Source organism: Caulobacter sp. Root1472 (assembly GCF_001426985.1).
Taxonomy (GTDB): domain Bacteria; phylum Pseudomonadota; class Alphaproteobacteria; order Caulobacterales; family Caulobacteraceae; genus Caulobacter; species Caulobacter rhizosphaerae.
This window is the reverse complement of the sequence record NZ_LMFX01000050.1, coordinates 1-115,343: the sequence shown is the minus strand read 5'-3', so window position 1 is coordinate 115,343 and position 115,343 is coordinate 1. Positions and strand designations below refer to the sequence as shown.

The window sequence follows — 115,343 nt, the reverse complement described above, 5'->3', positions numbered from 1 at the left end:
GCCGGTTGCGACCCGTTGTCGCTGGAGCGCGCGCTGGGACGTCCGCCCGTCCCCCTAATTTCGACATAGCAAAGCAAGATTTGATTGAAAATCCCAGCTTGACCGCACGTCGCGCGTCGGAAATGCCGCCGTGAGGAGAATGGGGAGAGATTTCGTCCCCTTCCGGCCGGAAAAGACGTGAACGAACCGGGGTTTTTCATCCCCTTTTAGCGACGATGTTTCATGCTATGGGCTCTAGGCGCGTGGCGGGGGCCGCGCGCGACGGGGGGCTGAGTGGGCGACGAACGGCATCGGTCGGGGGAGATGAGGGCGGCGCTCGCGCGGCGCGGCAACCTCTATCTGCGTGTCGCCGCCACGGTGATGATCGCCCTGATCCTGCACGTCTTCATGAACGCCCGCTGGACCTGGCTGTGGGTCGGGACCTATGCGGCGGCCCAGCTGGTCGAGCTGGTGCTGATCCGCCAGATGCTGCGCCAGCCTCGCCCCGGCCGGGCGCTGCGACTGGCCGTGGCGGCCATGCCGGCGATCACCTCGACCATATTCGGCTTCCTGTCGATTCCGCTGTTCGCCTCGAGCATCCGCTTCGCCCCGACCCTGGGCGGCCTGCTGCTGGCCGGAGCCTTGCTGAACGTCATCGTGGTCAATTCCAGCCTGAGGTCGGCGACGATCTCGGCGGCCGCCCCGCACGTGGCCTACCTGCTGATCGCGCCGTTCGTGGCCCGATGGGCCAATCCGGCCTCGGCCCTGGCCAGCGCCTTGTGGTTCGGGGTGTTGCTGCTGATCCTGTCGGTGTTCGTCGCGGCCCGCACCCTGGAACGGGCCCTGAATGCCGAAGCCGCCGCCAAGGAGGAGGCCGAGCGGCGGCGCCACGAGGCCGAGGAGGCCGTCGCCGCCAAGTCGGCCTTCGTGGCCATGATCAGTCACGAGCTGCGCACGCCGATCAGCGCCATCCTGGCCGGAGCGGCCCGCCTGCACAGCGACCTGCCCGACGCCGCCTCCAAGACCCACGCCCAGCTGATCGGCGACGCCGGCGCGATGATGCGCACCCTGCTCAACGACCTGCTGGACCTGTCGCGCCTGGACGCCGGGCGGATGGCGGTCGAGCAGGCGCCGTTCGACCTGCGCCAGGCCATGGCCGACACCCTGCGCCTGTGGCGTCCCGACGCCCAGAAGAAGGGCCTGCGCCTGCGGGTCGAGGGCGCGGCCAACCTGCCACGCTGGGTGGCCGGCGATTCCCTGCGGCTGCGCCAGGTCCTCAACAACCTGCTGTCCAACGCCATCAAGTTCACCGGACAGGGCGCGGTCACCGTGCGGCTGGCGGCGCGCGAGGCGGGCGACGGCCTGATGTTCGAGGCCGTGGTCGCCGACACGGGCCAGGGCCTGACCGAGGAGCAGATGGCGCGGCTGTTCACGCCCTTCGATCAGTTGGCCGCCAATGTGGCGCGCGAACACGGCGGCTCGGGCCTGGGCCTGGTGATCAGCCGGGAACTGGCCCGATTGATGGGCGGCGACCTGACCGTGACCAGCAAACCCGGCAAGGGCTCGCGCTTCCGGCTTGAGGTCCGGCTTGAGGCCGCTCAAGCCCCGGACACCCGGACCGGCGGCGCCGTCATCGATGGCGCCCGAGTGCTGGTGGTCGACGACCACGTGGTCAACCGCCGGGCCTTGGAGCTGGTGCTGCAGTCGTTCGGCATCCAGCCCACCCTGGCCGAGTCCGGCGAGCGGGCCCTGGAGCTGCTGCATTCGGAGGTGTTCGACGTCATGCTGATGGACGTCTACATGCCGGGCATGGACGGCCGCGACGCCACCCGCGAGCTGCGCGCGGCCGAGGGGCCCAATCGCCACATTCCGGTGATCGCCGTCACCGCCTCGGCCACCGCCAAGGACCGGGAGGCCTGTCACGCGGCCGGCATGAACGCCCACGTCGCCAAGCCGATCGATCCCAGCCAGCTGCACGCGGCCCTGAGCGAGCTGCTGCCGGTCAGCGCGTCTAGGGCGGCGGCTTAGGCGGGGAGACTTGCCCTCTACGGACCGCTTCGCGGCCGTCTTCCCCCGGAAGGGGAAGAGCCTCGCGCATCCGGCTCCGCCCCCTATGGGGGCGGACAGACCGCGCAGCGGTCAGGTGGGGGCAAGGAGGACGTTTCGTTGAGCAATCCGGCCAACCGCTCCTTCAACGCCGCCTGGTCCTTCATCTCGCACTCCCAAACCGTTTCCACCCGCCAGCCGGCGGCGGCGAGGTCGGCGCGGTTGCGGGCGTCGCGCGCCCTGTTCCGCGCCACCTTCGCCAGCCAGTAGTCGCGGTTGGCCTTGGGCGCGCGCGACCCGCGGGCGCAGTCGTGGCCGTGCCAGAAGCAGCCGTGGACGAAGATCGCCAGCCGCCGGCCCGGCATGGCCACGTCGGGCGAGCCGGGCAGGTCCTTGCGGTGCAGGCGGTAGCGCGCGCCCAAGCCGGTCAGCAGCCGGCGCAGCAGCAGCTCGGGCTTGGTGTCCTTGCTTCTGACCCGCGCCATCACGGCCGAGCGCTTGGCGGGGGAGAAGACGTCGGTCGCGTTCGAGGCGGGTCCTGGCGGGGTCATGGTTTCGTAACGCCTGGGAACCGTCCCAGGCGCAGGGTTCCGGTCAGCAGCCGCGCCGCCACGTGCCGAACGCCCGGCAAACCCGACATCGGCGTGAACAGCCGGTCGCGCACCGCCGGCCAGAATCCGCCATGCGACTGAAACAGCGGCGTCAGGGCCTTGGACGCCACCTGGTAGAGGCCGGTGTGGCGGCGGCGGTCGGCCTGCCAGGCCCGGATCGACACGGCGACCGGCCGGCGGTCGCGCCCCAGCCGTTCGGCCAGCTCAACGGCGTCCATCAGGGCTAGGTTCGCGCCCTGCCCCAGCTGCGGGCTGGTGCCGTGGGCCGCGTCGCCCAGCAGGGTGCACGCGCCCTGGTTCCAGCGGCCGACCGAGACGTCGCGATAGAGCGCCTGGGAGAAGCCCGCCCAGTCCCGACGTTCGTCGAGCAGGGCGGCCAGGTCCGGCCAGAGCGGCTTCAGCCGCTGCTCGCGCCAGGCGGCGAAATCGCCGGCCAGGAAGTCGTCCAGCCCCGCGACCGGCACGGACCAGAACATGGCCAGGCCGGTGGGTGACAGGCCGTCCGGGTCGTGGCCGACCGGCAGGGCGCCGACCATCACCTCGGCCCGGTGATAGACCTGGCGCAGGGCCCCGCCGAACCGGTCGCCAGGGTCGGGCAGATGGGTCCAGACCGCGCCCCAGGGATAGACCGGCGCGCGGGCCCGGGGGCGAAGGCTCGCGCGCAGCGGCGAGGCCGAGCCGTCGGCGATCACCGCCAGGTCGAACGGGCCGAACATCCGGCCCTGGTCGTCGTGGAGGATCGGACGGGCGGGGGTCTCGACCCGGGTGATCCGGGCCCCAGTGATCACCTCGACGCCGGCCTCGGGCAGGGCGCCGTGCAGGGTCTGGAACAGCACGCCGCGATGAATGCCGACGCCGTGGGCGCCGGGCCTCCAGTCGTTGTAGTCAAGGTCCATGACCTTGCGGCCGCGGCTGTCCTTGCCCTCCAGCCGGTCCACCTGGGCGCCCAGGGCGCGAACCTGCTCGTCGAGCCGCAGCGCGCGCAGCGCGGCCAGGCCGGTCGGCTGAAGCAGCAGGCCCGAGCCCAGCGGTCGCGGGGCCTCGAAGGCCTCCAGCAGGGTGACGGCGTGACCGGCTCGCGCCAGGGCCAGGGCGGCGGCCATGCCGCCGACCCCGCAGCCGACTATGCCGACTCGCACGCCCCCGCTGTCCTTGTCGACCGGTCTGGGATCAGAGCCCCTCGAACAGGGCGGTCGACAGGTAGCGCTCGGCGAAGCTGGGGATGATCGCCACCACCAGCTTGCCGGCATAGTCGTCGCGCATGGCCAGGTCGAAGGCGGCGGTCAGGGCCGCGCCCGAGCTGATGCCCACAGGCAGGCCCTCGGTCGAGGCCGCCTTGCGGGCCATGGCGAAGCTGTCGTCGTTCGACACCTGGATGATCTCGTCGATCACCCCGCGATCGAGGATGCCCGGCACGAAGCCGGCGCCGATGCCCTGGATCTTGTGCGGGCCGGGCGCGCCGCCCGACAGCACGGCCGAAGCCTCCGGCTCGACGGCGACCATCTTCACCGACGGCTTACGGGCCTTCAGCACCTGGCCGACGCCCGAGATGGTGCCGCCGGTGCCGACGCCCGAGACCACGGCGTCCACGGCGCCGGCCGTGTCGTTCCAGATCTCCTCGGCCGTCGAGACGCGGTGGATCAGCGGGTTGGCGGTGTTCTCGAACTGCTGGGGCATCACCGCGCCGGGCGTGGCCTCGATGATCTCCTGGGCCCGGGCGACGGCGCCGCGCATGCCCTTCTCGGCCGGGGTCAGCTCCAGCTTGGCGCCCAGGAGCAGCAGCATCTTGCGACGCTCGATCGACATGCTCTCGGGCATGACCAGGGTCAGCTTGTAGCCCTTGGCGGCGGCCACGAAGGCCAGGGCGATGCCGGTATTGCCGCTGGTCGGCTCGACGATGGTGCCGCCCGGCTTCAGCAGGCCCTTGGCCTCCAGATATTCGACCATGGCCACGCCGATGCGGTCCTTGACCGAGGCCAGCGGGTTGAAGAACTCCAGCTTGGCCACGACCGTGCCCTTGGGCTTCAGCTCGGCGGTCAGGTTGGGCAGGCGGACCAGCGGGGTGTCGCCGACCGTGTCGAGGATCGAGTCGAAGATCTTGCCGCGTCCGGCGCGCTTGAACCGCGCGGCGTCGTAGATCGAGGAGGCGTCGTCCATGGAAAGTCTCGCTTGGTGTGGCGTTGGCGGCCTGGGTTCGATTCACCTTAGGCCGGGGGTTCTGGCGTGTCAGCGGCTCATTCGGCGGCCAGCGGCGCAGTTTTCCTGAAGGCCAGCGGAGTCAGCAAGCCGTCGGCCAGCCAACGCACCACCGGGGCGGCCACGCCGTCGCCGATCACGTGCAGGCCAGCCGTGGCGCTGCGGGGCAGGCGGTAGGCGTCAGCCAGGCCCATCAACCGCCCCCCCTCGCGCGCGCTAACCAGGCGCGAGCGCACCTGCCCCCTGTCGATCACCAGCAGGGTCTGGCGGGACGAGCCGCCGCGCGGGGTGCGCAGACAGCCGGCCAGGCCGTCGAACCGCACCTCGGCCCGCTGCTCGCCGCCGCGCATCCGACGGAACACCGCGCCGACCGCGCGCTCGCCGCTCTGGACCCGAACCTCGACGGCGGCGCGGTGGGCGGGGGCCATCAGGTCGAGCAGCGCGGCGGTCGCGGCGTCCGGCCGCCAGGCGACCTGGTCATCGGGCTCGAGCAGGGCCGAAAGATCGGCGTTGCGGGCTGGCGGCGCGGCAAGACTCCACCAGATCCAGGCGGCCGTCAGGTCGGCCGGCAGACGGGCGTGGGCGTCGCGCACGGCGCGGGTCTGGAAGGGGCTGGGCCCGGCCAGGTCCTCGACCGGCAGACGCGTGGCGATCACGAACACCCGCGGCCGCGATTGCGGGACAAAGCGGGCGGCGTCGATCTCCAGGGCGCCGAAGCGGTAGCCCTGCTCGGCCAGGGCCCGGCACAGGGCGGTGAAGTCGGCGCCGCCGTGCGAGGTCAGCAGGCCCACCACGTTCTCGACCACCACCGTGTCGGGGCCGCGCCCTTCGGCGGAGAGCGCCTCCATCAGCTTCCAGAACCCGAAGAAGGCCGAGGAGCGTCCGCCCTGCAGGCCGGCCCGGGCGCCGGCCAGGCTGAAGTCCTGGCAGGGGCTGGAGGCCCAGGCCAGGTTAGCCTGTCCCGGCAGATCGGCCGGCGCGATCTTCCAGACGTCGCCCTGGTGGAAATGGCCCTCGCCGTTGGCCGCGCCCGCGTCGGCGAAGTTGGCGCGGTAGGTCGCGGCCTTGACCGGGTCGAAGTCGTTGGCGAACGCGCAGGTCCAGGCCTCGCCCAGGCCCAGACGCGCCATCCCGCCGCCGGCGAAGAATTCGTAGAAGACAGGACCAGGCGCGGCGTTCCGATTCATCGCCTATGAGTCTAGCGTGAGCCGCCCCTGCGAGGATAGCGCCGCCATGCTCTGTTTCACGTTCCCCGGGCGCGTGGCCCTTCCGCCGGTCCTGGGCCTCGCCGCCACGCTCGCGGCCTGCCTCACGGCCTGTGGGGAGGCGCCGATGGGCGCGTCGGAGGGCGCCTCGACCGCGCCGGCCGACGCCCCGGCCGCGACGACCCCGGGACCGGACTTTTCCGGCGACTTCGAGCTGGTCGGGACCGAGCCGTTCTGGGGCGGCAGGATCCGCCCGGACGGACTGAGCCTGACGCGCGCGGGCGAGGCCGAGGTCCGCGCCGACAATCCAGGCGTCAAGGTCGAGGAGGGGGCCGGCGTGTGGCGCGCCGGCCCCCTGGTGCTCAAGCTGCGCGCCGAGCCGTGTTCGGACGGGATGTCGGATCGTCGATACGGCTATCGCGCCGAGGTCACGCTCGACGGTCAGGCGTTAAGGGGATGCGCCGCCAGGCCGGAAGAACCGCCGCCCCAGCCTGGGCCTCAGTAGGCCGTGCGCTGCAGCGGCACCACGACGGCGGTCGAGACCAGGATCCAGATGTCCTGCAGGATCGACCAGCTCTCAATGTAGTGGTTGTCGAACCGGATGCGTTGCTCCATGTCGGCGACCGTCTCGGTCTCGCCGCGGAAGCCCTTGACCTGCGACAGGCCGGTGATGCCCGGGCGGGTGCGGAAGCGCTTGTGATAGTCGGCGATGTGGGCGCCGTAATATTCGTCGTGAGCCAGGGCGTGGGGGCGCGGGCCGACCAGCGACATGTCCCCTTTCAGCACATTGAGGAGCTGCGGCAGTTCGTCGAGGCTGGACCGGCGCAGGAAACGTCCCACCCGGGTGACCCGGCTGTCGTTGCGGGTGGCCTGCTTGACGACATCGCCGTCGTCGGCGACCGTCATCGAGCGGAACTTGTAGACGCGGAACGGCACGCCGTTCAGCCCGGTCCGCCTTTGCACGAACAGGACCGGCCCGCGGCTGTCGAGCTTGACGGCCAGCGCGATCAGCAGAAGCGTCGGGGCCAGGAAGATCAGCAGCCCCAGAGAACCGGCGAGGTCGAGGAAACGCTTCTGAAGGCTGTAGGCGGGGCCCGTGCGAGACGCGCGCGGCTGCTCCAGACCCGTAATGGCGTACCCCTGTTCCATATCAGACCTCATCCGTCCTTCGTGCCGGGCCGATGGAATAACGCCCTCGGAATCGTCCCTAGCAAGGGTCACGCCACTCAACTTTCCAAGCTCAGCCGTTGCGAACGGTGGCTTGTTCGAGAGCTTTGCTGAGATTGTTTCTTGGTCCACACTGAGATCCCCATTAACAATCCAGAAGCCATAAGGGAACACGCGAAAGCTCTTTTTTGCGATCTGGTTGTTCAAACGACAGGGACGGCATATTTTTTCGCCACAACGTCAGATCGTTTTGACACTCTTTCGTCGCTTCCCCACATGGACCAGATTCTTGAGACACCAAACTAGTGTCTCGAATTGGGCCATGCAGCCCCGTATTGAAAATTTCACGCCGCTCGCTGTGGACGGGAACTGTGATGCTTAGCGCCACCATGAGATCCGGGGAGTGGGGGGCCAGGGTGGCCGACGCGTCGAAGGTCTTCAGGCCTGAAGGGCCGGGCCCTTTCCCGGTGGCGCTGATCCTGCACGGCTGCGGCGGCAAGACGCCGTTCCTGGAGGCCTACGCCAGGGTCGCGGTCGAGGCCGGCTGGGCGGCGGTGGTGGTCGACAGCTTCGCCCCGCGCGGGATCTCGCCCCTGCGCGCCAAGCTGACGGTCTGCACGGGAACCGCGCTTCGAGGCCTCGAGCGATCGGGCGACATCTTCGCCATGCTGGCTTGGCTGGAGGACCAGCCCTGGGCCGACGCCGAACGCGTCTTCCTGGCCGGCTGGAGTCATGGCGGCTGGGCGATCATGGACGGCTATGCGATCGGCCCTAACGCCGCCCGGGCCACCGGCCTCGTCGACGCCGATCCGCTGAAGCTGCGCGCCCGCGTCAAGGGCGCCTTGCTGGTCTATCCGTACGCGGCCTATCCGTCCCTGACGTCCAATCAGGGATGGGGCGACCTTCAGGGGACCGCGAACCTCAAGGTGTTCTCCGTGGTGGGGGGCAAGGATCAGGTGGTCGGCTGGAAATATCCGCAGAAGGCGCTCGAACGCCTCAGGCGCGACGGCCTGACGGTCGATACCGCCTTCTATCCGGACGCCACCCACGCCTTCGACGACGATCGCGCCAACGATCCGCGCGCCCGGTACCGACCTGACCTCTTCACCCGAACGCAGGACTATTTCGCCCAGGCCCTGGCGGTGGCGGCCGCCGGCTGAACTCGCCCTTCACGCGCATCGCACCCGCCAAGATTGTGCTTCGCGGATTTGTATGCCAGGGTCGCGTCACCTAGCGGGAGGCCTTCCATGAAGCTGGCGCCGTTCGCGCGAGCCGCGCTCGCCCTGACCCTCGTCCTGGCGCCGGTCGCCTGCGCCCCGGTGGCGCCGCCGCCCAACCCCGCCGCCCAGGTCACCGCCGCCAGCCTGAAGACCCAGACCCTGTCGCTGCTGGACGTGGCCGCAGACCCCTACGCCAACCACGCCGCCGAGGTGGACGCCCTGACCGCCCGGATCGACGCGGCGGCCAGCGCCGCGGCGGCCGATCCGCTGAACACCTTCTCGGCGCGGCAGTGGGCGGTGCTGCGCGACCCCAGCCGGGCGCTTTATGGCGGCGCGATCACCCTGTGGCGCAGCCAGGGCGCGCTGAGCCCGGCCTTCCGCGACCAGAAGAAGATCCAGATCGGCCGGGCGTTCGACTACATCCTCTGCCTGGAGGCCAACAAGCGGCAGGCCACGGCCTGCGGCCAGATCGAGGAAGGCGGCGCGTCATGAGCCAGTTCGACGACTTCCTGGCCGCCGCCAAGGCCAACCTCTCGGTGCTGGGCAAGGACAGCTTCGAGGGCTATTCCGACCAGGTGAAGGCCCTGGCCCAGGACGCCCTCGACAAGGCCAAGGCCAACCTGGCGCTCTGGACCGGGCAGTTGGCGGCCGGCCAGCTGAGCCAGGCCGAGTTCAGGAACCTGGTGCAGGGCGAGACCGACCTGACCGAGATCGCCGGCTACACCGCCGCCGGGGTGAGCCAGGCCGAGGCCCAGCGGCTGCGCGACGCGGTGACCCTGACCGTAATCAATACGGCGCTCGACACCTTCCTCAACGCCAAGCCGGCGCACTGATCGGCCCGGTTCACGCCGCGACCGGCGCCGTGCGGTGCTCGCGGCGCAGCGGCATGGGGCCGCGATAGGCCAGCCGCCACAGCCACTCCAGCGGCCCCATGGTGAAGCGGGCCATCCACCAGCGCGACCACAGGACCTGCAGCAGCCAGATCACGGCCACGGCGCCGGCCAGGAACGGCCGGTCGACCTTGCCGTACAGCGCCGGACCACGACCACCGTACAGCAGCGCCGTCATCAGGATCGACTGGGTCAGGTAGTTGGTGAAGGCCATCTGGCCCACCGGCGCCAGCACCGCCGGGATCGCCTTCCAGAGTCGGGCGCGCGCGGCCATCACCATCAGGCCCACATAGCTCAGGCTGACCACGGGGGCCGTGGCGCTCTGCAGCCAGCGGGCCAGGGCGCGAGCCGGCCAGGGATGGCTGGGCAGCAGCATGTAGGTCGTCTCGGCCATGGCGACGATGGCCAGGGCCCCCAGGCCGGCGGCGATCAGCCCTTGATACACCCCCGTCGAGGCCTTGCCGCTCAGGACGCCCAGCTTGTAGAGGCCCATGCCGATCAGCATCAGCGACAGCACCAGCAGCGGCCAGGCCGGAGGCCACTGGGTGAAGGAGCCGAACACATAGTCCCAATAGTCCTTGGCGTTCTGGACGAAAGACTGGGCGAAGCTTCCGGCGTACTGGGCGCTGTCGGCATGGACCTGGGCTAGGAACTTGGCCATGGCGGCCGGCGGCGGGTCGCCGCCGCCCTCGGCCGCATGCTTGAACAGGTTCCAGGCGCCCCAGGCCGAGAGCGCCAGGTGCAGGCCGATCCCCGCCCGCAGCAGGCGCTTGGCCGACCACGAGCGGGCCCACAACGCCAGAAGTCCGACGATCGCATAGGTGTTGAGCACGTCGCCCTGCCAGATCACCAGCCCGTGGAAGAGGCCGATAGCCAACAAGCTGACCAGGCGCAGGATCAGGATCCTCCGGCGCTCACCGGCGTCCGACCCCGCCCCGCCCTCGCCGCCCACCAGCAGGATCGAGGCGCCGAACAGCATGGCGAACATCGAATAGAACTTCTGCTGGAAGAAGACCTGGGTGACCCACCAGACGGCCACCGAGGCCGGGGCCATGCCGAGCGGCCACAGGGTCAGGCTGGTGGCCACCGCGTGGGGCTCGGCCGAGATCGGGATGTTGCACAGGAGGATGCCCAGCACCGCCAGGCCCCGCAGGGAGTCCAGCAGAACGATACGATCCTTGACCATCCATGCCCCCGAAAACGCCAAATCTACGCCGCCGGGACGATCCTGGACCGTCCCCGCGCGAACGACAACCCTGGGTTAGGCAGGCCGGATCGGGAACAGGCCACGCGCCTGCCCCCGCCGCCTGACGTCAGCTCGCCGTCGCCAGGCCTCTCAGAGCCGCATTGGCGATCGTCAGCTTGGCGAAGGTCCAGCCGCCGCCGGCCTGCTCGATGTCCTCGACCGTCCGCTTGGCGGCCCGGACGGTTTCGGCGCGCAGGGCGCCCCACGAGCTGACCGCCGCCTTGGCCGAGGCCTCGTCGTCGCCGGCCTGGGCGTTGGCGGCGAACTTCAGCACCGCCTGGGTGATCGCCGTCTGCTCGGCGAGCATGTCCTCGATCAGCCGGCGCACGGCCAGGCGCTCGAAGGCGTCGCCGCCGACGAACGAACCGGCCGCCGAGCGGAGGCGGTCAAAGCCGAAGGCCGCGCCGACCTGGTGGTAGAGGCGGGCCACGTTCTGCACCGGCCAGCTGGAGGCGTTGCCCAGGTCGACCAGGTCGGCCGCCGTGGTCATGGGCTGCAGCGCGGCGACCGCCTGGGCCAAGGCCTCAGGCGCGCCGTCGGCCACATAAGCCTTGGCCCGCTTGGCGGCCGCCTTCTGCTCGAACGGCGAGAGGATCGTGGTCCCCAGGGCCGACAGCGCCTTGACCGACGGGCCATAGGCCTCGACCAGCGCCTTGACCGTCGACTTGTCCTTGAACGCCCGCCGCGCCAGCCAGAAGGTCAGGCTGCGCAGGGCGTAGGCCAGGGCCTTGTACAGGGCCAGCTGACCGCCGGCCGAGGCCTTGCCGTCCAGGGCCGAGACCTGGTCCCACAGGGCGTCGACGCCGAGGATCTCCCGGGCCGCAGCGAAGGCGATGACCAGGGCCGTGGTGTCGCAGGCTGCGGCGGCGCGCAGGCGGCTCGGGAACGTCGGGCCGCACATGTTGATCATCTGGTTGTCGAGCACCGTGGCGATGATCTCGCGCCTCAGACGATGCTGCTGCATGGCGTCGCCGTATTGGCTAAGGGCCGGCGGGAAGTAGCCCTTCAGCGTCGCCTCGAACCAGGGGTCGTCCGGCGCCTGGGAGGCGACGATGTCGTCGAAGAGGTCAATCTTGCCATAGGCCAGCAGCACGGCCATTTCCGGCCGGGTCAGGCCCTTGCCGGCCTGGGCGCGGTCGGTCAGCGCCGCCGCCTCCGGCAGGCCCTCGACCTTGCGGTCCAACCGCCCCTTGGCCTCCAGCTCGGCCATGAACCGGGCATGGGACTCGACCTCCGAGACCCCGTCGCTCTCCATCAGCGACAGGGCCAGGGTCTGGTCGTAGTTGTCGGCCAGCACGTGGCCGGCCACGTCGTCGGTCATGGTCGGCAGCAGCCGGTTGCGGGCGTTGCGGTCCAACTTGCCGCCGCGCTCCAGGATCCCGGTCAGGATCTTGATATTGACCTCGTGGTCGGAGCTGTCGACGCCGGCCGAGTTGTCGATGGCGTCGGTGTTCAGGCGGCCGCCCAGTTGCGCGAACTCGATGCGCCCCGCCTGGGTCAGGCCCAGGTTGGCGCCCTCGCCCACGACCTTGACCCGCAGGTCGGCGCCGTTGACGCGGATGGCGTCGTTGGCCTTGTCGCCGGCCTCGGCCTGGCTTTCGCTCCTGGCCTTCACATAGGTGCCGATGCCGCCGAGATAGAGCAGCTCGGCCTTCGACTTGAGGATCGCGGTCAGCAGCTCGGCCGGGGTGACCGTCTCGGTCTTGATCTCGAACAGGGCCCGCGCCTCCGGCGACAGCGCGATGGTTTTCAGCGACCGGGCGAAGACCCCGCCGCCCTTGGAGATCAGGCTCTTGTCGTAGTCGTCCCAGGACGAGCGCGGCAGCTTGAACATCCGGTCGCGCTCGGCCCACGACTTGGCCGGATCCGGATCGGGATCCAGGAAGATGTGGCGATGGTCGAAGGCGGCCAGCAGGCGGGTCTGCTTGGACAGCAGCATGCCGTTGCCGAACACGTCGCCGCTCATGTCGCCGACCCCGACGGCGGTGAACGGCTCGGTCTGGATGTCCTTGCCCAGCTCGCGGAAGTGACGCTTGACCGCTTCCCAGGCGCCGCGGGCGGTGATGCCCATCACCTTGTGGTCGTAGCCGACCGAGCCGCCCGAGGCGAAGGCGTCGCCCAGCCAGAAGCCGTAGTCCTCCGCCACGCCATTGGCGATGTCGGAGAAGGTGGCCGTGCCCTTGTCGGCCGCGACGACCAGGTAGGGATCCTCGCCGTCGTGGACGACCACCCCGGCCGGCGGCACGATCCGGTTGTCGGCGTCGATGTTGTCGGTGATGTCCAGCAGGCCCGACAGGAAGGTCTTGTAGGCGCGGATCGCCTCGGCCTGGATGGCGTCGCGGTCGCCGCCGCGCGGCAGGTTCTTCGGATAGAAACCGCCCTTGGAGCCGACCGGCACGATGACCGCGTTCTTGACCTGCTGGGCCTTGACCAGGCCCAGGACCTCGGTGCGGAAGTCGTCGCGGCGATCAGACCAGCGCAGCCCGCCCCGGGCGACGGGCCCGAAGCGCAGGTGCACGCCCTCGACATGCGGGGCCGAGACGTAGATCTCGCGATAGGGCTTGGGGGCCGGCAGGTCCTCCAGCTCGCGCGAGGCGATCTTGTAGCTGATGTAGGGCTTGGGCTCGCCGTCGGGGCCGAGCTGGAAGAAGTTGGTCCGCTGGATGGCGCCGATCAGGGCGGCGATGCGGCGCAGGACCCGGTCGGCGTCCAGGCTCTCGACCGCCTGCAGGGCCTCGTTGATGCTGGCCTCCACCGCCTTGGCCTGCTCGCGGCGGGCGGCGAGGTCGGCGTGCACGGCCGGGTCGAACTTGATGCGAAACAGGTCGAGGATCAGGCGAGTGACGCCCGGGTTGTCCGAGAGGGCCTGCTCCTGCACGCCCTGGCTGGGATCCAGGCCCGTCTGCTGGCGATAGCGGGCCAGGGCGCGGACCAGGGCGGCCTCGCGCCAGCCGACGCCCAGTTCCAGCACCAGCCGATTGAAGCCGTCGCTCTCGGCGCGGCCCGTCCAGATGGCGACGAAGGCGGCCTCGAAGGCGGTCTTGACGTCGTCGAACGACAGGTGCTCGCCGCGCTCGTCGCGCAAGGTGAACTCGTGGACCCAGACCTTGGCGTGGGTGTCGCCGGCCGGCGTCAGCTTGAACCCGTCCTCGATCAGCGCCTTCAGGCCCATGTGCTCGAGGATCGGCAACACGTCGGCGAGGGGCGCGGCGGCGCCGGGGCGATAGAGCTTGAAGCGGAAGGTCAGCTTGTCGTCGTCGGCCAGGCGGAAGGCCCGGACCCGCACCGCCTCGTCGGCGTCCAGGTCGTCGACCACGGCCAGGTCGGCCAGGGCCTCGGCCGCGTCGTACTGGTCGCGATAGCCGGGCGGAAAGGCGTTCTGCCAGCGGGCCAGGGTCTCCACGACCCGCCCGGGCGCGCCGCCGTCGCGCACGGCGGCCTCGAAGCGGTCGTCCCAGGTGCGGGCGGTCTCGGCCACGGCGGCTTCCAGCGTCGCCAGGTCCGGATCGCCGTGCTTGCCCGGCGTCACGCCCAGGACGTAGTGCACGCGGGCCAGGGGCGCGTCTGAAAAGCTGGGATAATAGGCGCTGACCCGGCCGTCGAAGGCCGCGGCCAGGATCTTGCCGGCCCGCTCGCGCACGCCGCTGTCGTAGCGCTCACGCGGCACGAACATCAACACCGAGACGAAGCGGTCGAACGGGTCCTTGCGGGCGAACAGCCGCACCCGAGGGCGGTCGTAGAGGTGCAGCACCCCCATGGCCATCGACAGCAGCTCGTCCTCGGAAATCTGGAACAGCTCGTCGCGCGGCCAGGTCTCCAGGATGTTGCGCAGGCGCTTGCCGCTGTGGCCCTCGGGATCCTTGCCGGCCTCCTTGAGCACGTGCTCGACCTTGCGGCGGATCACCGGCACCTCGTGGGCGGGCGTCTCATAGGCCTCGGCGGTGAACAGGCCCACGAACCGGACCTCGCCCGACGGCTTGCCGTCGGCGCCGTACCGGCGCACCCCCACATAGTCCATGTAGCCGCGGCGATGGACCTTGGAGCGCAGGTTGGACTTGGCCACCACCAGGGGGGCGCCCAGCAGCAGGTGGTCGCGGACCTGGGGCGACAGGATCGCCGGCTCGCTGCCCCGCCGCAGCACCGTCAGGGTCTGGTCGCGCAGCACGCCCAGGCTGCCCTCGGGCTGGTACAGCGGCTCCTCGGCCGCGTAGCCGCCCTCGGCCGTGCGGGGATAGTCGTAGACCCGCGCCCCCAGGAACACGAAGCGATCGCCCTCCAGCCAGTCGAGGAAGGCTAGGCCCTCGTCGCGCTCGCCTTCGGGGATCGGGGCCGTCGAAGCGCGCAGCTCTTCGATCGAGCGGCGGATCAGGGCCTTCATGGCGTCGAAGTCGTCGACCGCCAGCTGGACGTCGGCCAGGGCCTCGCGAACGGCCTCGACCAGGGCGGCCTCGCGGTCCTCGCCCACCGGGGCCAGATAGACCTGGATCATCGACCGCCGGCCGGCGGGCGTGTCGATCACCGGGTGGAACATGGCTCGAACCGAAAAGCCGTGCTCGGCGACGGCGCCCATGATGCTGTCGACCAGGAACGGGCGGTCGGGCTGGACGATTTCCAGCAGGTCGCTCTTCAGGTCGGTCCCGTCGGCCCGCCGCGCGGGGCGCACGCGGATGGACAGCGGATCCGTCGCCGTCTCGCCGAAGGTCCAGAACTCCGTCAGGGCGTGGGCGACGTCGGCCGGATCGAAGCCCGGCAGCTCCTCGGCCGACCAGTCCTCCTGGACCTGAGCGGCGAACCGGGTCTGCGCCTCGGTCAGCGCCTCCTGCCCCAGCGCCGCGCCGAAGACCCGGATCAAGCCTTCCGGCTGAGCGGCGGTCGCCTTGGGGTCAAGTTTTTCACCGACCATGGGATTTCCTCGCGAATTTTTGGCGACAACCTAGCCCTTTCGGGCCCGGTTTCAACCGTAGCTCGGGAAAAGCACAGAATATCTTACCGAAGGATCTCCCACCGGCCGCGGACGCGGAAGCGCCGCCGGTTGGGGGGAACCGGCGGCGCGGGCCCGCCGGGGGGGAGGCGGGCGAGTCCGCATTGGACGCTCCAGAAAATCGGTCTGCGTCGCGCGGGGTCGGCATGGGGGGCTGCCGACAGGACCTAGATAGGAAGGTCATTCGGGATGTTAAGCCCCCTTGGTCGACTTCTGTCGCGAAGTCGGCGCCGCGCCGATTTTTTTCTCCGGCGGGGCCTTGGCCGGCCCGCCCGGCGGTTTGCGGTCCAGGCCCGAGCCGCTGGGATCGCCGTCCTCCGACAGCAGGATGGCGATCCAGCGCGTCCCGTCGAACTGGGCCATGATCAGCATCAGGGCCACGGTCAGCGGGGTGGACAGGAACATGCCGGTCACGCCCCACAGCGCGCCCCACACCGCCAGCGACAGCAGCACGACCGTCGGGTCGATGTTCAGGCTTTCGCCCTGCATGCGCGGATAGATGACGTTGCCGACCACGAAGAAGATCCCCTGCAGCGCCAGGAACAGGATCGCGGCCGGCACGAAGCTGTCGGGGAACTGCACCAGGGCGAACAGCGGCGGCAGGATGCAGCCCACGGCCCCGCCGATGATCGGGATGTAGGCGGCCACGAAGATCAGGAAGGCCCAGAACAGGGCGTTGTCCAGGCGCAGCAGCATCATCACCACCCAGGCGGCCGCGGCGATCATCAGGCCGGTGACCGTCTGGATCCATAGGTACTGCTCGACCCCGTTGCGGATGCGCTGGAACAGCTGGACCGCCCCGTCGCGCTCGGCATGATGCGGGTAGAGCGCGACGATCTTGCGACTGAACCCCCGCCGCGAGGCGATGATGAAGCCCAGATAGATCAGCACCAGGATGGCGTTGGAAGCGAAGTTCTGCAGGCTCTGCGCGGCCGCCCCGGCGTATTTGCTGGGATTGAGCTGGTTGATCAGGTCGCCGATCGTCGGCGCGACCTTGATCCCGACCAGCGAGGCGACCTTGGCGATCACCTCGTTCAGGCGGGGCGCGTAGTCGCGGATCTGGCCGACGAAGCTGGCGCCGTTGGCGGTGACCACCCAGACCGCGGCCGCGAACATGGCGATCGACAGGAAGATGGCGGCCGGCAGGGCCAGGTTCCTGGGGAACCTTGGGAGGCGCTCGACCAGCACGCGCGCGAAACTGTCGATCATCACCGCCAGGAACACCGCCATGGCCAGGGGCGTGAGGATGCCGCGCATCCAGTACAGCGTCGCGCCGCCCGCGATGACCGCCAGGAACACCAGGGCGTTGCGGCCGGTGATCGACGCAGGAATGGACATCGGCGGGATCTCTTTCTCGAACGGCCTGTAAAAGACTGGCGCCACATTGCGCGAGGCGATTGGCGCGACGCAAGGCCGGGTCTAGGCTTAAGCTCTCAAGGCAAAAGGACGTTGCGTATGACCCTGACGATCGGCGACGGCGAAATCCTTATCGGACTGGCCCAAGAAGGCGCGGCGGCCGGACCGGTGACCCAGCGTCTCGATCGATCCAACCGTCACGGCGTGGTGGCGGGCGCGACGGGAACGGGCAAGACGGTCACCCTGCAGGTCATGGCCCAGGCCTTCTCCGACGCCGGCGTGCCGGTGTTCGCCGCCGACGTGAAGGGCGACCTCTCGGGCGTCGGCGCGATCGGGGTCCCCAACGACAAGATGCTGGCTCGCGCCGCGTCCATGGGGCTGACCCTGACGCCGTCCGCCCCGCCTGTGGTGTTCTGGGACCTGTTCGGCCAGAAGGGCCACCCGATTCGCACCACCATCTCCGAGATGGGCCCGCTGCTGCTGTCGCGACTGCTCGAACTGAATGACGTGCAGGAAGGCGTGCTGACCGTGGTCTTCCACGTCGCCGACCAGGACGGCCTGCTGCTGCTGGATCTGAAGGACCTGCAGGCGGCGCTGAAATATGTCGCCGACCACGCCGCCGAGATCGGCACCCAGTACGGCAACGTCTCGCCGGCCACGGTGGGCGCGATCCAGCGCAAGCTGCTGACCCTGCAGAGCCAGGGGGCCGAGAACTTCTTCGGCGAGCCGGCCCTGAAGCTGGCCGACCTGATGCGCACCGACGTGGCCGGCCGCGGCTATGTCAACCTGCTGGCGGCCGACAAGCTGATCCAGTCGCCCAAGCTCTATTCGACCTTCCTGCTCTGGCTGCTGTCGGAGCTGTTCGAGGAACTGCCCGAGGTCGGCGATCCCGAAAAGCCCAAGCTGGTGTTCTTCTTCGACGAGGCGCATCTGCTGTTCAACGATGCGGAAAAGCCGCTGCTGGAAAAGATCGAGCAGGTCGTCCGGCTGATCCGCTCCAAGGGCGTGGGCATCTATTTCGTCACCCAGAATCCGGCCGACATTCCCGACGCGGTGCTGGGCCAGTTGGGCGCGCGGGTGCAGCACGCCCTGCGGGCTTACACCCCGGCCGATCAGAAGGGGCTGAAGGCCGCCGCCCAGTCGTTCCGGGTCAATCCGGCCTTCGACACCGCCGAGACGATTCAGGCCCTGGGGGTCGGCGAGGCGCTGATCTCGACCTTGGACGCCAAGGGCGCGCCCTGCGTCGTGCAGAAGACGCTGATCCGGCCGCCAGCCTCGCGCCTGGGGCCCCTGACACCCGAGGAGCGCGCGGCGCTGATCGCCAAGAGCCCGGTCGCCGGCCTCTACGACACTACGCTGGACCGCGCCTCGGCTTACGAGACCCTGCAAGGACGCGCCGCCCAGGCCCAGCAGCAGGCGGACACCGCCGCCGCCCAGGCCGAAGCCGAGCGCCAGCGGGCCGCCGCCGAGAAAGTGCGGGAACGCGAGGAGGCGCGCGAGTCTCGCACCGCGCCGCGTCCGCGCGCCTCCAGCCGCCAATCGATGGGCGAGGCCTTCGCCACCTCGTTACTGCGCACGATCGCCAATCAGGCCGGACGCGAGATCATGCGCGGCCTGATGGGGGGGATGAGTCGGAGACGCTAGATCAAAGGTCAAGCTTGAAGCGGGTCGGTCGCCGCTCGGGCGGCGCCTGGCAAATCAGGACCCACTTGGCCAGCGCCAGACCCGCTTTCAGCGAAAATTGCGCGATTTGACACATTTTTCCGCTGCCTATGCGTGTGTATGCCTTGCACCGGAGCTATTCTGGGACTCTTATCCGTAGGCGTACACGGCTCGGCGAGGCGGAGACCCTCGATCAAGGCCGGGCGCGGGAGGAAACGCATGAAGTTCGGCCCCTCGAACGTTCAAACGCACGCCGCTCCGTTTCTGGCGGCGGCTCGGCGGCCTCAGCCTCGGTACAAGATCCGATGGCCCCTGATCGTCTGCGCCGCCTTCAGCTTGGCGGTGTGGGCCGCACTGATCTTCGGCGTCATTGTCCTGATCCGCTGATTGAACCGACGTCGAGCGTCTTAGGTCTTCCCCACGCGGAGCGGCTTGAGACCCAATTCCAGGATCAGGCGCGTTTCCGCCTGCGCGCCTTCTCGTCCGCCACCACGGAAGGCGGACTTGCCGCGGCATTGCTCGCCAGGGTCCAGGCGGACAGGGTGTCGACCGCAGCCGGCCGGCCGATGGCGTAGCCCTGCAGTTCGGCGCAGTCCTCCCCCCGCAGGAAGTCGATCTGTTCCTGGGTTTCCACCCCCTCGGCCACGCACGGGATGTCCAGGCTGCGGCCCAGGCCCAGCACGGCGCGAACGATCACCGTCGCGCGGTCGTGACGATGGATGTTCTCCACGAAGCTCTTGTCGATCTTGATCTTGTCGAACGGGAACGACTGCAGGGTCGACAGCGACGAGAACCCAGTGCCGAAGTCGTCCATGGCGATGCGCACGCCCAGGGCCTTGAGCCGGCGCAGATTGTCGAGCGCCCGCTGATAGTCCTTGAACAGGGCGCTCTCGGTGACCTCGAGCTCCAATCGCTTGGGGGACAAGCCGGTCTGAACCAGGACTTCATGCACGAGGATGGGCAGGTTCGGCTGGTTCAGCTGCAGCGGCGACAGGTTCACCGCGATGCGCAGCGGGCGCTCCCAACTGGCCGCGTCCGCGCAAGCCCGGCGCAGGACCCATTCGCCCAATTGAGCGATCAGGCCGTTCTCCTCGGCGACGGGGATGAACTCCAGCGGCGGGACCATGCCCCGGGTCGGATGGTTCCAGCGCACCAGGGCTTCGAAACCGCAGACTTCGCCGTCGGCGGCCCTGGCCAACGGCTGGTAATGGACCACCAGCGCCTCATCGAGGATCGCCTGGCGCAGCTCGCGGGCCAAGGTTCGGCGTTCGCGGATCGTCTCGTCCATTTCCCGCTTGAAGAAACGATAGGCGCCGCGGCCGCCTTCCTTGGCGCGATACAGCGCCATGTCGGCGTTGGCCAGCAGCGCCTCGGCCGTGCGGCCGTCGTGCGGGAACAGCGAGACGCCCAGGCTAGCGCCCATGGCCAGCTCCCGGCCTTCATGGACGGCCGGCGCCGACAGGGCCTCCAGCAGCCTGCCGGCCAGTTCGGCGGCCGCCGCGGGCTGGTCGCCAGCGGCCACCTGGACGACGATGAACTCGTCGCCGCCGAGGCGAGCGGCGAAGGATGGGGCCGTCAGGCTGTCCTGCAGCCGGCGCGCGGCCTCGACCAGCAGGGCGTCGCCGGCCAAGTGGCCGTGCAGGTCGTTGGCTTCCTTGAAATGGTCCAGGTCGATGCAGATCAGCGACAGGCTCTCGCCCGACGCCTCGACGCGGTCCAGGGCCGCGGCCAGGCGGGTCTGCAGCGAATTGCGGTTGGGCAGGCCGGTCAGGCCGTCGTGCTCGGCCAGGTAGCGGATCTTTTCCTCGGCCGAGCGACGCTCGCGCAGGTCTCGCACCGCCAGCACGGTCAGGCCCGAGGTTTCGCGTCGGGCGCCGTCGTCCATCAGGCGCGAGAACACTTCGACCGGAATGGCGCGACCGCCGTCGGCGGGTTGCAGCAAGCCCTCGCGCCGCTCGCCCTCGCGGATCGATGCGGTGCTGTCCAGGGTCAGCAGATCCGACAGCGGCGCGCGCAGCAGGGCGTCCAGCTCCAGGCCGACCAGTTGGCAGAACGCCGCGTTGGCGTCGTTGATGCGGCCGTCCTGGACGACGACGATGCCCTCATAGGCGGCGTTGGCCAGGCGGCGGATACGGTCCAGGGCCGAGCGGCTGGTGGAGGATTCGATGGCCACCGCGCCCAGGCCGCCCAGGATGATCATGCCGGTGATCGAGCTTACGGCCAGGGTCAGCACGCCGCCCGACAGCATCTGGTCGGGCACGTCGATCGACGGGTCGGGCACGATGGTGATCGCGCCCATGCCGATGAAGTGCAGGGCGCAGATCCCCAGCGTGAGGAGCAGTCCGCCGCCTAGCTGCCTGAGCAAGCTGCGCGCACGTCCCGCCAACTGCAGGGCGCCCGCCGCCCCGACGACGCCGGCCAGCACCGAGGCGGCGATCGTCGCCTGCTCCCACTGCACGAAGCCCTGGGTCACGAAGGCGGACATGCCGGTATAATGCATGGCGGCCACGCCCACGCCCAGGATCAGGCCGCCAGCAAGGTCATTGGTGCGCGAGCGCTGGGCCGAAGCCACCGCGAAACCGCCGGCCATGAACAGCACCGCGATCATCAGCGACAGCAAGGTGCCCGCGGGGCTGTAGCCGGTTTTCAGGCCGGGGCTGTAGGCGACCATGGCGATAAAGTGGGTGGCCCACACGCCCGACCCCGACACCAATCCGGTCAGCAGCAACCAGGCGGCCCGCACCACGCCCCTGGCCCCGCGCATCCGGGAATAGAGGCGAAAGGCCGTGAAGCACGCGGCAAAGCAGATCACGCCGGCGACCACCACCAGGCGCAGATCATGCTCCGTCGTCAGGCAGGTCAAAACCTTGAGCAAGCGCAGGTCCCCCGGGGCGTTACCGGCAACCTGTAGCGGACAAGATGCAAAAAAAGGGTTTCGGCTTGCGCTACGGGCCGCCGGCCTTGTCTGTCGTTATCGCGCCGAGCGTTTGGCGCCCTTGGTCGTCTCGATCTCGCTGCGCCAGAGCTCCACCCCCGAACCGGTCATGGCGGTCTGCAGCGCCGCGCGCTCCTCGCCTTCGAGACGCACGGCGGTCAGCACGCCCGTGGCGTAGGCCCCGGTGTCCAGGCCAATGCGACGGTGGTCGGACTGGATGTCGTCGGTCGGGGTGTGGCCGTGCACGATGATCTTCTCGAAGGCGCGGCTGTCGTCCAGGAAGGACTGCCGGATCCACATCATGTCGTGGCTGGACTGCTGGCCCAGCGGCACGCCAGGCCGCGCGCCGGCGTGCACGAAGAAATAATCGCCAACGCTGGCGCTGAGCTTCAGGTCACGCAGAAAGGCTCGGTGACGATCGCTGACGGCGGCGTTGAAGTCGGCCGAGGCGGCGGCCCAGGCGTCCTTGTCGGCGCGATCGGCCGGCGCCGTCACGCCGTACGACCGAAGCGCCTCGCGCCCGCCATAGTCGCACCAGGTCGGGCCGATGCCGGGATCCTCAAGAAAGGCCGCCATCCGGTCTTCGTGGTTGCCGCGCAGGAAGATGGTTTCCACAGGGCCGCCGTCAGCCAGACGGCACAGCAGCTCGATCACCCCCTGGGAGTCGGGGCCGCGGTCCACATAGTCGCCAAGGAAGATCAGCACCTTGCGCGTCTGGGCGCTGCGGGCGAAATCTTCGAGGACAGCGCTGAGCAGGGGGCGCAGAAGATCGAGCCGTCCGTGGACGTCGCCGACCGTCCACACCAGCGTGTCCGGCGGCACGCTGGCGATCGGGCCGGCGTTCGACGATTTGCGACGCGCTAACCAGTTACCGATCATCCCCTATCCAATTCGTCATGACCCCATCGAGACGCGCTCGCCCCGACAGCGACCAGGCGCATGACGGGGCGGGACGTTGGTGCGGAGCAAGGGTAACGATCCAAAATTAAAATGTTGAAAACTCAGAAATAACGCTCGCCGATCCGAATGGTGTCGCCGGGCGCGACCTTGGTCAGGGGCGTCAGAGGATAGGACTGCTCGGCCGGATCCTCGGCGCGCTTGATGAAGACCGAGCGCTTGTTGGCGCGGTAGGTGAAGCCCTCGGCCGTGGCCACCGCGTTCAGGACGGTCAGATTGTTAGTGTAGGGATATTCGCCAGGCTTGTTCACCTCGCCCAGGATGTAGAAGGGGCGATAGTTCAGGACCTCGGCGCTGACGCGCGGCTCCTTGATATAGCCTTTGCGAAGCTCGTTGCTGATCTCTTGCTGGAATTGCGAGATCGTCAGACCGGCCGCCTGCACCTCGCCGATCAAGGGCAGCGAGACCTTGCCGCCGCCGCCGACCAGAAACTCACCGGTGAGCGCTTCCTCGCCGAAAACATTGACCCGCACCTTGTCGGCCACGCCCAGCCGATATTCCGGCACCGTCCGGACGGTGGCGTCCGGGCTGGCGGCGGCCGAAACCGTCGCCGCTGGGGCCGCGGGTGTCTGGGCGCAAGCGACGCCTCCGAAGGCCACAACAAGGCTCATGGCGCAGAGACGCAAGAAGTGCCGCATTATCGAAATCCTTTTTCCGACCGTCGAAACCATAGCGGTGTGGCGATAGCTTGTTCAAAAGCAGACAGGCCCGACTTTAGCAAGGGGCTGGGCTGCACGGCCGCGTCCGCAATATGAATTGCTCGCCGTCGCCAGCCCGCGATCATAATAGAGTAGCAATATTGCGCGACGCAGATGCCGACGCAACGACCGACGAAGAGGCCCGGGATGGCGTGGATGACGCGCAGGACATTGAAAACGGCCGCCATCGCCGGTCTGGCGATTGCGGCTGCGGGCGGCGCGGCGGTCACCACCGCAGGGTTGATGTGGCCCAACACGATCAGCCCCGACCTCGCCCCCGTCCACGAGATGCGCGCGGACCAGGCGCTCCTGGCGCAATACCCGCAGACCATCAAGGCCGACTGGGAAAGTCAGGCGGCGCTGGCGCAGGCGCCGGCCGCGGCGAACGCCTGGTTGCGGCGCGCCTATGTGCGGCAGCTTGGAACCCGGACGCTGGACGCCCAGGCCCTCGACTATATCGACAAATCCTACCGGGCCGCGCCGTTCGGTCCGGACGTCACGCGCTGGCGCCTGCGTTTCATTTTCGAACACTGGTCCGAAATGACGCCGGCCTTGAGAACGCGGGCGGTGGATGAAATGAGGAATTTCGCCCGTTATCACAGTGGCGGCCCCGATATTGTCCGCGCCATCCACAATCCAGCCGGGCGATGGGCGGCTGCTTTGGTCGAGCGCTCAGGTCACAACGAGGCGCTGAGAGATCATGGCATGCTCGCAAAAGCGGCAGAATAGTCGATTGTTCTTCATATTCTCTACTTGCGCATGGATGTTGCGCTCGTTTTGAAGTTATAGTAAACGCCCAGGTCGTGATTTTACACGTTTTGCGGCAGTCGGGCTTACAACTATCGAGAGGGGATTGGCGCCACCTTTGCTGGTGGGCCGACGAGCCGCGAACTGAGCTTCGCGGCTAGGGGGACTTTGGAATGAACAGAAACACATTCGTGGCCATCGCGATGCGTGCGATGGCGGCCACCGCGGCGATGGGCTTCGCAGTCTCGCCGCTTATTGCTGTCGCCCAAGCGCCGACGCCGGATCCCGGCCCGCTGGCGTCGGCCCTGGCGATCGCGGCGCTGGCCGCCGAAGCCAGTGCTCAGTCGAAGTCGCTACCGGCCGATGCGACCCAGGCCGTCATCGTGACCGCCCTGGAGCAGACCATCGCCACCAGCGGCGTCGAGCCGCTCACGGCGGTGAGCGCGTTGCAGCTTACCTTGACCAACATGCAGGCCGCGGGAACCCTGACCCCCGCGATCGCCGCCGCCATCGCCGAGGTGCTGGCCAAGGTTCAGGCGGCCATCAAGGTGCAGGAAGGCCCCGGCGCGATCGGCCCTACCGGCGGTCCGCCGATCTCGGCTCCGGGCGGCACGGGCGGCGGCGGCGGTTCGGACTACCGCGCGGCCTAACGGCCGACAAAAAACTGATCGAGGGTGCAATAGTGACTGACCGGAACGAGGGACTTGGCCGCATGCGGGCGACTGACATCAAGATGAACGCCGCCAAGGCCTGTTTCATTCTCGCCGTCGCGGCGAGCGCCTGTCCGACGACCTCGTTCGGCCAGGCGCTCGATTCGGCCCAGGCTCGCACCCCTGATCTGTTCGCGCGGGACCGCAGCGTCGCGGTCCTGGAACGGCCGCACCCTGAGTATGAAGCGCTTGGCACCTCGATTGGCGCATTCGCGGTGTTTCCACGCCTTCAGCTCGACAACGAAAACAGCGACAACGTCTTCGCCGTCGAGAACGGGCCGGTCAGCGACTGGGCGTTCCACGCCCGGCCGTCGGCGACCCTCAATTCCAACTGGTCGCGGCATCAGTTGACCGCTTACGTCCGCGGCGACTTCATTCGCAACGAGAAGTACCACACCGAAAACGCCAACAACTGGAGCATCGGCGGCACCGGCCGCATTGATGTGCTGCGCGAGTTCAACATCGCAGCGGGCGCGGACTACATCAAGGCGATCGAGCCGCGCACCTCGTCGAACACGGCGGTTTCGGCTCGCGAGCCCATTAGGTATGATCAGGCTCAGGCGTATGCGTCGGCCACCCGGATCGTGGGGCGCACCAAGCTGATGACCCGCGCCGACATCCAGTCCTACGACTACAAGGACGGTTTCGACCTGAACGGCGTCGTCATCGATCAGGACGCGCGCGACCGCGTCAACACCAGCCTGCAGGGCCGCGTGGACTACGCCGTCAGCCCGGCCACCGCGCTCTTCGTCGCGGCCACGGGCAACAAGCGCAACTACGATACCAGCACCGTCGCCACGCCATCGCGGGACTCCAAGGGCTATGAGCTGCTCACCGGCGTCAACTTCGAGCTGGGCGCGGTCGTCCGCGGCGAAGTGGCGGTCGGCTACATCAGCCAATCGTTCGACAACGCCGTGTACGGCGACATTCACGGCTTTGGCTCGCGCACCCAGGTCGAGTGGTTCCCGACCGAACTCACCACCGTAACGGCCACCGCGTCGCGCGGCATCGAAGACGCCGGCGTCGCCGGCGCGGGCGGTTTTCTGTCCACCGACTTTGGCCTGAGCGTCGATCATGAACTGCTGCGCAATGTTATCCTGAGCGCCAGCGTCAAGCACGCGAACGACGAGTACAACGGCATTGACCGCGAAGATAACCGCACCCAATTCGGGCTCGGCGGAAACTATCTGGTCAATCGCAATATCGGCCTTGCCGTGCGCTACTACCGCACCAAGCAATCCTCCGATGGAGCCGCCAGCGGTCCCAGCTACACGGTCAACCGGGTTGTCCTTTCGCTGACGACTCAGCTCTAACGAACTGGCCATGCCCCCCCGGCAAGCGCGGCGTCGCCACCGGCGCCTTGTGATTCCGCGCGCGCCCGCCTCGGCGGAGACACGGTGGCGGCGGCTGACCCTGGCCGTGACGCCTGGCGCGCTCTACCTGACCCATCTTGGGGCGGGCGCGAACCAGACGGCGATGGCCCAGGGCTTCTCCTTGGCGTTGGCGTTGGCGCTGTGCGTCGTGCTGACGCGGCCACGCGTCCGGGATGAACTGGCCGAACTCGGATTCGTCTGGCCTGTGCTGGGGCTGTTCGCGACCGTTTTGGCCGTCGCCTTGTTGACGCTCTACCTGCCGGCCTCGCCGGCTTCCGCGCCTGTTTGGCGGTTGGCGGACCTGCCGGGGGTCCTGTCGATCAATCGGTCGGCGACCTGGCTTGAGATCGTCAAGCTCTGCGGCCTGGCCTGCATCTTCGGCGTGGGCTGTGTTCATGGAGCGCGCGGTGAGCGGGCCCGCACGACCATCGAATGGATCACGCTACTAGGCGGAGTCTACGCCGCATTGTCGATCGCCTTCTTCCTGGCGGGCCTTCAGGTCCGCGGGCGCCTGTCGGGGGGCTTTCTGAGCGCCAACAGCGGCGCCACGGTCTTTGGCGTGCTGGCGGTCATCTCCACCGCGTTTCTCGTTCGGCAGTTGCGAAGGACAGCCCGGCTGGATCAAGGCGACCGGCTGCGCAAGCTCGCCACGCCGGCCGGAAGCCTCCTCTTCATCGCCATCTGCCTGGTCCTGACCGCCTCTCGCATGGGCATGGCCGCCACTGGCGCGTCGATTCTGATCTTCTTGGCCTGGGACCTCGCCTCCCAGCGCAAGGTCCGCATAACCGTTCGTCCACGCGACATCCTTCTGGCCGCGGCGGCGCTGGCGATCGTCGCTGGCGCGTCGATCCCCATGTGGACGCGGGTGGACGAGCTGAATTCCGACGCCACGATCCGCGGCCTGATCTTCTCGACCCACTGGCGCGCGTTCCTGGTCTCGCCAATCTTCGGACACGGGCTTGGATCGTTCAACGACGTCAACGGCCAGGCTCTGACGACGGAGAACTATTCGGTTCTGTGGTCGATCCGGGCCGCTCACAACGTCTACATTCAATGGCTGGAGGAAGCCGGTGTCGCCGGGTCCTTGCCCATGTTCGCCCTAGTGGCCGCGATCACGCTGATCTCCGCCCTGCACGTTCCGAAGATGCGCTCCGGTAAGACGCTGGCCCGGGGCCTGGTGGCCTCCAGCGCGGTGATCCTGCTTCACGGAATTACCGACTACGCACTGGAAGTCCCGTCCATCGCGGCGTCCTGGGCCTTTCTGCTGGGCCTGCAGTTCGCCTTCACCCAATGGCGAAGCTAGTTCCGCAGCTAAGGCTTAACCATTTGCTGGCAGGGTTGATTTCGGAATCTAGCACCTGATGGACGCTGCTTGGCGGACCTTGACGCGAATAACGTCCAGCCCCTGCAAAGCTTGGCCAAAGTCTTGAGCTTGAAAATTCAACCAAGGTCCGCCCAGCGCGCCGCAAGCGCGCCGGGTGTCTTGAGGCGCCAAAAAATGATCGAGACCAAAAGGACGCTCAAAAAACCACACGATACGCTTGTGCATGGGGCGAGGTTTCGGACATGTAGATCCGGGATCGCCGTCTAGGGCGTGCTGGTCTCACGAGGCTTTTAATTTCACCCGCTCTGTCTTGGCGATGTCGCGTCAGAGCCGTATCCGAACAGAAAAATGCGGCCTTCGAGCGGACGCAAAGGATATCGACCAAGGTCATGGCGTTGAGTCTGTTCAGGATTGGCGAACTGCATGCCAGATAGGTCGGGGACGTTGCGCACGCTCCTGGTGGGCGGAGTTCCCACCACGCGCCTAACTCGCGCGGAACTCGCGGCCGTGATGCTCGAAGACATCCGCGCGGCGCGGGCGGGGAAGAAGGGCTATCCACGCATCGTCGTGTCTTCGAACGGCGCGGTCATCGCCGATTTCCACCGCAACGCCGAGTTTCGCGACCTGATCCTGGCGGCCGACATCGTCGACGCCGACGGCATGCCGCTGGTGATGGCCACCCAGCTGCTCTGCGCCGAACCCCTGCGCGAACGGGTGGCCACGACCGACTTCATCAACGACGCCGCGCAAGTCGCCGCCCGCGAGGGTTTGAAATTCTATTTTCTCGGCGCCAAGCCCGGCGTCGCCGAAAAGGCCGCCCAACATTTCCGCGACCTCTATCCAGACCTTGAGATCGTCGGCGTCCGTAACGGCTACTTCACCCAGGCAGACGAGCCGGAGATCTGCGCGGAGGTCGTGGCCCTGAAGACAGACGTGATGTGGGTCGGGCTTGGCAGTCCGTTGCAGGAAGCCTTCGCCCATCGGAATCGCGAGCGCCTTTTGGGCATCGGCTGGATTCGGACCTGCGGCGGAATGTTCGACCACTATTCGGGCAAGTTCAAACGTGCGCCCCAGTGGATGCAAGTCATCGGCTTGGAGTGGCTGCACCGGACGATCAACGAACCCCTACGGCTGGGCGGACGGTATTTCAGGACCAATCTTCCGGCGCTGTTCTATCTGGCGACCCAGACGTCCGATCGCGCGCCAGTCCTGGAGAACGCCAAGACGCCGTGAACGTCACAGCGCGAAACCTCCCCTTGGCAACCCTTTCGAGAGAACCACGCTGGTGACGATCGACTCCGCTACGAGAACGGAAGGCGCTGGAGGGTCGGCGACCTCATCGGTTCGCGCGGCCAATCCGACACCTCACCGGGCCATCTTCCTAGTGTCGCACTCTACGCCCGGCGGCGCCCAAGAGATTTGGGCCAACCTCGCCGAGGGCCTAAGGCTGCGAGGCCACGCTGTCATGCTGGCGGCGCTCTATCCTGGCGATACGGCTCAGAACACCGCCCCCAACACGCCGTGGACCTACGCCCTGGAGCGCAAGCCCTCATCGTTCGGCGCGAAACTGGCGATGGCGCATCGTCTGGCCCGCCTGTTCGACGCTTTTGAGGCCGACGTGGTGTTCACCGCCTTGCCGGCCGCCAATGTCTTAGCGCCGATCGCCGCCCTGCTCGCCAGACGGCCGGTGCACGTCGTCACCTCGCACCACACCCCCTCGAACACCTACAATCCGGCCCTCAACCTGCTCGACGGCCTGACCGGATCGCTGGGCGCGGTGGTGCGCATCGTGGGCGTTTCCGAAACAGTACAGCGCAGCCACGCCGGCAAGCTGGCGGCCTATCGCGCCAAGCTTCTGACGATCAAGAACGCCCTGCCGCTTGAGGTCGAGGCCCAGATCGCTGGGCTGGCCGGCCAACGGTTCCGGGATCGGGCGGCGGGGCGGCAAGTGGTCGCGATCGGCCGCCTGGCTTACCAAAAGAATTATCCGGTGTTGATCCGCGCTGCGGTGCATATGCCCGACGTCACGATCCGGATCGTCGGCGAAGGGCCCGATGAGGCGGCCCTGAAGGCGCTGGCCCGCGAGCTCGGCGTCGCCGAACGGGTTGAATTCCTGGGTTTCCACCCTCGAAAGGAAGCGCTGAACATCTTGGCCGGCGGCGATGTCTTCGTTCAACCGAGCCTGTTCGAGGGCCATAGCCTGGCCTTGATCGAAGCCGCCAAGCTTGGCTTGCCGCTGGTCGTGTCCGACGCCCAGGTGCAGATCGAGGGCATTTCCGCGCCCGACGGCGCGCTCTGCGGGGCGGTGGCGGGCGTGCACGACGACCGGGCGCTGGCGCGGGAGATCCTTCACCTGCTGGACGACCCAGATCATTACGCCGCCGCCGCATCGCGCGCCGCGGCCCTGGGAGCCGCCGCCGCCTACGACACCATGATCACAGCCTATGAAGGCCTTCTGGATCGGGCATGAACTCTGGACGCTGCGATTTGGAGCGTCGCGCCGCCGCTGCAGGGGGCGAACGCGCCTTCGTATTGCCTCTTGGCGCGGCCTCTGTTCTAGAGGGGCCCGCGCCAGTCGGCTCGCGTCAAGACGGCGCAAAGGCGAGCGGGACCTTGAATACAACAAAGGAACGAGGGCGTGACCATGGCCGAAACCGGTGAGCGGCGCCGCAGCGCGGGACCACGGCCTTTCCTGATCCCGTCGGTCTATATTCTGTTCGTACTCCTGACCCTGATGGTGGTCGCGCCGATCATCACCAGCGGCGGGCAGATGACCGGCGACGGCAACCTCTTCCGCCAATCCAGCTACATCGTTCTGTTCGGGCTTACCATTTGGGCGGTCGGAGCCTTAAAGCAGCGCGCCAAGCTGACGACCGTTCCAATCACCCTGATGCTGACGGTCGCGTGGTGTTGGATCAGCCTGACCTGGGCGATCGATCCGCTCATCGGCGCCAGACGCCTCCTGCTGACCACGATCATCATCTGGACGATCTTCATGGTGATTGACGACTGCGGCTACGATCGCACGATCAAGACGACCATGATCTTCCTGGCCGGGCTGCTCGTGGCCAACTACATCGCAATCGCCGTGTGGCCGTCAGCCATACATGGCCTCACCGACTCGATGGACGCAGGGCTGGTCGGCGACTGGCGCGGGCTACTGCCGCAAAAGAACTTCACCGGTGCGATCTGCGCGCTGACGATACTGGTCTTCGCGTTTGGCGGCCAGCGGATGTGGCTGGCCGTCCGACTCGGCGTGATCGCCGGGGCCGCCTACTATCTCTTTCGAACCCAATCCAAGACATCGATGGGCATGTTGGTGACCGCCGCCGCTTGCGGCCTGATCGCCCTACGCTTCAATCCCAAGTATCGGATCGCTCTGATACCGGTTCTCACCATCGTCAGCATCGTCGTCATGCTCAGTACGATGACATGGTGGGACGAGATGCTTGGCCCCTTTTCCCGTAAGGACGCGCTGACCGGCCGAGTGCAGATCTGGCCGCACCTGATCGCGTTCGCCGAAGACCACCCCTTTACCGGCTCCGGCTATGGGTCGTTCTGGAACATCGGTGAAGATAGTCCGGTGTACCAGTACACGAGAAACTGGGTCAGCCAGCTCGGAAACGGGCACAACGGTTACCTGGACCTGCTGGTGCAGATCGGCATTCCGGGCCTGGTCCTGGCCGTTGTCGCCTCGATATTGGCGCCCGCGGGCAGGCTGCTGGGCGCCAACACGACCGCGCGCGCCCAAGTCGCCCTACCCGCGGCCCTTCTGGTCTTCTGCGCCGGCCATAACATGACCGAATCCAGTCTGCTCGATCGAGACACCATCATCGAGGTGTTCCTCATGATCACTATCGCGCTTACAGGCGTGGTCTTGCGACGTTCCTCCAAGCCGGTGCGTCCGTCCTCGTCCGAACGGCGCGGCGCTTCGTCGGCGCACCTAAAATCGCCGACCCGTGCTTGAACCGGCTTCTCAAGCCATGGCCGCCGGTTCCTCTGCATCCGTGAGACCGGACCGATCGCCCCTGGCGCGGCTGGTGTGGAAGACCTTGCGCTATGGCCTGGCCGCGGCGGGTCCGGTGGGGACGGCCGGATCACAGTTCGTCCTCTCCGTACAATTGCTGCACGTTCTGGATCCCGGCGCGTTCGGGACGTTTTCGTTTCTATTGGTGGCCTCCCAGCTTAGCACTGGCCTTTGGAGCGCTTTGTTCTGCGCGCCCATGCCGATCCTGCTGTCACGGGACGAAGACCGCGACCAGGTCATGCGCCGCTGCCTGATGTCCACCAGCCTGGCGCTGTCAGTCGTGGCTTTTGCGATTTTCGCGACGATTGGCCTGCTGTTGCGCACCGACGCCACGGCGAGCCTGCTTTTCGCCGGCTACGCCATGTTGATGCTGCTGCGCTGGTTCGCGCGCGCCTATGCCTATGCGATGGGAAAGCAATGGCTGACGACGATTTCAGACCTTGTCTACAGCCTCACCCTGCTGAGCAGCGTCGGCCTGGTGTCGCTGTCGCACAGCACTTCAATCCTGGCGCCCTACGCGGGCCTATTCGTGGGCGCCCTGCTAAGTCTGCTCCCGTTTGGCCCGCGGTACCTGAAGCGGCAATTCCTCGAGGTCAGCCCTCGGGCCGTGCCGCTCTACGCCAAGGTCTGGCGCGAACATTCGGGCTGGTCTCTTACCGGCGTGCTGACCACGGAAGCCACCGCCAACGCCCACGCCTATATCGTGACCCTGATCAGCGGCGCGACCGCCTTCGCGCCGCTCGCAGCGAGCGCCCTGCTCATGCGCCCGATCAGCGTCACCACCAACGCCCTTACGGAATTTGAACGGCCTCAGATGGCGCGGCAACTGGCGGAAGATCGCCACCAGGAGACCTTCGCCACGGTGCGATTCTTCCGGGCCATGCTGGCCATCGCCTGGATAGCGACGGTGGTGGTCGCCCTGGTGATGATGCGCTACGCGCCAGGCGCGCTGTTCCCCAAGGACTACGACCGACACTACCTGGTGATCGGCACCCTGCTGTGGCTGGCGATCGCCGGCGTGCGGACGTTGCGGACGCCAGAAAGCGTCCTGCTTCAGGCCGCCGGACAGTTCAAGCCGCTGGCTCACGCCAGCATGGTCTCGTGCGGCGTGTCGATCGTCGGCGTCGCTGGGTTCCTGCTGATCGGCGGGCCGCTCTATTCACTGGTCGGCGTGCTCCTGGGCGAGGCGGTGGTCGCGGCGTGGATCTGGCGAGCAAAGAGCCGATGGCAAGCGACCGTCCCGAACCCGCCCCTCGAGACGGGGTCACGGCCATGAAACTGACCATTGGCGTCAAGGCGTTGAACGAGGAGCAGCGCATAGCCGAAACCCTGACGAGCGCCCTGCGCGCGGCCGAGCCCTTCGGGGGCGAGGTGGTTCTGGCGGATTCCGGATCGACGGACCGAACTGTGGAGATCGCCTCGGCCTTGCCGGTCCGGGTCGTGCAGCTGGCCGATCCTTCCCAACGCTCCTGCGGCGCGGGCGCGCAACTGGCGTTTCAGCAGGCCGACGGCGACTATTTCTACCTCATGGACGGCGACATGGTGCTCCACCCGGACTTCCTGCCGGCCGCGATCGCTCATCTGGAGGCCTCGCCGGAGCTGGCGGCGGTGGGCGGCCGGGTCCGTGAAATGAACACCGAGGGCCACGACTTCAAGATCCGGGCGATGACCGTGAACAGCGACCGCAACTGGCGGCCGGGTCTGGTCGACCGCCTGGACGGCGGCGGATTGTATCGGGTTTCAGCCATCCGCGATGTCGGTTATTTCGCCGACCGCAATCTGCGCGCCTTCGAAGAATTCGACCTGGCCGCGCGGCTCACCAGCCGCGGGTGGAAACTGGCCAAGATCGATCATCTGGCCGTGGAGCACTACGGCCACCAGACCGAAGGTTACAGGATGCTGTGGCGCCGCCTGAAGTCGGGCTACGCGGGCGCCTCGGGTGAAGTCCTGCGCGGCTCGCTGGGCCGGCCGCATCTGCCGATCGTACTAGGTCGGCTGAGCCACCTTCGTAACGGCGTGGCGGTCATGGCCTGGTGGGCCCTGCTCGTCGCGACCCTGGCTTGGCCCCTTCCAGCGATCACGAGGCTGGCTCTGTTCGCGATCTTACTGCTGGCTCCGCTGGTGCTGCTGATCTGGCGACGCGGCTCGCTCAGCTTGGGCCTCTATTCCCTGGTCTCTTGGAACGTCGCCGCCTTCGGCCTGATCATTGGCTTCTGCCGGCGACGGGTCGCACCCACGCGTCCCCTCCAGGCGGTCACCCTGTCCACGTTCGCTCGCCCGCATGATTAGCAAGGTCTCGCCAGCTTCAACTCGGCGAGCTCGTTCCATCAGCCCGCCGGCGACCAAATTCCCCCCCGTTCCACATCCAGAGCATCCGCGCCATGTCCATTAGGCGCAACCTGGTTTGGAGCGCCGGGGCGCAGGTGCTGTTTTTCGGCCTGCAGTTTGGCACCCAGGTCGTGGTCACTCGGCTGCTGTCGCCCTACGAGGTGGGCGTCTATGCCGTGGCCCTTTCAACCAACGGCCTTCTGGCCACGCTCCAGACGTTTGGCTTGCTCAGCCTTCTGGTTCGCGAGACGGAACTCGACGAAGCCTTGATCGACACGGCGTTCACGATCAACGCCGCGCTGAACGGGCTGCTGGCGCTGCTGGTCTTCCTGGCCAGCTTCGTGGCGGCCCGCATCTATGCCGAGCCGGGCGTCGGATCGGTCATGGCCCTGATCGCCGTCGCCCCGCTGGTCAGCATCTTCGAACTGCGCCCTTCAGGTCTGCTGCAGCGAGACTTGCAGTTCTCCAAAATCGCGATCGTCTCAGCCAGCAAGGCGACGGTGGCGTCCGGCGTCACAATCCTCGGGGTTCTGGCGGGCCACAGCTATATGAGCATGGCGTGGGGCAATCTGGCTGGAGCGGTCGCCGCCGTGGTGATCGTCAACGTCTTTGGTCACCAGCACATCGCTTTGCGGCTCAGCCTGGCGCGCTGGCGTAAGGTAGTGACCTTTGGCCTGCGCATGATGGCGATCGGCGGGGTCAACACGCTGTCGACCCGGCTGGGCGAACTGATCCTGGGACGTCTGCTGGGCCTTGGCGCCTTGGGCCTGTTCTCCCGGGCCGGCACGCTGCACAGCGTGCTGTGGGACAACATCCATACGGTTTTCACCAAGGTCGTCTTCGCCGATCTCGCCGAGCAGCAACGCAAGGCGGGCTCGCTTCGCGAGGCCTATCTGGGCATCCTGGCCAATATGACCGCGCTGCTCTGGCCGGTGTTCGCCGGCGTCGCGGTGCTCTCCGGACCGCTGGTGCACCTGCTCTACGGTCCCAAATGGGCAGGCGCCGCGCCCCTGCTCTCCCTGCTCGCCTTGGCCGGGGTCCTGCTCACCTGCGTGACCATGACCTGGGAGGTCTTCGTCATCCGTGACGAGACCAAGCTCCAGGTGAACATCGAGTATCGCCGGGCGGGACTTAGCCTGGCCTATTTCACCGGCGGAGCGATGGCGGGGGGCGTGCTAGGGGCCGCCGCCGCCCGGATCGTCGACGCGGCCACCGCGATCATCCTGTACCGCCCGCCGCTGGCCCGGCTGACGGACACCACGACCGCCGACGTCATCCCGATCTATGGCCGGTCTCTACTGCTGGCCCTCGCGGCGATCGCGCCGGCCGGCGGCCTGATGCTGGCGGTGCACGGCGATCCGGCTGTACCCCTTTGGCAGGTGGCGATCTCAGTGGTGCTCGGGATGGCCTTCTGGGCGGTCGCTCTGATCCTTTGCCGTCACCCCCTCGTCCAAGAAGCCAGCCGCCTCCTTAAGCGGTTCAAGCCTGGGTAGGGATCTCGACGTCAGCCCCGCGCGGCGGCGCTTGGCTGCAAGCGGCCGCCCACGGCGGCGACGAGCAGGTTGCGTGCACGGGCTGGTCGGCCGGCGAGGAGCTCGCGAACGACCGCGCGGCCGAGGTTAGGCAGGGCCAGGAGCAGGAGTCCGGGATGGTGGCGGCGCAGGAAGCGGAACTTGCTGCGCGTCAGGTAAAATTCCGAGAGCATCGAAGACTGCCCATCATCGCTGGTGCCGATCGACATGCCGACCCGGTGATAGACCTTGGCCGCGTCGCAATAGCCCAGCCGGAATCGGCCCGCGGCTCGGACCGCCCAGTCAATCTCCTCCCAATAGAGGAAGTAGCCCTCGTCCATATAGCCGACGGTCTCGATCAGGGTTCGCCGGACCAGAGCCGCCGCGCCATTGACGTAGCTGAGCGTCGCCTCGACCGCGCCGGCGTCGACTGGCGTCTGGGCGGACGAGCCCATGCCGATCAGTTCGCAGCGGGCCCGGCCGCGCAGGAACCGGCCGCCGCCCAGCGACTGCACGCGATCGGGGTTCTCAAGATAGACCACCTTGGCGCCGCAGATGCCGATGGCCGGGTCCTGGGCCATGCGCTCCAGCAGCCTGGTCATGGCGTCTGGTTCAACCCGGGTGTCGTTGTTCAGGATCCATACGTACTCCACGTCGGGTTCGGCCAGGGCCAGGCGGGCGCCGACATTGTTGCCTGCAGCATAGCCGCCGTTGCGGCCGGTCTGGACCACCCACAGTCGGCGACTCGCATCGTCAACGTGCGGAGGCGTGGCCAGGGTCGAGGCCTCAAGCGCCCCTTGGACGAAAGGTCGCATGCCGCGAGCGACGCGGTGCTGGTTGATCGTAGGGAGTTGCTCGGCCAGGCTTGCCCCGATCGCCTCGAAGGAACCATCGCCCGAAGCGTTGTCGCAGACGATGATGTCCAAGTTCTCGTGGTCCAATGCCGCAGCGCTCAACGCGCACTGGACGGTGTCGGCGGCCGCCCGCCAATTGAGGATGATCACGGCGGCCCGGGGATTGGCTTGGCTTTGCGTCACGCGAACTTCACCGTCATTTCGGCCTTCCACCTCGTCTTCGATGCGACGCCCCCCGCCCCCGCCGGGCGCGCCTAGCGCGGCTTGATGCTCAGGTTCTTGAAATTGGCGGCGAAAGGCTCCCTGGCCGAAGCCCTGTAGACGCCTTCCTTCCAGTATGGACCGACGATGTCCTCAAAGCCCAGGGGGCCTTGATAGTCGACCAGTCGACGGCCGTCGCGGAAGACTTGCAGGAAGCCGTCGCCGGATGGTCCGAACTTCACCCGGATGCGCATCCGGTACCAGTGGCCGCGCTTGATCGGCCGCTCATCGGTGTAGTGGGCGTGGTAGGTGGTGGTCTCGCGGCTGGCGAGGCGATTGGGATCGTCGCGGGTGATGATCCGCATGCGCTCGCCGACCATCTCGATCGCGAACGGCGGGCTGTGCCCCGGCTCGCCCGGATCGGGCGTGGACTGGATCTGGCTGAGGGTCATCCAACTGGCCGTGTTCGGCGGGCCGGGCTCGATCATCAGGTTGAAGGCGATCTCGTAGGGTCTGTCCCGCTTCATCCGCAGGGAGGTGGCGATCTCAGAACGTTCCTTGATCTTGCCGTCGCCGGGCAGGCTGTCGCCAGGGCGAACCTCGAAGCGCGCTGATGAGCCCTTGACGACATAGTTCCACGGCTGCCCGGCATTCTGCACCTGAAAGCGCGGGTTCTCAGCGCGGATCAGGTCCGGATTGCTTTCGGTGCGCAGGTGACGCGGCACCGACTTGAGCGCGTCAGCCGCCTCGACGACGACCTCCCGTCCTTCCTGCGTGGACATCGCCGCCGCCCCGACAATCGAGCCCAGAGCCAAGCTCCCGCCCAAAATCCCTGCGATCCATCTGCGTCGCCGCTTGGGTTCGGCGGCATGAGTCTTGAAGTCGGACATGGGCCTCGCCTGAAAATGAGCGTGAACTGTCCCTATCGGAACTTCGTCGAACCCGGCGCTAACCGCGACAACGAACGACTTTACCATATACGATCTCAAAAAAGAGCGTCGCCGGCTGATCGGGCAATAACTGCCAAGCTTGGATGAGGGATTAGAGACCTATCATGGCGCGCTCCGACGGCAACAAATTGATCTCCCTGGAGGCTGGGCGCTTTTTCGCCGCTCTGGGGGTCATGTTGTTCCACTACACTGGCGTGATCGCCAACTTTCGGGGCGTGACGGTCTTTGGCGACATCTTTCGGCCTGGGCACGTCGGCGTCCCCTACTTCTTCGTGCTGAGCGGCTTCATCATCTATCATGTCCACCGCGCCGATTTGGGACAGGCCGGCGCGGTGGGCCGGTTCGTCGTAAAACGGGCCGTGCGTCTGTTTCCGATGTTCCTGGCCATTTCCTTGGCCATGCTGCTGGCCTTTCTGGTCAGCCCGTCAATGGCCGGCCAGCGCGAGGTGACGCCGCTGGGCGTCGCCGCCGACCTGCTGCTGCTGCCCCACGCCGACGCAATTTTGTCGATTTCCTGGACGCTGCGACACGAGATGGTGTTCTACGCCCTGTTCGCCCTGTCCCTGTGGTTCGGCCCCAAGGCGTTCTGGGCGATCGGCGTCTGGATCGCGATCAGCATGGCCGCCGGACTCTACGCCCTGGCCGCCGGGATCGACACCGTGCCCTGGATGGGATCCTGGTCGGTGGTCGCCAGCACGCTGAACCTGGGCTTCGGTCTGGGCATGATCGTGGCGGCCACCGTCAACACGTCCGGCGGCTCGCGGCCCTGGCCGCTGATCGGCCTGGGCGGCGGCCTCCTGGCATTGCTTTGCGCGATCGAGTGGACCTTCGGCCGGAGCGCATCGCACGACGTCGACATCCTGGGTCCGTTCGGCATGATCGGGCTGTTGCTGGGCGCGGCGGCGCTGATTAGCGGCCTGGTGCGGCTGGAGGCCACCTGGACCATGCCCGCGCCGGGATTCTGGAAGGCGGCCGGCGGATCGTCCTACGTCCTCTATCTGATCCACCAGCCGCTGGCTTCCCTGGCCTTGCGCCTTCTGAAGCGCCTGCCCCTGTCAGCCGAAGCGATGTTCGTGATCCTTGCGCTCGTGGCGGTGGCGACGGCCCTGGTCATCCACTTGACCGTCGAGAAGTGGCTGCTCAGGCGCCTGTCCACCTTGGGTCGCGGGAGCCAACCTCCAACCGTGGCGGCGGAGGCTGCGCTGGCGCTGGCCCCAGCCCCGAACGCAGGCTTGTCCTTGACGACCCCGCGGCCGCCCGGGCAAAGCCAGCAATAGGTCAGCTGTTGGCGCCCCCTCCGCCGAAGACACGCCCTGGCCAAAGCACGGACGCCCCGGTGAAAAAGAAACGAGTTGCGATCGTCATTCCCGAAGGCCTTTCGGGCCGCGGCGGGATCGTGCGCGTGACGGCCTATCTGACGCGCCATATCCAAGCGCACATCCCCGATATCGAGACGCACGTCTATCGCTCGCGCTACAGCGACAACGCCGTGCTCAAGCACCTCACCGCCCCGTTCGCTCTGGCCGCCTTCGCCGTGAAATGCGGGGTCGGACGCATCGACGTGGCGCACCTCAACGTCGCGCCGCGCGGATCGACCTTGCGCAAGCAGCTCTACCAGGCCGTGGCCAAGGCGTTGGGCATGCGGACGGTCCTGCACCTGCACGGCAGCGGCTATGACGAGTTCTACGCCGATCTGACGGTCAAGCATCAGGCCGCCGTTCGGGCGTTTTTCGCGCGGGCCGACGCGGTCGTGGCTCTGGGCGACCACTGGAGACGGTTCATGCTGACCGAGCTGCGGCTGCCGCCGGCCAAGGTGGTCGAGATCCCCAACGGCGTGCCGGCCGCTCCCGCCGTCGCGCGGGCGCCCAACGCTGTTCCGGCGATCGCCTTCCTGGGCGAGGTGGGCCATCGCAAGGGCGTGGACGTCCTGATCGACGCCCTGGCCCAGCTGAAGGCCGACGGCCTGACCTTCGCCGTCACGATCGGCGGCAACGGCGACCTGGAGACGGCCCGCGCCCACGCCGAGCGCGCGGGCGTGCTCGACCGGATCGACTTTCCAGGCTGGGTGGACGAGGCGGGCGCCGACAAGGTGCTGCGGGGCGCCGACCTGCTGGTCCTGCCCTCCCGCGCCGAGAACCAGCCCGTGGCGATCCTGGAAGCCATGGCCCGCGGTCTTCCCGTCGTGTCCACCCGGATCGGCGGCATTCCCCAGCAGGTCCTTGACGGCGAGACCGGCTTGCTGGTCGAGCCCGACGACGTGGCGCAACTGGCCCAGGCCCTGGCCGCCCTGATCCAGTCGCCCGAGCGACGCGCGGCCTACGGCCAGGCGGGATTGCGGCGGTTCGAAGCGCATTTTTCCGTTGCGGCCTGCGCCGAGCGGTTCGCTGAGCTCTACAGGTCGCTGTGACGACCGCGGCCGCCCAGGCTGGACTTCGCGTCGGCGGCGTCGCGCTCAAGCGGCGGGCGGCCGCGTGCGATTTCCGCCTCGCCCGCGCGCCAAGCGGGGGCTGCGTGCGCCGCAGGGCCTTTCACGCCTTGCCTCGCGTGGGTCGAACGAAGACAACCGGACCCGCATGATCCAGGAAGCCGCGCCCAACGCCGCCCGCGCCCCCGAGCCTGTCGGTTCGCCGACAACCTGGACCGGCGCCTACAGACCGGACATCGACGGTCTGCGCGCGATCGCCGTGCTGGCCGTGGTGGTGTTCCATGCCGGCTTCCACGGACTGCTCGGCGGCTTCATCGGCGTGGACGTGTTTTTCGTCATCTCCGGCTACCTGATCGGCGGTCAGGTCTTCCGCGAGGCCGTCGCAGGCGAATTCCGCTTCTCGCAATTCTACGCCCGGCGGGTGCGGCGCATCCTGCCGGCCCTCTATGCGCTACTGGCCGTCCTGTTCGGCCTGGGCGCCTTGCTGCTGACGCCGCTCGAGCTGCGGGAACTGGGCAAGGAGGCCTTCGCCGCCGTCTTCGGCGCCTCCAACCTCCTGTTCTACACGGCCGGCGGCTATTTCGACCCCGCCTCCGACCATCTGCCGCTTCTGATGAGCTGGTCGCTGGGCGTTGAGGAGCAGTTCTACATCGTCTTCCCGATTCTGGTGCTGCTGTGCCTGAGGATCAGGCCGCGGCTGTTCATGCCCATCCTGGTCCTGGGAACCCTGGTCTCATTCGCCGGCTCGATCGCGCTGACGCACCTGAATCCGAAGGCGGCCTTCTACCTGCTGCCGACCCGCGCCTGGGAGCTGGGCCTGGGCGCGGTCCTGGCGCTGTCAGAACGCCGCGCGAGCGCCTGGACGATCCCGCGCCCGGTCGCGGACGTCTCGGCGCTGGCCGCGGTCGCGGCCCTGGCGGCGGCCATGGCGCTCTATCGGCCCGCCTACCCCTTCCCCGGCTGGTACGTCCTGGTCCCGACGCTGGCCACGGCGATCTTGATCGCCACGCCCGGCAGCCTGTTCAACCGCCGGGTCCTGTCTTGGAGTCCTTTCGTCTTCATCGGCAAGATCTCCTATTCCTGGTACCTGTGGCACTGGCCGCTGTTCTTCCTGAACCGCATCCTGGCGCCGAACGGCCAGGGCATGCCGCCCCTGGCCCTGCTGGTGCTGTCCCTGGTCCCGGCCGCGGCTTCGTGGCGATGGGTGGAACAGCCATTCCGTCGCCGCGCCCTTGGGGAGAAGACCGTCCTGGTGCGCTACGGCGCCGTCGCGATGCTGATCGCGCTGCCCGCCCTGCTCTTCTTCCTGACCGACGGCTGGCCGGGCCGGTTCTCGCCGGCCGTGCGGCAAATGTCCCGCACGGTCAGCGATGCCCGGGCCGACCCCTGCCTGGCCCCCTACGGGGCCGTATCGCCGCAGGATCCGGCGACCTGCCTGCCGGCGTCCGCGGGTCCCCGCGTCTTGGTGCTGGGCGACAGCCACGGCAGCGCGATCGCGCCCGGCTTCAAGGCGCTGGCGACGCGCGACGGCTTCGGTTTCGGCCAGATCACCAAGTCCTCGTGCCCGTCGCTGTGGGGCTTTGTTCGCGAAGAGCCTGGCCGCCCAGGTCACCGGGCGCAGTGCCTGGCCTTCCAGCGCGAGACCTTCACCTATGTCGAGCGCCATCCGGAAATCCAGGTCGTTGTGCTGGCCAGCTACTGGCCCTCCGACATGACCCTGGTCGACAGCCAGGGCGCGTCCGTCCCGCTGGCCGATGCCCTGAACGATACGGTGGCGCGCCTAACGGCGGCCGGGCGGCGCGTGGTCGTGGTCGATGACGTCCCGTCCTTCCGTTTCGATCCCTACAGTCGCGTGGTGGGCGACATGATCCCCGCCAGAGCCGCAGCCCAGCGCTGGTTCGCACGCACACCAGGGGTCTTCACCGCCCATGGCGACGAGATCTTCGATGATCCGGCGACGCCCGTGCTGCGCTCGGTCGCCAACGGACGCCCAGGCGTGACCTTCTTCGACACGAAGGCCCGGCTGTGCGGGCAGGAAGGCTGCCGTTACGGCGCGCCTGACAGGCTCTACTATTTCGACTTCCAGCACCTGACCGCAACGGGCGCCGCCGCGGTCACCGAAGGCTTCGCCCTGCGCGCGTCGGCCGCTTCGGCCAGTAGCCGCTAAGTCTAGAGTGGATTGATCTAGTGATTACCCGCCGGCGCGCACGAACTGAACTGTACCGCGGCCGCCTCGAAGCGAAGGCTCCCTGATGTTGCCTGATTTGGCGCGCACTGATACCAGTTCCCCCCGATCGGAAGCGATCGCCGCTTCGTCTCTCACCAACATCAGCAAAGCCGAATTCGTGCATCCGACCGCCACACCGAAGCCATGGCTGGCCAGGCTGGCGACAACGCTCGCGCTGGTGATATTCCTGATCGCGTTCGTGGCCCACCAGGGCCGCATCAGCTTCTACGCCGGCCCCAACGGCCGCACGGTCGCCCTGGGTCTGGAGCTGCTGACTCTTGGCCTGGCCTCGGCTATCTGCATCGTCTATCGCCAGTACGGCATCGTCCTGTGGAGCGTCATCGCGACCATCTATGCGGCTTCGCAGGTCTACTGGTTCTCGACGGCCTGGGGGCGCGACGCCAACCTCAACGCCATTTCGGTCTATATTGGGCTCTTCTCCTCTGTCATCTTCGTTGCGGCGCTGGTCAACCTCGAGCGCAAGACCCTCATCAACGTTCTGTTCGGCGTGGCGTTGGTCTACGCGCTCTTCTACCTGGCGCTCAGCCTGGGCCTTGGAGGCCTGAAAGCGCCGACCGACCCCGGCGCGGAAAAGCTGTTCATCGCCGCGGACCTGCGGATTGGCCGCCCTTCGCGCTTTGCGATGATGTCGTCCCTGATGGTGTTTGGCCTGTGCCTATCGTTCACTCGGGCCTTCGTCACCAAAAAGTGGCTCTACTTGCTGACCTTCGCCCTGTTCGCGGCCGGCATCTGRCTTTCGTATTTCCGCGCGGTGACGGCGGTCACGATCTTCGCGCTCGGGACCTACACCGTGCTGCGGAACACCAAGCGGGTCGGCGTCCTTTGCTTCCTGGCCTTCTTTGCCGTTTCGCTGGTGCTGATCGTCGGCCTGAACGATCACGCGTTCCGTCCCTTCGACATGTTCGGGAGCAACGATTCCTCGGCCACGATCCGTTCGCTGTCGTATGAGGCCACCAAATACTTCGTGCGAGACTATTGGCTGTTCGGCGTTGGCCTGGCCAGCAGCCGCGACGACACCATCAACCTGATGGCGACGACCACCTTCTTCTTCTCGGATATCGGCGCGGTGGGGGTTTTCTACACCGGCGGCGTCGTCGGCCTGATCATCTTCATGATGATCAGCGCCATCAGCGCTTTCTCCGGCTTCTTCCTCCAGGCTCTGGGCTTCGAGCGCGCGGACGCCGACGGCCTGGCGCTGGCCGGCTGCGCCTGCACCTCCCTGGGCATCATCGCCCCCGATCTGTGGTCGGGATCCTCGACCGTGCTGTCGGCGATTTTCATCGCCGCCTTCTATGTCTACCTGAAGAACCGGCCGACCCGACCCGGCCGGCCGCTCCCCTGGCTAGGGGGTGGAGTTCGGTACCCGTCGTTCGCCCCGCGGGCGCTTGCCCCAGAGGTCCAGAAAGCGCCCTTTCAGGCGCAGGAAGGGTTGCTCGATCAGCCTGTAGGACAGGTGCGCGGCCAGGAGTGAGGCCACGACCGTCACGACGTCGGTGAGCCGCGAGCGCAGTCCAGCGAACGAGAAGATCATCAGGATCGGAAAGTGCCATAGGTAGAGGCTGTAGGACCTCTTGCCGATCCAGAGAGCGACTGGCGACTTCAGCCAAGCGACGAACGGCGCGCGATCGTCCACCGCCAAAGCCACCAACCAGGCCGCGGAAAGCGCCACCAGGGTGAAGCCTCCATAGCCCAGGAAGGGCGCGGACCACGGGGTGGAAGCCGCGACCACGATCAAGACGAACACGGGAACCGGCCAGGCCTTGAGCAGAATGGCCGGCAGCCTCCGCACGCCCGACAAGGCCAGGGCCGCGCCCAGCAGCAAGCCGTCGGCGCGCGTGTCCGTGCCGTTGTACAGACGCTCGGGGCTGGCGCCGTTCCACGCTAGGAAACCGCGCCAGGCCGCCAGGGCCAGCATCACCCCGATCAGCACCGTGGCGTATCGCCTGTGATCCAGGCGCACAGCCGTCGCATTCAACAGCAGCGGCCAAACCAGGTAAAATTGCTCCTCTACGCTCAGGGACCAGGCGTGGCCCAGGAAGCCGCCCCCGGTCCAGCCAAGCGCCCGGGCCCAGTTCATGAGGCTGCCTAGAGCGTAGAGTACGTTGCGCAGCTCGCCCCAGAGGTCCAGTCGCCTGGCCACCAACGAGCCCGCCAGCAGCGCGGTCACGACGAAAAGCGACACGCCCAACAGGGCCGGCATGATTCGTAGGAAACGCCTGGCGTAGAAGTCGCGAAGCGAGGCGCGCCCGTCGCGATCAATTTCCTCCACCAGCAGGCCCGTGATCAAGAAGCCGCTGATAACGAAGAAGATATCGACCCCGATATGGCCGCCCACCAAAATCTGTGGTCCGAAGCAATGATCGATGACGACCGCGGACACCGCCACGGCGCGAAGTCCGTCGATCTGCGGCAGGTAGCGTCCCATTCGGGCTCCAAGATCAGGAAATAGGCTTCTGACTATCGCGCCCGGGTCGTATTGGAAAGCGACGGCGCCCGCCGCGAGACCCTGATGGTCGGACCGCCCCCGGAACACGCGCTTTGGAGGGCGACTGTGCGTCGCGGTGTCGATCCCGGCGACGGAAGATTGGCTGAAGTCCCAACGCGCGATAAGGCTCTGAGCGTTGGCGAAATCCGATTTGGCCAGCGTCATTCCATTGGAGCATCGGGAGCCGTCACCGTTGAAGCGGATCGTCGTCTATACGCGTGCCTGGCGCTCGGGGGCGGGCCTGTACGCCCAGGGTCTGGTGGAGGGCCTGGCCGCGACGGGATGCAAGGTCGTGTTCATCGCACCGGCCGGCTATCCGGAAGACCCCGCCGCCCATCTGGACAACGTCCGCCGCGTCCGCCCGGTCCGCGAGTTGGTCGACGGCGGCTCACGTCCGCGCCGGGCGCTCTTTTCGTTCGCCCGGGTGGCGGGGGGGCTTGGCGCGCTGCTGGCGGCGCGCTTCACCAGCCGTCGCTTCATCGTCAGCATTCCTGACCCGTTCGTTTTCGCGATCTGGCCCCTGATGTTGCTGAGGCTGACCGGCACCAGGATCGCCTTGGTCTGCCACGATCCGGAACCTCATTCCTGGAGCCTGTCGGCGCGGTGGCGCTGGCTGGAGCGCGCGGGTTATCGGCTGATTTACGACTGCGCCTCGGTGATCGTCGTGCTGTCCGAAGCAGGCAGGGGTCCTCTGGTGCGATTGTTCGGCGTGCCCGCCAGCAAGATCGTGGTGTCGCCGCACGGCGCCTTCGAGGTTCCCGCCGCGGGGCCCCTTCCGGGCTCTGGCACGCTGCTGGCGTTCGGCACGATCCGCCGCAACAAGCAGGTGGCCCTGGCGATGGAAGCGGTTATCGCCGCGCGCGAAGCCGGCTGCCGCGTCAGCATGATCGTCGCTGGGGCCAAGGACCCCAACGACCCAACCTATCTGGACGAATGCCGGGCGATCGCCGCTCGCTGCCCCGACGGCCTAGTCATGGAGACCGGCTTCATCACCGACGAACGGGTCAACGAACTGCTCTCGGCGTGCGACGCCCTGCTCATGCCCTATACCGACTTCAACTCGCAGAGCGGCGTGGCGGTGTTGGCGGGCATGGCCGGCCGCCCGGTCATCGCCGCGCCGGCGGGCGGCATCGCCGATCTCATCGCCGCCGGCCTGGCGGCGGTGGAGATCCCAACACCTGTCGACCGCGACGGCGTCACCCGGTCAATCCTGGCCTTCTACGCCACGCCCAAGGCCGAGTGGTCCGATCGCGCGGCCCGCGGCCGCGTCCTGCTGAGCCAAGCCCTGGCCTGGCCACGGATCGGGCGGCAGCTGGTCGAACTGTTCGACTGACGCCGTTCAGGCTTAGAATTCTAGGCTCTAAGAATAAAGTCGCGCAGCCGATCCGTGAAGCTGGCGGGCGCGCGCGACGGCAATTTCTCCGAGCCCGTCAACTCGGCCAAGCGGGTCAGATGTTCGACAAGGCCGCGCTCGTCTGACGCGACATAGATCCCGGGAACGGCCTTGAAGCGCTCGGCGGTCGCCAACTGGTGCCCATTGCGGTGTTCGCCCCGCCGGTGATCGCGGGCCATGATGATGATCGGCTTGCCATATTCCATCGCCGTCAGGATCGAACCCATGCCCGCATGGCTGATCATGATCGTCGCGTTCAACTGCAGTTCCTGGAAAGCCTGGGGGGCGAGGAAGGGGAAGGCCTTCAGCGAACGGGGCACGTAGGTCGAGGGACCGATCTGCGCGACCACGTCCGACCGCCCGGTGGCGATCGCCCAGTCGTCGACCGTCCGCACCAGCCTGTCGAATGGAAGTTGGGTGCCTACTGACAGCAGTATCAAATGACCGATCCAAAACATTGCACGTCTGGATAGGCGTCCGTGAGGTGGGGCCATTGGGTCAGGCAAAGATCCACATGCTTGCGCACCAGGCGGCCGGACAGGGAAAGCTCCTCGGAATTGGCGATGCTGTCGATCCAGACCGTCCGCGCGCCCAGCAGCTTGCCCAGCCGCACCGCGAAGACGCCTGGCGCCGCGCCCGTGGTCACGATCGTGGACGGGCGGAACTTCAGCACGATGAACAGCAGTTGCGCGAACATGATCACCAACGCCATGGGATCGGTCTGGGACCCGTCTCTCACAATGGCCACCGGCCGCCCGCCGCAAGGCGCGCGCGCCCCCTTGATCGTCGTGACGCATTGTACGTCGAACCCGTCGAAGGCGGCGACCAGCCGCGACAGCTGAACCCAATGCCCTCCGGCGGACGCCACGAGAAGAAGTCTTGGCGCGGTCATGGCCGCAGGGGCCCTGTCGGGCGCGATCGGCCCAACCCCAATCCTGCCTCCGCACGCAGCGGGCGGTCGATCATGGCCTCATCATTCCCCAAAAGGTGTTCTGCGGACCGGAGCCAAGCCTTCCCGCCGACGAGTATAAGCAAGGCTCGACCTTAAGAAATGCCATTGAAACATTTTGGCTCGAAATTAAGGCCAAGCACGCTTTACGGCCCCAAAAAATAGCACTCTTCAGCTTCCCCAAACGTGTACGGGCCCGGTTTACACGCGGAGGGCTGCCCAAACCGCCATCCAGACCCCTTGAAGCCGAGATAGACACGCCCGAACACGTCCTTGTCTGCGTCCATGACGACGACTTCATCAAGAGCGCCGACAGGAAACTCGCCGATCCGCACCCAGTTCACGGCATTGTCTATCGATCGCCATACACCGTAGCGACCGTCAATCCGCCCTGTAACATAAACAGCCGGATAGTCATGTCCGGGCGCGGCCTTGCCAAAGGCGATGTCATGCGCCGCCTGCACCCGACGCAATACCGTCCAGGTCCGGCCGCCATCGACGGAGCGCCGAAGCGCCGTATCACCCGGATCCGATACGCCTGACGTGAAGAACAGATGACCCGCATGGCCGGGGACCACCCTAAGCTTGGCGCTGTAGCGGCTGGCGGGCGCGATCTCGCCCTTGTAGACCCTCGACCAGTCGGCGCCGCCGTCACGGGTGACCCACAGCCCCGCCAGTCCCGGATTGAGGCCGTCGCCGCTGTGGACCAGATAGAAGGTCTTGGCCAGCACCTTGTCGGCGGCCAGGGTCTTGCGATGAAAATTATAGTTCGCGTGCGAGCCGGTGTTGGGCAGCCGCTCGCCGGGCAAGACTACCCGCCGCCAGCTCCGACCCAAGTCGGTCGTGTAGAAGGGCGACCGGTTATGCGTAGGCGCCCAGACGATGTTGCGCGGATCGTCGGCCGCGACCGCGATCGTGCCGAACGCCATGCGCCAGGGATCGGACGGCGCCGTTCCGGGTGGCTGCGGCAGCGTGGCGAATTTCGTCCAGGTCTCGCCGCCGTCCTCGGTGTAGCCGGCGAGCACCGCGTCGCCATCCTCCGAGCAACAATCGGTCCGGGTGTCCGACGCGTTGGTGACGAAGAAACCGGGCTGGGCCGGCGTCCAGTCCAACTGTTGGGCGGCGATCAACACCCGCTCCTTGGGCCCGTAGCCGGTCGAAAACCGCTCAAGATCATCGCGTCGGTGGATGCCGAAATCCCAGGCTGCGAAAAGCGGCAGCTGGCCCGGCGCGGCGCTGACGTCGTTGGCCACCAGTTCTTCGATGCCCCGGGCCTGGCTTTCCCAGGTGATGTTTCCGAGCGGCTTGGCGACGTCGCCGAAATAGACGCCGGTGCCGGCGGCGTTCCAGAGCCGGCCACGGACCACGGGGTCGAACACCACCTGACCGGTGGCGAAATAGCTCTGATCGGCCACGCGCAGCCACGGCGGATCATCCTTTCCGGCCCGGGCGCTGGTTAGGACGCGAGACCACCGTAAGCCGCCGTTGTCGCTGCGGATCGCGTGACCGCCTTCGTCGAAGACATAGATGGATCCACTGCCCGGATCGACAGCCACGCTGCCGAACGGCGCCGGGTTCACACCGGCCGTCTGCGTGAGATCCTCCCAACGCGCTCCCGAGAACTTCCAGATCTTCTTGTGATCTTGATCGATCCCATAGAACGCGCCGTCGAGGCCGAACGCGCCCTGGCGAAGGCTGGTCGGCTGAGGATCTCCTGACGAGACCAGCGGTTTGAAGCTTCGGCCGCCGTCGAGAGAACGCGACACCCCGTCACCCGCCGACATGGTCCAAATCTGTGTCCCGTCGGGCGAAAACCACACGACCAGCCCCGGCCGGGATCCTGGCGGGGCCCGCGCCGGACCAAGCCCGCCCGGCGCCGTCGCGATCCTGATCCAGTCGCGCCCGCCGTTTTCCGACCGCCACAACCCATCGTTCGGCGTGCCCAGGAGCACGAGGTCCGGATTCTGCGGCGAAACGCTCATGAACGGGCCATAGTGTCGAAACGGGCTGTTGGCGTCGAACGTCACTGTCGGAAGGCTGGTGCGAACAAAGCTGCGTCCGCGATCGTTCGACCGATAGACCCTTCCGTGGATCGCCATGTAGATCCGATCGGGATCGGATGGCGCGACCGCGACTTCGTAAACGCCTTCGTTCAGCGTCATCGGCCCGCGATCTTCCGGCGGCATGCTCGCGGTCGTGACCAGTTGAAGCCAGCGGTTCGCCTCGGGCCGCCAAAGATAAGCGCCGTAGACGTCAGTTCTAACGATCCGCGTCACGCCCCTTGCGTCGGTGCTGTATCCCGTAATGAAGCCTCCGCCTCCGATCGCCACGGGGCGCCATGAATAGGCTTGGGCCGTCGCGTCGGCCACCCGCGGCGCGACGAGCCTGGGCGAAAGGTCCGCCGAACCGGCCGACCGGTCCGCCACCAGCGCCAGAAGAGCCAGGACGAGCGCCGAAATCATTATGCAACTCCTGAGCACACTTCCCCCCAGCCCACCAGGCGGGTCTTGGCCGGGGCTGTACATCAGCCCAGCGTCTACAGGCTTTTCGCAGTCATCAGTCAAGGCAGCCCCGGGACAAGCTGCGCCTTTACAGACCCTATATGGCGCCCAGCGCGTAGGCGCTTTTTCATTTCGAAGGTCCGAGCGTCAGAATCCTGACGCGCTTGTCGTGCAAACTTGGTTGACTTCATTTTTACCCCTTCGCTTGGGTTCGGCGGGTGTGCTAGTGGAGCCCGGTTTGGCGCTCGCCATGCGATGAGATCGAAAAACAGAGAAACGCTTTCGAAAGGTGGGCTGTGAACTATGCATCCACTATCAGGAAGCGGCTCACGCCTTCACTGCGTATTTGTTCACATCGACTATGCGCAGCCCTTTAGAAATGGATCTGGCGAAGATTAATGGAAAACAGTGTTGATACGCAGCCGCAGACGACCCGCGCCGGCGGGTCTTCTGGCGAGACCATCGATGTTGAACGCCTGATCGCCGCATTCCGGCGCCGCTTGTGGCTGTTCCTGGGCGTGGCCGGCGTGATCGCCGCCCTGCTGATGTTCGTGATGCTTCGGCAAACGCCGATGTACACGGCGACCGCCAACGTCATGATCAACACGCGGACCGAAAAGGTCGTCGACTCGCAGGCGGTCCTTTCCGGTCTGACGGCCGACACCAGCACAGTCGATACGGAAGTCGAGGTTCTCAAGTCGCCGCAACTTGCCGAGGCCGTCGTCGACGCCCTCAAGCTCGACAAGGACCCCGAGTTCAACGGCGCCCTCAAGTCGCCGGGGCTTGTCGGCAGCATCCTGGGGGGCAAGAAGGCCGCCAGCGAGCGCGCCGCGCCTGGCGCCGCCGAAGCCGAGCGGCAGGCCGTGATCGCCGCGGTCGGCAAGCAGTTGACGGTTCGTCGCGTCGGCCTCACCTATTCGATCACGATCAGCTTCCAGTCGACCTCGCCGATGAAGGCCGCCACGATCGCCAACGCGTTCGCCGACGCCTACCTGCGGTCGCAGCTGACCGCGAAGTTCGACGCCACCCGCCAGGCCAACACCTTCCTGAATAGCCGTCTCGACACTCTGCGCACTCAGTTGCAGGAAGCCGACGCGGCCGTCTCCAACTATCGTGTCGCCAACAATCTGCTCAGCTCGGAAGGCACCACGCTCACCGAGCAGGAAATCTCCGCCTACAACCAGCAACTGGCCCAGGCCCGCGCCCAGCAAGCCGAGGACGAGGCGCGTCTGCGCACCGCCCGCGCTCAGCTGGCCGCCGGCTCAAACGGTGACGACGTCGGCGAGGCTCTAAGCTCCCAGGTCGTGCAGAATCTGCGCGCGCAACGCGCCGGCGTCAGTGGCCGCGTGGCCGAGATGTCAGGCCGTTACGGTGATCGCCATCCGGACATGGTGCGGGCCCAGCGCGAGCTGGCGGATATCGACCAGCAGATCCAGGCGGAAATTCGCCGCATCGTCTCCAACCTCGAAGCCCGCGTCCGGGTCTCACAACAGCGCACCGCCTCCGTGGAAGCCAGCCTCGGCGGCGCTCGCGGCACCCTGGCCGCCAACAGCGCGGCCTCGGTGCATCTGAAGGAGCTCGAAGGTAACGCCGAAGCCGCCCGCACTGTCTATCAGAGCTTCCTGGACCGCTATAAGCAAACCGGCGCCCAGGAAGGCGTTGAACAGGCCGACGCACGCGTCGTTTCTCGCGCGACGCCGCCTTCGCATCAGAGCTCGCCCAACGTGATGCTGGCCCTGGCGCTCAGCATAGTCGTTGGGGCCGGCGCAGGTCTGGCCGCGGTTATTATCGCCGAGATCATGGACGCCGGCCTGGCGACCTCGGACGACGTCGAACGCAAGATCGGTCTGGCCAGCGTCGCCTCGATCCCTCTGATGTCGTCGGTCGCCGAGGCGAACGAACGCGGCATCCAGCCGATCGACTATGTCCTTCGCAAGCCGCTTTCCGGTTTCGCGGAGGCCTTCCGCTCGCTGCGCACCGCGATCCTCTACGCCGTACCTGGTCAGCAAGGTAAGATCGTGGTCCTGACCTCGGCCCTGCCGGGCGAAGGCAAGACCACCACCTCGATCTGCCTCGCGCGCGTCGCCGCCCAGTCCGGCAGCAAGGTGCTGCTGCTTGACTGCGATCTGCGCCGCCGCGCGGTCACCCGCACCCTGGGCCTGACGCCGGAAAACGGTCTGGCCGAGGTGCTACACGGCGCGGCGACGCTGGAGAGCGCTGTGCTTCTGGACCAGGCCTCGGGCGCTTATGTTCTGCCGCTGGCCCACACGGCTTCGTCCACCGAGGACGTCTTCGGCCTGCCGGCGATGGACCAGCTCTTGGCTCGGGCTCGCGCCTCGTTCGATCTGATCATCCTCGACACCGCCCCGGTGCTCGCCCTGGCGGACACGCGGATCCTGGCCGGCAAGACCGACGTCGTCGTACTGCTGGCGCGCTGGCGCAAGACCCCGGCCCGCGCCATCGGCGCCTCGGTCCGCCTGCTTCAGCAGGCCAACGCCCAGATCGCCGGCGTGGCCCTGACCCAGGTCGACATGAACGCCCAGTCCAAGCACGGCTACGGCGACGCCGGCTACTACTACGACGAATACAAGAAGTACTACGCAAGCTAAACGACCCTCGGGTCTTTCGGACAAGCCCGTCGCCATCTGGCGGCGGGCTTTTTCTTTACCCCGTCAGCGGCATTTCTTAAGTATTAGCAGGCATTAATCATATCAGTTTACCAGGAATTGAAGTCGATCATCGAAGGTGCGCGGGTAAGGAGCACTTCCCCGATGTTGACGCCGCGCACTCTGCAACGATGCTTCAAGGTCTTCTTTGCAATCGCGTTCGCAAGCCTGCTGATCGTGATGCTAGGCCCGTTCCAGGACCTCGAACTGCGGTTCGGCTTCACCGACAAGGAAGCGCACGCCACCGCCTTCTTCGCAGTGGCCAACGCCCTGTTCATTATCGCCCCCCGCAGGCGACGGACCGACTTGGCCATGGTCGCCGCGGCGCTGGGCTTGGCCATCGAACTCCTGCAGGGCCTGACGGGCCGCGACATGTCGCTGGCGGACTTCATGGCCGACGCGGCCGGGATCACCGCGGCGGTCCTGCCGGGCGCGGTCGAGCGCCTGCGCCATCAGCTTCGCACCCATCCCGACCTCAGCGTCCGGCAACTGCGGGCCCTGGACAGGCGCAAGCGCCGCCGTCGTCCCGCTCCCAAGGTCCAGGACGCGGCCTCTTCGGCCAACCCGGTCTGATCGGCGTCATCTCATTTCTCAGGCCGGCGGCGTCCCAACGCCGCCGGCTTTTCTATTGTGCAGTCCAGGTGAAGCTTCCGTCGCAGTTTACCCCAACTAGGTAGAATACCTTATTTAGTTAAGGGGGATTAACTCTATACGTATACTTATGTTTACCCATTTATCTACGTCGGTTATTAGATTTTAATTGCGATATTCGGTCCCGAACAGGGGATGAGTATCCATGCGCAACCGGTCCGCTCTTAGCCTTCTGGCTCTGATGTTCGCGCCCGCTCTCGCCGTGGCCGCGCCGATGAAGGTCGCGCCGCCCATGCCGCTGGGCGCGCCCACCGCCGCGCCGGTCGGCTTCGCCGACCTCTGTCAGCGCCAGCCCATCGAGTGCGTGGACGGCGTCCGCGGCGACGATATCGACGCCAGTCAGGCGGCCAAGCTGGCCGAAGTCCGGCAGTGGGCCGGGCAGGCCCGCTGGGCGGCCCTGTTCGGACGTACGACCGCCGAATTGGCCGAGGCGCCCGCCTCGGCTTACCCAGGCTATATCAACCGTCCGCTGGCGCCGCGTCCCGTCGCGAACCTGTTCGAACCGGTCGCCCCCGTCATCGCGGAGGAGCCAGAGACCGAAGACGCCGATCCCGTCACCGCCACGACCGCCGTGCCGGCCGTCGAGGGTGTGATGGTCGAGGACGCGCCGGTCGAGAGCGCCCGGGCTGAAAATGGGGCGATCAACGACGCGCCCGCACCGCCGATGGTCAGCCAACTGAGCGATCGCGAGCTGCAGCGGATCAACACCCAGGTCAACCGCTCGATCCGTCGCTCGGACGACTATGCCGCCTATGGAAGGGCCGACTACTGGGCCGCCGGCGTCGACCACGTCAAACGGGGGGACTGCGAAGACTACGCCCTGGCCAAGCGGCGCGCGCTGATCGAGGCGGGTGCCCCGGGCGAGGCCCTATCGATCGCCATCGTCCGTACGTTCCACGGCGAAATGCACGCCGTGCTGCTGGTGGCCACCAACGAGGGCGAAGTCGTGCTCGACAACCTGTCGCCCTGGATCCTGCCCTGGAACGAAGCGCCCTATCAGTGGCTGGACCGCCAGGCGCCAGGCGCCCCCACCAAGTGGGTCCACGTCGGGGTGAGCACGCGCTCCTAGAGCCCTTTAGCCTCACATGGATTGATGTGAGGCGCCTAAAGCGCATCAGTCGACGGTCCAGCGGTCAGGGATCCTGGGAGCCGAACACTCGGCTCTCGCGGTCACGCGCCTTGAGCTTGCGCCGCGATCAGCGCTGCCCGCATCTGTTCGGCCTGTTCCGGAGTGATCCCCATGGCTGACAACAGCGGGGAAGGCGCGGCGTGATCCCAGGCGTGACGGCCGCCGATCGTGACGCCACCGTCGACCACGATATGGGTTCCGGTCACGAATTCGGAATCGTCGCTGGCCAGATAGAGCGCCGCCCGAGCGATGTCTTCCGGCAAGCCGGCCTTGGGGATCGGCTGGATCTTCGGCCCGACCTCGGCCACCCGGGCGGCCATCTGGTCGGCCACCTCCCGCGGCAGGCCCATCGACGCCCCGAAGATCGAAGTGGCGATCAGGCCGGGGCAGATGGCGTTGACCCGCACCTTCAACGGTGACAGCTCGGCGGCCGCGCACTTGCTCATGTGGATCACCGCCGCCTTGGCCGTCGAGTAGGCCAGGGGCCCAAAACCCGCCTGCAGGCCCGCGATCGACGCGGTGTTGATGATGCTGCCGCCGCCGCGCTGCAGCATCAGGGGCAGGGCGTGCTTCATGCCCAGAACCGGCCCGCGCAACAGCAAGGCGAACGTGGCGTCCCACCCCTCGGCGGTCATGTCGGCCACGCCGTTCGGCGCGCCGCCATGGCCGGCGTTGTTGAACAGGATGTCGAGCCCGCCGAAGGCGTCCTGGGCCAGGGCCAAGGCGGCGGCGACTTGGCTTTCGTGCGTGACGTCGCAGGGGGCGAAGCGCACCTGGCCAGGAAAACGCTTTTCAAGCATCTCGCCCTTGTCGACCTGCAGGTCGGCGGCGACGACCTTGGCGCCCTGGGCCGCGAACAGCTCCACCGTTCCGAGCCCAATGCCCGAGCATCCGCCGGTGATCACCGCAACCTTGCCGTCCAGACGTCCCGTCATGCGCCGCTCCCTTTGGCCGCGCGCGGCCTCTGGGAGGGTGGGCCGCTGCGTGAGGCGCGGCTATCCTGGCCCGGCGGAACGCGCCTGGCCAGGACTAAGTGAACAGCGTTCAGGCTTGCTGGCGAACGGGCGTCTCTTGCGACCGGTTGAACACCAGGTTGAACAGCAGCCAGACGGCGCAGGGCAGCAGGACCACGGCCCATGCCAGCACCAGGCCGGCCAGACCGAAGATCGCCCCGACACGTTGCGCGATATTGGGCCGCTCGGCCTTTCGGCCGGAGGGCGACACGTGGATCTTCAGGCTCATCGTCCCCCCAGACTGTCAGAGCGGGCCAGATCGGACGCCCGGACATATTCAGCGCGGGCGGCGTCCAAAGCTTTACGGGAAGAGACCTGCCGCGCCAAGGCGCGACGCACGTCACGCAGGGCAGGCCCCATCAGATGCCATGGTTCTACGCAGTAGCGCGTGAACAGGCGCCGCGGGTCGACCACCAGCCGGAACAACCACTCCATGCCCACCTGCCCCATCCAGCGGGGCGAGGGGCGCTGGACGCCGGCCTCGTAGTCGAAAGCGCCGCCGACCGTGAAGGTCACGCAGGGGCCCAGCTTGGCCTGGTTCTCCAGAACCCAGACCTCCTGGCGCGGCATGCCCATGCCGACCAGCACGATGTCGGGCCGATAGTCGTTGATCGCGTCAACCACAGCCTGGTTCTCGGCCGAACCGGGCGCGACATCGAAATAGCCATGGTGCGTACGGATCCGCGCGGCTGGCCAATCAGCCTGGATCCTGGCGGTCGCCTTCTCGCCGACGCCCGGAGCGCCGCCGACGAAGAACACCTTCCAGTCTTCCCGGATGGCGCGCTCCCAGAAGGCGTCACGCCAGTCCAGATAGGTGCAGCGGTGAAACCGGCGGCTGGCCCGGCCGACGATGCGCGCCCAGAAGATCAGCGGCACGGAATCGACCTCGATCAGGTCGGACGTGGCGAAGAACTCGGCGATCTTCTGGTCCTTGCGGATCAGATACAGGCTGTGGAGATTGTGATTGGCGACCACGGCGCTTTCGCGCGCGGCGATCTTGCCAGCCACGAAATGGAAGACTTCCTCTGGGCGGACCAGGTCCATCGACCCGCCGAGCACCTGCACGCGCTCCTCGGGACGGCGGCTCATACGAAAGTTTTGACGCACCTCTGGAGAGGAGGCGTCTCTCGCTGGAAGGAACATCTTACCCGACTCCGACGACTTGGAGCACAGGTCTATAGGAATAGGCTTAGCCTTTTCCCAAGAAGAATGATTAGCGAAACTTAACCTTGAAAACCTCTATTCAGGAGCAATTTACCATTTAAACAACTGACGACACAGACGGACCAAACGTTCAGGAACTTCGATTCGGCAGGACGCCGGTCCGCCCGTGTCGGGATGTCGCGGACTATTCGTTGACGACCACGACCTTGCCCATGGCTTTGCGACTGGCCAGGTGCGCGATCGCCTCGCCGGCCTTGGCCAACGGGAATCGCTCGGAGACATAGGGCCGGATCTTGCTCGCGGCATAGAGATCCATCAGCTCCCGCACGTTCTGAGCGTGCCCTTCGGGATCGCGGGCCACCGCCGCGCCCCAAAACACCCCGACGATGTCGCACGACTTCAGCAGGGTCAGGTTAAGCGGGATCTTCGGGATGCCAGACGGGAAGCCGATCACCAGGAAGCGACCGTTCCAGCCCGCCGCGCGGATCGTGGCCTCCGAATAGTCGCCGCCGACCGCGTCATAGGCCACGTCCCAGCCGCCGGGGCCGCAGGCGTCCTTGATCTGCGTCGCCAGGGCCTTCTGGCCGTCCTTGTCGAACGGGCCGCGCGGATAGACCACGCCGGCGTCGGCGCCGCGGCTGAGGGCAAGGTCGACCTTTTCCTGGCTGGAACAGGCGGCGATCACCCGAGCTCCGGCCGCCTTGCCCAGCTCGACCGCCGCCAAGCCCACGCCGCCCGCCGCCCCCAGCACCAGCAGGCTCTCGCCGGCTTTCAGCCGGCCACGGTCCTTCAGGGCGTAGTATGAGGTGCCGTAGGTTAGGATGAAGGCGGCGGCCTCGTCGAACGGCATGGTGTCGGGAATCGGCGTGCAGCGCGCCGCGTCCAGAGCGACCCGCTCGGCCATGCCGCCCCAACCCGTCGAGGCCAGCACCCGCTGGCCGACTTCCAGCCCGGTGACTCCCTCGCCCACCGCGGCGACGACGCCAGACACCTCGCCGCCGGGCGCGAACGGCCGCTCGGGCCTGAACTGATACTTGTCCTCGATGATCAGCACGTCGGGATAGTTGACGCCGCAGGCCTTGACCTCGAGCACCACCTGCCCCGGGCCAGGATGAGGGTCGGGCAGGTCTTCCAGCACCAAGGTCTCGGGTCCGCCGACCGCCTTGCTGAGCACCGCCTTCATCTCGCCTCTCCCTACGTTTGTCTTTATGAGCGGCCGGACGCTAGCGCACGCCGGACGGCCAAGGAAGCAGAATGTCAAACAAACGTTTTACCCTCGCCCTGCACGGCGGCGCCGGGGCCAAGCGCGGCCACGACTACGACATCGAGATCGCCCATATGCGCAGCTTGGTTGAGGCGGCGCGCGAGCGGCTGGCGGCGGGAGCCAGCGCCCTGGACGTGGCCGTCGAGACCGTGGCGGCCCTGGAGGCGTCCGGCCTCTACATCGCCGGCAAGGGCGCCTCGCCCAACGCCGACGGCGAATATGAGCTGGACGCCAGCCTGATGGACGGCGCGACGCTGCGCGCCGGGTCGGTCGCGGCCCTGCAGGGCTTCGAGAGTCCGATCCTGGCCGCCCGGGCGGTGATGGAGCGCACGCCGCACGTGATGCTGGCCGGCGAAGGCGCCATGGCCTTCGCCCGCGAACAGGGTCTGAAGCCGATCACCGATCCCGCGGCCTGGTTCACCCAGGCCGGGGCGTTCGAGGCCAACCATGCGCCCGGCGTCCTGCCGACCGGCACCGTCGGCTGCGTCGTCCGCGACGCCGAGGGCCGGCTGGCGGCGGCGACCTCCACGGCCGGGGTGTTCGGCAAGCTGCCCGGCCGGGTCGGGGATTCGCCGATCATCGGCGCGGGCGCCTGGGCGGACGGCCATGCGGCGGTTTCCTGCACCGGCCAAGGCGAATTTTTCATCCGCACCGCGGTGGCCGCCCAGATCGCCCATCGGGTGCGGTTTGGGGGCGAGCGCCTGGAGGACGCCGCCCAGGCCGCCATCCAGGGCGTGGCGGAACTCGGCGGCCACGGCGGCCTGATCGCCGTCGACCGCGACGGCAATGTCGCCATGCCTTTCGCCTCCAGCGGCCTCAAGCGCGCGGCCCTGCTGCCGGACGGGACGATCGTGGCCGAGGCGTTTTAGGTCGCGGCGGGCGCCCCTCCCCCGTTGAACGGCGCTCCCGAAATTCGCCTTCCGAGCGAAGCTTGGCCCATTTTGGCGCCGCCCTTGCGTCGAGCCGCCTCAGTGCAGCGCTAGAAAGGGCGTGATCAATGCCTCGCTTTCATTTCGAAGCCCAAGGTTCGGAGCGGTTCCCCGATCCCGAGGGCGTGGAGCTGAGAAACCTGACCGCAGCACGCCGGGAAGCTGCGCGCCTGGCGGCGGCCTTGGTGCGCGACTATCCGGAGGTGTTCGCCGAGCCCAGAAGCTGGCGCATGTGCATCCTCGACGACGACGGCAATACGCTGGAAGCCCAGCCGTTCGACGCCTTGGACCTCAAGCCGAACGCGAACGACGACTAACCACGTCGCCGGTCTGATGGGTCGGCGGCGACAACAGTTTGGCCAGATCCTGCGCGAGACCTGCCTGGCGATTCTCGTCCAGGACCGAAAGCAGCCGGCGCTCCACGGCTTCGACGTCAGCCCCCACCTGGCTGGCCAGGGCTTCGCCGCCAGGGGAAATCTGCACGATCACCGCTCGGCGGTCGCCCGGCAGGGCGGAGCGGACGACGCAACCCCTGGCGATCAGGCCGTCGACGGTGCGGGTCAGAGACGTACGGTCGATGGCGCTGGCCTGGGCCAGCTCGGTCATGCTGCACACCCCGCGCTTTCGGAGCACGCCTAGCGCCATCCACTGGGTCAGGTTGAGCTGGTGGCGCGCGAGGAGTTCGCTCACCAGCGCCCTTCGGTGTTGTTCGACGCGATAGAGCAGGTCGGTCAGAACGGCGGCGGTGGTCACGGTCGCGATCATCTCCGTGGGTCTTCAGAAGGCCACCGGGAATGGGCGACATTGGGGCGCAAACCTCAGACCCGCGCTATTCGTTCCCTGTGCGAACCCCGCAGCTTCAGCGTCTCAAGTCTGGACGATGGAGCTTGGCCGTCCCGTCATTGCACGCCGCAGCTTGCCCAGACGCTGGTCGGGCGGCGCTGAAACCCGCCGCGGTCCAATTGTAAATAATTGTGATCCCAGACAATAAGTCGCAGAAATTACATCGTTAACTATGGTCACGATCGTTATTGTTGTGCATGTATAAAACTATCGCACTACGCAGCATACGACTCGTCAATGGAGACCCTCGTGCACGCGCTTAGCGGCCGATTACTTGGCGCGGCCAGTTTGATAACCACGCCGGAGGCGGCGGCCGCGATTTTCAAGCTTGCCGTTAAGACCAACGACTCCGAATTTCTCCTGCGCTCGTTGCGGGTTCTGTCGCATTCGAAAGGCATGTCCGATGCGCTGGCCTGGTCCGGAATGCCTGGCGACCTGCCCCGTCAAGCGATCGAGAACCAAGGCCCCACCAGGGCGCAGGCCCTGACCGAGGTGACCCGATGCCTGAGCGCCCGGCTGGACACGCCGGCCGCGATCGCTGACTGAAGTCACGCGGAAAGCGGGCGGCGGGAAGGCCAGGGCCCTCCCGCCGGGTTCGAACTAGAACTTGCCGCGGACGCCGAACTTGATCGTCCGGCCGTTGAACTTGGCGTAGTCCATCCGCGTCTTGCGGCCATCGCCGTAGCGGCCGCTGACGTCGTCGAAATAGTCGTAGGTCAGGGCGTTGGTGAGGTTCAGCGCGTCCAGGCGCACCTCGATGCTGTCGTTGATCTTGTAGCTGACATTGCCGTCGAGGAAGCCCGACCCGGCATGCCAGCGCTGCAGGTCCGAACCGTTGTTGGTGGTCTCGATGATGTTCTTGGCCTTGTAGTTGTAGGACAGGCGAACACCAAACGGACCCTTCTCGTAATAGCCCGTCAGGCTGTACGAGTACTTGGGCACGGTGTTGACGTTGAGGATCTTGCCGGCCGAGGTCGCATAGTTATAGCCGCTGGTGTTGACGTGAGTGAAGCTGGCCAGGGCGCCCAGGCCGCTCCAGAAGCCCGGCAGGAAGTCGAACGACTGCTGGTAGGCCAGTTCGTAACCGTCCAGCTTGATCGAACCCTGGTTGTAGTAGGTGGCCAGGGTGATCGGCAGGTTCGGATCGACCTTGCCGGTCGCCGGGTCCTGGAAGATCGGCGCCAGGGCGGTGTCGGGCAGGCCCAGCGACGAGAACGGCACGGTGGTCGTGGTCGAGACCGTGGTGTCCTTGAGCTCCTTCCAGAAGAACCCGGCGCTCAGAATCCCGCCGCGCCCGAAGTACCATTCCAGGCCCGTGTCGTAGTTGGTCGAGGTCTGCGGCAGCAGGTCCGGATTCCCCGAGGTCGCGCGGGTGTCGTAGATGTTCGGGATGACCGTGTTGGCGGCGATGATCGACAGCGACGCCCGGGTGATCGTCTTGCCCCACGACCCCCGCCAGATCAGCTTGTCGGTGAGGTCGTAGGCGAAGCTGGCTGACGGCAGGGTGTTGTCGTACGAGCCATCGGCCTTGTTGGGCACATAGGTCGTCACCGCCCCGTTCGTCTGGCGCAGATAGTTGTCGATGTGGGTGCTGGTCTCGGAATAGCGCACGCCGGCGTTGACGCGCAGTTCGCGATCGAAGATCTGGCCCTTGAGGTCCGTCTGCAGGAAGGCGGTCTTGACCTCTTCCTCGGCCCCGAAGCTGGCGTTGAAGTCGATCGGCGTGGCCCTCGCCGTGCCGATCGGGTCGAAGGTGTTCATCATGTAGTCGCGGCTGAACGTCGCCCATTCCTGGGGATAGCCCGACCCGATCACCAGGTTGTCGAGCGGCACCTCGTGCAGCATCTGCGAACGCAGTCCGGCGGCGCCGATGGCGTTGACCTTGGCGGTGCCCGCCGCCGTGGCGTTGCGCTTGCTGGTGTCCTTCTGGGTCGAAACGTAGGAGAAGCCGCCCTTCAGGTGACCCTCGACGCCGAACAGGCCGTAGTCGTAGTCGGCGAAGATCTTGGCCGTCTTTTCCTTGTCGATCTCGCGCCGCCAGTCGAAGCCGACGCCGAAGTCCTGGTAGTTGTTAGGATTGGTGAAGTCGACGCCGGGCGCCGACAGGGCCGGATAGACGTGGTCGTCCGTATAGTCGATCGTCGAGGTCACGCCATAGAGGTTGGAGACCAGGCGGTTGCCGGTGAAGAAGGCGTCGCTCTTGCTGAGGCTGCCCTGCGCCGTCACCTTCAAGCGGTCGGTGAACTGGTAGCTGGCGTTGAACGAGGCCATCTTGAACTTGGTCTCGGCGTTATAGAAGTAGCTCTCCCCGAGGTAGGACGTGTTGCCGAACGTGCCTTCCAGCAGGTTCGATTCCGGATCCAAGGTGACATTGATCGGCACCAGGCCGTTATGGCCCGGCGCGCCGGGCTGGGCGGCGGTGTTGGTGGTCTTGGAGTTCCGGATCGGCAGGCCGAAGGTGTACTCGTCCAGCGAGTCCGTCAGCTTCGAATAGAGCCCGTCCAGGCTGACGTTCAGCTTTTCGTTCTGGTACTGCAGCGAGGCGACGGCGCCGTCGCGCTTACGCGTATTTTCGCCGCCATAGTAGCGGTAGAAGCGCGGCAGATAGCCGTTCTCGATCTGGGCGCGGGTCAGGCTGCCGGGATTGTAGCGGGGGTCGGCGAAGTCCAGCGTGACCGCGAACGGGCCTTTGTTGGGCGACTGGCTGCCCAGGGCATGGCTGTTGTAGCCGCCGGTGGCCTCGAAGCCGGAACGGTTGTTGACGCTCTCGGAGTGCGCCACCGCGAGCAGCGCGCCGAAGTTGCCCCAGGTGTTGGAGAACAGCGCAAAGCCGGCCGGGTCCAGGTGCTTGGACTTGTCGTTGTAGGACCCCACCACCTGATAGCGGATCGCCTGACCCGGATGGTCGAACGGACGCGGCGTCTGCAGGTCGACCACGCCGCCGATCCCGCCTTCTTCCAGCTCGGCCAGCGGGGTCTTGTAGAAGTCCACGCGACCGAACAGTTCCGAGGCGAAGACGTCGTAGTTGAAGTCGCGCGACGAACCGCCGACGTTGCTGGACGAGGTGGTGCGGACCGGCGCGCCGTTGATGGTGGTGACGTTGTAGTCCGAGCCCAAGCCGCGGATCGAGATCCGCTGGCCCTCGTTGGAGGCGCCGTCGCGGCTCAGATAGACGCCCGGAATGCGTTGCAGCGCTTCGGCGACGTTGGCCTCGGGGAACTTGCCGATGTCCTCGGCCACGATCGAGTCGCGGACCACGATCGCGTCCTTCTTCAGGTTCAGCGACTTCTGCAGCGAAGACCGGAAGCCGGTGACGACCACCTCATCGACGGTGTCGCGCGCCGCATCGCGGGCCGCATCGCTGTTGGTCGCCGTATCGTTCGCCGTGGCCGCATCCTGGGCCCAGGCGGCCGTGGCGGCGCCCATCCCCACGGCCAGGATCGTCGTCAGCAGCAGTTGCTTCTTCATGGTTCCCTCCCCTCGCGGCGCTCTTGGCCGCGCAGATCCCATCCCCGCCCGACATGTCGAGGGGACTGCCCGCCCACGGGCGGCGCGTTTCAAAAATCGAGAACTGACGCCGTTCAGGCGCCTAGGCGGTCGAGTTCCGCATCATCTGTCCTGGCATGTTTCCTCACGGTCGAGCTTTTCGCTTCTGACTCAAGGCGTAACACATAGCGAAGAAGGACAACATATATGGGAACGCCATTTGTATGATTTTTCAGGTCGCGACGCGTTTCGGCGACCGCTGTTGCGTGACGGCAACAGGAATGAGGTTCCAGGCGCGTCGAGGCATGTCGCCGCGAGGCGGCGTCGCCATCAAGGATCGGCTCCGCCTCAGCGGTAGCCGAATTCCGCGCTGATCTTCTGGGTCGTTTCCTTGACGTAAGTCGCGACCGTCTCGATCCGGGCGTCATCCATGTACTGGGCGATCGAGGACACGGAGACGGCGGCGATGATCTTGCCGCCCATGTCGCGGATCGGCGCGGCCACGCAACGGATATGGTCCTCGTTCTCGTCCAGATCGAGGGCGTAACCCTGGGCGCGGTAGCGGGCCATCACCTCCAGCCACTGGCGAAGGTCGTAGCGGTAGCGGGGAAAGGCGGCGGCCTCGCGCAGGAACACCTCGCGCAGGACGTCCTCGCCCTCGTCCATCAGCAGCGCCTTGCCCAAACCCGTGTGGCGCAGCGGCTGGCGCTCGCCGATGACGCAGCGCACCTCGATGCGCCGGGTGCCGGGAATCTTGTCGATGTAATGCACCTGGTCGCGGTCCAGGACACCCAGATTGACCGTGTCGCCGGTGTCAAGCGACAGCTGGCGCAGATGGTCGTGGCTCACCCGGGTCAGGGTGATCTGCTGGGAGGCGGCGTAGCCCAGCTCCAGCAGCTTGGTGCCAAGCGCATAGCCTTCGCGGGGCGAGAAGGACAGGAAGCCCGCCTCGACCAAGGTCGAGGCCAGACGATGGACCGTCGTCTTGTTCAGGTCCAGGGACTTGGCCATCTTACCCAGGGTCGTGTCGCCCTTGGCCACCCGGCTGAGCACCTCAAGCCCCTTGAACAGGGTCTGGGCGCCGGCGCTGGCGCGCGCCGAGGACGCCTCCTCCACATCCACCGAAGGGCTGTCGGCCATCTCAATCATCCCGCAGGCTCCGCAGCGACTTCGCCGCGGGCCGTACCGGATAGTGATACGGCTCCGGCGCCAAATTGCAATGGCCGTCCCAGCGCGGCCGTCCCGATTCAATAGTCGACGGCATAGTCTTTCTGGAACGGCTGGCCCGAGAAGGCCAGCTTCTGGGTCCAGGCCTGGGCCGGCGCCGTCCAGAAGCTGTCCGACGCCGGAAGTCCCAGGGCCAGGAAGCCCTCCGCGGTGATGTACATGCTGCCGTTGTTTGAATACCAGTCGCCCAGCGCCGGGTTGTGCCCGGCGAAGCCGATGGTCAGGAAACTGTCCTTGGTGAAGTTGCTCGGCTGGCTGAACACCGCCTTGTGCGCGGCCACCAGGGCCGAGCGCACCTGTCCCTCCGACAGCTTGGCCGGCAACTGCTTGCGCAAGGCCAGCATGGCCAGCGGCTGGAACACAGCCGTGCGATAGGTCAGCGACCGGCCGAACGGCGGGAAGGTTCCTTCGGGCGAGACGAACCGCTCCAGGTGCTCGCTGTAGCGCTGGGCGCGCTTGACGGCCAGTTCGCGCCACTTGGTCAGGTCGTCCTTCCAGAACGGGGCCTTGTGGGCCTCCATGACCTCCAGCACCTGGATCATCATCGGATGCATCACGAACGAGCCGTAATAGTCGAAGTGGAAGGTCGCCCCGTCCTTGATCCAGCCGTCGCCAATGTACCATTCGTCGATCTTGCGCACGGCGGTGTTCAGCCGCATGGGATCGGACTCCTCGCCGATCTGCAGCAGGAACGCCTCGTTCATCGCCGCGAACAGCAGCCAGTTGATGAAGGGCGGATTGACCCGGCGCAGGCCCTTGATCTCCTCGACGATCCGCTTCTTGGTCGTCGCGTCCAGCGGCTCCCACAGGGCCTTGGGGGCGCGCAGCAGGGCCTGGGTGAAATAGGCCGAATCCACCAGGGCCTGGCCATGGCCGCGCCACAGCAGGTAGTCCGGACTGGCCGGGTCCACGGCATGGACATAGCTCTGCAGGGCCTGTTCCGTCAGCCGCTTGCGGACCTTGCCCTCGGCGGTGGCGTCCTCAGGCAGGGCCAGCCAGGGCGAGAGGCCCGAGATCATGCGGCCGAAGCACTCCAGGTAGGCGACGCCGGACTCGCGCCCGTCCCAGGTCGGGCTGAGCTCCAGCGGAAAGGCTTTCTTCAGTTGGCCCTTCGACATCGCCGACAGCACCGGGCTGGCGATCTTCTCCAGCAGTCCGGCCATGTAGGCGCGGTCGTCGACCGGCGCGGCGGCCGGCTTGGCCGCACTGGCGGCGCCGCTCCCCAGGGTCGCGGCGCCGACGAGGGCCGCCTTCATGAAATCACGCTTGTGCATGGTCGCCCCTATCGCGCTGGCTTGAGGTCGAGATCGGCCATCGCCGTCGCCGCCAGCAGGAAGGCGCCGACGCCGTAGAACTGGGTATCGTCATAGCTGACGCTCTCCGGGCGGTCGGAAACCGGCTGGACGTAGCCGAACTTGCCTTCCGGATGCACCGCGCGCGTCAGGGCCACCCACCCCTTGCGGGCCACGGGCTCGTAGCTGGCCCGGTCGAGCAGCCCGCTCTTGACGCCCCAGGCCATGCCATAGGTGAAGAAGGCCGTGCCGCTGGATTCCGGTGGCGACTTGGCCGGATCGGACAGCAGGGACGGCGACCAGTAGCCGTCCGGCTTCTGGATCGCCTTCAGCTTGCCGGCCATCTCCTTGAAGACAGCTTCCATTCGGACGCGATCGGGATCGCCGGCCGGCAGCAGAGGGATGATACGGGCCAAGCCCGCAAACACCCAGCCGTCGCCCCGGCTCCAGAACACCTTCTCGCCGTTCGCCCCGCGACGGGTGAAGAACCGCGAGTCCCGATAGTAGAGATGCTCGTCCTTGTCGTAGAGGAAGTCGGTCACGGCCGCGAATTCCTTGCGGGCATAGGCCGCGTAGCGCGGATCGCCGGTGACCGTGCTCAACTCGAACCAGGTCGCGGGCGCCATGAACAGGGCGTCGCTCCAGCACCAGCGCTGGTCGCAGTCGACGCCGCGCGGATCGGTATATTCGGCGTGCTCCAGCCCGACCTTGGGTGGATAGGCCAGGATGGCGTCGAACCGCTGGCGCAGCGGACCGATCGCCGCGTCGCCGCCGCCATGACGCGAGGCCCAGAGATAGGCCTGACCGATCACGTGGTCGTCAGCGTGATAGAAGCGCTTGCCCAGTTCCCACTGGTTGGCCAGGCCCCGCGCCAGGATCGCCTGGCGATAGGCGGGGTTGTCCGACCGGTCGGCCAAGTCCCTCAGCCCGACGAACAGGGCGCCCTGCACCCATCCCTTCAGGTCGGCCGTATCGCGCGAGGTATTGGGCGGAATATAGCCGGCCGCCATGGTGGCCAGCTGGTAGTCGGCGACCTTCTCGGCCAGGCGCAGCACGTCGGCCCGGGCATAGGGAACGGACGCGGCCTGGGAGGGCGCCGACGGCGTCTGGGCGGCCGTTGCGGCCAGCGGTATGCACGTCGCCAGCAAGGCCGCGACCCCGACCGCCGCGCGAAAAACAGACTTCATCGCTTCCTCCGTCCAAGCCGGGTTCGCCCGGCTCCTTTGTTATTTCGTCCCGCCGCGAGGCGCCTGGGTCACTGCAGCTGGCAGATGTCGAGCACGTTCATGTCGTCATAGTCGAGGTTTTCCCCGCCCATCGCCCAGATGAAGGCGTAGCAGCCGGTTCCGACGCCGCTGTGGACTGACCAGGGCGGGCAGATCACCGCCTGCTCGTTGGCGACGACCAGATGCCGCGTGGCCTGAGGCTCGCCCATAAAATGGAGCGCCCGCTCCTCCGCGCCGAGACGGAAGTAGAAATAGGCCTCGGAACGACGGTCGTGCAGATGCGGCGGCATGGTGTTCCAGACGCTGCCCGGTTGCAGGATCGTCAGGCCTAGCAGCAATTGGGCCGAAGCACAGACGCCGGGCACCACCAGCTGATAGATGATCCGATGGTTGGCGCTCTCGCGCGCCCCGCGTTCGAGGGGGATCGCCGCCGCCGTCGACAATCCTTTGGTTTCGAAAGCGACGTGGGCCGGAGTCGAGGCGAGGTAGAAACGGGCGGGACCCTCTAGGTCGAGGCTCTCGAACCGGACATCGACGGCGCCGCGGGTGATGTAGAGGGCGTCGAGCGGCTCAAGGACGAAGACCTGCCCGTCCACCGTCACCCGGCCAGCGCCCTGGCCGACATTGACGACGCCCATCTCCCGCGCCGCCAGGAACGGTTGCCCTGCCTGCGACGGCGGCTCGGCTTGGGCCGGCAGGGCGATCGCCGCATCGAGAGGCGCGGCGCCGCCGATGACCAGCCGTTCCTGATGCAGATAGTTGAGCTTGACGGCGCCGTCGACGAACAGGCTTTCGATCAGATACCGGTCACGAAGATCCTGATTGCTCGCGCCCGCCATCATCGCCGGATGGGTGGCGTAGAAAACCTTGTCGTACGTCAAAGCCCGAAATCCCCGACCCAACTGGCCCGGCCGTCGGTGCGGGGTGCGCCTGCCGTAGTGTGGTCCACAGGCTCCCCCCGTCACTTTAAATGCGCCGCTTCCGCATTTATCTGACAAATAGATTTTTGAAACGCAAGCCCACAAATCGGAACGCATCCATTTTACGATCCGGATTTGATGGCCGACTTGCACTCATTTATCGCCGCAGGGGCCGAACTGAGCAACAAATACCGTTTCGATTTACGGTATTCTGCTTGTTAATTTGAAACGGGCGTCGCTGGACCGTTAAAGTACCCGACGCCGCTGGATGATCACGATTTCGAAAAGCGCTCGCGCGACCGCCTCTGGCGGATCGAGGAATGACCAGACACCGCACGCTCTTCGATGATCGCGGCGCGGGATGCGACAAACTGCGCCACCGGGTTTTACCGTTCCTTGACCTTGCCGCCGCTCTCCTGCGGCATAAGACGGGGCCGGAGAACCGCGCCTTCGGGCCGAGAGGAGCCCTCCGCATGGCCGTGCGCCTTCGCCTCTATCGGCCGGCCGATCCGCCGCGAGGCCTGCCGACCGCGGCGGCGCTCTTCCTGGCCTATGTCGCTATCGAGCTCTGCATCTGGCTGTTCTGTCGCGACATCAGCGACGCTGTCGCCTTCTTCCCGTCCAACGGCATCCTGCTGGCCGCGATCCTGGTGCTTTCGCCGCAGCTCGGACTCGCCTTTTGCCTCGCCTGTTTTGCAGTGGACATCACCCACAACTGGATCGGCCGGATCGACCTGACGCACGCGTTGTTGTTCAGCGGCCTGAACCAGGCGCTGGCCTTCGGCGGCGCGATGCTGACGCGTAGCTTTTGCGGAGCAGCGCTGGATCTCTCACGCGCCCGACGCTTGTTCATCTTCACCCTGATCGCGGCCGTCGCAGCGGGGCTGGAAGCGCTGGTCGGTCAGATCCTGGTCGGCCTGCTCGACGGCTCCGCCGATTTTGCTCACGCCTGGCTGCAATGGGCGCTGGAGGACGGCCTTGGCCTGCTAATCGCGACGCCGGCGGCGCTGCTGCCGTTCAAGCAAGAGCGCCTGTTCCATGCGGCGGCGGCCCCGCGCCTTGAGCGCTTCCTGCTGCTGGCGCTCACCGTCATCCTGACTGTCGTCGCCTTCATCAGCGACCAGTTCATCGCCCTGACGCTGGTCATGCCCGCCCTGGTGCTGACGGCCTTCCGCGCAGGGCCTGGCTGGGTCTACGCATCGGTGCTGACGGCCGGCGTCATCGCCATGGCCCTGACGGCCAACGGACACGGGCCGGTCGCCTTCATGGCCCCGGCGGATCCGTATCGCCAACAGTTCATGATCCAGCTGTTCATCGCCTCCGCCTTCGCCGCCGCCGTCCCCGCCACCGCCGCGCTCAGCGTCCGCAACCGCAGCGCCCAGCGGCTGGAGCGCGCCTATGCGGCGGTACGCAAGGCCAAGGAGAAGGCCGAAGCGGCCAGCCGCTCCAAATCGGAATTTCTGGCCAATATGAGCCATGAGATCCGAACTCCAATGAACGGCATCATCGGCGTCGTCGGAGCGCTGGCTCGGACCGATCTGGGGCCGCGACAGCGAGACATGGTCCACCTTGTCGAAACCAGCGCCGATTCCTTGCAGGTCTTGCTCAACGACGTTTTGGATCTCGCCCGGGTCGAGGCTGGGGAATTGGCCATTCACGCCGAAAGCTTCGATCTTCGGGCGACCTGCAGCGCCATTGTCGACCTGTTTCGGGCCAAGGCCGAGGAGAAGGGCCTAGCCCTGGAGCTTCGGATCGGGCCGACCGTGGCCAACCGGCACATCGGCGACGCCGCGCGCCTGAAGCAGATCCTCGGCAACCTGGTTTCGAACGCCATCAAGTTCACCGATCGGGGTCGGGTCGAACTGAGCGTCGACGCGGAGGCCGAAATCGACGGGGCTCAGGCGCTGAGTCTGACGATCACCGACACTGGGATCGGTTTCGACGCGGAGACGGGTCGGCGCCTCTTCGCGCGCTTCGCCCAGGCCGACGGCTCGATCACCCGACGGTTCGGCGGCACGGGCCTTGGCCTGTCGATTTCGCAGGCCCTGACGCGCCTGATGAACGGCGAGATCGAGGCGGCTTCGGCGCCTGGCGAAGGGTCGCGCTTCACCGTGCGCCTGCCCCTGGCCGTGGCGGCGGAAAATGATCACGCTCTCCCGCTGCAGGATTTCGCGCAGCCGACCCTGGCGGCAGGGCGAACGCTGAAGATTCTGTTGGCCGAAGACCACGACATCAATCGCCGGGTGGTGAGCCTGATGCTCGACGGCCTGGACGTGGATCTGACCATGGCTGTCGACGGGCGGGAAGCGGTCGCACGCTTCCGCCCCGGCGGCTACGACCTGGTGCTCATGGACATGCAGATGCCCAATATGGGCGGCCTGGAAGCCATAACCCACATTCGCGCGGCCGAACGCGACGTCGGCGCGGTCGCGACACCGATCGTGATGTTGACCGCCAACGCCTTGCCGGAACACGAGACCGCCGGCCTGGGCGCGGGGGCCGACGCCTTCCTGACCAAGCCGATCCTCGCCGGCGATCTCATCGAGACGATCGCCAGGCTGGCAGGGTCACAAGCCTCGCCTTCCCCCTGAGGTCGCGCCCGGCGATCGCCATGGCGTAGCGCCAAACTTCGGTGGTGAAACTTCGGCGGTGTTCGTCATCGATGATCAGGGCCCGGCGCTCAAGACCCGGACCGAAGGCGCGCCGCAGCGGCCTCAGACTAAAAGCGGGCGCCGAACCGCACTGGAAACCTAGCTTCGGCCGCCTACACCGCTTATACCCCGCGCCATGTTTGAAGGCCTCTCCCCCCTCGCCCGCGACGCTCGATCCTGGCCGTTCGAGCAGGCGCGCGCCCTGCTCGCCCGCATCCTGCGCCTGCGTCTGTCCGACGCCGAACGCGACCTGGCCTCGGTCCTGATCCATGCGGGCAAGGCCGACGAGGCGGTGAAGACCTTCCCCCCCTTGGCCCGGCCGGTGATCCTGGAGACCGGCTACGGCCCCTCGGGCCTGCCGCACCTGGGCACCTTCGGCGAGGTGGCGCGCACGACCATGGTGCGCAGCGCCTTCCGCGCCCTGACCGACGACGCTATCCCCACCCGGTTGATCGCCTTCAGCGACGACATGGACGGCCTGCGCAAGGTTCCCGACAACATCGAGAACAAGCAGCCGCTGATCGAGGACCTGGGCAAGCCGCTGACCCTGGTCCGCGACCCGTTCGGCACCCATGACAGCTTCGGCGCCCACAACAACGCCCGCCTGCGCGCGTTCCTGGATGGCTTCGGCTTCGACTACGAGTTCGTCTCGTCGACCGAGTGCTACAAGGGCGGGCGGTTCGACGAAACGCTGCTGACGGCGCTTGAGCGTTTCGACGCCATTCAGAAGGTCATGCTGCCGACCCTGGGCGAGGAACGACGCGCCTCCTATTCGCCGTTCCTGCCGATCAGCCCCTCGACCGGCAAGGTGCTGCAGGTCCCAACGCTGGAGCGCAACATCGAGAAGGGCACGATCGTCTTCCAGGACGAGGACGGATCGAAGGTCGAGGTCCCGGTGACCGGCGGCCATGTGAAGATGCAGTGGAAGCCCGACTGGGCCATGCGCTGGACGGCCCTGGGCGTCGACTACGAGATGAGCGGCAAGGACCTGATCGACTCGGTCAAGGCCTCGGCCCAGATCTGCAAGGCGCTGGGCGGCGTTGCGCCCGAAGGCTTCAACTACGAGCTCTTCCTGGACGAGAACTCGCAGAAGATCTCCAAGTCCAAGGGCAACGGCCTGTCGATGGAGGACTGGCTGCGCTACGGCGCGCCCGAAAGCCTGTCCTACTACATGTTCCAGAGCCCCAAGTCGGCCAAGAAGCTCTATTTCGACGTCATCCCCAAGGCGACCGACGAGTACCTCCAGCAGCTGGACGCCTATCCGCGCCAGGAAGCGGCCAAGCAGTTGGACAATCCGGTCTGGCACGTCCATTCGGGCCGCCCGCCGCAATACGGCTCGCCGGTCTCGTTCAGCCTGATGCTGAACCTGGTCTCGGCCGCCAACGCCTCGGACAAGGAAATCCTCTGGGGCTTCCTGTCGCGCTACATTCCCGGCGCGACGCCGGAGAGCCAGCCGCTGCTGGACCGCCTGGCCGGCTACGCGATCAACTATTACGACGACTTCGTGAAGCCGACGAAGGCGTTCCGGGCTCCGGACGACAAGGAGCGCGCGGCGATCCTCGACCTGCTGGCCCGCCTGAAAGCCCTGCCAGCCGGCTGCCAGGACGCCGAGCTGATTCAGAACGAGGTGTTCGCGGTCGGCAAGGACCACGGCTTCGACCCGCTGCGCGCCTGGTTCCAGGCGTTGTACGAGGTGCTACTAGGCCAGAGCCAGGGCCCGCGCTTCGGTTCGTTCGCGACGATCTTCGGCCTAGACAGGACGACAGCCCTGATCGAGGAAAAGCTGGGCTGATAAAGAACGACCGCCAAGCGCTGCTGTTACTTGGGCCGCGAAGCGAAGAAGACAGCCGCCGCTCGCAACAGAAGCTTCATAAACCAGTCGGATAGTATCAGAAGCAACAATCAAGCGTCGTCTAGCCGGTAATTGCGAATATGCATTCGATGGCGAAAATGCGTCTTGAAACTGCAATTGCGCCGAAAGTTCGCAGGTCGCGACTGTATTGGCCTTTCTGGGGCGACTTTCACCGTAAGCGGTTGCTCCGCACGGACGACCGGTGCTAGTCACATTTTACTTTTTTCACCGCCAATTTGGGCGGCTTTGGCAGATGGGGACTTCATGCGCGTTGCGATGATTGGCACCGGTTATGTGGGCCTGGTGTCTGGGGCCTGCTTCGCTGACTTCGGTCACGTCGTGACCTGCATCGACAAGGATCCGAGCAAGATCGAGCGCCTCGAACGCGGTGAGATCCCGATTTTCGAGCCCGGCCTGGACGATCTGGTGGCGCGCAACGTGCGCGAAGGGCGCCTGTTCTTCACCCTCGACGGCGCCGAGGCCATCAAGGCCGCCGACGCGGTGTTCATCGCCGTGGGGACGCCGACCCGGCGCGGCGACGGTCACGCCGACCTCAGCTACGTCTACGCCGCCGCCGAGGAAATCGCCGGACTGATCGAAGACTTCACCGTGGTGGTCACCAAGTCGACCGTGCCGGTGGGGACGGGCGACGAGGTCGAGACGATCATCAAGCGGGTCCGCCCCGACGCCCAGTTCGCCGTGGTCTCCAACCCGGAGTTCCTGCGGGAAGGCGCGGCGATCGAAGACTTCAAGCGACCCGATCGCGTGGTGGTCGGCACCGAGGACGAACGCGCCCAGGCGGTGATGCGCGAACTCTACCGCCCGCTGAGCCTGAACGAGACGCCGATCGTCTTCACCGGCCGCCGCACCAGCGAACTGATCAAATACGCCGCCAACGCCTTCCTGGCGATGAAGATCACCTTCATCAACGAGATGGCCGACCTGTGTGAAAAGGTAGGCGCGGACGTCCAGCAGGTGGCCAAGGGCATCGGCCTGGACAAGCGGATCGGGTCGAAGTTCCTCAACGCGGGGCCCGGCTATGGCGGCTCGTGCTTCCCCAAGGATACGATCGCGCTGGTGCGCACCGCCAACGACTATGGCGCACCCACCCGGCTGATCGAGACCACGGTGGCGGTCAACGACGCTCGCAAGAAGGCCATGGCCGACAAGGTGGCCGCGGCCATGGGCCTGGAAGACCTGGCCGGCAAGACGGTCGGTGTGCTCGGCGTGACCTTCAAGCCCAACACCGACGACATGCGCGACGCGCCCAGTCTGGACATCCTGCCGGCCCTGCTCGCCATGGGCGCCGCGGTTCAGGCCTTCGATCCGGAAGGCCGTCACGAGGCCGAGAAGCTGCTGCCGGGCGTGACGTTCAAGAACGGCCCCTACGAGGTCGCCGACGGCGCCGACGTCTTGCTGCTGCTCACCGAGTGGGACCAGTTCCGCGCCCTGGACCTGGACCGCATCAAGGGCCTGCTGAAGGCGCCCGTCGTGGTCGACCTGCGCAACGTCTACAAGCCCGCCGAAATGGTGCGCGCCGGCTTCACCTACGCCTCGATCGGCCGAGGCTGATCATGGCCGCGGTGATCGTTACAGGGGCCGCGGGCTTCATCGGCATGCACGTGGCCGAGCGCCTGCTCGATCGCGGCGAGACGGTGATCGGGGTCGATGTCTTCAACGACTACTACGACCCGGCTCTCAAGGCCGCCCGCGCGGCGCGCCTGGAGGGCCGACCCGGCTTCACGATGGTCCGCATGGACGTCGCCGACGCCGACGCCTTCGAGACCCTGGTGCGCGGCAGCGGCGCAAAACGGATCGTGCACCTGGCCGCCCAGGCCGGCGTACGCTATTCGATCGAGAACCCGTTCGCCTATCAGCGCTCAAATCTGGCCGGCCACCTGTCCGTGCTGGAAGCCGCGCGTCGGGTGGAAGCCGTACATCTGGTTTACGCCTCGTCGAGCAGCGTCTACGGCGATCGGCCTCAGTCGCTGGACGGCGGCGAAGGCGCCGGCTTCAAGGAAACCGATCCTGTCGACGCGCCGGTGTCGCTATACGCCGCCACCAAGCGCGCTGACGAGCTGATGAGCATCAGCTACGCCAAGCTCTACGGTTTCCCGATGTCGGCCTTGCGGTTCTTCACCGTCTACGGCCCGTGGGGTCGCCCCGACATGGCCTATTTCGGCTTCACCCAGAAGATCCTGAGCGGTGAGTCGATCGAGGTGTACGGCGAGGGCAGGATGGCCCGCGACTTCACCTATATCGACGACATCGTCGACGGTGTCGTCGGCGTCCTGGACCACCCCCCGGCCCAAGGCCGGCATGAGATCTACAACATCGGCGACAACGACCCCGTGGGTCTGATGGAGATGATCTCGACCCTGGAGACGGCCCTTGGCCGCGAGGCGGTCAAGGTCATGCGCCCGATGCAGCCGGGCGACGTCACATGCACCTACGCCGACATCGCCAAGCTCAACGCGCTCACCGGCTACAAGCCGAAGGTGAAGCTGAAACAAGGGCTGGAGACCTTCGTTCGCTGGCACCGGGAATTCTACAAGTAGCCCCCAAGAGCAAGAGCCGCCCCGGGCGCGCTGCGCGCCTCCGGGACGGAGATCGCGCCACGGAAAATTTCGCGGCGTTCATGAGTCCGTCGACGGCCCGACGCCTGGCGACGCGGTCCGTCGATCCGAAGATCCATCGCGCTATGGACGTTGAAAACTGATGATGAAGGCGGCCCTCCTCCCCGGCGCTCTGCTGCTGGCCAACGTCGCGGCGCTGATCCTGAGCCTCGTCGCGCCTCGGATCCTGTCTCCCGCCGAATACGCCGCCTTCACCCTTTCGCTGGGCGTGGGCCAGCTGACGGTGAGCATCGTCTTCGAGTGGCTGCGGCTCTCGTTGCTGCGCTACGGATACGGCACCGACGTGGTGCTTTCCACCGTGCGCCGGCGGGTGATGCGAACGATCTACATCGGCCTGGCCCTGATCCTGCTCGTCGTGGCCATCGGGGCGGGCGTCCTGTCGGTCCACCTGCCTTGGGCGGCCTATATCGCGGTCGTGGCCTTCTACGCCATAATGCAGGCCGTCTTCGACGCCAACCAGGCCGTATCGCGGGCCACCTTTTCAAACGTCAGCTTCGCGCTTTCGCTGATCCTGCGAACCTTCCTGAGCCTGGTGTTCTTCAGCATCGCAGCCTGGATCACCAAGAAAGGCCATCTGGCGCTGATCGCCCTGGCGCTTTCCTACCCCACCGCAGCGATCGTGGTGCGCAAGGGCTGGGGCAGCAGCAAGGGCGGCATGACCATCGACTGGAACCAGGCCCGGTTCCTGCTGGCCTACGGCGGGATGGCGGCGGGCACCACCATCATCTCGTCCCTGCTCCCGACCGCGATGCGGTCGACGGCGGTGTCATACATGGGGCTGGCCGAATCCGGCGGCTTCCTATTGGCGGTGGACATGTCCCAGAAGGCTGTCGCCGTCGTCGGCCTGGCCGCAAATGTCGTGCTCACACAGGACCTGTTCAAGGCGAAGGACTTCGGGTCGACCGATGAGTCGCGCCAGAAATCGCGTAGCCATGTCGGCTGGATCGCCGCCCTGCTGGCGCCGACCGCCGTGGGCTTCTACCTCCTGCAAGACATCTTCATCGCCTTGGCTATCCCGGAAAGCTATCATCAAAGCTATACAGCGGGCATCGGCTTTGGCATCCTGGCCTCAGCTCTGCTGTATTTCCGCGCTTTCGCCGTCGACCCGCTGTTCTACGCCGCCGGCAAGTCGTCCGGTGCCCTGTGGGGCTCGGTGGCCTCGATCGCCGCGCTGCTGATTGCCGCCTTTGGCCTGCCCCTGCTGCATGCGGTCACCCTAACCACGCTCGCGCTGTCCTATGTGCTGAGCACCCTGGCGGGGCTGGCCGTAGCCCTCGCTATGCTCCACAGAGAGGCGGCCGGCGTTTGGCCCTGGGCCAATTTCGCCAAGATTGGTGCGGCTTGTACGGGTATGGCGGTCATGGGCTTCCTGCCGATCTGGCCCCATTCGCTGACCGGCTTGGTGGTCAAGCTCGCGGCCTGCGGGTTGACGTATCTCATCGCATTCTATGGTCTGAACGCCTGCGACGCCCGCAAGCTTGTAGTAAAATTCGCGGGTCGATAATATTAGCGAGAGTGCAAGTGTTCGATCTGGCAAAATCGAGGATTCATGACCGATAGACCAGCTCCCGCTCGGACCGCCGCCGGTTATCACGGCCCTTTGCTCAGCATCGATATTGCGGCGATGGTATTCTTCGCCATTTATGTAATTTTACACTATACACTGCTTCTGATATCGAAAACCTACGCACCATCTTACCTTGACGAGGCAACGTCCGTTCTTCTACTTCCTTTGGCGCTATATTATGCAGTGACCCGCCGGGGGTGGATACCAGCGATCTTGTTCGGGGGATACGCCGCGCTTCTAATCATCGGCGGGATTCAGTCCACCTACGGCGGCGTCGAGCAGCCGAAGGCCGCTATCCTCGCCACTATACTGGACGCGAAACTTTTCGTCTTTGTCTTCGGCCTCTGCGCGATCATGAATCGCCTAGATCGGCCCGTCGACATCTTCCGCGTGCTGTTTCTAACCATGATCGGCATCGCGATCATCAATTTACCGTTCGTGGTCCTGGATCTGCTCCGCGGCGTTGATCTTCATGGCGACACCTTGCTTCGCAAGAGCAGCCTCCCGTTGCCGCGCGGCCTATTTCACCACCACACTGAGCTGGCTTGGCTCTACTGCATCGCGGCCTTCGGTACGTACACGCTCTTTCAGCTCAAAAACAATGTCAGGCTGCTGGCCCTCACGGCCGTGTTCGCGGTGGCCGTCCTGTTGACGGTGTCCATCAAGGAAATCGTTGGTCTCGGCATCGGTCTAATTATCATCTCGGGCAAGGCCAAGCGCGGCGGACATCTGGGAACGGCGCTGATCGCGATCTCGATCGTCGCGGCCGCCACCGCCGTGCTCTTCACGACGGGCTTCGGCGCGGCGATTCTGAACCACGCCAGCATGTTCGTCGGCGGCCACGCCATCCCCAACGTTCGGGCGGGCATGACCGAAGCCTCCTGGATGATCGCCAATCAGCATTTCCCGCTGGGTTCCGGCGGAGGCACCTTCGGCAGCGCGCCATCGTACCAAGGCGGGTACAGCGAAGTGTACTACGCCTACGGCATCAACACGCTATACGGCGGCAGCCGGGAGTATTCCGGTTATCTCCAGGACGTGTTCTGGCCCAAGATCGTTGGCGAAGGCGGTTGGATCGGGTTCGCCCTCTATGCCGGCTTCCTGCTGTTGTTTGTCCAACGACTGATAGCCAAGCCGGCCCGCTCGTCCCAAGGCGACCCCCTGCAACGCTTCAGCCTCGCGATCGTAGTCCTCGTGTTCGTCGTGTCGACGGCTTCGGCCCCGTTTACCAACGAATTGCTGATCTTCTTCATGGCCCTGGCGCTAGGTTACGGTAGCCGCGCCCGTCACCTGGTCACCCAGCGCAACCCGCGACCGCGAGCGCAGGAGGCTCGCGCCTAGCTAGGAGTGGCCAAAGCACGGCGCGGGAAGGCGAAGGCGCGCTTCCCGCCCAAACGATGCGAAGACAGAATTTTGGTCAGCCGTGCGATTCTCCTATCGCGCGGCTGGCTCTACGGCCTGGCGTTGACGCGCCAGACCGCCGCGCCGGCTCCCGTTTCCGCGCAAATGTAGACCTGATCGGGCTTTCCCGTTTGGCGTAACAGGACTTGCCGGCCGACCCACCGAGCAGACGGCCTGGGCAAGACAGCGACCGTCTCGACGGCGCGTCGAGGAATGTTCTCCAGTGCGAACCCTCGATAGAGCGCCATCTCGCTCATGTAGAAGCGATCGGCGCCGGGTTGATCGTGCTGGTTGGTGAAACCGACCTTGACGCCCTGACCAGCGACCGGATTCCAGAACGAGATGCGCCAGCGGCGCTCCTTGCCGTCGCCGTTGAACTGCACTCGAACAAGGTCACGCGCCCCTTCGCCGTCCAGGCGCTGGACATAGAGGATCGGATTACCGGCCAAGCCGTAGCCGGACACGTCGATAGTGTTCCAGCCAGCCGGGATCTTCACAATCTGCGCCAACTCGTAGACGGAGTTGAACGACACGGTCCAGCCGGAGTGATCCTGCCCGTCGTCGCCGATTTCGGTGATGGTGGGCGCCGCTCCCGCCTTGGTGATCGGGCTGAGCAGGCTGATCACGCCCTGGCCGAGAAGCAGGTTGTCTGAGGACGGGATGTTGCTCACCTCGTCGCGGATGACCATGTCGATATAATGGAAACCGTTGGCCGACAGGCTGGGCTCGGTGGTGTACGGCCATTCGCCTTCCCAGGTGAACTTGCCGCGATTGACCACAGGCCGATATTTGGTCGAATCGGCCATCTTCTTTGGGAAAGTGCACTGCCGGAAGGCGAGGGATTGCAGCGCGGGATAGGTGCATTCGCCGATATAGACCCCGGCCGCGGCTGTACCGCCCTGCCCGCCCAGATCGATCACCGAACAGTGGTCGAAAATTATCTCGACCCGGCTGTTGTCGCGGATGTAGTAGCCGCAACCCGCCGCCTTGGGGTTCACGCGCGGCGAGGGCGCGGCATAGGCCGGCGTGGCCGCGATGCCCTCGACGTGGCCGTCCGTGACGGTGGTTCGCTGGTTGTCGCCCTCGAACGAGAAACCCGAGTTGCACTTCATCACGTCGACGTTCTGCAGGACCATCTTGTCGACCCCCTGGAACCGGCCAGCGCTGTTGACCTGGCTGATCATCACCTGCTGCAGCAGGAGTTGCGTGCAGGGCCGCCGACCGCCGGCCGCGCCGATCTGCAGGCCTAGGTCGCAGTTCACGATCCGGGCGTTGGACAGGGTGGAAAAGTCCACCTGATCACACACCAGGAACGAAGTTCCGGCACGACGTTGCCCGTCGTTGGTGTTGAACGAGACATTGTCGATCACGAAGGCCAGGCCTGCCCCGGGACGATCCTTGGTGAAGCGCATGTCGAACACGACGCAGTTGCCGACAACGCTGAAGTTCGTCGCGCGGACGTTGGTCGATTGATCATTGACCTTGTTGTTCGAGAACAGCGGGCGGCCGTAGTCTTCGCCGAAGCGGGTCTGAATGGTGGCCCCGTTGCCCTCGATGATCGCCTTGGCGGGCAAGACGATCGTGCGGGTGATCGTGTAAGTCCGGCCGGGCTGCAGGCTCAACATTCCCGTCGTCGCCAGGGCCTTCTCGAAGGCGGCGTCGTCGCCTCCTGGGCCGCCTGGAGCGACCGAGGTCAGGGCGTTCTGGGCACCTGCCTCGCTGGCCGGGCGCGACGCCGCCATGCCGACTACCAGAAAGCCGAGCAGGCCCCGCCGCGTCGACGATTTACCTGACACCATGAGCTCACTCCAACCGACGAAGCCGCAAGAACGCGGCTCATAGAAAGCGCGACCGGCCGCAGGGACTCGATTGCGCGCTAGGACAGTAGCCTGGCGGGATTGCCGACAGCGGTCGCTCCGGCGGGCACGTCCCGGATGACAACGGCGTTGGCCCCGATGACCGCATTATCACCGATGGTTACACCGCCCGCGATGATCGCACCGGCATAGATGATCACATTGTCGCCGACCTTCGGATAGACGGCCTGGTCGCTACGCGAGCGCCCCAGCGTCACATGCTGGTAGAGGGTGACGTTGTCGCCGAGGGTCACGCCCTCGCCCACCACGACGCCGATCGCGTGCGGCATGGCCAGCCCCGGCCCGATGTCGGCCAGGGGCGACAGGTAGCAGCCGGTCGTCCTGACGTTCCATCGCCAGAGCAGCTTGGAGGCGAGCTTGCCGAACGTTCCCCGCCCCGCGACCGAGCGGCTCCAGCGATAGATCGTCACCGCCTTCTGACCCGGCGACAACAGCCAGCCGGCGACCGAGCCCAGCAAGCCAGGGCGCCGCGAATTGGCGATCAGGTCCGCCGACCAGGCACTGGTCGCGCCCTCAACCGTTCTTGGCAAACTCGTGCTCCTCTCTAACTGCGCGCCCAAGGCGCCGAGGGTTCAGGCGGCCGCCCGGACCTCGTCGACCTTCTTCGGACGCCGCCCCATCCACCGACGAATCGCGGAGTCGATCGGACGCTCGACCAGGAAGTGCATGAATAGACCCGCAGGCAACGCCACGCAGATGCACAGCAAGATCGAGAGCGGCGCCGAATGGATCGCAAGCTTCTTCAGCACCATCGGGACCGCCGGGGCGATCAGCGGGTGGAACAGATAGAGCGCGTACGACGCCGCGCCCAAGATCAGCAGCCAACCCGGCGCGCGCGGCCCCAACTGGGGCTCCAGGCTGACAGCGGCAGCCACCACCAGCGTTGAAGCCAGCACCATCAGCAGCGGCGAGACGACCGGCGCCGTCCCAAAGGCCGGGGTCAGCAGGATGACGAACCCGACGATGGCGAACGGCAGGCCCCACTTCAGCCCGGTCGGGACCTTCCGGATATATTTGGCCAGAAGCATGCCCGTGCAGAACTCTAGTACCCGCACATTGCAGAAGAAGGCGATGGTCGGCCACGCGGGCGTCTTGAAGAACGAAAGCGCCGCCAGCACCACGAAAACTGGGATGATCGTCTTCAGCGGCGAGAGTTTGAATTTAAGACACAGCGTGAAGCAGTAGTAGAACATCATCTCGAACATCAGCGTCCAGCCGACACCGACGAGAGGCTCGATCACACCCTTCGCGTCGCGATGGGGGATCAGGAAATAGGACGAGACGATCTCCCAGACTTTGAACTGGGAGTGCAGCACGACCGAGGGCATCACCAGCAGGACGGCCAGGTTAATGGTGGTCGCGACCCAGTAAAGCGGGAAGATGCGGATGAACCGCCGGCTTAGGAAGGTCCACCAGCCGCCTGGGCGGGAGGTCAGCGAGCTGGCCGAGATCATCATCACGAAGCCGCTAATGACGAAGAAGATGTCGACGCCGTAGCGCCCCACGTGCCATACGGCCGCGCCGTCCACGAGCCGCTCGGACGTGTAGAAGGACGAGTGCAAGACAAGCACCATCGCTGCCGCGACGAAGCGGAGAACCTGGATCAGGTTGAACTGCTTGTTTGACTCGTTGGCGTCCATCTTACTTCCGATCTTTCGATTTGCGCGCGATGGTCTCCTCGTAGACGGAGATCAGCTTCTGAGCGATCGCCTCCTGACTCAGGCCTTTGGCCAAGAAACCGTCGCGGACGGCCTCGCGGTCGACGTCAGCTGAAACGACCTTCTGGACCAGCTCGGCCAGTGTTTGCGGCTCGGTCGACGACGAAACATAGGAGTTGGGCACACCCTCCAGCATCTCCTTGACGTTGCCCACGTCCGTGGTCACCACTGGTGTGCCGCAACACAGCGCCTCCTTCACCGAGTTGGGCGAGCCCTCGAAGTCGGACGACAGCAGGTGCAGGTCGGCCGAGTTGAAGAAATCCAGCACCCGCTCGCGTGGTTGGTTGACCAGCACCAACTCCTCGATCTGCTTGCCGGGATTGGTCTCGCGGACGATATCCATCGTGGCGGCGAAGCGGTCGTAGCGCTTCTGTGCACGGTTCTTGTCTTTTGAGCTGACGAAGAGGACATAGACGGCGTCTGGGGAAAGGCCCAAACGCGCGCGCGCCTCCTGCCGCGGGATGATGCGAAATTGGGTGGCGTTGACCCCATTGGGCAGGTTGAGATAGCGGTCGCTCCCGCCCAGGGCGGCCGGCACAGGGCTCTTGAAGATCACCCGGTCGGCCCAGCGCACGCCAAACCCGCAGCCTAGCTTGCGCGCCATTTCCGATTTCACGCCGTCCATCTCGTGCAGCCAGTCGTTGAGAAACGAGAGCACGACGGGTTTACCCGTGAAGGCCAAGGCCGTGGCGAAGCCTGAGTAGAGATGGTGGCAGTGCAGGATATCGTAGTTCGCCGCCGCCTTGCGGATGTCGCTCACGCCTTTGGTATAGGCGCTCTTGCCGTCGCGGCGCCCGTTCATGAACAGAACCTTTGTCTCCACACCCGCGCGGTCGAGAGAATCGATCTGCTCCTTCACGAAGACGCCGTATTCCGGGACCTCCGCATAGGGGAAGGCGTTGGTGATGTGCAGCACGCGCAGCGTAGACAAACAGGATCCCTTTCTTGCAGCGCCCAGGCGACGGATCGAGGGGCTCATACAGATTTCTGGTCGATGGCGGCGAGGCACAAAGCCTCATACTCCGACAGGATATCCGACCAAAGGAAGGCCGTTTCGAAACGATGGCGCGCGGCGGCCCGAGCCTGCTGGAGGCGTTCGCCGCCAGCCTCGATCTCGTCGAAACAGCGGGCGCAGGCGTCCTTGTCGGGGAAGTACCACTGGTCGGGGCCGGCGACCCACCGGTTGTACGGATTGTCATGGCCGACGATCGCGTTGCCCGCGCCCAACGCCTCGACGAGCGAAGGATTGGTGCCGCCGACACTGTGGCCGTGACAGTAGGCGGCGGCGTGGAACCGCAACGCCCGCACCACCGCAGCGTCGTAGATCGCGCCCGGGAACAGTACCCGGCCCTCGCCGGCCTTGAGGACCGCGGCGTGGTAGGGGTTCTTCTCGGGCTCGAGCTTGCCCAGGCAGACGAACTGCAGCTCACGCTCGCGGGCCGCGAAGGCTTCGATCATGGGCAGGATGTTGTTCTCGGGCTCGATCCGGCCGATCGAGATCAGATAGCGGCCCGGGTTGAGGCCGCGCGCCTTGATCGGCTCCTCGGAAGCCTCGGTCACCGCATCGGCCCCATAGGGGATCATGACGATGTCGCGCTTGCTACGCCGTCGCGCCAGGTGACGCTCGATCTCCGGATGGTCGGCGATGAGCTTGGTGGAGGTGAGCGCTCCGATCCATTCGTTCAGATAGAGCCAGATCCGGCCATGCCATGGCCACTTGGCGCGCTTCCATTCGATGCCGTCCATGTTGGTCAGCACAGGATGGCCGCTCAAACGCAACAATGCGCTGAACACTGCGGTGTTGTACCCCAGCACCAGCATCACGCCTTCGGACCGCATGGCGTGCATCACGCACATCCAGTCGAATTTCATCGTTCCCGTCGCGCCGGAGTCGGCGACATAGGTCACGCGACGCACCCCTCGCCACTCGTCGATGACGGGTCCGGGCGGGCCGTCGTCGGCTTGGCAATAGACCGTCACGTCCCAGCCCTTAGCGACCATGTGCAAGGCGAAGTGCTCGGCGAACGTCTCGAAGCCGCCATGGCCGGCGGGGACGCCACGGGTGCCCAGGATGGAAAGCTTGCGAACCTTGGTCATGCCGGCGTGTATCCGCCATGCAGACGCAAGACATTGCGCAGATATTGCCCGTAGGTCGACTTGCCCAGGTTGTCGGCCAGCTTCTCCAGCTGCCGGGCGTCGATGAAGTTCTTCACAAACGCGATCTCCTCTGGACAGGCGATCTTGAAGCCCTGGCGCTTCTCGAGGGTCCGCACGAACTCGGCCGCCTCGATCAGGCTGTCCGGCGTGCCGGTGTCGAGCCAGGCGTAGCCGCGGCCCATGATCTCCACCGACAGTTTGCCGCGCTCCAGATAGGTGCGGTTGACGTCGGTGATCTCCAGTTCGCCGCGCGGGGACGGCTTGAGGTCGGCGGCGATGTCCACCACGTCGGCGTCGTAGAAATAGAGGCCGGTGACCGCCCAGTTGGACTGCGGCTTGGCTGGTTTCTCTTCGATCGACAGGGCGCGCATCTTCTCGTCGAAGGCGACCACGCCGTAACGCTCGGGATCGGTGACGTGATAGGCGAACACCGTGGCGCCGGCGCCGCGGGCCGACGCGCTGTTGAACAGGTCGGTGGAGCCGTGGCCGTAGAAGATGTTGTCGCCCAGGATCAGGGCCGAGGGCGAGCCCGCCACGAAGTCCGCGCCAATGATATAGGCCTGGGCCAGGCCCTCCGGATTGGGCTGCACGGCGTACTCGATGCTGCAGCCCCATTGCGACCCGTCGCCGAGCAGCGCCTGGAAGGAGGGCGTGTCGCGCGGCGTCGAGATGATCAGAATCTCGCGGATCCCCGCCAGCATCAGCGTGGACAGCGGATAGTAGATCATCGGCTTGTCGTACACAGGCATCAGCTGCTTGGACGTGACCTGGGTCATGGGGTGCAGACGCGTGCCCGAACCTCCGGCAAGTATGATGCCCTTCATGGCGCAACGCTCCTGTTCGAAAGTTCCTCGACGATCTCGGCGACGGCGTCCCGCCAGGGGCGGGGTGTGACGCCGTAGTCGGCCGTGATCTTCGCAGTGGAAAGTCGGGAATTGGCCGGCCGCCGGGCCGGCGTCGGATAGTCGGCCGTAGTGATCGGCGTCACCTCGGCGAAGGCGCCGCCATGGCGGGCGCTTTGGGCGAAGATTTCCTGGGCCAGGCCGCTCCAGCTTGTCTCGCCGGCGTTGACGAAATGATAGACGCCGGTCGGCGCGGTCGGATCGGCCATCATTCTCAAGGTGATCGTCGCCAGCGTGTGGGCGATATCGCGAGCGGAGGTCGGACAGCCGAACTGGTCCGCCACGACCGAGACCCGGTCCCGATCCCCGGCCAGGCGCAGCATCGTCTTGAGGAAGTTGGCGCGATGGACGCTCAGCACCCAAGCCGTCCGAACCACGACCGAGCGAGGATTGCCCGAACGCACGGCTAACTCGCCCGCCAGCTTGCTGGCCCCATAGACGCCCAAGGGCGCCACGGGAGCTTCCTCGGCGTTGAACTCGTCGCCCTGGCCATCGAAGACATAGTCTGTCGACACATGCACCAGCGGAACGCCCGCCGCCTTGGTCGCCTCGGCCAGCAGGGCGGGCGCGAGGGCGTTGGCGGCGAAGGCGGCGCCGATTTCCGTCTCGGCCCGGTCGACGGCGGTATAGGCGGCCGGGTTGATCACGGCCGCCACGGGATTGGCGGAAAACCAGGCCGCGACGCTGGCCGCGTCCGTCAGGTCGAGCTCTGACCGGGCGGGCGCAAGCACCTTCACGCCCGCAGGCCAGGCATGGGCCTGCAGCTCGGCGCCGACCTGACCGGCCCCGCCCGTCACCAAGATCGCGATGGGCTCACCCATGGCCGCGTCGGGCCGTGGCGTCCCGCTTGTCGAGAATGGCCTGCCACCAGGGACGGTTGGCCAGATACCAGGCAACCGTCCGCTCGATGCCCTGCTCGAAGGTCACCGAGGGCGTCCAGTCCAGTTCGCGCCGGATCTTGCTCGCATCGATGGCGTAGCGCTGATCGTGGCCGGGCCGGTCCTTCACGAAGGTGATCTGACCGGCATAGGACTTGCCGTCGGCGCGGGGCGACAGGCGATCCAGCGTGCTAGTGATCGCCTTGACCACGTCCAGGTTCTTGCGCTCGGAGTTTCCGCCGATGTTGTAGGTCTCCAGCGGCTCCCCCTGCTCGAAGACGGCCTGCAGCGCCGCCGCGTGATCCTCGACGAAGAGCCAGTCGCGGACGTTGGAGCCGTCACCATAGACCGGCAGGGGCTCGCCGGCCAAAGCCTTGATGATCACCAGCGGGATCAGCTTTTCCGGGAAATGGTACGGGCCGTAGTTGTTGGAGCAGTTGGTGACCAGCACCGGCAGACCGTAGGTGTGGCCCCACGCGCGGACCAGATGGTCCGACGAAGCCTTCGACGCCGAATAGGGCGATCGCGGATCGTAGGGCGTGGTTTCGGTGAAGTAGCCTTCTTCGCCAAGCGATCCGAAGACCTCGTCCGTCGAAATATGATGGAAGCGGAACGCGGCCTTTTCGTCGCCCTCCAGCCCGCTCCAATAGTGGAGCGCCTGCTGAAGCAGGGTGAAGGTGCCGACGATATTGGTGTGAATGAAATCGCCCGGCCCATCGATCGAGCGATCGACGTGACTTTCGGCCGCTAGGTGGGCGATCACCTGCGGGCGGAACGAGGCCAGCGCCGCCGCGACCGCGTCCGAGTCGGCGATGTCGGCCTGGACGAAGCGGTACCGTGGACTGTCCGCGACGGGGTCCAACGACTCCAGCACGCCCGCATAGGTCAGCTTGTCGAAGACGAGGACCTCATGATCGCTGCTCGCGATCAGCCGCCGCACCAAGGCGGAACCGATGAAGCCGGCGCCGCCGGTAATTAGAATGCGCAACTACCAGTCTCCACTTGCGTGTCGTGAGCTCAGACCTGAGCCAGGTTCAATGGATTGCCGTCGTACTCGAACGGGCTGTCGAAGGCCTCGAGCAGCGGCAGCGCCTGGTCCTTCACCGAAAGCGTCGCGCCCCCGGTCGGCAGCGGCCAATCAATGCTCAGCGCCGGATCGTTCCAGACGATTCCACCATCGTGCTCCGGCGAATAAACGTCCGAGACCTTGTAGGCTACCTCTGTATCGTCCTCGAGCGTGACGAAGGCGTGGCCAAATCCGATCGGCACGAATAGTTGTTGGCTGTTCTGCGCGCTCAACTCGGCGCAGACGTGATGGCCGTAGGTCGGCGATCCCTTTCGCAAGTCGATAGCATAATCCAGGATCCGACCTTTGACGCAGCGCACGAGCTTGGCTTGGGCGTGGGGTGGTCGTTGAAAATGGATCCCTCGGATAGTTCCAGAATACTTCGAGTAGGACTGATTGTCCTGCACGAATGTAGAATCGATACCCAAGGCAATCATTTTCGGCGCGTTGTAGGTCTCTGAAAACCACCCTCGATCATCTTCAAACCGACGAGTTTTAATTACACACACGCCAAGCGTCATATTTTCGTCCTATATCTTAACGGTGGTCGGCCGCCGCTCGCCGCATTGCATTGCAACATCGGCGTTATTGGGTCAAGCGGCGGCATGAACGGCTGGATTTTGAGACTTGAATTGTCTAATCACGCCTCAGAATCAATGACAGAACCGCGAAACTTGCGGCATTTGGGGTTATTTTCCTGAAGCGGCAGGCCATCCGTGGAAATATAGGGCGAAACAGGCTGCGCTTGGCGCACCCAATCTAAGCTCCACCGTGAGGGTCGACGCACCTTCGCACCGCTGTTGTTTTTGATATTTCGCTTAGATGAGCATTGCCCTAGGAGGACTCGAGATCCATCGCGCAAGAGACGGCGGCGACGGACGCGGAGCGCGATCTTGAAGGCATCCATCCTTGTTGCTGGCGGCGCGGGCTATATCGGCGCGCACACCTGCCTTAGACTCGCCGAGGCCGGATACACGCCCGTCGTCTATGATAACCTGTCGAACGGCTGGGAATCGTTTGTTCAGTGGGGCCCGCTCGAGGTCGGCGACATCCGGGACGCCGCGCGGTTGGACGCCGTCTTCGCCAAACACAAACCCCTGGCCGTCGTACATTTCGCGGCCTTCATCGAGGTCGGGTTTTCGATCGCCGAGCCAGGCGCGTTCTACGAGAACAACGTCGGCGGAACCCTGACCCTGATCCAGGCCGCGCAAAGGGCCGGCGTCGACAAGCTGGTGTTTTCCTCGACCTGCGCAACCTACGGCGCGCCGGTCTACGTGCCGATGGACGAGAAGCATCCGCAGGCCCCGCTGAACCCCTACGGGCGCAGCAAGCTGATGGTCGAGCAGGTCCTCGAGGACCTGGATCGTTACAAGGGCTTCCGCTCGGTGGCCTTGCGTTATTTCAACGCCGCCGGCGCCGACCCAGAGGGCCGGATCGGCGAAAAGCACGAGCCGGAGACCCACGCCATCCCGCTGGCGATCGCCGCCGCCCGCGGCGAGCGGGACAAGTTCACGCTGTTCGGCGGCGACTACGACACCCGCGACGGAACCTGCATACGCGACTACATCCACGTGCTGGACCTGGCCGACGCCCACGTCCTGGCGCTGAAGTGGTTGCTGGGCGGCAAGGGGAGCGCGGTCTTCAACCTGGGCACCGGCACGGGCACCAGCGTGCGCGAACTGGTCGGCGCCATCGAGCGGCGATCCAACCGGCCGTTCCCGCTGGAGTTGGCGGAGCGCCGGGCCGGCGACGCCCCCACCCTGGTGGCCGACAACCGCAAGGCCCGCGAGCAATTAGGCTGGAGCCCTCGCCATGATCTGGACGCCATCATCGAGCACGCCTGGGCCTGGCACGCCAACGGCGCGCCGGACCTCAAGCGCTGATCGTTCCAGAGGCAGACGCTCGGTCTCGCCGCCACCGACCGTATCAACACTGACGCATTTGGCGGCTACACACCGCCTCCGCCGATCCCCCGCAGGGGGCGACATTGTCGCCTCCCGTGGCGAGCAATAGGGTTTTTTCATGCATGACCGCGCCGGCCAACAGGCCCGTCCCGAAGACCTGATCGACCTGACCGCCCTGCTCAAGGCCTATGAGGATATCCATCCGGACGTTTCCCGGGTCGACCAGCGGGTGACCTTCGGCACCTCCGGCCATCGCGGCTCCAGCCTGGACGGCGCCTTCAACGAGGCTCATATCCTGGCCATCAGCCAGGCGATCGCCGAATACCGGGCCGCCGCGGGGATCACCGGACCGCTGTTCCTGGGCCGCGACACCCATGGCCTCTCCGAGCCGGCCTGGCGCACGGCGCTGGAGGTGCTGGTCGCCAACGGCGTCACGGTGATGGTCGATTCGCGCGACGGCTTCACGCCGACGCCGGCGGTGTCCCACGCCATTCTCAAGCACAACCGCGTCGCGCCAGGGTCGGCCGACGGCGTGCTGATCACCCCGTCGCACAACCCGCCGCGTGATGGCGGCTTCAAGTACAATCCCCCCTCGGGCGGCCCCGCCGGCTCGGACGCCACCACGCCGATCGCGGCGCGGGCCAATCAACTGCTGAAGGACGGGCTGACCGACGTCCGGCGGATTCCGTTCGAGCGCGCCCGGGCCGCGGCGAGCGAGTACGACTTCCTGGCCCATTATATCGACGACCTGCCCAGCGTGCTGGACCTCGAGGCCGTGCGTCGCGCCGGCGTCCGGATCGGCGCCGATCCCTTGGGCGGGGCCGCTGTCGCCTATTGGGGAGAGATCGCCGACCGGCACCGGCTGGACCTGAGGGTGGTCAACGACCGGGTCGATCCGCGCTGGGCGTTCATGCCGCTCGACACCGACGGCAAGATCCGCATGGACTGCTCGTCGGCCTGCGCCATGGCCAATCTGATCCATACCATGCAAGGCGGCGCCAAATTCGACGTGGCGATCGGCAACGACGCCGACGCCGACCGCCACGGCATCGTCACGCCCGACGGCGGCCTGATGAATCCCAATCACTATCTGGCCGCGGCCATCGCCTATCTGTTCAGCCACCGGCCGCAGTGGGGCGCCGACGTCGCCGTCGGCAAGACCCTGGTCTCCTCCTCGATGATCGATCGCGTGGTCGCCAAGCTGGGCCGCCGCCTGTTGGAGGTGCCGGTCGGCTTCAAGCATTTCGTGCCAGGTCTGGTGGACGGCAGCGTCGGCTTCGGCGGCGAGGAGTCGGCTGGCGCGGCCTTCCTGCGTCAGGACGGGACCGTCTGGACCACCGACAAGGACGGCCTGCTGCTGGGTCTGCTGGCGGCCGAGATCCAGGGCGTGACCGGGGCCAGCCCGAGCCAGCTCTATGCCGACCTGACCCTCGAGCATGGCGCCCCGGCCTATGCCCGCATCGACGCCCCCGCTTCGCGAGAGGAAAAGGCGCGCCTGGGATCCCTCAGCCCTAACGACGTCAAGGCCGCCGAGATGGCGGGCGAAGCGATCGAGCAAATTCTGACCCAGGCGCCCGGCAACGGCGAGGCCATCGGCGGGCTCAAGGTGGTGACCCGCAACGCCTGGTTCGCCGCCCGGCCGTCGGGCACCGAGGACGTCTACAAAATCTACGCCGAGTCCTTCCTGGGCCCAGATCACCTCAGCGAAGTTCAAGCCCAAGCCAAGCAGCTGGTTGCGGGCGCGCTCGACGGCTAGGCCAGTCGGATTGATGTCTTCCAGGACGCCACAGCCGAATGCCTGCCTGACCGGCGCCCCTAGCGACCTATTTCAAGGCGCTTGTGGGCTCAAGGATCGCTCGCGCCGTCGTGCGGAACGGGGCGTCGCGCCCGTTCCTTGCGGGTGAACAGACAAGGCTGCGCCGTCTGCGGCGGAGGCGCGCGTCCGGTCCCGATGAGCGACTAGAGCGGCGGCGGCGGCCTCACCTCGCCCTTGGGCGGCCCAGCCGAGCAAGCCAGGATTCTTCTCAATGACCCTGGCTAAGTCGTGCGCGGCCCCGGGCCACAGCTGCATGATAGCTTTGGTGACCTGTTCCAGGTCACCCCTCCGCGCCCTCGCCAAGTCCATGTCCTGTCGATGCGAGCGCTGGAGATCCAGGACGATCGCTGCGTAACGCTCCAGCAAACGTGTCACGTGCGGATGGGCGTCGATGCGCTGCACGTCGGAGCGCGCGCGGCCAAAGGTACGCGGTTCACCTGAGAGCGGCGACCTGACCTGGTCACGATGGTCTGCAAGAAGGCCCATATAGTCCAAAGCCATGTCCTTTGGACGGTCCCGACCCAGGGAGCGCGCCAAGTCGCCATACGAAGAGAATTGATCGCGGCCATAGTGCAGCCAGACCGCATGTCGGTGTCGGCTGAGAGCCACATAGGCGGCATGACGATCAGCGCCCTGACTGGCCAGGAAGTAGACCCGATCCACGGTCACACCCTGCGCGCGGTGAACGGTGGTGGCGTAGCCGTGGTCGAGATGGTCGTAGACCGTCAGATCAACGACGACGAGCCGACCATCGTCCAGGCGCGCCTTCAACGTCATGTCCTGGATGCCCGCAATCGTTGCGACCGTGCCATTCTTGACGCCCAGTTCGCGTGCGTTTCGTCCGAAGAAGACGCGATCGCCGACAGCAAACAGGCGTTCGCCCTCAGCGGTGGCGATGCGATGATCGGGCCCCAGCGCGCCTTCGGCCTTGAGCTGCAGCCGGGCAGATTGATTAAGGCGCTGCGCCTCGTCGCGACCATGGGCCAGGAGCAGTTGCGAGTGGCTGGGGTGGCTTTGCCGGTCCGCCGCCCAGCGCGCGATCATGGCGTCTTGCGCAGCTTGGCTGTCTTCATGGGCGTGAACATGTCCAGCGTCTCGGTAGGCGTCCAGCGCCGCCTCCGTGCGGCCGTCGGCCATGGCCAAGGTGGCCGCCGCCTGCCATGACTGCAGTTGCCGTCGGATCTCGGTGATTTCAGCCGCGCCATGGCGTTGGGCGATCAAACGAAACGCCGCGCCCGCTTGGATCGCCTGGAGTTGTTCGACGTCGCCCACCAGAACGATCTTGGCGCCTGCGCCAAGGGCGTGGTCGAAGACGCTTTGCATCTGGCGCGATCCCACCAATCCCGCCTCATCGATCACCAGCACGTCGCGCTCGGTCAAACCATCGCGGCCCTGCGACCAGGCGTGTTCGAGGCTGGCCAGAGTCCGTGACGGTATGGCCGCCGCCTCTTGCAGGTTTTCGGCGGCTATTCCCGACAAGGCCGCACCCTGGATCCGGTAGCCCTGGGCGGCCCACGCGCGCCGCGCGACCCCAAGCGCCACGCCCTTGCCGGCCCCAGCGTAGCCGACGACCGTCGAAAGCGCCGATGGCCTGGTCATGAAATCGACAGCCGCGCGCTGCTCCTCGGACAGGGTCAGGCCGTCGTGCCGGGCGGCGAGCAGCGCTTCGGCGACGAAACCTGGATTTACCGCATGGCTCCGCATCCTCGCCATCATCGCCGCGGCGTCGTCCAACCGTTGTTCGACGCCCAGCATGTCCAGGCTGGTGTAGCGTTCATCGCCCCGAGCATCGCGTCCCAGGGCGACAAGCGCCGGCGACTGGCGCAGAGCGCTCAACACCCCGTCGAACTGGGCCTTGGAGTCGCTGTGGTAGTGGGCAAAGCGCGCAAGGTCATTGGCCGTGAAGGTGGCCTGCTGATGAGTGATCGCTGCAAGGCCGATCTCGGGATGGGCCATCAGACGCTCGCCGTTTCGCCGCGCCGTGTCGCGGTAGGCCTGCACCTTGGCGGAGGGCCGACCCCGACGATCCGCTTCCAAAGCGGCGCGCCCCAAATGCCGCTGGGGATCGAGCCAGATTCCTTGCGCCCGATAGGACCGATGATCGATACGTGCATCGACATTGGCACGGGCAAGGCTTTCGTTGACCTGCTCAGCCCAGGTTTGGCGCCAGTTCATCAAGAAGGACGGTTTGTTCCACTCGCGAGCCTTGAGGCCGAAGCTGACGGAGCCGGGTGTCTCGACGACGCGCCGCATGGTGAGCATGATGTGGGCGTGCGGATTGGCCTTGCCGTCGCCAGCCACGTCCCAGTGGACATTGAGGTCGGCGATCATGCCCTGGTCGACAAAGGTTCGCCGCACCCAATCGCGAACCAAGACGATGCCGCGTTGTTGACCAAGCTCGGGCGGAATGGCCACCACGACCTCGCGCGCAAGCTGGGCGTTCTTGTGCTTCTCAGCGGCTTCCACCGCGTTCCACAGGTGAGCTTGACCAGGCCAAGCCCTACGCGCCGCAGCGCAAGGCGCGATGATCTCAGAATGGACGACGTGCTGTTTGCGGGTGAAGTCATGGATTTTACACAAGCCCTCGTCATAGAGGCGCGCGCCTGCGCGGTAGGCCGCGGCGGATACAGCGCGAGAACCCTTGGCTCGCCCAATGATCTTGACCGCAAGATGATACATCGCCATGAGCCGCCTCCCATCCGTGCAGCCTAGCGGGCGCGGCCTTGGGCCGTCGGCGCGGGTCTGGTCGGACCCAGGTCGAGACTAGGATGCACGGCTCTTTCGATCACTTTCGGCGCGGTGAAGCTGCGACCACGGGCCATGTGTTCAGCCAGCTTGGCGGCGGCGGCGGCGGCGATCTGGGCGCGATCGCGCGGCTGGTCGAGCTTGGCGCGGGCGACGGCGTCGATGACGGCCATGCGCGCCTGGGCCGGCGCCGAAACCGGGTCGCGCCCTTCAGGATTGGCTCCCAAGGCCTTGGACGGTTGCGTCGGGTCGGGGTGACGTGCACGCTTTGGCGAGCGGGACGCGGACGCGACCTTCTCAATGCGAACGTCGCTATAGTCAGCGCCGTGCCAGCTAAGGGTGATGGCGTCGCCTGGCTGAACCTTCGCCCCCTGAAGCGTCTTGGATAGATCTACGCCCCAGACCTCGAAGGGCTTGGCCGCGCCAATGTCCACGCGAACGAACGGCGTGGATTTGGCGCCGGGCTGGTGCTGATAGGGCGCATGGCCGTGTTCCACCAGCACCCCCGAGACGCCCCGTTGGAACGTCAGCGCTGGATCGCGGTGGACGCGAGACGCCGCCTTGCGTTCTGGGCTCGATTTTTGAGCGGCGCGGTCCGGCGCGTTGCGCGCCCCTGAACGCTGGCCCACCCTCTTCGGGGCGGCCGGAAGGGTTTCAAGCGCCAGGGCGGCCTCGCGGTCCCGCGCGCTTGGCCTATATCCTCTAATGTGGAGGCCCGCACGCATGGCTTCCAACCAGACGGCCCGCCGAAAGGATCGATCACCGGTGACCTTCAAGTCTCGCCAGTTGCGATGACTGGCGATCGCCACCAGCGAGATCACCGTCGCGGAGTCGACGCGATACGCGACCAGGCCGCGGCCGCGATCTCTGAAGGCGGGCCGGCGGTCCGCCTCGCCTTCGTAGTAGTCGATATGGCGTCGCAGCAGTCCTGGGCGCGCAACATACTGGTTTGCGATGCTGGCGGGCAGGACCCCTTTGACCAGCACCGGCAGGGCGGCCGTCTTCCGACTTTTCGGCCCCTGCGCGGGCGCGGCGAACCTCAAGAGCTGCGCCCAGGAGGGAGGCTGGTCCCCCGCCTGGCGCCTGGCGCGCGAGGGGGCGGGATGCTCGTCTGGAGCCGGCGCAAGGGTGTTGGCGAGATCCTGGTCGGCTTTTGAGTTCGACCGACGGGCTGGCTTGGGGCCGCGGGCCATTGGAGACTCCTTTTGAAAGGTCGCAAGGCTTCATCGCGCCGACCTGTCGGTCGCGGCGTGGTCGAGATAGGCGACGGCCCAGGCCTCGACCTCAGCCAGGGTCATCGCACCCTGCAGGGGCGGGGCCATGTCATTGGGATCGACCTGGTCGAGCCGTAGGGGTGTTCGCCCCGAGATTTCGTCAGGCGTCATGTCGCGCAGCACAATCCCTGGCGGGCTCGTCGCCGCGGCCCCGGCCCCGGTGACGGGCTGGACCTGCGGTGGCGCCAAGAGACGCGGCCGAAAGGCCTTGTCGCGAAAATAGATGATCTTGCGCCCGCGGATCGGGGCCATGCCTCCGCGCAACACCAACAGCTGGTCTTGCGGCATGGTCAGCAGTTCCTGAGGCCACATTAGCGCGCGTCGCTGTTCAGACTGGCTCACGCTGCGCGATCCGCCGCCAAGGCCCTGGGGTCTGGTCTTCGACTGAGACGGCGCGCCGTGGAAGCCCAACCGATCGCTGAGGGACTGGGCCGCGGTTATGTCCTTGGGCGCGAAAGCAACCTCCACACCGCAGTTGGTCATGATCTCCTCGGCCAGGTCCGCCCCATACTGGGCGCGAAGCTGCGAGGGGCTTTGAAGGACCGCCAGCAGGCGCAGGCCGTATCCGGCGACGAAGGAAAAGCCATGAGCGATGGCCTGGGCTTGGCCCAGGCGCGCGAACTCGTCGAGCACGACCAGAACCTGCGGCCCTTCCTTGTCCTGGGCCGGCAAGCAGCGCGTGTTAAGGTCGACAAGCTGTTGCAGCAGCAAGCTGTAGAGCGGGGCGACGCGGACAAGATTCTCCGGCGCCGCGGCCAGATAGATTGATTGCCGACACTCGCGCAGGGTCCGCAGATCAAAGTCACAGGCGGAGGTCGCCTGATCGACCAGGGGATTGAGCCACAGGCCCAGGCGGGCGGTGAGCGTCTGGCGAATGGAGGCGAAGGTCGTATCGGCCGCTGCGCAAAAGTCCGACAGGGCGCTGACGCAACCAGGCGACAGGGGATTTTCGGTCCGCGAGCGCTGCTGGACCAGATCCATCAACCGGCCCTTGGGCTCTGCGGTGGTCAGCTGACGAAGGATTTCGCCCAGGGTGAAAGGCAGGCTTGAAGTCTGGGCCACCATGGCGCCCACGCCGATAAAGCCTGTGCGCGCGGCTTCAGCCCAAAAGGGATCGCTCCGGGGCGGCGCGGGGAAAAGCATCGTGGCGATGCGCTGGAGCTCATCGACCGTGGCGATCGGATCGCCCCGGTCGATATGGGCCAGTGGATTATAGCGCGCGGTGGCCCCGTCTGAAGCCAAGGGGTCAAACAGCACAACCTTTTGGCCATGGGCGGCGCGAAAACCCGCCGTGGCGGCCCAGTTCTCACGTTTCACATCCAGAACAACGACCGAGTCGGGCCAATTGAGGAGATTGGGGATCACCACACCCACGCCCTTGCCTGTGCGGGTGGGGGCGTAGAGCATCACGTGCTCTGATCCGCCAAACACCAGGAACCGGCCGTTGGCGCGGCCAAGGACGATCCCTTTTCGGGCGCGCAGCCCGCCGGCGGCAATCTCAGACTCTCCGGCGAAGCGCGCCCGGCCGTAGAGGGGGCGACGCAAGCCTTGGGCGATGAACAGACCGGCCACAAGCAGCACGACGCAGGCCACCAGCGCGCCGACCTTGACCCAGCGTTCAACGTTGGGATCGGCGCGGTAGTACCAGAACCAGGCCGGAGCCGTGCGCCAGTCGATGTCCGGCGACAGCCGATGCAAGCCCGCCAGCGCGACGATAATCGTGACGACGGACGCCGTGCTCGCCGCGAGCATGGCCGCGCCGAGCAAGGCGGCGGCCTTAACAGGCCAGGGCGCGCTTGCGATCGGGCTCAAAATAGACCTCGGTGATGCGATAGCGCTCTCCGACACGGTGCATTTGCACCACGACATCGATCAGCGTGTGCAGCAGGGCGCGGATGTCCTCACGCGCCAGGTCCCTTCCGCCCTCGCTCTCCTTGATCAGCAGGGTCAACTGCTCGAAGGCGAGAAGGGCGCTGTCGGCGTGAATGGTGGTGATCGATCCGGGATGCCCCGAATTGACGTTTCGCAGGAAGTAGAAGGCGCTGGAGTCGCGCAGTTCCTGCAGCAGGATGCGGTCGGGTCGCATGCGCAGGGCGGCTTCCAGCAGGTCTCTCGGCCCGACCCGAGCCAGGCCTTGATCGCCCTTGGCGTAGAGCAGATGGACGGCGTTGCGATGCGGCACGACCAGCTCGCGGACATCCTCGATCGTGATCAGGCGCTCGTCATCGGCTATGAGCTGGACAAGCGCCTTGGCCAAGGTGGTCTTGCCCGAACCGGTCGGACCGGAGATCAAGATGTTGCGCCGGCTCGACACCGCCGTTCTCAGGAACTCGTCCCAGCAGGCCGCATCGCGCAGGCTCGTCAACAGCATCTCGTCGGCGCGAAGGTGGGACGTGGCGCGCACCGCTGAATCAAAAAGGCCCGCCGCTGCGAAATCTTCCAGCCCCCATGCGATCGGAGAGGCCTTGCGCAGGGTCAAGGACACCTGCTCGGCGGCCGGCGGGAGGACGATCTGACACCGTTCACCCGTGGGCAACACCGTTGAGCAGAGCGGCCGCTCGGGATTGACGTCCTGCGCGCTCGCCGCGGCGGCCGCCACCGCGAGCGTCCGTAGCCATTGGCTCGTCAGTAGAGGTTCCTGAAACCATCGCCAGGAACCCGCGCGCTCGACGGCGAACTCGCCGGGCCTGTTGATGACCAACTCGGTGACATCGTCGCACGCCAGATGGGGCCGCAACGGCGCGAGATAGTGATCAAGGACGGCGGTGTCGCTTGGCATCACCGGCTCCGCAGATCATAGGCATTGGAAAAATCGAAATCCTGAGCGGCGAAGATCGTGACCTTCTCGCCTTGCGCCTTGGTCAGTGACGGTCCGACGCCGATCGAGCGCCCCAAGGCCACCGCCGCCGCGTCGGAAGACGGTCGCACGATTTGGGAGCTGTCCTGTCGCCCGGCCGCCGCAAAGACGGCGTCATCGACGATCGACAACATCAAGGCGCCGCCAAACCGGGTCCAGAAATGGTTGTCGACGGCGCCGTCAAAGCCGGCGCGGCCCAAAGCGTCGCCCCCCGGCGAAGCCAAGGCGATCGCCACGCCCCCTGGCGTGACCGCTCGTGTCCAAAGCACGAAGAGCCGTCGCTGGCCCTGTCGCATGGCCGAACGATACTCGCCCAGCACCCTGGATCCCTTTTCCAGCAGAACGACGGCGCCGTTGTCGGAATAGACGTCGGTGGGAACGACGCAGCTGACATAACCTGGCGTCGCGGTGTCCATCGCCGTAAGCAGCACGCAAGGAATCGTAGTGCCGGCCAGGATCATGAAGTTGCGGTCGCCCACCGACCTGGCCATGGCGCGGCCCAAAGCCGAGCCTTGGCGCAGTTGATCCAGTTCGCCCGTCCCTGCCCGCTCTTGACCCGGTGCGTCGTGGTTCAGAGCCATCAAGCGCGGCGCTGTGGGCTCCGTGGCTTGCCGCGAATAGGCCATCAGGGGCGAGGTCTCGGCGATCTGGCCGTGCGGAGACCCTGGCGGCCGATACGCTTGACTGTAGGCGCCACTTTCCCGAGACCCGACCTCATCCACAAGCGACAGAGCTGGCGCCGCCGGAACGGGCCGATCGGTTAGGAGCTGGGGCGCGTCCGGCCCCGGCGAGGCGAGTGTCGGAGCGGGGGCCGTAGGCGGCGTTTTGGCGCCCTGGAAGAACACAAGCTGTCGAGGAGGTTGCGAACTCGGCTTGGCCGATTTGGGCCGGTCGGTGTTGGCCGTGGCGGCGTAGAAGACGCCGCAGCCGACGATCAGGGCGCTCATGGCGAGCCATTTTCTGGGGTGCGCGGCCCCAGAGCGCCCGGCGACCGGGGAAATCGCACGCTCCTGCATCGAGGCGACATCCGGCTCGACCTGCCAGTCAGGCTCTGGAGGCGAAGATTCGGTCATGGGCGCGTGGCCTCCTTGATCGTACGCTGGACCTGTGGGGACGCCGTGCCGGTCCCAAGGCCGACCCCGTAGGCGGTGACTCCCTCGTTGATGATGCACAACACCTCGCGCCCGAGGCGCAGGCGCAGCATTGGCGCGACCCTATGGACAACCACGAATTCACCGCGGACGTCGAAAGGCACAAGCGCTTCGGCGCCGGCCTCATCCACGACGTAGACGGCCGGAACAGCCCGCGCTCCGGGGAACCGCATGACGGTGAAGCGCCCGTTGTCGCTGACCTCCGAGGGGGCGATCGTCGTTGACCCTTGCAGCACGTAGGCAAGGTTGCGCGGTCCTTCCACGACGCCGCGCTCCAGCCTTAGCTGGACCAGTTTCTGATCCAACGCCTGGGCCTGGGCGGCAAGAACCTGGGCAAGGCGCGCACGGTCCTGCTCGGGATAGCGGAAGCGGAACCCGAAAACGGCGTCGACCGCTTTGCGACCAGCCGCCGCGCCGCGGGTGGAAAGCTCGAACGTATAGTGCCGACGTTCCGCGCCGGCCTTGGCGGTGACGATCAGATTGGTCGGCGCGCGCGCCGCCTTGGGCTTGATAAACAGGGTGTTGGCTTGGGCGGCGACTTCCCATCCGTCGGAGTCGCCCAGCGCCACCTGTTCGATCACCTCATCCTGGTCCAGCACGATCTGCGTGGCGGTGCGAAGGGCGCCCACCACCCGGACCACTCGCAAGGGATCATAATCGACGATCTTGATGCGCGGATCGGGAGCGTCGGGCGCTTGAGCGAAGGCTGGACCGCCGACGGCGGCTGACTGGCAAACGCCAAGCAGCAATCCGGCCCACCACGCGCGGTGAGTTTTGCGACAGGAGCTCATCGCGCCACCTCCGGATCGGCCCGGTAGGACGTGACTTGGAAGCCAAGCGGATTGCGCAGCCGATCGGCCTCAAGCATGGGCGCGCTGGTGTAGGTGAAGGCGATCGTCGAAATCCAGTCGCTCTCCGAGGTCTGGGGTCCCTGGCGAACGACGCGGTGAAAACGAACGTTGGCGACCTTCGGATTGAGGAAGCTGATCGCCCTGATGGCGACCTCGACCTGACCGTTGGATCCATAGGCGAGTTGCGGACTAGCGGGGTTTGTGGGGGCAAAAGCCTTGGCCCAACGCTGCTGCTCTTCGGGAGCGGACATGATCGAGACCTGGCTGAAGTTGGCCTCCCCCGCGGCTGGCAGCCAGGCTTCCCGAGCCCGAACATAGACGCCCAGGAAATACTTGCTGACGGCCTCTTCGTAGGACAGCTCACGCCCCTCCTTCAGGCCGCTCATGACATCCACCGAGCCGGTCGCGCGATCCACGCGGACCACGAAGGGCTCGACGCTCTTGAGGGGCGCGAGCGCCGCCACCGCGCCGACGGCGACAATGGTCAAGGCCATTGAGCCGGCCGCAGCCGCCCAGGCCAGGCGTTTGGATCGAAGGGCGGCCGCCAGTCGATCCTGCTCCCAGCTGCGAGCCTCGGCGAAATAGGCTTTGAGTTCGGGGCTGGGCACGCCAGTCATGATGGTTGGCTCACGCAAGGAAACGTCGCTTCGGATCGGGCCGCGCCTGAAGCGGGGCTCGAGACTGGCTCGCCAAGGTTCGAGAGAGGAGCGACGACGGGCGGCGATGGAAGGATCGACCCGAACGGGTTGGCCGGACGTCTGGCGCCATGGCAGCCCGTGGGCTTAGCCGGATCATGGGTGCAGCCGGTCGTCAGGATCGCCAACACCAGGACGAGCATTCTTGGGCGCATGGCTAGCGTCCTGTGGGGCGGATCGATCCGCCGCTGTCGACGAGGCGAGGCCCCGGCGGGTTCCTGACGCTGGGGCCGCGGAAAGCCGAGGCGGCGGCGTAGCCGAAGTCCGCAAGGCCCATGCTGGCGCCGCCGGCGATACCGGCCGCCATGGCAGGGGTCTGAAGGAAGAAGATGGCGCCCAGAATGCACAGACTGATGAAAAGCAGTCCGGCGCTCATGGGGTCGAGCCCCGTGATCGAGTCCCACTGGGCGTCGACCAAAGACAGCACCAGTTGAAAGATGGCGATCACCATCCCAAAAAGGATGATGTAATTCACCGCCTGGCTCAGCCAGCCGAAGAAGTAGCGGCGCGTGGCCTCAAAGAGCGAGCAGGCGACGAAAAACGGCCCCAAGCAGACGATGAAGGCCAAGGCCACCTTGGTGACCAGGACCACGCCAAAGCCAAGGGCCGCGGCCAGGGCGCCGACGATCGCGACCGCGCCCGACATGATCCAAGGCGATAGGTCCGAAAGCGTCGCCTTGTCGGCGATCTTGTCGGCAAGGAAGGCGACGCGATTGAGGAACTGATCGAAGGCCGCGCCAGGATCGCTGATCGAGGTCCCGGAAATCGCCTTAGCGACCGTATCGGGAAATAGATGAAACAGGGGCTGGGTGACGTAGTCGTCGTAGGCCACGGTCGTGGCCAATCTGTAGATGATCACCAGCTTGATCGAGCGGACCGCAAAATCCATGATCGGCTCGCTGATGGCTCCACGAATGATCGCAAAGCCGTACAGCATCACGTAAAGCACCAAGGCCGCCCGCAGAGGTGGCTGAAGCTCCGCCACCGCGCGGCCGACGCCGTCGCGGAGGAATTGGTCCAGCCGGCCGTCGACGTAAACATAGGCTGGGCTGAAGATCGCAAAGTCAGACATGGACATGGCCCCCCTGGCCAAGGCCGCGGCCAGGAGGCGCGGGCCTGGCCCGTTGGACCGGCCAAACCCGGACCGGCCAAACGCGAGGCGCTCGAACGGGCCAAACCCAGCGCCACGTGCGTACAGGCTGACGCGCGATCATCAGAAGGCCTCCTGGTAAAGCCTGATGCGGGCGGCCCGCTCGGCCTTGGCGCGTTCCTGCTCGCGCTGGACCCGCAGGCGGTCTTCCGCAGCCTGCGCCATGGCCAGGCCATGCAAACGCATCTGGTCGGCGCCAATCATCGCCTGCTCGGCGGCGAGCCGGGCTTGAATGTCCATCACCGTGCGAACGTTGGGCGCCTTGGCCAGGGCGGTCGCGATGTGCTCAAGCCCGTCGCGGCGTTGGGCGGCGACATCTGCGACGTGCTCGGCCATGGACAGGTCGCGGGCGATGCGATCACCGTTTTTATCAAGATCGTCATCACCCTGGTCGCCGCCCCTGGGCGTATAGAGCCGGCTTTCTTCACGGCGGGCTTTCGCCCGGGCCCCGACCTGGCCAAGCGCTTGAAAGTCGCCGCGGCTGGCGGCGAGGTATAGGTTGAGGTCAGGTGCGACCGCGCGCAGCTCCGGCGCATCCAGAAGGCCCGCAATCGCGCCGATCTGGGAGGGGGCGTTGAAGCTGTCATAGAGGGCCTTGGTCTGATCGACCTGCCGCCTGATCGCATCCAGCTGGTCCATAGCCGTGGCCGCCTGACGAACGAGACTGGCGTAGCTATGAGCGTCGTAGACCATCACCTGGGCTCGAGCGGTCTCGACGCACGCGGTGAGCTGAAGGATTGCGGCGGCAACCGCTGCGGCGCGGTGACGGTTCATAGGCGTCTCCTGGCTTCTTGAAAGGGCTTCATCCAGAAAGCGGGATCGTCTCCATGTTCGGCGCGTACCCGATCGAGCAGCCCGACAGTCTCGGTACGGCCCGAAAGCACAGCCAACGCGTCGTCCAGGCCGCCAAGACCAAGCTCGGCGACCACCGAATCCACGCCCTGCTTGATCAGAAAGCGCCGTTGTTGCGGCGCCAGCTCGTGGCGGACCAAGGCGAACTCGCGCTCGCTCAGACCAAAGCCGTCGATGTAGTCGGACCGGCTTGCATGGGGGTTGGGTAGGAAGATCTTGGTGACGCACTGCTCAAGGATCGTGGGCGCGATCGGCGAGGCCAGCACGTCGGCCGGCGATTGGGTGGCGAAGACCATCAGGGCGTTTTGCATGCGATAGGTCTTGAGACCTTCGCGGGCGAGGCCACGAAACGCTTCGTCGCCCAAAGCCTTCCAGAATTCGTCGACGTCGACGATCAGACGACGGCCATCGACCAGAGCTTGGATGCGATGGAAGAGGTAGAGGATAATCGGAGTGCGGATCTCCGGCAGATCGAGAAAATGGGTGATGTCAAAGCCGACAAAGTCGGGCTCCAGGTCCAGCAGGTCGACGTCATTGTCGAGCACCCAGCCCAGCGGGCCGCCTCGACACCAGCGCTCAAGCCGAGCGCCGAGGCCGGAAGGGTCGCGCTGACCCAGGAGCGCGCGGACGGCCGCAAGGGAGCGCTGCGCCGGGGCCAGCCGCGCCAGGGCCGCGACAGCGTCGTCGATGGCCAGGGCTTCGTTCGGCGTCAGCGGTCTGTCGGCCGGCGCGGCCAGTTGGCGCACGAGACTTGCGAGAAAGACTCGCTGACCGGGTCCGTCGTGCGGCGCTTTGAACGGCGCTAGGCCGGTCGGAACCCCAGGCTTCAGCTCCAAGTAGGTTCCGCCGCAGGCGCGCACGAAAATCTCGGCGCTGCGCCGATTGTCGATGAAGACCTGTTTTGCCCCAAACTTCTCAGCCTGTGACAAGGTGAAGTTTTGAATGACGGTTTTGCCCGCGCCGGTCGGACCGCAGATAAATGTGTGACCCACATCGCCGACGTGAAAGTTGAAGTAGTAGGGTGAGCCGGATGCGGTGCGCATCAGGGCGACCGCAGGTCCCCAATGATTGCCGCTCGCCCGCCCCGCCGGATGGGCGTGAAGGGGCGCGAAAGCCGCGAAGTTTCGGCTGTTGATCGCCGCGGGGCGCACGCGATGTCGGAAATTGCCTGGAAACTGCGCCCAAAAGCCTGCTTCCAGTCCTAGGTCCTCGCGCACCGCGACCAGACCACAATCAGCGAGCAGGACCCGCGCCTTGGACAGACGCTCGCCCAGTTGGCGCATGTCATCAGCGTAGACCAGGACCGAGGCTTGATGATCTCCCATGACGAAACGGTTTGAGGTCAGATCGTCGAGCGCCTGATCGAGGCCGCTGATCTGAGATGCAGCACGGTCGCGGGCGCTTAGCATCTGATTTTGCTTGCGGCTCAACACCGCGCTGGCCGCCGCCTTGGAGAGAAAGCTGAACGATTGGGTCGCCACCAAGGCGAACGGCGCCGACAGCAATCCATTCCAAAGCCCAGGCCGTGTGGCGGCGGGATATTCCTTTATGCCCAGAATGCCGGCGAAGCGGGCTCGGGCCGGGTCGCGAATTTCCAACGCCTCGCGCCCGAAGATCACGCGATCGGCGTAGATCGCCTGTCCCAGTCGGCCCCGCACGAGGGGAGCCGGTTCGGCCCGGCCGCTGAGCACCAACCGCAGGAGCTCCAGCGGCTGGGAGAAGATGAGACCATCGCGCTGATAGAGCGTCAGTGGCGTGACGCCGTACCGGGCAAGATGCTGGCCAAGGTCACGCCCGGCATCGGCCAGAATCTTCGTTCGCTCCGTCAGTGCCCGTGCGTCGTTCGCGCTGCCGGCCCACCGGCCCAGAAGGTGCTGCGCGCGATCTGAAGGGTCGCGCCCCGGATGAAGAACCAGAGTCAGATAGAGCTCGTTCGCATAGAGCTTTTGGGCCTCCATGCGACCGCGATAGGCCTGATCCAGCTGTCTGGCGAACTGGGACCGGAAATCGCCTTCTGGATACTGGCTTTGTTCGCGGCGGATCAGATGGTGCCAGATCGCCAGTTGTTCGGAGGCCAAGTTGCGCCAGGCGCCGTTGAGCTTGGCGTGCCAGTCGTTGAGATCGCGGATGTCGGCAGTCTCGAAGCTGGCGCCGTTCACGCGCAAGCTCAGCATCAAGGCGCCGCTGTCGAGCGCGACGATCTGGTCGGTCACATGCCGCGTGTAGGGAAGGTCCTCAGATCCGTCGCGTTCGCGCTTCAGCCAGGCGGGCTTAGGTCGGGCGACCAGAGAGTCAGCCACGGTCCACCTCCTGGGGGATGAACCGACGTCGCAGCGCCAACGGCGTCGGCGAACCGCCGCCCCACGCAGCGCGGTTGGTGGCTCGGCTGCGGGTCCTGACAAACGCGAGCAGGATCCGAAAGGCGTTGTGATCGTTGCGGCAGATAGCCCGGCATGTCAGCCAGAGTGCCGGCGCGATCAGCAAGTAGATTAGAGAGCGACCCGCCAGGAAGGCGACGGCCGTGGTCATGGCGATGAGGCCCACGGCTTCCATCGGTGCGCCTGCGACCATGGTCGGCCGGGTGCAAGCCAAGAACAAGGTGTCCTCGGTCAGGCGCTCTTCGCTCGCGTCGGCTGGGCTCATGATCCACCCGCCCCTGTGACGAGATCGACGATCGTCGCCGCGCCGAAGGTGACGATGATCGCTACGACCACCGTGCCCGCCCGTTGCAGATCCAGGCGCCCAAACAGCCACATGATGCCTGTGATCATCACCGCCAGGATGGCCAGGCCGCGGATTACGTTGCTGTTGAGAAGATCAATGAGGTTTTGAATGAAGCCGCCCAGGTCGCCTCCGGCGCTCTGAGCCAGAGCCGGACTGGTCGCCGCCAGGGACAAGAGGCCGGCCATCAGAGAGGCTTGAACAAGTCGCGGACGCGCTTTCATGGCAAGGATCCTGTGTTGGGTGAGAAGACGAAGGCGGCCCTTCGCATCCGGGCGCGGGCGAAGGCGTCCCACAGCGGCGGCTCAGGCAGCGCTACAGGATCGGCTCTCGAAGCTACGGCGGGCCTGGCGGCGTCCCAGCTCACCGGGGCAAGTTGGCCGGCGGCCTGAACCACCTTGGCGACGTAGCCGTTTCGAAAGCCGCGCTCACGATCGCCGGTGTTGTAGAGTGACAACGCCTCGCGCACCGCCCGCTGCTCATAAGCCCCAAGCCGACGGGAGCGGTTGTAGCCTTCGACAAGAATCCTGGCCGAAGCCGCCAGGTTGGCGCACGGGTCGAAAACGTCGTGGAGGCTCAGGCCCAAACGCGGCAATTGCCTTGAATTGATCTGCCCCAGCCCAAGGTCGAGATTTTGCCCCGCTGCGATCCGCCGGCTGGCGGCGCCGACCGCCTCCTCGCGGGAGGCGGGTCTGAGCCTCTTGGCCGGGCGGCCGTTGACGCCGATCGCCAGCGGCTCGAAGCCGCTTTCGACCTTCACAACCGCCAGCAAGGTCTGCGGGGCGACGCCCGGCGCGCAGGCGATGCTCAAGCCAAGAGCTGTTGCAGGATCGATGGGCATGACGTCTCCCTTCCGAGGGAGACTGAGCCGGCCCGGGAGGACGCGCGATGCGCAAGCCTACGCGGCCCACCTGGGTGGTTTTACCCACCGGCGAACGTCAAAATGAATCCCCACGCGTCGAGTCGGCGGAGCAGCCGTGTCCGACAGCAGTCATCTGGCGGCGAGGGGCGAACCTGCGCCAGGTTTGCCGGTCGCGGGATAATCGAGACCTCGGCATTTCTCGCCGCCCGAAGGCGGACCTTCCCAGATCGGAGAAGAGTCAGGTTGCGCTGGCCTCCGGAGTTAGGGGCGTTTTTCGGTCGCGCCGCTGGCTATGTGCCGCACCGGCCTCAGACCGGCTTCAGCAGATCAATGGGTTGGACGTTCAGCGCAGTAGCGATCTCGTACAGCGTCACCACCGCTGGGTTTCTTAGACCTCGCTCCAGGCCGCTGCGTTAGTTGTCAGTGAGGAGGCCCAAGCGCCGGGCTTGATCGACCGCTTGAATACGGCGTGCGACGCCGAAGAGTTCACAAGCCCTGGCGACGTGCTTTTCGACGGTTCGTCCCGATATGCCGAGGATAATGCCGATCTCCGCCGCGGTTTTACCCTCCGCCACCCAAGCCAGGCACTCCAGCTGCCGTGCTGTCACGCCGATATGGATCGCCAGGGGCTCCTTGCATCTGGCGGCAACAGCTTGCCGGCGCGGCTTGAGAGAATCGTCTGTGAGCCGCCAGCTTTTGGGCTCTGCCTTGGTCGGCGGCCTTTCTTCGCCGCAAGTCGCGTCGCCGCCCGTCTGAACAGAGATCCTCGAAATCCATACCATCGAACCACCGTTACGCAGCCGCTCAAGCTTCCGCGCGTACCGGCGTCGATCGAGGATACGCAGGCGCAAGCCAACTCACGTCAGGGTTGTCTCCCTTCGAATATATAGCCAGTATATTGCGCGAATATTCGCCCGGCGCTGGCTCGGCATGCCCGAGCTATCGTCGCCGGTCAGACATCATATCGGGCGATGAGGGGCCGAAGTCGAGCGCGCCGGGGATCGAGATGGCGCACGGGCTGCAGCCGAGAAACGCCGCCCACGCCCGCCGTTCTATATAGGATGAATATACGGCGAATATCGGCAAAGCCCTTGCACAGAGGGTGGCGTGCCGCCCCCGCATGGACTTAGACTCGCTCTAAGTGCGGCACGTTCCGCAACCCGGACGCGTCACGAGCGACGAAAGGCACGATGAAGACTTCGCTGGATCACCTGCCGGCCGGCAAACGCCGGGAACTCGACCTTGTGGTCGAGGTGCTGCGCTCAGGCTTCGCCGAGGCGCTCAGCCGGCGGACCATGCCGCGATTTCGCAATGGCAAGCTGCTGAAGATCATCCTGTTCGGCAGCTACGCCCGCGGCGACTGGGTCGAAGATCCCAAGGGCCGCTACTTCTCCGATTACGACATCCTGGTGGTGGTCAACCACGAGGACCTCACGGACCTGGAGGAATTCTGGGCCAAGGCCGACGAAGCCCTGCTACGCGAACTGGCGTCGGGCGAGCGCCTGCGCACCCAGTCCAACTTCATCGTCCACAGCCTTGATGACGTGAACGAACAACTGCGTCTGGGCCGCTACTTCTTTACGGACATCCTCAGAGACGGGATCAAACTTTTCGACGAGCAAGGCTTTCCGTTTGCGGCGCCCGTGGCGCTTTCACCGCAAGATGCATACGTCGAAACCAAGGCCTATTTCGACGAATGGCATGCGAGCGCAGTCGGATTCCTCGACACCGCCCGTTACGTGCGCGGCCAGAGCCGGCCCAAAGAGGCCGCTTTTCAGCTGCACCAGGCAGTTGAGCGCGCATATCACGGCCTCATCCTCGCCCTGACGCTCTACAGCGCCAAGACCCATCGGCTGAACCTCCTGCGTGATCGAGCAGAATCCCTGGATGCTCGACTGATCGGCATCTGGCCGCGTACCAACAAGTTCGAACGTCAGGGCTTTGACTTAATCCGACGCGCGTATGTCGAAGCCCGTTATTCTCCCCACTACCAGATATCCGAAGAGCATCTGGCTTGGCTGGAGGAGCGGGTAGGTTCGCTTCAGACCACGGTTGAGACTGTCGCGCTCGAACGGATCGAACAACTGCGCCGCTCAGCCGCTTAACGCCTGCGTGCAGACAGCCGAAGATCCGTCCGGACTGTGCCATGCTGGACGGCCTTTGGCGGCCAGATGTTTCATCCACGCGCGGCCAACAAATCGTCCACCCGGATCATGCCAAACAGCATCAGGCCGCTAGGAGACGTCGTGCAGCGCCGCAGATTTCCCGCATGCCGTCGGGCCTTGGAACGGATAGGTCGATCATCTTGTCGAGTGCGTCGAGGGTCATGGGCCTAGGCAATACCGGATGGGCGCGACACCTTGGGCGACGCATGATCTGCAAGGCCGCTCTCCCCTGGCTTCCGGATATTTCGCGCCGGCGGCGAGATCGCGCCCATGAGCTGTCGTTGGTCTGGCAGTGCCCGCGCACGCCCTGTCCACGCGCGAGGTAGCCGGCCAGCGTGCGGTCAGGCTCCAGCGTTCCGCTCGTAGCAGTCCATCCCTTCGGGGGTCTGTAGACGTCGACCATGACCGCACCGTTAGGCCGATCCAGGAATGAGAACAAGACGGGAACGCAGGCCGCGACCACGGGTCACCCCGGAGCGCGGCGCTAGTCCCCCCGCCTCGCCTGCCGGCTTTTTGTGTTGGATTCGTTGCAATGAAGCGCGTTCGCTGAGGGCGGAGTTGAGCCAGCGGCGGCGATAGGCTGTCGGGGCAGCGGTTGCCTTTGCACAAGCTAGTATATGCTCGCTTCCAGCGACGCAAAATGATGCGAGATCGCCGTTCTGAATCGAGGTGGGATGTGGCTGGTCAGCTAAGCGAAAAGGGAACGTTCACCGGGAACTACCACGAGTACAAGAAGACGGTTCTCGCATATGCCGCCACCGTAGCGATTGCCGCTGCCGCCCAGTTTCCCAAACCTACAGATCTCTCCCTCGCGGGCTTTAAGTTGTCGACTGAGGCGATGACCCTTGTCGTCTCCGGCTTATGCGTGGCCACTTTGTACTACGTCGCACAATTTACTCTCAGGTGGCGCGATGAAGGTGTCGTGGAGCTTCCGCTGGGGTCTGGGGAGGTCCAGTCAAGAGTGGACATCTTAGAGAATAACCAGCGCGCCTTAACCCTGTCGATAAATACCATGTCCAGACAGTGCGAAGCGCTAAAATTGCTATCTGAAACACCACAGCCGGAAATGTCGGCGATGCCGCATTCTAGCTATTTCAAAGACTGGCTCACGAGAGAATTGGCTGAACTATCTCGGGGGGATGATTTGCAGGATCAGTTTCGCCAGGCGAACTCCATTGCTGATAGGTGGAGGTTTCCTGAAGGAATCGTTCCGGAAGAAGAGCAGAAGGAACGAGATGCGGCCTTCGCCGCGCAAATAGAAGAGTATTTTCAAAACACCATACCAGCAGCAATAACAAAAGCCGCCGAAAAGAGCGTTGGCAACTTCGAGCAGGATCTGAATCAAAAGTCGAACGAACTTCTCGGTTTGTACATGCAAATGCAAGCTGGGTCATTTGCGACCTACAAGCTGTTAAAGAAAGCTTGGAAGGAGGAATTAGCCCAAATTAAGCGAGCTGCCTCAGAGACTGAAAAGTTAGGTAAAAAGTTATTCGACGTGAAGGTGACGCGACACCGGGAGACTGTTGCAGATATCATCGTGGTATATGTGGTGTCAATTTCCAGCCTATGTTTCTGGTCAGTAGTTTCTGGCTTCTTTCCATGGGCCTTTGGGAAATACCTGGTCGTGTCGCTGGCCTTGAGTATCGCGTTCTCGATTGCATTCTGGTTTTTCGCTTGGAGCGGTGGTCCGAGGTTATCGCGTCTAGCTGACGATCTTGCTTAACGATATCGTCGATGCGGTGCCTCGGTGCAGGCAAGCGAGCGATGCGGATTCTGGATCTCTGATTGCGCAATGTCGCAATGTAGATCCACGCCTATGAGGAGGCCTTCATTGGACCATAGATTGATAGGGGTGGGTGGAAGCGCTGGTGGGAGCTTCTCTGTCGAAGATTTAGGTGCCCCTGGGGCACGATATACAATCACTACGGTCGTCGATACCGGTCGAGGTGATTCTGACGATAGGGCGCGCCTCACAGACAATTCAGAGCGCACGTTTCTCGTCGATATATTATTAGCGAAATACGCCGCGACGTCGCCTGTGCTAAATTTCGGGTTTGCAGAGGAGGATGGTGGCTCGCATCTAGTATTTCCGAACGGATTTGGTGCAGAATTCCAAACCTTATCCGGTGCATTTCAGCTGCATTTAAACAGCTTGCGCGAAGCATCTATAATACGTGGGCATGTTGTGGCCAAGAGCGCAGATGAGGCCATGGGAAAGCTTGCGAATTCAGCGTCGGTCGTTCTTGACCATCTTAGCTATATTGCTCGTGTACCTCTTCGAACGGGAATGCTGAGGGTAACAGATGAAAAAAATCTGACCACAACAATAGAAATTGTGTCTCCGGATAGGCCGGTTGTGGTTGGAAATGCCGAAGAAGTTCTATTTATAGAATTGATGCCGATATATGCCCTATACAGAGAGAGCAAGAACTCTGAAAGCCCATTCTACAAAATACTATGTCTGTATAAAATACTTGAGGGAATATTCGGGGTTTTGCGCGGAGAGGCCCGAAAGCGTGCGGCTGCGCTAGGCATTCAGCTGGATAAAGCAAAAGAAATTGTGCCTGATCACGTCGACATTTCGGATGGCCTTAAAGAGTACGTTGGGTGGCCGATGGCGGACTTCTATAGCAGGGTGCTGCAGAAGAAATATAGGGATGTTGTTGCGCACTTCCTGATAAAAGAAGTTGGTGTACTACACGTCGGTGTTTCTGGGCAGGTCAACATGTTCGTTGATATGGCATTCCTATTTGACCTATGCGTGCAGGTGGTTATTTCAAACCATGAAGCCTTATTGAAGAAGATCGCGGAGTTCGAGGCGAGAGCTTAAGGGGGGCGTACGGAGCGCATTAGTCGGCGGACTATCGACTGCCGCGAGTGAAATCGGGACCCTTGCATGCCAAGACTCAAAAGCCGCCGGCGGGGTTGCCCCTTGGGCTGCGCCCCGTTGTAGCGGGGAGCTTTACCGCCTTCCATCCGGTCTCTCCCCAAAGGCCCGGCGTGCCGACTCGCTGGCGTACAGCGCGTCGATCGCTTTCTTGATCAGCTCGGAATTGTCCATGCCCAGGCGGGCCTTCAGGACGGCGAATTTCTCGACCATCTCCTGCTCGAAATAGCCCCCGATGTGTTTGCGGGCTTCTCGGGACCGATCGCTTAGCCGAGACGCCGATCGCGCTGCTGCTGGTGGTGGCGGGGGTGGCTCCGGATCGCCCTTGCCCAGGGCGTCCGGGAAGGCGGCGGCTTGAGCGTTCTTCGTGACCATCACGCGCTCCGCTTCATGGTTGCGACCTTGTCCTGCTGCAGCAACTCGGCGTTCAGCCAGGCCCACAGCTCGGAGATCTCCGCCGCGCCCTTACTGTCGACTGTCAGCTCCTGGGCGGACTGGCCGCCGCGGCTGGCGTCACGATGGACCTTCAGCCGATGGATCACGACGGGCGACATCGGGACGTTTGCCTTGTCGAAGATGATTCCGCGCGACCTCGGTCTCGGATCGGCTGTTGGGCGTCGCCATGGTCAGCACCGCGGCCGCCGGCGTCCCGGTGTTCCGCGCCAGGCGCACGGTTCGGGGCAGCTGCTCGTAGGCCTCGATGTCTGGGGTGCAGGGGATCAGCACCAGGTCGGCGCACTCTACTGCGGCGCCGGCCTGCGAGCTGGCCGCTGGCGGCGTATCGATCACGACCAAGTCGCAGCCGGCGGACCGGGCGCGCTCGATCTGAACGCCCAGGTCCAGCTCTGTGCTGAACATGACGGCCGGGAGCGAGCCCTCGGGTCGCCGGCGCGACCACTGAGTGACCAACTGCTGCAGGTCCATGTCCAGGACGAGAGTCATCAAGCCCGCGTTGGACGCAGCGACGGCGAGAGATCGGGTCAAGGTGGACTTTCCGCCCCCTCCCTTTTGCATGGCGATAGCGACGACTTTCATCGGTTCCGGCTCCTAATATGCAGGCGTGCACGTGTGCCGTTGTGCAGTTGTGCACAACGGGGGATGTGTTCAGGGAAGGGGTGAGGGTGGGGCGCGGCCGCTATATAAAGAGTGGTCGGCCAGTGGTGCGTGGAGAGTCTGAGAGCGCCGAAAGGCGGCCGCTCCCAGGATATTCCCAAGGAACGAATGATCCGAGCGTGAACAGACGCAGACCATTCATGGGAGTATGAAACGGAAAGATGAGGGTTTTCAGAGTGGCGCGGATTTCGCGTCAACGCAGTTTCATGAGCGGAATTTCCTGAAGCGCCGCCGGCAGTTTTCAGACGCTTTTGCTCGTCAAGAGGGTCACGCGTCGTCCCCTTGATCGGCAAACCAAAGCGTCATGTAGGTTTTCTGTTCCGTTGCAACTCAACGCCTGTTTTCGGCCATCACGATTCCCGCCGCGGCGTCTGCGGACCTTCGAGATAGTTCTCGGGCAAGCGCATCGCGACTGCGCCAGCCGCCTGGGAGCGCTGCGACCGCATCTAGGCTGGACGGGGGAACTTTATCCAAGCGGTCCGTCGTAGCGGGACAGGCCGCGTGTCGCTCCCCTGGCGTCGCCGTCGCGCAGGATAGCCGCTTCCTCGGTGAGCGGCGCCGAGGACACCACGCGCGCGAATGCGGAGCGCGCCAGGGCCGCATCGGCGAACCGCACGATGAAGACCCGGTGTTCCGCTGCGCTGTGAAAGATCAGCGCGACCCCGCCCATGGTCTTGCGCGCGTCGACCTGCTTCAGGTCGCCGAAAGCCAGGCGCCAGGTCTTCAGGATCCACATCCTCAGCCCGTCCGCCTCGATCCAGAAGTGCGGATTGATGCTGTTCTTCGAAACGCCGCTTAACAGGAAGCCCCCTCGGGGGGCAACGCCACGCACCGGAAACTCCATCGCGTAACGGTCAACGGCGTATTGGATGTGCATGGGGGCGTAGGCGTAGAAGTGGCCAAAGCCGCCGCTCACGAACGGCGCCGAGCCCATCTGCCAGGAGAGCCAGTTGAGCGCCTCACGAGGCACCTCAACAATCTCGCTCAATTGACTCCATCGCTTGGAGGAGAGTGCTCACTCCTGTTTTTCGAACATGCAGCAGCATCAATGATATTTGCCGCTTCCAATTCTACACTTTCAGCACCGGAAACACCGCGAACCGCCGCCACGTGATACGTGATGTGACAGATTTCCCCAACTTTAGGCAGGCGATCGCCGACCAACATATATGGATACTGGAACTCCATTACATCCCCAGTCGTAGTTTCCGCAGCGATCCTCACAAACGTTCTCAAGAACCCAGAATATGGCGGAACTTTCGATAGTTTTACTACGCGAACCTCGACGCTGCAGGATTCATTGGAGACGACACCGGTGGGAGCCTGCGCAAGAATGGCCGCTAGCGCGGCCGCCCCCGCACTCTTCCGCTTAGGGCGCCGGTTTGCTGCATAGCTACGAGCCCAGTCGAGTCGCCGTGGCTCAGCGGATTATTATGGACGTGGCGTACCAGTTCAGGCCGTCCTTGTAGCCTGAAGGGTCGGTTTGGAGAGACAGATTCCCCCGACGCGGCCCGGCCATACATCGGGCGATTTTCCCTGACGCCACCTGGCTTTGCGGCGGCTCACGCGGGCGATGTTTGCCCGGAGCGCCGATTTGGCCCTTGAGGCCGTTTTGGCGGCGCGCATGGACGCGCGGATTCGATTTTCAAGACCTTGGCCATGAGCTTTCGCACGCCCTGGCGGGCGCGGGAAGAGGCTGGCTGAAAGGGTGATAGGGCCGGCGATCAGGCCTGATCGTCAGGCGCGGAGCTTGTGGCCAACGCCTGGCGCACGGCGGCAAGCTGGTCGGTCTGGAGCCTGGCCCCCGAATGGGTGGCGGCGTGAACGCTGCGCCAACAGGTCGGACAGCTAACCGCACCCCGACAGATCTTCAGCTCGGCCCAATTTCACCCTTGCGGCGAGGGGGCCGTCCACAGATGACAGTGCCCTGGCCGCCCTACAAATCGCACAGCCACTGCCGATTAGCTTGTCAGTTCCGTTAACCCGTCAGCTCCTGCGACGCATCATTCCCCAACTCGGGAAACTTTATTTTCGCCGCCCTATAAATTCTGATCATCGAAGAAACACCGACGAATAAAATATTTGGATCAACACCCTCAAATGAAATTACAATCATATCTTCATGACCACACCAGTTATTTGCGGACCAAATATATCCCAACTCATTCCCAATAAATTCTTCAAATAATATATTTGAGAGATCCTCACTTTTTTCACCTTCCCTTTCAACAATATCATAAATTATTTCGTCACTATCCGCACATACGCGAAAATTTAGCTGATGAGTATCGAGTTCTATAGTTACAGCCTCGAAGGACTTTGTCTCATCGTCGCAAAAAAGCGCTCCTTTACCGTATATTCCACGGCAAGTTTGGCCGAAAATTTTATCGTATTCTATGGCAAAATCTCTACGCATGACCGATCACTAATACCTCTGCCCAAGTCGGTTCGCATCCTTGGTAAGTTTAATCGCTTGTTGGGCTTTTGTATCCCCCCGCACAGCCGCTTGGGCAGTTTCGCCGAGAGGCTTGTTTGCCCACGGCCCCATCTCTCGCACGACAGCAGCACTCGCGCCACGAGATCTTGCAACGTCACCCGTCTGCTCTCCCGCTCGGGAGGTCAAGGTTCCAAGTTTACTTGCTACGCTAGGCGTCACTCTATATGTGGAATTTTGCGTTGACTGCATCCCACCCATAGAAAATACCATATTGGACAGCTCAGCCTTTTCCACAACAAGTGCATTAGTCGTAGAATTATATCGAAAATCTCCTTTTAATTCTATAGTCTCGTACGTTTTTCCCTCATACTTCATCACGACATGAGTATCTTTGCGATTGTCCGGAAGAGCGTGACAGGTTGTTTTTACCTCTCCCTTGTCATTAGTGGTCGTGTTGCACACAACCGTGACCTCGCCTGTCGGATCGCGCTTATTCATCGGATCATTGCCGACGTAGGCGTACCAGTTGAGGCCATCATCGTAGCCCGTGGGGTCGGTTTGCATGAACCGTCCCAGGGTCGGGGAATAGGCGTTCATCGGATCATTGCCGACGTAGGCGTACCAGTTGAGGCCATCATCGTAGCCCGTGGGGTCGGTTTGCATGAACCGTCCCAGGGTCGGGGAATAGGCGCGAGCCTTGTAGTGGTAGAGCCCCGCCTCCGGGATCCAGGCCTGGCCGGTGTACTGGAACCGGCCAACATTGCCCGCGGCCGGAATGCCGTATTCGTCGTAGGTGTTGGTCCAGACCTCCACGCCCGAGGCGTTGGTCACCCCCACGATCGAGCCTTGCGGATCGGTCAGCAGCCAACGGCGGTCGCCGGTCCCCGAGCCCTCGTACCAGACGATCGGCGCATCGGTCCCTGCGCCTGGCACGTAGCGGCGCAGGATCTGCCCCGACGTATTCGTCTCGGCCACCATGTCTGGGCCCGAATAGAGGAACTGCGTGGTGGTCGCGCCGCTGGCCACCGACCATAGCCGGCCCGAAGGCTCGTAGGTCAGGCCGGCGGTTCCGGCCGAGGTCAGGTTGTTGAGCAGGTCGTAGCCGTAGGCGGTGGCGCCATCGTTGGTCAGGTTGCCCCGGTGGTCATAGACCATCGTGGTCTCCGCCACCGTGTCGTACTGGTTCAGGCCGTTGACGGTGTAGGTCTTGCTGGCCTGGCCCCCGCTCCATTCGTACCGCATGTCGTTGGCCATGCGGGCCTTGACCTGGCCGGCGGGGTTATAGGCGAAGGTCCAGGTGCCGCCAGCATTGGGACAGGCCACCGTGTGGCTCAGGCAGGTCAGCCGCGAGGCGGCGTCGTAGCCATAGCTGGTGGTCGGGCCGTTGGGGCGCACCAGACTCTTGAACCGGCCCAGGTCGTCATAACTGTAGGTCGCCAGAAGGCCGGCGCCGTTCTCGCGCACCTCGGTGAGCGCCCCGGTGGCGTCGTACTTGTAGGTAACGAAGAAGGTCGGCGCGGTGTCTGGCCAGGTGATCTTGGTGCGATGACCGGCCGGATCATATTCGTAGCTCATGGTCCGGCCGCTACTCAGGGTCTGGCCGACGGTCTCGCTGGTCAGCCGCCCCAGGGCGTCGAAGGCCGCCCAGGCGGTCTGGCCGCCATAGGTCGCCGAGGTGCGGTGATCCAGGTTGTCGTAGCCGTAGGTTTCGCCGCGCAGACCGTTCTGGGCGCGGTTCAGGGCGTCGTAGGTGAAGGTGACCACCGAGCAGTCTAAGGCTGTCCCCGCATCGCGCCGCCGCCAGGTCGTGCGGTTGCCAGCCAGATCATAGCAATAGCCGTCGTAGTCGGTGGTCGAGCTGACCGCGCCGTTCCCCGCCGTCGGATAGCGCACCTTCATGAGCCGGTCGAAGCCGTCATACTCGTAGGTCGTGCGGTTGCCCTTGCCGTCGGCGACGATCCTTTCCAGGCCGTTGTCGGTGTACTCGACAACCTCCTTGTCCACTTGCGGCGCGACCCCGTAGCCGCTGGTCACCTTCTTGACCTGGCCGGCGGCGTCGTACTCGGTGAAGGTGATCCGGTCAGGACCGTCCGTCCCCGCCGTTCCCGGAACACAGGCGTCCGGCTGCGCACCGAAAGCGTCCGGATTCATCCGCACCGCGACACATTGCAGG

96 protein-coding genes (1 of these 96 running past the window's edge) are annotated in these 115,343 nt (G+C 65.7%); 39 read left to right on the top strand and 57 right to left on the bottom strand.

Features of this window, described 5'->3' with window-relative positions:
- Positions 1–69, top strand: partial view of a DUF167 family protein gene (locus ASD47_RS24230; protein WP_056762269.1) — the end only. The gene continues 240 nt to the left of window position 1, outside the view; only the last 69 of its 309 coding nucleotides appear in the window; the start codon falls outside the window, past its left edge; it ends in the stop codon at positions 67–69.
- Positions 70–303: 234 nt separating this feature from the next.
- The gene (locus tag ASD47_RS24225; protein ID WP_056762267.1) at positions 304–2,007 is read left to right on the top strand and encodes an ATP-binding protein; all 1,704 of its coding nucleotides are present in this window, start codon (positions 304–306) and stop codon (positions 2,005–2,007) included.
- A gap of 83 nt (positions 2,008–2,090) precedes the next feature.
- Here the strand turns inward: ASD47_RS24225 and ASD47_RS24220 are convergent, their stop codons facing one another.
- The 4 genes from ASD47_RS24220 to ASD47_RS24205 all read right to left on the bottom strand — a co-directional run bounded on the left by ASD47_RS24220 (position 2,091) and on the right by ASD47_RS24205 (position 6,019).
- Positions 2,091–2,576: a very short patch repair endonuclease gene (locus ASD47_RS24220; protein WP_056762265.1), complete on the bottom strand. Its 486-nt coding sequence runs from the start codon at positions 2,574–2,576 to the stop codon at positions 2,091–2,093.
- Positions 2,573–3,775 carry an NAD(P)/FAD-dependent oxidoreductase gene (locus tag ASD47_RS24215; RefSeq protein ID WP_162251707.1) on the bottom strand — a complete coding sequence of 401 codons (1,203 nt, stop codon included), beginning with the start codon at positions 3,773–3,775 and terminating at the stop codon, positions 2,573–2,575. The genes ASD47_RS24220 and ASD47_RS24215 overlap by 4 nt, the downstream gene beginning before the upstream one ends.
- A 31-nt stretch (positions 3,776–3,806) precedes the next feature.
- Positions 3,807–4,793: a cysteine synthase A gene (gene cysK, locus ASD47_RS24210; protein WP_056762261.1), complete on the bottom strand. Its 987-nt coding sequence runs from the start codon at positions 4,791–4,793 to the stop codon at positions 3,807–3,809.
- A 77-nt stretch (positions 4,794–4,870) separates the two neighbouring features.
- Positions 4,871–6,019, bottom strand: coding sequence for a DNA cytosine methyltransferase (locus ASD47_RS24205; protein WP_056762260.1), 1,149 nt, complete (start codon positions 6,017–6,019; stop codon positions 4,871–4,873).
- Between the two features lie 46 nt (positions 6,020–6,065).
- Here ASD47_RS24205 and ASD47_RS24200 point away from each other — a divergent pair, with 46 nt between their 5' ends.
- The gene (locus tag ASD47_RS24200) at positions 6,066–6,542 is read left to right on the top strand and encodes a COG3650 family protein (RefSeq protein ID WP_056762258.1); all 477 of its coding nucleotides are present in this window, start codon (positions 6,066–6,068) and stop codon (positions 6,540–6,542) included.
- Here ASD47_RS24200 and ASD47_RS24195 read toward each other — a convergent pair.
- A complete protein-coding gene (locus tag ASD47_RS24195; protein ID WP_082564791.1) occupies positions 6,536–7,186 on the bottom strand; it encodes an exopolysaccharide biosynthesis polyprenyl glycosylphosphotransferase in 651 nt (216 codons plus the stop codon). The two genes, ASD47_RS24200 and ASD47_RS24195, sit on opposite strands and share 7 nt — an antisense overlap.
- Positions 7,187–7,593: 407 nt before the next feature.
- Here ASD47_RS24195 and ASD47_RS24190 point away from each other — a divergent pair, with 407 nt between their 5' ends.
- The 3 genes from ASD47_RS24190 to ASD47_RS24180 all read left to right on the top strand — a co-directional run bounded on the left by ASD47_RS24190 (position 7,594) and on the right by ASD47_RS24180 (position 9,257).
- Entirely contained in the window at positions 7,594–8,364 is a 771-nt protein-coding gene (locus ASD47_RS24190) for a dienelactone hydrolase family protein (protein ID WP_056762388.1), read from the top strand.
- Between the two features lie 87 nt (positions 8,365–8,451).
- Positions 8,452–8,916, top strand: coding sequence for a hypothetical protein (locus ASD47_RS24185; RefSeq protein WP_056762257.1), 465 nt, complete (start codon positions 8,452–8,454; stop codon positions 8,914–8,916).
- Complete coding sequence (locus tag ASD47_RS24180) at positions 8,913–9,257, top strand: hypothetical protein (protein ID WP_056762255.1); 345 nt, start codon at positions 8,913–8,915, stop codon at positions 9,255–9,257. The genes ASD47_RS24185 and ASD47_RS24180 overlap by 4 nt, the downstream gene beginning before the upstream one ends.
- A 10-nt stretch (positions 9,258–9,267) precedes the next feature.
- Here ASD47_RS24180 and ASD47_RS24175 read toward each other — a convergent pair whose 3' ends face one another.
- From ASD47_RS24175 to ASD47_RS24165, 3 genes are all read right to left on the bottom strand, one after another.
- Complete coding sequence (locus ASD47_RS24175; RefSeq protein ID WP_056762254.1) at positions 9,268–10,500, bottom strand: DUF418 domain-containing protein; 1,233 nt, start codon at positions 10,498–10,500, stop codon at positions 9,268–9,270.
- 127 nt (positions 10,501–10,627) lie between these two features.
- On the bottom strand, positions 10,628–15,463 hold the full coding sequence (locus ASD47_RS24170; RefSeq protein WP_056762252.1) for an NAD-glutamate dehydrogenase: 4,836 nt from the start codon (positions 15,461–15,463) through the stop codon (positions 10,628–10,630).
- Positions 15,464–15,733: 270 nt separating this feature from the next.
- Positions 15,734–16,879, bottom strand: coding sequence for an AI-2E family transporter (locus tag ASD47_RS24165; protein WP_056762250.1), 1,146 nt, complete (start codon positions 16,877–16,879; stop codon positions 15,734–15,736).
- A 117-nt stretch (positions 16,880–16,996) separates the two neighbouring features.
- Here ASD47_RS24165 and ASD47_RS24160 point away from each other — a divergent pair, with 117 nt between their 5' ends.
- A complete protein-coding gene (locus ASD47_RS24160) occupies positions 16,997–18,541 on the top strand; it encodes a helicase HerA-like domain-containing protein (RefSeq protein ID WP_156402407.1) in 1,545 nt (514 codons plus the stop codon).
- A 237-nt stretch (positions 18,542–18,778) separates the two neighbouring features.
- Entirely contained in the window at positions 18,779–18,946 is a 168-nt protein-coding gene (locus tag ASD47_RS26890) for a hypothetical protein (protein WP_156402406.1), read from the top strand.
- 64 nt (positions 18,947–19,010) lie between these two features.
- Here ASD47_RS26890 and ASD47_RS24155 read toward each other — a convergent pair whose 3' ends face one another.
- The 3 genes from ASD47_RS24155 to ASD47_RS24145 all read right to left on the bottom strand — a co-directional run bounded on the left by ASD47_RS24155 (position 19,011) and on the right by ASD47_RS24145 (position 23,089).
- Positions 19,011–21,440, bottom strand: a complete 2,430-nt coding sequence (locus ASD47_RS24155; protein WP_156402405.1) for an EAL domain-containing protein — start codon at positions 21,438–21,440, stop codon at positions 19,011–19,013.
- A 90-nt stretch (positions 21,441–21,530) separates the two neighbouring features.
- Positions 21,531–22,373 carry a metallophosphoesterase family protein gene (locus tag ASD47_RS24150; protein WP_164468876.1) on the bottom strand — a complete coding sequence of 281 codons (843 nt, stop codon included), beginning with the start codon at positions 22,371–22,373 and terminating at the stop codon, positions 21,531–21,533.
- 122 nt (positions 22,374–22,495) lie between these two features.
- The gene (locus tag ASD47_RS24145; RefSeq protein WP_056762245.1) at positions 22,496–23,089 is read right to left on the bottom strand and encodes a polysaccharide biosynthesis/export family protein; all 594 of its coding nucleotides are present in this window, start codon (positions 23,087–23,089) and stop codon (positions 22,496–22,498) included.
- Between the two features lie 207 nt (positions 23,090–23,296).
- On the opposite strand from ASD47_RS24145, the gene ASD47_RS24140 reads away from it, so the two are divergent.
- The 4 genes from ASD47_RS24140 (at position 23,297) to ASD47_RS24125 (ending at position 27,282) form a co-directional block, all read left to right on the top strand.
- The gene (locus ASD47_RS24140) at positions 23,297–23,878 is read left to right on the top strand and encodes a hypothetical protein (RefSeq protein ID WP_056762243.1); all 582 of its coding nucleotides are present in this window, start codon (positions 23,297–23,299) and stop codon (positions 23,876–23,878) included.
- Between the two features lie 191 nt (positions 23,879–24,069).
- A complete protein-coding gene (locus tag ASD47_RS24135) occupies positions 24,070–24,546 on the top strand; it encodes a hypothetical protein (protein ID WP_156402404.1) in 477 nt (158 codons plus the stop codon).
- An 83-nt stretch (positions 24,547–24,629) separates the two neighbouring features.
- Positions 24,630–25,919, top strand: a complete 1,290-nt coding sequence (locus ASD47_RS24130) for an outer membrane beta-barrel protein (protein WP_056762385.1) — start codon at positions 24,630–24,632, stop codon at positions 25,917–25,919.
- A 10-nt stretch (positions 25,920–25,929) separates the two neighbouring features.
- A complete protein-coding gene (locus ASD47_RS24125; RefSeq protein ID WP_156402403.1) occupies positions 25,930–27,282 on the top strand; it encodes an O-antigen ligase in 1,353 nt (450 codons plus the stop codon).
- Positions 27,283–27,330: 48 nt separating this feature from the next.
- Here the strand turns inward: ASD47_RS24125 and ASD47_RS26885 are convergent, their stop codons facing one another.
- Positions 27,331–27,528: a hypothetical protein gene (locus ASD47_RS26885; RefSeq protein ID WP_156402402.1), complete on the bottom strand. Its 198-nt coding sequence runs from the start codon at positions 27,526–27,528 to the stop codon at positions 27,331–27,333.
- 285 nt (positions 27,529–27,813) lie between these two features.
- Here ASD47_RS26885 and ASD47_RS24120 point away from each other — a divergent pair, with 285 nt between their 5' ends.
- The 6 genes from ASD47_RS24120 (at position 27,814) to ASD47_RS24095 (ending at position 35,151) form a co-directional block, all read left to right on the top strand.
- Positions 27,814–28,536, top strand: a complete 723-nt coding sequence (locus ASD47_RS24120) for a WecB/TagA/CpsF family glycosyltransferase (RefSeq protein WP_056762237.1) — start codon at positions 27,814–27,816, stop codon at positions 28,534–28,536.
- Between the two features lie 52 nt (positions 28,537–28,588).
- Positions 28,589–29,773, top strand: coding sequence for a glycosyltransferase family 4 protein (locus ASD47_RS24115; RefSeq protein WP_369800335.1), 1,185 nt, complete (start codon positions 28,589–28,591; stop codon positions 29,771–29,773).
- Between the two features lie 174 nt (positions 29,774–29,947).
- Positions 29,948–31,270, top strand: coding sequence for an O-antigen ligase (locus ASD47_RS24110; protein WP_056762232.1), 1,323 nt, complete (start codon positions 29,948–29,950; stop codon positions 31,268–31,270).
- A gap of 73 nt (positions 31,271–31,343) precedes the next feature.
- Positions 31,344–32,606: a hypothetical protein gene (locus ASD47_RS24105; RefSeq protein WP_156402400.1), complete on the top strand. Its 1,263-nt coding sequence runs from the start codon at positions 31,344–31,346 to the stop codon at positions 32,604–32,606.
- On the top strand, positions 32,603–33,619 hold the full coding sequence (locus ASD47_RS24100) for a glycosyltransferase family 2 protein (protein WP_056762227.1): 1,017 nt from the start codon (positions 32,603–32,605) through the stop codon (positions 33,617–33,619). Before ASD47_RS24105 ends, ASD47_RS24100 begins: the two co-directional genes overlap by 4 nt.
- Before the next feature lie 92 nt (positions 33,620–33,711).
- Positions 33,712–35,151 carry an oligosaccharide flippase family protein gene (locus ASD47_RS24095; protein ID WP_056762225.1) on the top strand — a complete coding sequence of 480 codons (1,440 nt, stop codon included), beginning with the start codon at positions 33,712–33,714 and terminating at the stop codon, positions 35,149–35,151.
- A gap of 11 nt (positions 35,152–35,162) precedes the next feature.
- On the opposite strand, the gene ASD47_RS24090 is transcribed toward ASD47_RS24095, so the two are convergent.
- Together ASD47_RS24090 and ASD47_RS24085 are read right to left on the bottom strand one after the other, a co-directional pair.
- Complete coding sequence (locus ASD47_RS24090) at positions 35,163–36,206, bottom strand: glycosyltransferase family 2 protein (protein ID WP_056762223.1); 1,044 nt, start codon at positions 36,204–36,206, stop codon at positions 35,163–35,165.
- Positions 36,207–36,277: 71 nt separating this feature from the next.
- Positions 36,278–37,006, bottom strand: a complete 729-nt coding sequence (locus ASD47_RS24085) for a polysaccharide lyase (protein WP_056762221.1) — start codon at positions 37,004–37,006, stop codon at positions 36,278–36,280.
- Between the two features lie 272 nt (positions 37,007–37,278).
- Here ASD47_RS24085 and ASD47_RS24080 point away from each other — a divergent pair, with 272 nt between their 5' ends.
- From ASD47_RS24080 to ASD47_RS24070, 3 genes are all read left to right on the top strand, one after another.
- A complete protein-coding gene (locus ASD47_RS24080; RefSeq protein ID WP_056762219.1) occupies positions 37,279–38,451 on the top strand; it encodes an acyltransferase in 1,173 nt (390 codons plus the stop codon).
- A gap of 59 nt (positions 38,452–38,510) precedes the next feature.
- Positions 38,511–39,581 carry a glycosyltransferase family 4 protein gene (locus ASD47_RS24075; RefSeq protein WP_056762217.1) on the top strand — a complete coding sequence of 357 codons (1,071 nt, stop codon included), beginning with the start codon at positions 38,511–38,513 and terminating at the stop codon, positions 39,579–39,581.
- A 166-nt stretch (positions 39,582–39,747) separates the two neighbouring features.
- Complete coding sequence (locus tag ASD47_RS24070; RefSeq protein WP_056762215.1) at positions 39,748–41,766, top strand: acyltransferase family protein; 2,019 nt, start codon at positions 39,748–39,750, stop codon at positions 41,764–41,766.
- A 1,423-nt stretch (positions 41,767–43,189) separates the two neighbouring features.
- On the opposite strand, the gene ASD47_RS26380 is transcribed toward ASD47_RS24070, so the two are convergent.
- A complete protein-coding gene (locus ASD47_RS26380) occupies positions 43,190–44,497 on the bottom strand; it encodes an acyltransferase (RefSeq protein ID WP_082564786.1) in 1,308 nt (435 codons plus the stop codon).
- A gap of 28 nt (positions 44,498–44,525) precedes the next feature.
- Between ASD47_RS26380 and ASD47_RS24060 the strand changes: the two genes are divergently transcribed.
- Complete coding sequence (locus ASD47_RS24060) at positions 44,526–45,665, top strand: glycosyltransferase family 4 protein (RefSeq protein WP_056762211.1); 1,140 nt, start codon at positions 44,526–44,528, stop codon at positions 45,663–45,665.
- Positions 45,666–45,685: 20 nt separating this feature from the next.
- Here the strand turns inward: ASD47_RS24060 and ASD47_RS24055 are convergent, their stop codons facing one another.
- From ASD47_RS24055 to ASD47_RS24045, 3 genes are all read right to left on the bottom strand, one after another.
- On the bottom strand, positions 45,686–46,183 hold the full coding sequence (locus ASD47_RS24055) for a glycosyltransferase (protein WP_369800341.1): 498 nt from the start codon (positions 46,181–46,183) through the stop codon (positions 45,686–45,688).
- The gene (locus ASD47_RS28000; protein WP_056762207.1) at positions 46,162–46,617 is read right to left on the bottom strand and encodes a glycosyl transferase; all 456 of its coding nucleotides are present in this window, start codon (positions 46,615–46,617) and stop codon (positions 46,162–46,164) included. Before ASD47_RS28000 ends, ASD47_RS24055 begins: the two co-directional genes overlap by 22 nt.
- A gap of 203 nt (positions 46,618–46,820) precedes the next feature.
- Entirely contained in the window at positions 46,821–49,136 is a 2,316-nt protein-coding gene (locus tag ASD47_RS24045; RefSeq protein ID WP_235526185.1) for a sialidase family protein, read from the bottom strand.
- A gap of 437 nt (positions 49,137–49,573) precedes the next feature.
- Between ASD47_RS24045 and ASD47_RS24040 the strand changes: the two genes are divergently transcribed.
- The 3 genes from ASD47_RS24040 to ASD47_RS24030 all read left to right on the top strand — a co-directional run bounded on the left by ASD47_RS24040 (position 49,574) and on the right by ASD47_RS24030 (position 53,561).
- Positions 49,574–51,784: an AAA family ATPase gene (locus tag ASD47_RS24040; RefSeq protein WP_056762205.1), complete on the top strand. Its 2,211-nt coding sequence runs from the start codon at positions 49,574–49,576 to the stop codon at positions 51,782–51,784.
- Positions 51,785–51,946: 162 nt separating this feature from the next.
- Positions 51,947–52,414 (top strand): hypothetical protein, encoded by a 468-nt coding sequence (locus tag ASD47_RS24035; RefSeq protein ID WP_056762204.1) that lies wholly within the window; start codon positions 51,947–51,949, stop codon positions 52,412–52,414.
- A 223-nt stretch (positions 52,415–52,637) separates the two neighbouring features.
- Positions 52,638–53,561, top strand: coding sequence for a transglutaminase-like cysteine peptidase (locus ASD47_RS24030; RefSeq protein WP_056762202.1), 924 nt, complete (start codon positions 52,638–52,640; stop codon positions 53,559–53,561).
- Between the two features lie 101 nt (positions 53,562–53,662).
- Here the strand turns inward: ASD47_RS24030 and ASD47_RS24025 are convergent, their stop codons facing one another.
- From ASD47_RS24025 to ASD47_RS24010, 4 genes are all read right to left on the bottom strand, one after another.
- Positions 53,663–54,556, bottom strand: a complete 894-nt coding sequence (locus ASD47_RS24025; protein ID WP_056762201.1) for an SDR family NAD(P)-dependent oxidoreductase — start codon at positions 54,554–54,556, stop codon at positions 53,663–53,665.
- A 109-nt stretch (positions 54,557–54,665) separates the two neighbouring features.
- Positions 54,666–54,863: a hypothetical protein gene (locus tag ASD47_RS24020; protein ID WP_056762199.1), complete on the bottom strand. Its 198-nt coding sequence runs from the start codon at positions 54,861–54,863 to the stop codon at positions 54,666–54,668.
- Complete coding sequence (locus tag ASD47_RS24015; protein WP_056762198.1) at positions 54,860–55,777, bottom strand: WecB/TagA/CpsF family glycosyltransferase; 918 nt, start codon at positions 55,775–55,777, stop codon at positions 54,860–54,862. Before ASD47_RS24015 ends, ASD47_RS24020 begins: the two co-directional genes overlap by 4 nt.
- Before the next feature lie 205 nt (positions 55,778–55,982).
- Entirely contained in the window at positions 55,983–56,981 is a 999-nt protein-coding gene (locus tag ASD47_RS24010) for an NADPH:quinone oxidoreductase family protein (RefSeq protein WP_056762196.1), read from the bottom strand.
- 71 nt (positions 56,982–57,052) lie between these two features.
- Between ASD47_RS24010 and ASD47_RS24005 the strand changes: the two genes are divergently transcribed.
- Positions 57,053–57,931: an isoaspartyl peptidase/L-asparaginase family protein gene (locus ASD47_RS24005; protein ID WP_056762195.1), complete on the top strand. Its 879-nt coding sequence runs from the start codon at positions 57,053–57,055 to the stop codon at positions 57,929–57,931.
- Positions 57,932–58,059: 128 nt separating this feature from the next.
- Positions 58,060–58,308 carry a hypothetical protein gene (locus tag ASD47_RS24000; protein WP_056762193.1) on the top strand — a complete coding sequence of 83 codons (249 nt, stop codon included), beginning with the start codon at positions 58,060–58,062 and terminating at the stop codon, positions 58,306–58,308.
- Here the strand turns inward: ASD47_RS24000 and ASD47_RS23995 are convergent.
- Positions 58,283–58,756: a MarR family winged helix-turn-helix transcriptional regulator gene (locus ASD47_RS23995; protein ID WP_056762191.1), complete on the bottom strand. Its 474-nt coding sequence runs from the start codon at positions 58,754–58,756 to the stop codon at positions 58,283–58,285. The genes ASD47_RS24000 and ASD47_RS23995 overlap by 26 nt on opposite strands.
- A gap of 315 nt (positions 58,757–59,071) precedes the next feature.
- Between ASD47_RS23995 and ASD47_RS23990 the strand changes: the two genes are divergently transcribed.
- Complete coding sequence (locus ASD47_RS23990; protein ID WP_056762189.1) at positions 59,072–59,380, top strand: hypothetical protein; 309 nt, start codon at positions 59,072–59,074, stop codon at positions 59,378–59,380.
- A 54-nt stretch (positions 59,381–59,434) separates the two neighbouring features.
- Here the strand turns inward: ASD47_RS23990 and ASD47_RS23985 are convergent, their stop codons facing one another.
- From ASD47_RS23985 to kduI, 5 genes are all read right to left on the bottom strand, one after another.
- The gene (locus tag ASD47_RS23985; RefSeq protein ID WP_056762188.1) at positions 59,435–62,302 is read right to left on the bottom strand and encodes a TonB-dependent receptor; all 2,868 of its coding nucleotides are present in this window, start codon (positions 62,300–62,302) and stop codon (positions 59,435–59,437) included.
- A gap of 366 nt (positions 62,303–62,668) precedes the next feature.
- Positions 62,669–63,460, bottom strand: a complete 792-nt coding sequence (locus tag ASD47_RS23980; protein WP_056762382.1) for an IclR family transcriptional regulator — start codon at positions 63,458–63,460, stop codon at positions 62,669–62,671.
- 107 nt (positions 63,461–63,567) lie between these two features.
- Entirely contained in the window at positions 63,568–64,821 is a 1,254-nt protein-coding gene (locus ASD47_RS23975) for a DUF2264 domain-containing protein (protein ID WP_056762187.1), read from the bottom strand.
- A gap of 8 nt (positions 64,822–64,829) precedes the next feature.
- Positions 64,830–66,026, bottom strand: a complete 1,197-nt coding sequence (locus ASD47_RS23970; protein WP_056762185.1) for a glycoside hydrolase family 105 protein — start codon at positions 66,024–66,026, stop codon at positions 64,830–64,832.
- A gap of 68 nt (positions 66,027–66,094) precedes the next feature.
- Complete coding sequence (gene kduI / locus ASD47_RS23965; protein WP_255355543.1) at positions 66,095–67,138, bottom strand: 5-dehydro-4-deoxy-D-glucuronate isomerase; 1,044 nt, start codon at positions 67,136–67,138, stop codon at positions 66,095–66,097.
- 320 nt (positions 67,139–67,458) lie between these two features.
- Between kduI and ASD47_RS23960 the strand changes: the two genes are divergently transcribed.
- The 6 genes from ASD47_RS23960 to ASD47_RS23935 all read left to right on the top strand — a co-directional run bounded on the left by ASD47_RS23960 (position 67,459) and on the right by ASD47_RS23935 (position 77,032).
- On the top strand, positions 67,459–69,576 hold the full coding sequence (locus tag ASD47_RS23960) for an ATP-binding protein (protein ID WP_082564781.1): 2,118 nt from the start codon (positions 67,459–67,461) through the stop codon (positions 69,574–69,576).
- 196 nt (positions 69,577–69,772) lie between these two features.
- Positions 69,773–71,428, top strand: a complete 1,656-nt coding sequence (locus ASD47_RS23955) for a lysine--tRNA ligase (RefSeq protein ID WP_056762183.1) — start codon at positions 69,773–69,775, stop codon at positions 71,426–71,428.
- 324 nt (positions 71,429–71,752) lie between these two features.
- Positions 71,753–73,060, top strand: coding sequence for a UDP-glucose/GDP-mannose dehydrogenase family protein (locus ASD47_RS23950; RefSeq protein WP_056762182.1), 1,308 nt, complete (start codon positions 71,753–71,755; stop codon positions 73,058–73,060).
- Between the two features lie 2 nt (positions 73,061–73,062).
- The gene (locus ASD47_RS23945; protein WP_056762180.1) at positions 73,063–74,046 is read left to right on the top strand and encodes an NAD-dependent epimerase/dehydratase family protein; all 984 of its coding nucleotides are present in this window, start codon (positions 73,063–73,065) and stop codon (positions 74,044–74,046) included.
- A 160-nt stretch (positions 74,047–74,206) separates the two neighbouring features.
- Positions 74,207–75,628 (top strand): hypothetical protein, encoded by a 1,422-nt coding sequence (locus ASD47_RS23940; RefSeq protein WP_056762178.1) that lies wholly within the window; start codon positions 74,207–74,209, stop codon positions 75,626–75,628.
- A 276-nt stretch (positions 75,629–75,904) separates the two neighbouring features.
- Positions 75,905–77,032 carry a hypothetical protein gene (locus tag ASD47_RS23935; RefSeq protein ID WP_056762176.1) on the top strand — a complete coding sequence of 376 codons (1,128 nt, stop codon included), beginning with the start codon at positions 75,905–75,907 and terminating at the stop codon, positions 77,030–77,032.
- A 110-nt stretch (positions 77,033–77,142) separates the two neighbouring features.
- Here ASD47_RS23935 and ASD47_RS23930 read toward each other — a convergent pair whose 3' ends face one another.
- The 9 genes from ASD47_RS23930 to rfbC all read right to left on the bottom strand — a co-directional run bounded on the left by ASD47_RS23930 (position 77,143) and on the right by rfbC (position 86,211).
- Positions 77,143–78,891, bottom strand: coding sequence for a hypothetical protein (locus tag ASD47_RS23930; RefSeq protein ID WP_156402398.1), 1,749 nt, complete (start codon positions 78,889–78,891; stop codon positions 77,143–77,145).
- A gap of 77 nt (positions 78,892–78,968) precedes the next feature.
- The gene (locus ASD47_RS23925) at positions 78,969–79,499 is read right to left on the bottom strand and encodes a serine O-acetyltransferase (RefSeq protein WP_056762173.1); all 531 of its coding nucleotides are present in this window, start codon (positions 79,497–79,499) and stop codon (positions 78,969–78,971) included.
- A 42-nt stretch (positions 79,500–79,541) separates the two neighbouring features.
- Positions 79,542–80,609, bottom strand: coding sequence for an acyltransferase (locus tag ASD47_RS23920; protein WP_056762171.1), 1,068 nt, complete (start codon positions 80,607–80,609; stop codon positions 79,542–79,544).
- A 1-nt stretch (position 80,610) separates the two neighbouring features.
- A complete protein-coding gene (locus tag ASD47_RS23915) occupies positions 80,611–81,666 on the bottom strand; it encodes a glycosyltransferase family 4 protein (RefSeq protein WP_082564779.1) in 1,056 nt (351 codons plus the stop codon).
- On the bottom strand, positions 81,663–82,784 hold the full coding sequence (locus ASD47_RS23910; RefSeq protein WP_056762168.1) for a DUF1972 domain-containing protein: 1,122 nt from the start codon (positions 82,782–82,784) through the stop codon (positions 81,663–81,665). Before ASD47_RS23910 ends, ASD47_RS23915 begins: the two co-directional genes overlap by 4 nt.
- Positions 82,781–83,668, bottom strand: a complete 888-nt coding sequence (gene rfbA, locus ASD47_RS23905) for a glucose-1-phosphate thymidylyltransferase RfbA (protein ID WP_056762166.1) — start codon at positions 83,666–83,668, stop codon at positions 82,781–82,783. The genes ASD47_RS23910 and rfbA overlap by 4 nt, the downstream gene beginning before the upstream one ends.
- On the bottom strand, positions 83,665–84,567 hold the full coding sequence (gene rfbD, locus ASD47_RS23900; RefSeq protein WP_056762164.1) for a dTDP-4-dehydrorhamnose reductase: 903 nt from the start codon (positions 84,565–84,567) through the stop codon (positions 83,665–83,667). Before rfbD ends, rfbA begins: the two co-directional genes overlap by 4 nt.
- Entirely contained in the window at positions 84,560–85,612 is a 1,053-nt protein-coding gene (gene rfbB / locus ASD47_RS23895; RefSeq protein ID WP_056762162.1) for a dTDP-glucose 4,6-dehydratase, read from the bottom strand. The genes rfbD and rfbB overlap by 8 nt, the downstream gene beginning before the upstream one ends.
- A gap of 29 nt (positions 85,613–85,641) precedes the next feature.
- Positions 85,642–86,211 (bottom strand): dTDP-4-dehydrorhamnose 3,5-epimerase, encoded by a 570-nt coding sequence (gene rfbC, locus ASD47_RS23890; protein WP_056762160.1) that lies wholly within the window; start codon positions 86,209–86,211, stop codon positions 85,642–85,644.
- A gap of 372 nt (positions 86,212–86,583) precedes the next feature.
- Between rfbC and galE the strand changes: the two genes are divergently transcribed.
- Both galE and pgm read left to right on the top strand, forming a co-directional pair.
- Positions 86,584–87,573 carry a UDP-glucose 4-epimerase GalE gene (galE, locus tag ASD47_RS23885; protein WP_082564778.1) on the top strand — a complete coding sequence of 330 codons (990 nt, stop codon included), beginning with the start codon at positions 86,584–86,586 and terminating at the stop codon, positions 87,571–87,573.
- A 139-nt stretch (positions 87,574–87,712) separates the two neighbouring features.
- The gene (gene pgm / locus ASD47_RS23880) at positions 87,713–89,350 is read left to right on the top strand and encodes a phosphoglucomutase (alpha-D-glucose-1,6-bisphosphate-dependent) (protein ID WP_056762158.1); all 1,638 of its coding nucleotides are present in this window, start codon (positions 87,713–87,715) and stop codon (positions 89,348–89,350) included.
- A gap of 72 nt (positions 89,351–89,422) precedes the next feature.
- On the opposite strand, the gene traA is transcribed toward pgm, so the two are convergent.
- The 14 genes from traA to ASD47_RS26370 form a co-directional block, all read right to left on the bottom strand.
- Positions 89,423–92,095 carry a Ti-type conjugative transfer relaxase TraA gene (gene traA, locus ASD47_RS23875; RefSeq protein ID WP_056762156.1) on the bottom strand — a complete coding sequence of 891 codons (2,673 nt, stop codon included), beginning with the start codon at positions 92,093–92,095 and terminating at the stop codon, positions 89,423–89,425.
- Between the two features lie 23 nt (positions 92,096–92,118).
- Positions 92,119–93,198, bottom strand: coding sequence for an LPD7 domain-containing protein (locus ASD47_RS23870; RefSeq protein WP_156402397.1), 1,080 nt, complete (start codon positions 93,196–93,198; stop codon positions 92,119–92,121).
- Between the two features lie 180 nt (positions 93,199–93,378).
- Positions 93,379–95,241: a type IV secretory system conjugative DNA transfer family protein gene (locus ASD47_RS23865; RefSeq protein WP_200945297.1), complete on the bottom strand. Its 1,863-nt coding sequence runs from the start codon at positions 95,239–95,241 to the stop codon at positions 93,379–93,381.
- Positions 95,207–96,208, bottom strand: coding sequence for a P-type DNA transfer ATPase VirB11 (gene virB11, locus ASD47_RS23860; RefSeq protein ID WP_056762153.1), 1,002 nt, complete (start codon positions 96,206–96,208; stop codon positions 95,207–95,209). The genes ASD47_RS23865 and virB11 overlap by 35 nt, the downstream gene beginning before the upstream one ends.
- On the bottom strand, positions 96,208–97,359 hold the full coding sequence (virB10, locus tag ASD47_RS27300; RefSeq protein WP_200945296.1) for a type IV secretion system protein VirB10: 1,152 nt from the start codon (positions 97,357–97,359) through the stop codon (positions 96,208–96,210). Before virB10 ends, virB11 begins: the two co-directional genes overlap by 1 nt.
- Positions 97,356–98,228 (bottom strand): TrbG/VirB9 family P-type conjugative transfer protein, encoded by an 873-nt coding sequence (locus ASD47_RS23850; RefSeq protein WP_082564777.1) that lies wholly within the window; start codon positions 98,226–98,228, stop codon positions 97,356–97,358. Before ASD47_RS23850 ends, virB10 begins: the two co-directional genes overlap by 4 nt.
- Positions 98,225–98,923, bottom strand: a complete 699-nt coding sequence (locus ASD47_RS23845) for a virB8 family protein (protein WP_235526184.1) — start codon at positions 98,921–98,923, stop codon at positions 98,225–98,227. Before ASD47_RS23845 ends, ASD47_RS23850 begins: the two co-directional genes overlap by 4 nt.
- Before the next feature lie 217 nt (positions 98,924–99,140).
- The gene (locus ASD47_RS23840) at positions 99,141–100,076 is read right to left on the bottom strand and encodes a type IV secretion system protein (protein ID WP_235526177.1); all 936 of its coding nucleotides are present in this window, start codon (positions 100,074–100,076) and stop codon (positions 99,141–99,143) included.
- Between the two features lie 120 nt (positions 100,077–100,196).
- Positions 100,197–100,907, bottom strand: coding sequence for a type IV secretion system protein (locus ASD47_RS23835; RefSeq protein WP_056762145.1), 711 nt, complete (start codon positions 100,905–100,907; stop codon positions 100,197–100,199).
- On the bottom strand, positions 100,904–103,285 hold the full coding sequence (locus ASD47_RS23830) for a VirB4 family type IV secretion/conjugal transfer ATPase (protein ID WP_056762144.1): 2,382 nt from the start codon (positions 103,283–103,285) through the stop codon (positions 100,904–100,906). The genes ASD47_RS23835 and ASD47_RS23830 overlap by 4 nt, the downstream gene beginning before the upstream one ends.
- Complete coding sequence (locus tag ASD47_RS23825) at positions 103,278–103,628, bottom strand: type IV secretion system protein VirB3 (protein WP_056762142.1); 351 nt, start codon at positions 103,626–103,628, stop codon at positions 103,278–103,280. The genes ASD47_RS23830 and ASD47_RS23825 overlap by 8 nt, the downstream gene beginning before the upstream one ends.
- A complete protein-coding gene (locus tag ASD47_RS23820) occupies positions 103,625–103,930 on the bottom strand; it encodes a TrbC/VirB2 family protein (protein WP_082564776.1) in 306 nt (101 codons plus the stop codon). Before ASD47_RS23820 ends, ASD47_RS23825 begins: the two co-directional genes overlap by 4 nt.
- Positions 103,927–104,547, bottom strand: coding sequence for a lytic transglycosylase domain-containing protein (locus ASD47_RS23815; protein WP_056762138.1), 621 nt, complete (start codon positions 104,545–104,547; stop codon positions 103,927–103,929). The genes ASD47_RS23820 and ASD47_RS23815 overlap by 4 nt, the downstream gene beginning before the upstream one ends.
- Positions 104,548–104,981: 434 nt before the next feature.
- On the bottom strand, positions 104,982–105,419 hold the full coding sequence (locus ASD47_RS26370) for a helix-turn-helix transcriptional regulator (RefSeq protein WP_200945295.1): 438 nt from the start codon (positions 105,417–105,419) through the stop codon (positions 104,982–104,984).
- A 339-nt stretch (positions 105,420–105,758) separates the two neighbouring features.
- On the opposite strand from ASD47_RS26370, the gene ASD47_RS23810 reads away from it, so the two are divergent.
- The 3 genes from ASD47_RS23810 to mauJ all read left to right on the top strand — a co-directional run bounded on the left by ASD47_RS23810 (position 105,759) and on the right by mauJ (position 109,563).
- A complete protein-coding gene (locus ASD47_RS23810; protein WP_056762136.1) occupies positions 105,759–106,673 on the top strand; it encodes a HEPN domain-containing protein in 915 nt (304 codons plus the stop codon).
- Positions 106,674–107,409: 736 nt separating this feature from the next.
- Positions 107,410–108,456 (top strand): hypothetical protein, encoded by a 1,047-nt coding sequence (locus ASD47_RS26880; RefSeq protein ID WP_156402396.1) that lies wholly within the window; start codon positions 107,410–107,412, stop codon positions 108,454–108,456.
- Between the two features lie 108 nt (positions 108,457–108,564).
- Positions 108,565–109,563, top strand: a complete 999-nt coding sequence (gene mauJ / locus ASD47_RS26875) for a methylamine utilization protein MauJ (RefSeq protein ID WP_156402395.1) — start codon at positions 108,565–108,567, stop codon at positions 109,561–109,563.
- Between the two features lie 132 nt (positions 109,564–109,695).
- Here mauJ and ASD47_RS26870 read toward each other — a convergent pair whose 3' ends face one another.
- From ASD47_RS26870 to ASD47_RS23790, 6 genes are all read right to left on the bottom strand, one after another.
- Positions 109,696–109,995, bottom strand: a complete 300-nt coding sequence (locus tag ASD47_RS26870) for a hypothetical protein (RefSeq protein WP_156402394.1) — start codon at positions 109,993–109,995, stop codon at positions 109,696–109,698.
- Positions 109,995–110,174 carry a hypothetical protein gene (locus ASD47_RS26865; protein ID WP_156402393.1) on the bottom strand — a complete coding sequence of 60 codons (180 nt, stop codon included), beginning with the start codon at positions 110,172–110,174 and terminating at the stop codon, positions 109,995–109,997. Before ASD47_RS26865 ends, ASD47_RS26870 begins: the two co-directional genes overlap by 1 nt.
- A complete protein-coding gene (locus ASD47_RS23800) occupies positions 110,134–110,655 on the bottom strand; it encodes a ParA family protein (RefSeq protein ID WP_056762133.1) in 522 nt (173 codons plus the stop codon). The genes ASD47_RS26865 and ASD47_RS23800 overlap by 41 nt, the downstream gene beginning before the upstream one ends.
- A gap of 544 nt (positions 110,656–111,199) precedes the next feature.
- Positions 111,200–111,721: a hypothetical protein gene (locus ASD47_RS27815; RefSeq protein WP_082564774.1), complete on the bottom strand. Its 522-nt coding sequence runs from the start codon at positions 111,719–111,721 to the stop codon at positions 111,200–111,202.
- Positions 111,722–112,711: 990 nt separating this feature from the next.
- Positions 112,712–113,149, bottom strand: coding sequence for a DUF6334 family protein (locus ASD47_RS26855; RefSeq protein WP_156402392.1), 438 nt, complete (start codon positions 113,147–113,149; stop codon positions 112,712–112,714).
- A 9-nt stretch (positions 113,150–113,158) separates the two neighbouring features.
- A partial coding sequence (locus ASD47_RS23790; RefSeq protein ID WP_162251704.1) for an RHS repeat-associated core domain-containing protein occupies positions 113,159–115,343 on the bottom strand: 2,185 nt, incomplete at its 5' end.

What these genes read in the sequence shown, in the direction of transcription:
- ASD47_RS23810 (WP_056762136.1), top strand. Translation starts at nt 105,759, where the DNA reads ATGAAGACTTCGCTGGATCACCTGCCGGCCGGCAAACGCCGGGAACTC.
- ASD47_RS24005 (WP_056762195.1), top strand. Translation starts at nt 57,053, where the DNA reads ATGTCAAACAAACGTTTTACCCTCGCCCTGCACGGCGGCGCCGGGGCC.
- ASD47_RS24160 (WP_156402407.1), top strand. Translation starts at nt 16,997, where the DNA reads ATGACCCTGACGATCGGCGACGGCGAAATCCTTATCGGACTGGCCCAA.
- ASD47_RS24200 (WP_056762258.1), top strand. Translation starts at nt 6,066, where the DNA reads ATGCTCTGTTTCACGTTCCCCGGGCGCGTGGCCCTTCCGCCGGTCCTG.
- virB10 (WP_200945296.1), bottom strand. Translation starts at nt 97,359, where the DNA reads ATGACCGAATCTTCGCCTCCAGAGCCTGACTGGCAGGTCGAGCCGGAT.
- ASD47_RS23920 (WP_056762171.1), bottom strand. Translation starts at nt 80,609, where the DNA reads ATGGACGCCAACGAGTCAAACAAGCAGTTCAACCTGATCCAGGTTCTC.
- ASD47_RS23970 (WP_056762185.1), bottom strand. Translation starts at nt 66,026, where the DNA reads ATGAAGTCTGTTTTTCGCGCGGCGGTCGGGGTCGCGGCCTTGCTGGCG.
- ASD47_RS24080 (WP_056762219.1), top strand. Translation starts at nt 37,279, where the DNA reads ATGGCGCGCTCCGACGGCAACAAATTGATCTCCCTGGAGGCTGGGCGC.
- ASD47_RS23950 (WP_056762182.1), top strand. Translation starts at nt 71,753, where the DNA reads ATGCGCGTTGCGATGATTGGCACCGGTTATGTGGGCCTGGTGTCTGGG.
- ASD47_RS24170 (WP_056762252.1), bottom strand. Translation starts at nt 15,463, where the DNA reads ATGGTCGGTGAAAAACTTGACCCCAAGGCGACCGCCGCTCAGCCGGAA.
- ASD47_RS23940 (WP_056762178.1), top strand. Translation starts at nt 74,207, where the DNA reads ATGATGAAGGCGGCCCTCCTCCCCGGCGCTCTGCTGCTGGCCAACGTC.
- ASD47_RS23835 (WP_056762145.1), bottom strand. Translation starts at nt 100,907, where the DNA reads ATGAACCGTCACCGCGCCGCAGCGGTTGCCGCCGCAATCCTTCAGCTC.
- ASD47_RS23815 (WP_056762138.1), bottom strand. Translation starts at nt 104,547, where the DNA reads ATGCCCATCGATCCTGCAACAGCTCTTGGCTTGAGCATCGCCTGCGCG.
- ASD47_RS26890 (WP_156402406.1), top strand. Translation starts at nt 18,779, where the DNA reads ATGAAGTTCGGCCCCTCGAACGTTCAAACGCACGCCGCTCCGTTTCTG.
- ASD47_RS24000 (WP_056762193.1), top strand. Translation starts at nt 58,060, where the DNA reads ATGCCTCGCTTTCATTTCGAAGCCCAAGGTTCGGAGCGGTTCCCCGAT.
- ASD47_RS24140 (WP_056762243.1), top strand. Translation starts at nt 23,297, where the DNA reads ATGGCGTGGATGACGCGCAGGACATTGAAAACGGCCGCCATCGCCGGT.
- ASD47_RS26380 (WP_082564786.1), bottom strand. Translation starts at nt 44,497, where the DNA reads ATGACGCTGGCCAAATCGGATTTCGCCAACGCTCAGAGCCTTATCGCG.
- ASD47_RS24125 (WP_156402403.1), top strand. Translation starts at nt 25,930, where the DNA reads ATGCCCCCCCGGCAAGCGCGGCGTCGCCACCGGCGCCTTGTGATTCCG.
- ASD47_RS24120 (WP_056762237.1), top strand. Translation starts at nt 27,814, where the DNA reads ATGCTCGAAGACATCCGCGCGGCGCGGGCGGGGAAGAAGGGCTATCCA.
- ASD47_RS26865 (WP_156402393.1), bottom strand. Translation starts at nt 110,174, where the DNA reads ATGTCGCCCGTCGTGATCCATCGGCTGAAGGTCCATCGTGACGCCAGC.
- ASD47_RS23960 (WP_082564781.1), top strand. Translation starts at nt 67,459, where the DNA reads ATGGCCGTGCGCCTTCGCCTCTATCGGCCGGCCGATCCGCCGCGAGGC.
- ASD47_RS28000 (WP_056762207.1), bottom strand. Translation starts at nt 46,617, where the DNA reads ATGACCGCGCCAAGACTTCTTCTCGTGGCGTCCGCCGGAGGGCATTGG.
- ASD47_RS24220 (WP_056762265.1), bottom strand. Translation starts at nt 2,576, where the DNA reads ATGACCCCGCCAGGACCCGCCTCGAACGCGACCGACGTCTTCTCCCCC.
- ASD47_RS24190 (WP_056762388.1), top strand. Translation starts at nt 7,594, where the DNA reads ATGAGATCCGGGGAGTGGGGGGCCAGGGTGGCCGACGCGTCGAAGGTC.
- ASD47_RS23825 (WP_056762142.1), bottom strand. Translation starts at nt 103,628, where the DNA reads ATGAGCCCAGCCGACGCGAGCGAAGAGCGCCTGACCGAGGACACCTTG.
- ASD47_RS24040 (WP_056762205.1), top strand. Translation starts at nt 49,574, where the DNA reads ATGGAAAACAGTGTTGATACGCAGCCGCAGACGACCCGCGCCGGCGGG.
- ASD47_RS24100 (WP_056762227.1), top strand. Translation starts at nt 32,603, where the DNA reads ATGAAACTGACCATTGGCGTCAAGGCGTTGAACGAGGAGCAGCGCATA.
- ASD47_RS24010 (WP_056762196.1), bottom strand. Translation starts at nt 56,981, where the DNA reads ATGAAGGCGGTGCTCAGCAAGGCGGTCGGCGGACCCGAGACCTTGGTG.
- ASD47_RS23985 (WP_056762188.1), bottom strand. Translation starts at nt 62,302, where the DNA reads ATGAAGAAGCAACTGCTGCTGACGACGATCCTGGCCGTGGGGATGGGC.
- virB11 (WP_056762153.1), bottom strand. Translation starts at nt 96,208, where the DNA reads ATGCCAAGCGACACCGCCGTCCTTGATCACTATCTCGCGCCGTTGCGG.
- ASD47_RS24020 (WP_056762199.1), bottom strand. Translation starts at nt 54,863, where the DNA reads ATGAGCCTGAAGATCCACGTGTCGCCCTCCGGCCGAAAGGCCGAGCGG.
- ASD47_RS24205 (WP_056762260.1), bottom strand. Translation starts at nt 6,019, where the DNA reads ATGAATCGGAACGCCGCGCCTGGTCCTGTCTTCTACGAATTCTTCGCC.
- ASD47_RS23850 (WP_082564777.1), bottom strand. Translation starts at nt 98,228, where the DNA reads ATGAGCTCCTGTCGCAAAACTCACCGCGCGTGGTGGGCCGGATTGCTG.
- ASD47_RS23930 (WP_156402398.1), bottom strand. Translation starts at nt 78,891, where the DNA reads ATGGTGTCAGGTAAATCGTCGACGCGGCGGGGCCTGCTCGGCTTTCTG.
- ASD47_RS24110 (WP_056762232.1), top strand. Translation starts at nt 29,948, where the DNA reads ATGGCCGAAACCGGTGAGCGGCGCCGCAGCGCGGGACCACGGCCTTTC.
- ASD47_RS24085 (WP_056762221.1), bottom strand. Translation starts at nt 37,006, where the DNA reads ATGTCCACGCAGGAAGGACGGGAGGTCGTCGTCGAGGCGGCTGACGCG.
- ASD47_RS24185 (WP_056762257.1), top strand. Translation starts at nt 8,452, where the DNA reads ATGAAGCTGGCGCCGTTCGCGCGAGCCGCGCTCGCCCTGACCCTCGTC.
- ASD47_RS23990 (WP_056762189.1), top strand. Translation starts at nt 59,072, where the DNA reads ATGGAGACCCTCGTGCACGCGCTTAGCGGCCGATTACTTGGCGCGGCC.
- ASD47_RS24015 (WP_056762198.1), bottom strand. Translation starts at nt 55,777, where the DNA reads ATGTTCCTTCCAGCGAGAGACGCCTCCTCTCCAGAGGTGCGTCAAAAC.
- ASD47_RS23915 (WP_082564779.1), bottom strand. Translation starts at nt 81,666, where the DNA reads ATGAGCCCCTCGATCCGTCGCCTGGGCGCTGCAAGAAAGGGATCCTGT.
- ASD47_RS24165 (WP_056762250.1), bottom strand. Translation starts at nt 16,879, where the DNA reads ATGTCCATTCCTGCGTCGATCACCGGCCGCAACGCCCTGGTGTTCCTG.
- ASD47_RS24030 (WP_056762202.1), top strand. Translation starts at nt 52,638, where the DNA reads ATGCGCAACCGGTCCGCTCTTAGCCTTCTGGCTCTGATGTTCGCGCCC.
- ASD47_RS26885 (WP_156402402.1), bottom strand. Translation starts at nt 27,528, where the DNA reads ATGCACAAGCGTATCGTGTGGTTTTTTGAGCGTCCTTTTGGTCTCGAT.
- ASD47_RS24045 (WP_235526185.1), bottom strand. Translation starts at nt 49,136, where the DNA reads ATGATTTCGGCGCTCGTCCTGGCTCTTCTGGCGCTGGTGGCGGACCGG.
- traA (WP_056762156.1), bottom strand. Translation starts at nt 92,095, where the DNA reads ATGGCGATGTATCATCTTGCGGTCAAGATCATTGGGCGAGCCAAGGGT.
- ASD47_RS23975 (WP_056762187.1), bottom strand. Translation starts at nt 64,821, where the DNA reads ATGCACAAGCGTGATTTCATGAAGGCGGCCCTCGTCGGCGCCGCGACC.
- pgm (WP_056762158.1), top strand. Translation starts at nt 87,713, where the DNA reads ATGCATGACCGCGCCGGCCAACAGGCCCGTCCCGAAGACCTGATCGAC.
- ASD47_RS24025 (WP_056762201.1), bottom strand. Translation starts at nt 54,556, where the DNA reads ATGACGGGACGTCTGGACGGCAAGGTTGCGGTGATCACCGGCGGATGC.
- ASD47_RS24150 (WP_164468876.1), bottom strand. Translation starts at nt 22,373, where the DNA reads ATGATCGGTAACTGGTTAGCGCGTCGCAAATCGTCGAACGCCGGCCCG.
- rfbA (WP_056762166.1), bottom strand. Translation starts at nt 83,668, where the DNA reads ATGAAGGGCATCATACTTGCCGGAGGTTCGGGCACGCGTCTGCACCCC.
- ASD47_RS24135 (WP_156402404.1), top strand. Translation starts at nt 24,070, where the DNA reads ATGAACAGAAACACATTCGTGGCCATCGCGATGCGTGCGATGGCGGCC.
- ASD47_RS24070 (WP_056762215.1), top strand. Translation starts at nt 39,748, where the DNA reads ATGATCCAGGAAGCCGCGCCCAACGCCGCCCGCGCCCCCGAGCCTGTC.
- ASD47_RS23995 (WP_056762191.1), bottom strand. Translation starts at nt 58,756, where the DNA reads ATGATCGCGACCGTGACCACCGCCGCCGTTCTGACCGACCTGCTCTAT.
- ASD47_RS23980 (WP_056762382.1), bottom strand. Translation starts at nt 63,460, where the DNA reads ATGGCCGACAGCCCTTCGGTGGATGTGGAGGAGGCGTCCTCGGCGCGC.
- rfbD (WP_056762164.1), bottom strand. Translation starts at nt 84,567, where the DNA reads ATGGGTGAGCCCATCGCGATCTTGGTGACGGGCGGGGCCGGTCAGGTC.
- ASD47_RS24095 (WP_056762225.1), top strand. Translation starts at nt 33,712, where the DNA reads ATGTCCATTAGGCGCAACCTGGTTTGGAGCGCCGGGGCGCAGGTGCTG.
- ASD47_RS23910 (WP_056762168.1), bottom strand. Translation starts at nt 82,784, where the DNA reads ATGACCAAGGTTCGCAAGCTTTCCATCCTGGGCACCCGTGGCGTCCCC.
- ASD47_RS26855 (WP_156402392.1), bottom strand. Translation starts at nt 113,149, where the DNA reads ATGCGTAGAGATTTTGCCATAGAATACGATAAAATTTTCGGCCAAACT.
- ASD47_RS24180 (WP_056762255.1), top strand. Translation starts at nt 8,913, where the DNA reads ATGAGCCAGTTCGACGACTTCCTGGCCGCCGCCAAGGCCAACCTCTCG.
- ASD47_RS23955 (WP_056762183.1), top strand. Translation starts at nt 69,773, where the DNA reads ATGTTTGAAGGCCTCTCCCCCCTCGCCCGCGACGCTCGATCCTGGCCG.
- ASD47_RS24175 (WP_056762254.1), bottom strand. Translation starts at nt 10,500, where the DNA reads ATGGTCAAGGATCGTATCGTTCTGCTGGACTCCCTGCGGGGCCTGGCG.
- ASD47_RS24035 (WP_056762204.1), top strand. Translation starts at nt 51,947, where the DNA reads ATGTTGACGCCGCGCACTCTGCAACGATGCTTCAAGGTCTTCTTTGCA.
- ASD47_RS24145 (WP_056762245.1), bottom strand. Translation starts at nt 23,089, where the DNA reads ATGCGGCACTTCTTGCGTCTCTGCGCCATGAGCCTTGTTGTGGCCTTC.
- ASD47_RS24130 (WP_056762385.1), top strand. Translation starts at nt 24,630, where the DNA reads ATGAACGCCGCCAAGGCCTGTTTCATTCTCGCCGTCGCGGCGAGCGCC.
- ASD47_RS24225 (WP_056762267.1), top strand. Translation starts at nt 304, where the DNA reads ATGAGGGCGGCGCTCGCGCGGCGCGGCAACCTCTATCTGCGTGTCGCC.
- cysK (WP_056762261.1), bottom strand. Translation starts at nt 4,793, where the DNA reads ATGGACGACGCCTCCTCGATCTACGACGCCGCGCGGTTCAAGCGCGCC.
- rfbC (WP_056762160.1), bottom strand. Translation starts at nt 86,211, where the DNA reads ATGACGCTTGGCGTGTGTGTAATTAAAACTCGTCGGTTTGAAGATGAT.
- ASD47_RS26870 (WP_156402394.1), bottom strand. Translation starts at nt 109,995, where the DNA reads ATGGTCACGAAGAACGCTCAAGCCGCCGCCTTCCCGGACGCCCTGGGC.
- ASD47_RS24055 (WP_369800341.1), bottom strand. Translation starts at nt 46,183, where the DNA reads ATGTTTTGGATCGGTCATTTGATACTGCTGTCAGTAGGCACCCAACTT.
- ASD47_RS24195 (WP_082564791.1), bottom strand. Translation starts at nt 7,186, where the DNA reads ATGGAACAGGGGTACGCCATTACGGGTCTGGAGCAGCCGCGCGCGTCT.
- ASD47_RS23800 (WP_056762133.1), bottom strand. Translation starts at nt 110,655, where the DNA reads ATGAAAGTCGTCGCTATCGCCATGCAAAAGGGAGGGGGCGGAAAGTCC.
- ASD47_RS23820 (WP_082564776.1), bottom strand. Translation starts at nt 103,930, where the DNA reads ATGAAAGCGCGTCCGCGACTTGTTCAAGCCTCTCTGATGGCCGGCCTC.
- ASD47_RS23945 (WP_056762180.1), top strand. Translation starts at nt 73,063, where the DNA reads ATGGCCGCGGTGATCGTTACAGGGGCCGCGGGCTTCATCGGCATGCAC.